Below are 114535 nucleotides of genomic sequence, written 5' to 3'. Positions count from 1 at the left end.
TCCAACGCGATGACCCGCGACGACTGCCGGATCTACGCTCCGTTCACCCAGACCGGAACCGCCGCCCTGGGCCAGGCCGAGGGCACCGGCTGCATCTATCCGGCCTCGGTTCCCACCGTCGCCGGCCAACTCACCTCCGCCGGCAAGACCTGGAAGGGTTATATGGAGGACCTGCGGGCCCCCTGCCAGCACCCCGAAACCGGTGCCAGGGACGATCACCAGAAGGCAACGGAGGGCGACCAGTACGCCACCCGGCACAACCCCTTCGTCTACTTTGCCGCGATCACCTCCTCGCCGGACTGCCAGCGCAACGTCGTGAACTTCACGGCTCTGGCCCGGGATTTGAAGTCCGTTGACACGACGCCCAACCTGTCCTACATCTCGCCCAATCTCTGCAATGACGGTCACGACAGCCCCTGCGTCGACGGCAGCCCGGGCGGCCTCGCCGCCAGCGACAGCTGGCTCCAAGAGCACGCGCCGGCCATCCTCGGGTCCCCGGCGTTCAGGAAGGACGGGATGCTGGTCATCACCTTCGACGAGGCCGACGGCCAGACGACCGGATCCGCCGGAATTCCCGGCGGCGCCGCCGGCGGCAGGGTCGGCGCCCTCGTGCTCTCGCCCTTTACCCGGGGCGGCACGGCGTCGGACACGCAGTACAACCACTTCAGCCTGCTGGCCAGCATCGAGGACACCTTCTCGCTGCCCCGGCTCGGCCTCGCCGGGGCCCCGGGGCAGCGGAGCTTCGGCAAGGATGTGTTCAACGCGGGGTGAAGATGCGCGGGGTCCTGCCCGGCCGGGGCTCAGCCGGCGGCGGGCCAACCGGTGTAGGCCTCCGCGAGGTAGGCGCGGCCGTGCCGGGACGAGACCACGGAGTTGAGCTCCCCCAGCTGGCGGGCGCGGGCGAAGTCGTCGGCGCCGGCCGAGGTGTGCAGCATGGATGTCATCCAGTAGGAGAAGTGCTGCGCCTTCCAGACCCGGTCCAGGGCGCGGTCGCTGTACAGGTCGAGGAGCTTTGCGGAGCGCGTTTTGTAGAAGCTGTCCAGGCCTTCGAAGAGGACCCGCACGTCGTGGATGGCAAGGTTCAGGCCCTTGGCTCCGGTAGGCGGGACGGTGTGCGCGGCGTCCCCGGCCAGGAACAGTTTGCCGTGCCGCATCGGGGCGTGCACGAAGCTGCGGAACTTCAGGACCGTCTTATCGATGACCGGGCCCTCCTTGAGCTCAAAGCCGTTGCCGTTTACGCGGCGGCGGAACGCCTCCCAGATCCGGTCGTCGCTCCAGTTCGCGACGTCCTCGCCGGGGTCGCACTGGAAGTACATCCGCTGCACGGTTGCGGTCCGCTGGCTGATCAGCGCGAAGCCGTTCTCCGAGTTGGCGTAGATCAGCTCATCTGAGCTGCGGGGCGCCTCGGCCAGGATGCCGAACCAGGCGAAGGGGTACTCGTGGAAGTACCACTTGCGGTCGGCCTCCGGAATCTGCAGGCGGGAGTGGCCGCGCGAGCCGTCCGCGCCGGCGATGAAGTCGGCCCGGAGTTCGAACTCGGCCCCGTCGGCGTCCGTGAACCACACCGTCGGCGAGTCTTCGATGCCGTGGATGCTGGTGTCCGTGACGCTGTACCGGATGTCGCCGCCGTCAGCTTCCCGGCGGGCGGCGAGGTCCATGAAGACGTCGGTCTGCGGATAGAGCCACACCGATTCGCCCACCAGGTCCTGGAAGTCGATGCGGTGGCTCTCGCCGTTGAACCGCAGCTCGATCCCGTCGTGGCGGTCGCCGTCGCGCAGCACGCGGTCGGAGACGTCGCTGTCCACGAGGAGGTCGACCGTGCCGTGTTCGAGGATGCCAGCCCGCACGGTTTCCGAGATTTCCTGCTGGCTGCGCAGCTCGATCACCGTGGATTCGATGCCCTCCTTGGCCAGCAGGTGGGAGAGCATGAGCCCGGCCGGGCCGCCGCCCACGATCGCCACCTGGGTGCTGATGACTTTTCGGGCTGCCATGGTGTCCTCGCTTCGTTGCGGGGCCCCGAACCGCGCACTGGTGCGCGTGTCAGGACCGGATGGGTCTTCCGGCTAACAGTGTGCGCGCGGAGCGGCCACCCGCGTTACACGTCTTCCATTGAACGGAACCCACTGGCCCCGCCTGTATCCCCGAGCCTGCGCCCGATGCCCCGTGCTGCGGTTTGCAGCGCCGGCACCAGTGCCTGCAGCCGCATTTCACGCAGCGGAACCACGACGCCGAGCGCTGCGACGGTCCGCTTTCGGGCGTCCCGGACCGGAACCGCGATACCCCAGGTATCCGGGTCCACGACCCCGGCCAGCTCGGCATAGCCCTGGCCGGCCGTCGCTGCCAGCAGCCCGCGGAGGTCCCCGGCGGACACCTGTCCGGCCGGATCGGCGAACTGGCGCAGGTACGCCGCCTGGACAGCGGCCGACTGGTGGGCCATCAAGGCGAGCCCGGCAGAGGACGAGTGCACGGGCATCCGGCCGGCGATTTTAGCCCGGTTCGCCACCGAGCCGCGGCGGGACAGCCGCTCCACGAACAATGCTTCCCAGCCGTCCAGCACGGCCAGGTTCACGTTCTGGTTAAGCACCTGTTGGATGTCCTCCATCAGCGGCATCGCGGCCTGCCGCAGGGCCAGCGTCGGAGAATTCCGGTTTACCAGTTCCCACAGCCGCATCCCCAGCCGGACCGAGCCGCCGCCGCCCAGCTCCACGAGTCCGTGCCCGGCCAGTTGCCGGACCAGCCTGTGGGCGGTGCTCAGCGGCAGGCCTGCACGGTCCGCTAGGTCGGAAAGCTGCAGGGCCGCGGAGCCCTCGGGGAAAGCCTCGATAAGGCGCACCACGCGGTCCACGACGGAGTCCCCCGACCCGGAGTTAGCCACACGTCCCGCTTGAGTGAACAGTTGTTTGCACGGAACAAGTCTTTCACCGACCCAAAGCAACTCGCACTTGGTGTGCCTTTGAGTCGTCAAAACGGCAACAAATGCGAGCTAGCGGGCCGCTGCGGCCGGACGGGCGTGCAGGCGGCGCCAGACGGTCGGGGCCAGCACGACGGCGACGCCGACGGCGGCGCCGATGACGGTTTCCAAAAACCGGTCCCGGAGCAGGGTTCCCGCCGGCACCGGAGCCGCCAGGAGCGTGGAGATCAGCGCCAGCGGGGTGACGAAGATCTGGGCCAGCACGTACTGGCGGGCGATGAACATTTCGGCGCCGAACTGGCAGGCGGCAATCACCAGCACGGTCTGCCAAGGGGCAGGCTGCAGCAACAGGATCGCCGCGAGCAGGCCTAGTCCCACCACGGTCCCGATGATGCGTTGCACTCCGCGGCTAATGCGGTGCCGGGTGCTGTGCCCCACGAGCGGCACAACGGCGGCCACCATGGCCCAGTAGTTGTGGCCGAAGCCGAGCCACTGTCCGGCCAGGGTGGCGAGGGTGCCGGCCAGACCCGCCGCCACGAGGTAGCCCACCGCTTCCAGCCGGGCGACCCGGCGTTCCACGGCGGTCAGCCGGACCCGCCGCGGCCAGGTCCATGGCTGGCGGCGGCTCCGGACCACCCGCGAGGACATGCCAATCACGAGCGAGAGCAGGACCGTCAGGACCGCTACCAGCATTCCCTGCCAAAGCGGCGGCTGGCTGGGGATGGAGGCGATGGCCGCGAAGGCGAAGATGTGAAACAGCGATCCCGCCGGGCGGAGCCGCCACCAGGCGACAATCAGCGAGCAGCCACCGGCCACCGCGGTGGTCGCGAGGACCAGCAGCCAGGTACGGTCCGACGGCGGGAGTGCGAGGGCCGTTCCGACACGGGCAGTCAGGGCGCTGAGCAGGATCACGGCTAGCATCAGCGTGCCGGCGCGCAGTTGCAGGACGAACCGCCGGCCGTGGGGTTCGTTCCGCCCGTATATACCGGCGAAGGCCCCGAACGACGCAAAGATGGCCAGATCCAGCCGGCCCAGCAGCACCAGCGCGATCAGCGGCACAAAGACGCCGCCGGCGCAGCGGACGGCGACCTGGTGGTCCTTGTTGGCTGGGGCGATGCTGAACATCTCAGCAAGCAAGTTCGCGGGCTTCACAGCTGGTATGGGACTTCCTTTGCAATCGGTTGGGAACGACGGCGGCGCTGGCATCCAGCTGAATCTTACGCCGGAACCGCGCCGTGACCGGAGAATATTCCGTTCAACGGACGTAGCGGGCCCGGCGGAACCAGTAGCCCCTAGCGCTGAACCTGTTTCGTCATCCTGATGGTCAGCGCCTGCTGCCCCACCGCCACGCTGAGGTGTTTGGCCTTGCCAAGGTGATCGCCGTCGAGCTGGAACTCCTGCTCGTGGTCGAGGCTGATTTCAGCGGACTTCCCGGCGAAGTATTCGACCGACTTGTTTGTCCCGTTCCTGCCCTTCTTCCGGCCGAACATGCCGGCGAGCACGCTGAACCAGCCAAGCTTGCCCACCGGGGCCAGGATGAGGACATCCAGAATGTTGTCATCGAGCTTGGCGTCCGGGAAGACTTCCACGCCTCCGGTGATCTGGCCGCAGTTGCCCACCATCACGCTACGGACCCGCCGCCGGACCGGGTCCTGCCCGTCGATGCTGATCTGCGCCTTCACCGGCTTGCCGGGCAGGTGCCGGATGCCGGCCTCCACGTAGGCTAGCCAGCCCACGCGGTCCTTGAGCTCGTCCACAGTATTCGCCATGATCGCCGCGTCGTAGCCGAGGCCGGCCATGACCAGGAAAAGGTGTTCCTCCTCGGCGTGGTCCAGGCTTGCCCTGACTACGTCCACCTTGATGTCCGCGCCGTTCAGGACGTCATAACTGGCGGCCACGGGGTCGGTGATGTCGATGCCGAGGTTACGTGCCAACAGGTTCCCGGTGCCCAACGGGACGAGGCCCATCGGCTTCCCGGTGCCCGCGAGGACCTCCGCCACGCAGCGGACGGTGCCGTCCCCGCCGGCGGCAATTACGACGTCGACGTCCGCCTCAAGCGCTTCGCCCGCCTGTCCCGGGCCGGGGTCCTCGGCGGTGGTCTCAAGCCAGAGCGGCTCAGCCCAGCCGCCTGTTTCGCAGAGCCGGAAAAACGCGGCCTTGAAATCCTGGCCGGAGGATTTCATCGGGTTGATGATCACGGCGGCGCGCTTGTGCTGGAGCGGATTGTCCTGCGCGGCATTGGTCTGTGGCATGGCGTCCTTCGTACACGTGGGTGGTTCCCGCTGGAAATCCTATCGGGGTGGGGGTGATAGTTCGCGCGGCGGGGCCCGATCATGGACGCGCCGTCCGGACGGTCACTACACTGGCCATGTTGAGGAACTGTTGCGTACCGGCCCGGCCGGAGGCCACTTCGGATCGACCGGGGCGGCCGCGTTCCAGGCGGGAAGGCAAAACCATATGACCGGACCAGAGGAAAACTACTCAGCCGACGCTGAAGCATCCAGCAGGGATCCGCACGACTGGGGCCGGGCCATGGCACTGGCCCTCACCCGGCTGGCGGAGCAACTCGCCCCGGAGGACAGCGAAAACAGGCACGCCAGCCTCGTGGACAGACCGCTCCAGCTGAGGATCATCGACGACGGCGGCGGGGTTACCATCACGATATCGACGCCGACGGACTCCGGTCACTGACGCCCGGACCTAGGTGAAGCTGCACTGAAATAGTGCCGCGGACATCCTCAATTTTCTGTCGTCCTATGCCAGACTGAGGGGGCTACCGGCACATAACTGGCCGGAACACTCATCTCATTTGGGGGAATGATGACAGAGCGCGCTGAATTCGACGCCACTAAAAATCCCGAGTCCTTCGGTATGGCCGAGCCGTATTACAGCCAGCGCTGGCCGGACGGGGTGCCCTGGCCGGATTCTTCAGAACACCGTCAGGCACTCCTGCCCGTACTGCCTCTGCCCAGGACCCGGATGGGCTCCCCCGAAAACACCATGCGGGGAACGCTTTTCGCCGTTGCCGTGATCCCGGTCGGCGTCGGGCTCTGGATGATCCTGTGGAAGTTGGGGTGGATGACTTCCATCGTGGCGTTCTTGACGGCCGCCGGTGCCGCGCGGCTGTATCTCGCCGGCAGCATGGCGAGCGGCAGCATGGCGAGCGGCAGCATGTCGCGGCGCGGGGCCCGCGTGGTGGTCGCGGTGACGGCGGCTACCGTGCTGCTGTCTTTTTTGGGCGGCATCTGGCTGCACCTGACCACTGACTTCACAGGAGCGCTCCTGATGGCGCTGCTGTTTGGCGCTCTGGGCTGCTTCGTCAGCCTGCGGCCGGCGGGCCGGGCCCGCCGCGGCTAGACCGCGCCCCTTAGAGCGCGGCCCGAGGGCGACGGCGTTCCCGGCCTGCCGTCGTCCATCGCTACACCGTCCGTTGGCCCCCGGCGGGCAGGAGGGCTGCGAAGAATGCGCCGAGTTCCGCCGTCGCCGTCAGGGGCAGCACGTTGGCCACGTACTGGTCCGGCCGGACCACCACGACGACGCCGCCGCGGTCCAGGCCACGCAGCTCGAAGACGTCCGCCTGCGGATCCGTGGCGTAGACCTTTTCGAGGTAGGTGAGCTGGAACGGCCCCACCTTCGGCTTGAAGGCCGCCGGCACCGCACCGATGTCGACGTTCGTGTGGTCCTGCTGGTAGATGACCTTGACGTCGAACCACGCGTCGCGGTCCGCGCCGTCGGGGGTGGCCGCGAGCGGGGAGTCCGGTGCGTTCTCCAGCCACGCGGCCAGATCAGTGGCCGGCGACGGGGCGCCTGGTGTTGCCCGGTCCGCGAAAACGTAGATCCGCCACCGTCCGTCTGCCTTGGCCTGATGACCGAGTTGCAGCGGGTTGGTGTCGCAGACCCGCACGACGGACGCGGACTTGAAGCGCTTGCCGATGGGGAATCCGGCGGCCAGCCCCTGGTGGACCGGCTCGCCGATGAGCATCGACGGGGCGTACTGGGTCATGAAGCCGGCAGGGAACTCGGCCGTGTTGACGTAGAAGTCCTCGAGTTCGGACGGGCTGGCGAACTCCTCGGGCTTCTTCGCCATGAGCGCCGACCATTCCTTGTCGAAGTCGATGAGGTTCTTCGCGACGACCTGGCGCTCGGCCGAGTAGGTGGACAGCAGGCTCTCGGGGCTGCGGCCCTCCAGCACGTGACCGAGCTTCCAGCCCAGGTTGAAGCCGTCCTGCATGGAGACGTTCATGCCCTGGCCCGCCTTCGCGCTGTGGGTGTGGCAGGCGTCGCCGGTGATGAACACCCGCGGCGTGCGGGTGCCCAGCTGGTCCGGGAGGACGTCGTCGAACCGGTCGGTGAGGCGGTGCCCGACCTCGTACACGCTGTGCCAGGCCACGTTGCGCACGTCGAGGGTGTAGGGGTGGATGATGTCGTTGGCCTTGGTGATGATCTGCTCGATGCTGGTGCTGCGCACCGCGCCGGCGTGGCCCTCCGGGACGACGCCGAGGTCGACGTACATGCGGAAGAGGTGGCCGCCTTCGCGCGGAATCAGCAGGATGCTGCCGCCCGTGCCCGAGGTGATCGCGCACTTGGTGCGGATGTCGGGGAAGTCCGTGTTGGCGAGCACGTCCATGACACCCCACGCGTGGTTGGCCTGGTCGCCGGCCAGAGTGCAACCGATCGACTCCCGGACCTTGCTCCGGGCGCCGTCGGCTCCCACCACGTACTTGGCCCGGACCAGGCGCTCCCGGCCCTCGTCGGGGCCGGACGTGTGCACGAGCGTCACGCTGACCGGGTACTCACCCTCGCCCACCTCCAGACCGCGGAACTCGTAGCCGTAGTCCGGCGACATGCGGGTGGGCGCGTTGGCCATGAACTCGCCGAAGTAGTCCAGTACGCGGGCCTGGTTGACGATCAGGTGCGGAAACTCGCTGATGCCCGTTGTGTCGTCCACGGCACGTGCGGCGCGGACAATGCGGGAGGGGTCGGCGGGGTCCGGCTTCCAGAACGCCATCTCGGTGATGCGGTACGCCTCAGCGGTGATCCGCTCGGCGAAACCGAAGGCCTGGAAGGTTTCCACGCTGCGGGCCTGGATACCGTCGGCCTGGCCGATGGCGAGCCGGCCGCCGCGGCGCTCTACGATCCGCGTCGTGACGCCGGGGAACTGGGACAGCTGCGCCGCTGTCAGGACTCCCGCGGGCCCGGTGCCCACAATGAGCACATCTACCTCGTCGGGAAGTTGGGTGGGCCGGTCAATGCCGACGCCGGCGGCCGGCTGGACTCGGGGGTCACCGGATACGTAACCGTGGTGGTGGAAATGCACGGGTTTTCCTCACTTCTTTGTGCGGCACAATGCCTGATGGGTGAATCCGGCAGTGGGACGTGACGTTCCGCTGCCGGGCACTTTTGCGGTGCTAGTTGACCTGGTCGGCCCAGGGATCGGCGATGCCGATGTACTGCGTGGTGGTGTATTCCGCGATGCCTTCGGAGCCGCCTTCGCGGCCGAGGCCGGAGTGCTTGACGCCGCCGAAGGGGGCGGCGGCGTTGGAGATGACACCGGCGTTGAAGCCGACCATGCCGAATTCGATTTGTTCGGCGACGCGCAGCAGCCGGTTGAAGTCGCGGCTGTAGACGTAGGAGGCCAGGCCGTATTCGCTGGCGTTGGCGAGCCGGATGGCGTCCGCTTCGGTGCCGAACGTCGTGACCGGCGCCACCGGGCCGAAGATCTCCTGGCGGAGGATCGTGGCGTCGTTGGGCACGTCGGCCAGCACGGTGGGCGGGTAGAAGTAGCCGGCGCCCTCGGCCGGCGCGCCGCCGGTGACGGCCGTAGCACCGGCGTCGACGGCGGCGATCACCAGCGCATGGACGTCGTCGCGGGCGCCGGCGTCGATGAGGGGCCCCACCTTCGCGGCCGGGTCGGTTCCCCGGCCCACGCTGAGGGCCGTCATGGCCGCGGCGAACTTGGCCGTGAACTCGGCGGCCACGGATTCCTGGACCAGGAAGCGGTTGGCGGCGGTGCAGGCCTCGCCCATGTTGCGCATTTTGGCGGCCATGGCACCTTCCACGGCCTTGTCCAGGTCCGCGTCCTCGAAGACGATGAACGGTGCATTGCCGCCCAGTTCCATCGAGGTGCGCAGGACGTTCTGGGCGGCGTCGGCCATGAGCCGCTTGCCCACGGCGGTGGAGCCGGTGAAGGAGACCTTCCGCAGCCGCGGATCGGCGAGCAGCGGGCCGGAGATGCCGGCCGCGCTGGAAGAGGCCACGACGTTGAGGACGCCCGCGGGAAGGCCGGCGTCGAGCATGGTCTGGGCGAAGAACTGGGCGGTCAGCGGCGTGAGCTTGGCCGGTTTGAGGACCATGGTGCAGCCCGCGGCGATGGCGGGGGCCACCTTGCGGGTGGCCATGGCGAGCGGGAAGTTCCAGGGCGTGATGAGCAGGCACGGGCCCACCGGCTTGTGCTGCACCAGGATCTTGTTCTTGCCCTCCGGAGTGCTGAGGTAGCGGCCGTAATCGCGCACCGTTTCTTCGGAGAACCAGCGCAGGAACTCGGCGCCGTAGGTGACTTCGCCGCGGGCTTCGGCCAGCGGCTTGCCCATCTCCAGCGTCATCAGCAGGGCGAAGTCTTCGGCGCGTTCGGTCACCAGGTCGAAGGCGCGGCGCAGGATTTCCGCGCGTTCGCGTGGTGCGGTCCGGGCCCAGGATGCCTGGGCCTTGTCCGCGGCGTCGAGGGCGGCCAGGGCATCGTCGCTGGTGGCGGAGGCGAGGGTGGCGAGCACCTCGCCGGTGGCCGGGTCGTGGACGTCGAACGTGCCGCCGTCGGACGCGTCACGCCACTGTCCGTTGATGAGCAGGCCGGCAGGGACCGACGCGATCAGTGCCGCCTCCCTGGCGGCGGAAATTTCAGGGGCCGTGGCGGCTGAAACAGTCATGGATAAGTCCTTAGAGGTTGCAGCGGAAGGGTCAGTAGCTGGCGGTGGCGCGGCCGTTGGCGACGGCGTTGTCTTGGGCGGCGTTGTTTTCGGCCACAGTGTTGTCGTTGCAGTACTCGGCGGCAAGCGCCTCGGAACTGCGGGCCAGGATGGCGACGTCGGCCCCCACCAGCACAAAGCCGGCGCCGGCCGCGAGATAGGCGCGGGCGGTGGATGGGTTAAAGGCGTTCACGCCGGCGGGCTTGCCGGCCGCCGTGGCGGCGGCCAGGCAATGTTCGACGGCGGCCCGCACCCGGGGGTGTTCCTGCTGGCCGAGCAGTCCCATCGAGGCGGCGAGGTCGGAGGGGCCCAGGAAGATGCTGTCCACGCCGTCCACCGCCAGAATGTCCTCCACGACCGCGACGGCGGCTTCGGATTCGATCTGGACGCTCACGCTAACCGTTTCCGAGGCCCTGGCCAGGTAGTCCGGGATGCGGTTCCACCGCGCCGCGCGGGCCAGGGCCGAGCCCACGCCGCGGACGCCCTGGGGCGGGTAGCGGGTGGCGGCCACGGCGGACTCGGCCTCGGCGGCCGAGTTCACCATGGGCACCAGCAGGTTCTGCACGCCCATGTCCAGGTACTGCTTGATCACGACCGTGTCGTTGACCGGCGGCCGGACCAGCACCTGGACCGGGTAGCCGTTGACCGCCTGAAGCTGGGCGAGGATAGATTCGAGTCCGTTGGGGCTGTGCTCGGCGTCCACCAGAAGCCAGTCCAGGCCCGAACCGGCGCACAGTTCGGCCACCAGAGCGCTGCCGGAACAGACCCACATCCCGGCCAGCGGACGGCTGGCGCCGGCCAGGGCCTCCCGGAAGGTGGAGTCGGGTTCTACTCGAAGCGGCATGTCACAACTCCTAGCGGTCCGTAATCGGCGTGGGCGGTGTCGCCCTTGGAGACCCACATGGGGCGGGTGAAGGAGCCGGCCAGGATGATGTCTCCGGCTTTCATGGCGTCTCCGTGGGCGGCGATTTTGTTGGCCAGCCAGTGGACGCCGGCGGCCGGGTGGTCCAGGACGCCGGCGGCCACGCCGGTTTCCTCCACGGTCTGGTTCTTGTAGAGGATGGCCGAGACCCAGCGCAGGTCGACGGCGTCAGGCTTCACCGGGCGTCCGCCCACCACCATGGCGCCCATCGCGGCGTTGTCCGCGATGGTGTCCACGATGGTCCGGCCCTCCATCTCGATCCGGGAGTCGAGGATCTCCAGGGCCGGAACCACGTAGTCGGTCGCGTTGAGCACGTCGAAGATGGTGCAGCCGGGCCCGGCAAGGTCCTTCTTCAGCACGAACGCCAGCTCCACCTCCACCCGCGGATGGGTGTACCGGTCCCATTGCACCGAGCAGCCCGTCTCCAGCACCATGTCATCAAAGATGGCGCCGTAGTCCGGTTCGGTGATGCCGGTGGCCGCCTGCATCGCCTTGGAGGTCAGGCCGATCTTGCGGCCCACCAGCTTCCGGCCTGCGGCCTCGTTGCGGCGGCGCCACAGCTGCTGGACCGCATAGGAGTCCTCCACCGTCATGCCCGGGTAGCGGGCGGTCAGGCGGGGCACCGGGGTCCGGCTGCGGCCGGCTTCCAGCAGTTCGTCCGCGATTTCCTCGATCGTTCTCGCGTCCAGCATGGCCTAGACCTGGGCGCCGAGCTTGAAGCCGCGTTCCTCGCCGGGCTCGCGGGTGTAGGCGAACCCGTCAGCTCCGATGGTGACGGCCATCTCGCTGTTGTCGGTGCGGAGAACCAGCGGCTGGGGATTCCCGTCGAGGTCCAGGACCAGGGAGGCCTCCGTGTACCAGGACGGGACCACCGGGTTGCCCCACCAGTCGCGGCGCTGGTTGTCATGCACGTCCCAGGTGATGGTGGGGTTGTCCGGGTCGCCGGTGTAGTAGTCCTGGGTGTAGATCTCGATCCGGTGGCCGTCCGGGTCCAGGATGTAGAGGTAGAAGGCGTTGGAGACGCCGTGGCGGCCTGGACCTCGTTCGATCCGGTCCGAGATCCGCAGCGCACCCATCTTGTCGCAGATCTGGATGATGTTGTGCTTTTCGTGCGTGGCGAAGGCAACATGGTGCATCCGGGGGCCGTCGCCGCCGGTCAGGGCGGTATCGTGCACGGTCTGCTTGCGGTGCATCCAGGCCGCGTAGGTAACGCCGTCGGAGTCCTTGATGTCCTCGGAGACCCGGAAGCCCAGGTCCTCGAGGTACTGGCGGCCGCGGGGAACGTCCGGGGTGACCTGGTTGAAGTGGTCGAGGCGGACGAGTTCGCCGGCGTTGTACAGGTCGTAGCGCTGGGTGAGGCGCTCCACGTGCTCGGTTTCGTAAAAGAATTCGTACGGGAAGCCCAGCGGGTCCTCGACCCGGACGGAGTCACCGATGCCCTTGGTAAAGCCTTCTTTGCGGCGTTCGGTGCGGCAACCCAGTTCCTTGTAGTACGCCTCGGCGGCGTCGACTTCGGCCGGGGACTTCACCCGGTAGGCGAAGGCGGCGACGGCGGCGACGGGGCCCTTGCGCAGGACCAGGTTGTGGTGGATGAACTCCTCGAGGGAGCGCAGGTAGATGTTGTTTTCGTCTTCCTCGGTGATGTGCAGGCCGAGGAGGTCAACGTAGAACTCGCGGGACTTGGCGAGGTCGGTGACGACAATCTCCATGTAGGCGCAGCGGACGATGTCGGGTGCGGGAACGGAGGGGGTGGGGACAAAGTTGGTCATGGTGCTCTCTCTTCTTTGAAAGGGGTCAGTGGAAAGTTCGACGGCGGCCGGCGGGCTGGGGACTCAGGCGCCGAATTTAGGGGTATGAACAGTGCCGAGGGTGATGTGCACGGCCTGCTGGTCGGTGTAGAAGTCGATGGAGCGGTAGCCGCCTTCGTGGCCCAGGCCGGAGGCTTTGACCCCGCCGAAGGGGGTGCGGAGATCACGGACGTTGTGGCTGTTGAGCCACACCATGCCGGCCTCGACGTTCTGCGAGAAGTTGTGCGCGCGGGTCAGGTTCTGCGTCCAGATGTAGGCGGCGAGCCCGTACCTGGTGTTGTTGGCCAGGGCGAGCGCCTCGTCGTCGTTGTCGAACGGGGTGATCGCGACGACGGGGCCGAAGATCTCCTCCTGGAAGATCCGTGCATCCGGGGCAACGTCGGCGAAGACCGTGGGGGCGATGTAGTTGCCCTCGGGAAGGTGGTCCGGGCGGCCGCCGCCCGCCAGCAGCCGGCCTTCGGACTTGCCGATCTCCACATAGGACGCCACTTTGTCGTAGTGCTCCGGGTGGACCAGAGCACCGACCTCGGTCTTGGGGTCGTGCGGGTCGCCGACGACGATGTTCTTGGCGCGGGCGGCGTACTTTTCGCAGAATTCCTCGTACACGGCGCGCTCCACCAGGATGCGGGAGCCGGCGGTGCAGCGTTCCCCGTTGAGCGAGAAGACGCCGAAGAGGGCGGAGTCGATCGCGGCGTCGAGGTCGGCATCGGCGAACACGACGCACGGTGACTTGCCACCGAGTTCCATGGACAGGCCCTTGAGGTTGGCCGCGGCGTTGCGGAAGATCGTCTGGCCGGTGGTGGTTTCGCCGGTGAAGGAAATCAGCGGAACGTCCGGGTGTTTGACGAGGGCGTCGCCGGCTTCCTCGCCGAGGCCGTTGACGAGGTTGAAGACGCCGTCAGGCAGCCCGGCGTCCTTGAAGATGGTGGCCCACAAGGAGGCGGAGAGGGGGGTGAATTCGGCCGGCTTAAGCACCACCGTGTTGCCGGTGGCCAGCGCGGGAGCGAGCTTCCAGGACTCAAGCATAAACGGCGTGTTCCACGGCGTGATGAGGCCGGCGACGCCGATCGGCTTGCGGTTCACGTAGTTGATCTGTGCGCCCGGGACCTTCATGGCGTCGTCGAACTGGGCCACGATCAGGTCCGCGAAGAAGCGGAAGTTTTCCGCGGCGCGGAGGGCCTGGCCCTTGGCCTGCGTGATCGGCAGGCCGGTGTCGAAGGTCTCGAGCTCGGCGAGACGCGCCTCCTGGGCTTCGACGGCGTCGGCGATCCGGTTCAGGACGCGGGCGCGCTCCCGGGGCTTCATCTTCGGCCAGGGACCGTTGACGAACGCTTCACGGGCGGCGGCGACGGCCAGCTCGATGTCTTCCTTCTGGCCCGCGGCGGCGGTGGCGTAGTTGGTGTTGGACACCGGGTCCAGGACGTCGAAGGTCTTCCCGCCCACGGAGTCAACGAATTCGCCGTTGATGTAGTGCTGGATGTGGGTGGGCAGGTCCTGCGGAACGTAGTGCGTCCGGGTGGATTCGGAGGTGAACGTCATTGTTATTTCCTTTGCTACTTATGCAACGCGGTAGGGGGAGCGGTCGGAGTCTGTGCCAGGTAGGCGTCCACCGTGGCGCTTCGGTGCAGCCGGGCGGCCTTTTCGATCGTGTCAGCTTCCGCCCCGGCCTCGATGAGCCGCAGCAGCGCCTCGTGCTCGTCGACCGATTCGCGGGCGCGTCCGGGGACGAAGCGGAACGTGGACGCGCGCAGGGACGCCAGCCGGTTCCAGCCCCCGTGGACGAGTTCGAGGATGTTCGGGTTGGGGCAGTGCTCGTACAGGACGCTGTGGAAGTCGTGGTTCAGCCGGGTGAAGCGGATCGGGTCGAAGTGCTCCAGGCATTCCCGCATCTGTTCGTTCACAGCCCTTGCCCGGGCCACATCCGCCGCCTCGATCAACGGTGCGGAGAGTGCCGTGGCGGCGCCTTCGACGATGCTGAGGGTCTGCATCGCGTAGAGGTATTGGAGCGGGTCGATACTGGCCACGGTGGCGCCCACGTTCCGCTCAAACTTCACCAGGCCCTCGGCTTCGAGCCGGCGGATGGCTTCGCGGACGGGGACGGCGCTGACGCCCAGTTCCTCGCCGATCTTGGAGAGTACCAGCCGGTACCCTGGGGAATAGTCGCCCTCGAGAATGTGGGCCTTGATGTCCGTGTAGGCCCGCTCGGACTTGCTGGCGGAGGCCACGGCGGTGTCACTCATCGGGCTGTCCGGTGTCCGCGGAGGCCGCCCAGTCCTGGTACTTGGCGCGCCACGCGGTGTTGAGCGGGTACAGGCCATCAACGCTGTGGCCCTGTTCCACCATTTTGGCGATGAACGATTCCTCGTGCTCCTGGGCGATGGAATCGTCGGCGAGCTCCTCGGCGAGGGCCGGCGGGATCACCAGGATGCCGTCGGCGTCGGCAACAATGATGTCCCCGGGCTGCACGGTGGTGCCGCCGCAGGCGATGGTGATGTCCGTGTCCCACGGGATGTGCCGGCGTCCCAGGACTGCGGGGTGCGGGTTGGAGTAGTAGGTGGGCATGTCCAGGGCTGCCACGGCCGAAAAGTCCCGGACGCCACCGTCGGTGACGATGGCCGCGGCGCCGCGGATCTGGGCGCGTAACGCCAGGATGTCGCCGATGGTGCCGGTGCCCTTTTCACCGCGGGCTTCCATCACGAGGATCTCGCCTTCGTTGACGGAGTCGATGGCCTGTTTCTGGGCGTTGAATCCGCCGCCGTGGGTCTTGAAGAGGTCCTCGCGGTTGGGCACGTAGCGCAGGGTCCGGGCCAGGCCCACGATGCGTTTGTCCGGCCGGGTGGAGGACAGGCCGTCGATGCTGACGTTGTTCAGGCCGCGCTTGCGCAGCTGCGAGGAGAGGGTGGCCGTGCACACGCTTTCCAGTTTGGCCTTCAGTTCCGGGGTCAGGGCCTGCCCGACGGCGGACTGCACCGCCGCGAGTCCGGCGGCTTCACGGGACCCGTAGGCTTCCTCCCGCTGCAGGTCATCGGTTTTGGGCTGCGCGCCGAAGTCCGCGAACGGCGTCGTGCCTTCCTGCACCCGGGTGACCAGCCGGCCCGTGGTGCGCTCCGCGTTGCCGCCGGCCGGCGTCGTGCTGACTTCAACCTCGACGACGTCGCCCGGCTTGGCGACGGAGGCGCCGGCCGGGGTGCCGGTCAGGATGATGTCGCCCGCTTCAAGGGTGAGCAGCTGGGACAGGTCCGCGACGAGGCGCGCGAAGGGAAAGAGCAGGTCCCCGGTGGTGTCGTCCTGGACGAGTTCGTTGTTGTGCCAGGTGCGGACGCGCAGCCCGGCGGGGTCGACGGCGTCGGCGTCGATGAGGCCCGGTCCAACCGGCGTGAAGCCATCGCCGCCCTTGGAGCGGAGGTTGGAGCCCTTGTCCGCGTAGCGGAGGTCGTAGACGCCGAGGTCGTTGCTGGCCGTCACCCACCGGACGTGGCTCCAGGCGTCTTCGACGGCCACACGGCGGGCGGGTTTGCCGATGATCAGGGCGATCTCACCCTCAAAACCGAGCAGTTCGCATCCGGCCGGGCGCTCCACCGCGGAAGGGGCGGCCGCCGAACCGACGACCAGGGACGACGACGGCTTCAGGAAGTAGGAGGGCTGTCCGGGGATCCGGCCGCGCTGGGCCGCCCGGCTGGGGTAGTTAATGTGCACCGCGATGACCTTGCGGGCCGCGGCCAGCGTGGCGTCATTGACCTGTTCCAAAGCTTCTCCTCAACCAGTACAAAATCGTATACGAAATTATGCATAGCTTCCGGGCATCCGTCAAGCCCCCTCCGCTCCCTCGGCGAGTGCCGCGCGGACGCGCCTTGACATGACTTGCATCACAGCTACACTGATAAATCATATACGGTTTCATGTATAACAACCACGGACCGCACTCCCAAATCCACCCTTCCCGGGCCACGCTGACGTGCCAGGGCAGAAGCGAAGGAAATGTATGAGCACTTTGTCGCATCCGCAGCGCAATACTGCGCAGGAGAACCGGCGGGTAGCGTTCGCTACCATCATCGGCACCACCATCGAGTGGTACGACTTCTTCATCTACGCCAACGCAGCGGGCCTGGTCTTCGCCAAGCTCTTCTTCGAACCGGCCGGGAACGACATCGGCATCCTGCTGTCCTTCGCCTCTATCGGCCTCAGCTTCCTGTTCCGGCCGCTGGGCGCCTTCCTCGCCGGACACTTCGGTGACCGGTTGGGACGCCGCGCCATGCTGGTGCTGACCCTGGTCCTCATGGGGTCCGCGACCACCCTGATCGGCGTGCTGCCCACCTACGAGACGGCCGGCGTGATCGCCCCCATCCTGTTGCTGACGCTCCGCATCCTGCAGGGCGTTTCCGCCGGCGGTGAATGGGGCGGTGCCGTGCTGATGGCGGTCGAGCACGCTCCCCGCGGCAGGCGCGGCCTCTTCGGCTCCTTCCCGCAGCTCGGTGTCCCCCTAGGCATGATCCTCGCCTCCGGGATCCTGGCCCTGATGTCCGGCGTGATCTCCCCCGGCGCGGCCTTTGCCGAATGGGGCTGGCGCGTCCCCTTCCTGCTCAGCTTCGTTCTGATCATCGTCGGATTCATCGTCCGCCGCAGCGTGGAAGAGAGCCCGGTCTTCGAAGAAATCGTGCAGAAGAAGCAGCAGACCCGCGTCCCGATCGTGGAACTTTTCAAAAAGCACTGGCTGCTGGTCATCATCGCCGCCCTGGTCTTCGCGGGCAACAACGCTGCCGGCTACATGACCACCGGCGGCTACGTCCTCAACTACTCCACGAATCCCAAGGGCCTGGCCATGGACCGCACGGAAGTGCTCCTGGCCGTGACAGTCTCCGCCTTCTCCTGGCTCATCTTTACCCTGGTTGCCGGGTTCCTCGCGGACAGCATCGGCCGTAAGAAGACCTACCTCATCGGCTACGCCAGCCTGATCGCGGCGGTCTTCCCGCTGTTCTGGCTGGTGAACACCGGCAACATCTGGGCCTTGCTCCTTGGCCTCGTCTTGCTGACCGTCGGGCTTGGCCTGACCTACGGACCGCAGGCCGCCCTCTACAGCGAACTGTTCCCGGCCTCCATCCGGTTCTCCGGCGTGGCCATCTCCTACGCTCTGGGTTCCATCCTCGGCGGAGCCTTCGCCCCGACCATCGCCACCGCCCTGGTCCAGGCCACCGGCACCACCACGTCCGTCTCCATCTACCTGTTGATCGTTGCGTTGGTTTCCACCGGCGCCGTGCTGGTGATCCGGGAACGCAAAGGGATTGACCTGGGCATCAACAACCAGGCAGAGCAGGAAGTTGGAGCCACCGTCTTCGACAAGCGCACTGCGGCCGTCCGCGGCCAGGACAGCGCCCGGGTCTGATACGCCGCATCCAACGACGCGCGGGAGGGTAGGGTAGCTCCCCTACCCTCCGCCGCGGCGCCGCCGCAGGTTAGAAAGACGCAAGTTAGCGGTCCAGGGACGCTGCCGCGCCGTGGGGATTGAAAATTTGTGGTCGGCCACAGCTCCCGCGTTCTTGTGCAGTGGTGGTGGCCGGTGAAGGATTGTGATGTTCGCTGCGGTCGACGCCGATGCCTCCTTGGTGCCGTGTTTTGAGCCTGTGAGTTAGCGTGGTGTGGAGGGCTTCCACGGGAACCGTGGATTGTTGCCTGAGAGCACGGGTGCTAGATTCCTGATTTTCTCCCTGCCCTTCCCGCAGCGAACGTTCATATCGGTTCAATGACGTTGGGAGGTCGGATCAAATGGATATCGTCCATGAGCGATCTGTGGGGATAGATATCTCGAAGCGCGACGCGAAGGTGTGTGTTCGGTCTCCCGGCAATGCGCGGGGCGAATACGTCTCCACGGTCACCACCTGGGGTGCGACCACAAACCAAATCCTGGACCTAAAGCTCTTTCTTGAAGAGCAGCACGTCAGCACCGTGGTGATGGAAGCCACGAGCGACTATTGGAAGCCGTTTTACTACGTGTTGGAAGCGACGTTGCCGGTGATGCTGGTCAACGCCAGGCATGCCAAGAACCTTCCTGGGCGTAAAACCGACGTTTCAGACGCAGCATGGCTGGCCCAGCTTGCAGCGCATGGCCTTTTGCGCCCTTCGTTCGTTCCGCCCGAACCCATTCGCGAACTGCGAGACTTGACCCGCTCCCGCGCGATCGCCGTCGGCGACCGGACTAGGGAAATCCAGCGACTCGAGAAGTTCCTTGAGAGCTCCGGCCTCAAGCTTTCGGCCATCGTCAGTGATCTCACGGGGGCCTCTTCCAGGGCGATGCTCGAAGCCCTCATTTTAGGAGAGCGCGATCCCCAAGTTTTGGCGCAATTCGCCCAGCGCCGGATGAGACCAAAGATCCCGCAGCTCGTTGAGGCCCTCACCGGACGGTTCAGCGACCATCACGCGTTCATTGTCCGCCTGCATCTGGACCAAATCGACCAACACACCAAGGCCATTGATGCGCTCACTGAGCGCATTGGCACGGTGATGGCACCCTTTCGTCCAGCCCGTGAAGCGTTGACCTCAATCCCGGGAGTCTCAGTTCTGGTCGCTGATGTGATCATTGCCGAAACCGGCGCGGACATGAGAGTCTTTCCCACGGCTGCACATCTGGCATCCTGGGCCGGCGTTTGCCCCGGTTCCAACGAGTCCGCCGGGCGGGTCAAATCCACCAAAACCATGCCCGGTAACAAGCACTTGAAGGCAGCCCTAGGTATCGCTGCCATGTCAGCGGCCCGCAGCAAAGATACTTACCTCAGCGTCAAATACAAACGAATCGCTGCCCGTCGTGGCCCGATCAAGGCTGTTGTCGCGATCGAGCACGTCATCCTGACTGCCACTTGGCACATGCTCGTCAACGGCGAGGTTTACCAAGACCCGGGCGCCGACTATTACCTCAAACGGGACCCGCAACAAGCCAAAGCCAAGGCCCTCCGACAGCTCAAATCCCTCGGATTTGACGTCACTCTCACTCCAGCAGCAGCCTGACCCACCATTTATTTTCGTACTAGAGGAACACGACATGAACGTTGCAGCCTTGCTGTTACAGGCGCTCCCGGGCAGCGTGGTCACCGACGTCGCCGAGCTCGGGCAATACCGGAGCGACCGCTCCGGCCACCAGTCCGCCGGAACGCCGATTGCCGCGGTCCATGCGCAAAGCATCGAAGACGTTCAGGCCGTCTGCCGGATCGCTTATGAAACCGGGACGCCCGTCGTGACGCGGGGGGCCGGGTCCGGCCTCGCGGGCGGCGGCATCGCCGGCAGCGGCGAAATTGTCCTATGCATGGGTTCCATGCGGGAAATCCTGGAAATCTCCCCGGCCAACAGGCTTGCGGTGGTGCAGCCGGGGATACTGAATGGTGCACTGAATGCTGAACTGGCCCGGCAAGGGCTGTGGTGGCCGCCGGACCCCGCCAGCAAGGACATTTCGACCGTGGGCGGCAACATCGCCATGAACGCCGGGGGCCTGCTGTGCGCAAAGTACGGCGTGACCCGCGAAGCCGTCCTTGCGCTCAAGGTGGTGCTGGCCGACGGGCGCCTGATCTCCGTCGGACACCGGACGGTGAAGGGCGTCACGGGATATGACATCTGCGCCCTGATGATCGGTTCCGAGGGCACCCTCGGCATTATCGTCGAGTGCACGCTGAAGCTGCAGCCGGCAGTAACCGGCCCGCAGGCAACCATCGGAGCCTTCTTCCCGGGGGTTGAGCAGGCCGCGGACGCCGCAGCAAGGATTACCGCAGCCGGGCTCGTGCCGGCCATCATGGAACTACTGGACCGCCGCACCCTCGAATGTGTCGGCACCTACACCGGTCAGGACCTGCTCGTGCAGGGAAACTCGTACTTCCTCGTCCAATGCGACGGACCGGCCGCCCTGGCGGACGCGGGCGCCGTCGTCGACATCATCACGGCGGCCGGCGGAACGGCCCGGACCACAACGGATCCGGAGGAGTCAGCCCGCCTGGTAGACATCCGGCGCCAGGCGTTTCCGGCGCTGGAATCCCTGGGGACGATGCTGGTGGAAGACGTGGCAGTGCCGCGTGACCGCGTCAGCGACGTCTTTCGCAAGGTTGTGGAACTGGAAGACCGGTACGGCATCATGATCCCCACCGCGTGCCACGCCGGCGACGGGAACCTGCACCCGACATTCGTGTATCAGGGCGGGACGGTGCCGGACGACATCTGGAAGGCTGCCGGCGAGCTCTTCGCCTACGCCCTTGAACTCGGCGGAACCCTCTCCGGGGAACACGGCATCGGCCTGCTGAAACGGCAATGGCTCGGTGACGAACTCGGTGCCGATCAGCTTGACCTCCAGCGGCAAATCAAAACCGTCTTTGATCCGAGGGACATCCTCAACCCCGGAAAAGTCTTCCCCGCGACCGGCTGAAGGCCGCCGCGGGGAAGCGCTAACGTCCGGCGGAGAGATCAGCGGAAATGAGCTCCGCGGCGGCGACGGCGGCTAGGCGCACCGTGGCCAGGTACGCCGCAGGATCCGGCTGCGCGGCGACGGCCTGGGCCTGCAGCGACACGTTGATAGCGGCCACCACCTTGTCCGGACCGTCGTGGATCGGTGCCGCCACGGACATCAACCCGAGCTCCAGTTCCTGGTCCAGCAGGCACCAGCCCTGGGCCCGGACGGCGTCCAACTCCGCCACCAGCTCCGCCCGGCTCCCGATGGCTCGGGGGGTGAGGGGCCGGACCTCGGCTGCGGCCAGGTATTGCTCCAGTTCCGCGGGCGCCAACGCAGCCAGCAGGACCCTGCCCATGGAGGTGGCGTACGCCGGGAACCGGGTGCCCACGGTGATCCCCACGGTCATGATCCGGCGCGTCGCCACCCGGGCAATGTACGCAATGTCCGTCCCGTCGAGCACGGCGGCCGACGTCGACTCCCCGAGCTTGAGCGACAGCTCCTCCAGGTGCGGCTGGGCGATTTGCGGCAACGACAGTCCGGACAGGTAGGCGTAACCGAGCTGCAGCACCTTGGCGGTCAGCGCGAAGGCCTTGCCGTCGGTGCGGACGTAGCCGAGCTCGACGAGGGTGTGCAGGAACCGGCGAGCGGTGGCGCGGGTGAGGTCGGTCCGGGACGCCACCTCGGTCAGTGTCATCAGCGGGTGTTCCGAGTCGAATGACCGGATCACCGCCAGTCCCCTGGCCAGCGACTGCACGTACTGGTCGCTGGCCGCGGGCGCCCCGTCGGCCCGGATGGTTCTTGCCGCCTCGCTCACGTCACGCGGCCTTGAGCGGCACCGGCACCAGGGCCTGCAGCTCGTCGAGGGTGCAGCCGAACGTTTCCCGGACCTGGACGCCGTCGGGGCCGGTCAGGAAGACGGCCTTGTCCGTGTAAACCCGCGTGACGCAGCCGATGCCGGTGAGGGGATAGCTGCAGGTTTCCACGAGCTTGGACACTCCATCGCGGCTCAGCAGGGTCATCATCACGAAGACGTCCTTGGCACCGGTCGCCAAGTCCATGGCCCCGCCGACGGCGGGAATCGCGTCCGGGACGCCGGTGTGCCAGTTGGCCAGGTCACCGGTCGCGGAGACCTGGAAGGCGCCCAGCACGCAGATGTCCAGGTGCCCGCCGCGCATGATCGCGAAGGAATCGGCGTGGTGGAAGTAGGACGCGCCGGGCAGTTCGGTCACCGGGATCTTGCCCGCGTTGATGAGGTCGCCGTCGATCTGGTCCCCGGTGGCCTCCGGGCCCATGCCCAGCATGCCGTTCTCGGTGTGCAGGGTGATGTTCTGCTCCGGCGCGAGGTAGTTGGAGACCAGGGTGGGCTGGCCGATCCCGAGGTTGACGAAGGCGCCGGGCTTGATGTCCCGGGCCACCAGGCGGGCCAGGTCGTCACGGCCCAGCGGCGTCTCGGAAGTCTGGATACTCGTCTCGCGGCTCATTTCAGGCCACCTTCACGATCTTGTTGACGTAGATCCCGGGGGTCACGATGGCCTCCGGGTCCAGGCCGCCCGTCGGGACGATCTCGGAGACCTGGACGATGGTGTGTTTCGCGGCGGCCGCCATGATGGGGCCGAAGTTGCGGGCCGTCTTGCGGTAGACGAGGTTGCCCTTGCCGTCGGCCATGCGCGCCTTAATAAGGGCGACGTCGGCGCGGATCGGGGTCTCGAAGACCTGCCATTTGCCATCCAGGAAACGGGTTTCCTTGCCCTCGGCCAGCGTGGTGCCGTAGCCGGTGGGGGTGAAGAAGCCGCCAATCCGGGCGCCGGCGGCCCGGATCCGCTCGGCCAGGTTGCCCTGCGGGACGAGCTCAAGCTCGAGATCGCCGGCGCGGAACTTCGCGTCGAAGTGCCAGGAATCGGACTGCCGGGGGAAGGAGCAGATCATCTTCTTAACGCGGCCCTCCTTGATCAGCAGCGCGAGTCCCTGGTCGCCCTGGCCGGCGTTGTTGTTGACCACTGTCAGGTCTGTGGCCCCGCAGTCCATCAGGGCATCGATGAGTTCAAACGGCTGACCGGCGTTGCCGAAGCCTCCGATCATCACAGTGGAGCCGTCCTGGATGCCGGCGACGGCCTCGCCGACGGTGTCAATAAAATTCAACATGTACTAGCCCTTTACTGGTTTCGCCGACGGGTTATTCCCACGGGCGGCGGTGACGTTTTCGAGGACGACGGCGAGGCCTTGCCCGACGCCGATGCAGATCGCGGCAACACCCCAGCGTTCACCGGAACCCTGCAGGCTGCGGGCCAGGGTCCCCAGGATCCGGGTGCCGGAGGCGCCCAGCGGGTGGCCCATCGCGATCGCGCCGCCGTGCCGGTTCACGATGGCCGGGTCGATGCCCCAGGCGTTGATGCAGGCCAGGGACTGCGCGGCGAAGGCTTCGTTGAGTTCGACGGCGCCCACCTGGTCCCAGCCGATGCCGGCCTTCCCGAGGGCCTTGTTCGCGGCCTCGACCGGGGCGTAGCCGAAGAACTGCGGGTCGTTGGCGTGCGCGCCGCGGCCGGCGATCCGGGCCAGCGGGTCCAGGCCGAGCAGCCCGGCGGCGGCCTCACTGCCGAGCCACGCCGCGGAGGCGCCGTCGGACAGCGGCGAGGCGTTCCCGGCCGTGACGGTGCCGTTCTCGTCGCGGAACACGGTTTTGAGCCCGGCGAGCTTTTCCGCCGAGGAACCGGCGCGGATCCCCTCGTCACGGACCAGGTCCGTGCCGGGGACTGCCGTGACGAGGTTGTCGTAGAAGCCCTCGTCCCAGGCAGCCGCGGCGAGGTTGTGGGAGTTGGCCGAGAACTCGTCCTGCGCCTCACGGCTCACCCCGTACTTCTCCCGGAGCCGCTCGGTGGCCTCACCGAGGGATACGGTCCAGTCCGGCCGCAGCGCCTTGTTCACCAGCCGCCAGCCCAGCGTCGTGGAAACCAGGGGCATGTCCCCGGCCGGGTACGGCTTCTCGGTCTTGGGCAGCACCCAGGGTGCGCGGGACATGGACTCGACCCCGCCGACCAGCATCAGGTCCGCGTCCCCGGTGTTGATCTGCCGGGACGCGATGATCGCGGCGTCCAGCGATGAGCCGCACAGCCGGTTCACAGTGGTGCCCGGGATCGAGACCGGCAGCCCGGCCAGCAGGGTGCCCATCCGGGCGACGTTGCGGTTTTCCTCGCCCGCGCCGTTGGCGTTGCCGAACACCACCTCATCGATCCGTCCGGCGTCGAGCCCCGGGGCGCGCTTCACTGCTTCACCGATCACATGCGCGGCAAGATCGTCCGGCCGGACTGCGGCCAGTCCGCCGCCGAATTTGCCAAACGGGGTCCGCACGGCGTCATACACAAAAGCCTGATTCATAACCATTCCTATCAGTCCGTCGGGGAGTCCCAACTAGCTCGCACTTGGGGCCGTTTTGAGCGCTCAAAACGGCCCCTGCTGCCAGCTAGTTGGGTGGGGCGGCCGCTGCGCCGGGTTCAGCGTTGTCCATTGAATTGTCCATGGAATGGAACACCTGCTGCGCGGTCTTGAAGGCAGTGTTGGCGGACGGGACGCCGCAGTAGATGGCGGTCTGCAGCAGGATTTCCTTGATCTCGTCCCTACTCAGGCCGTTGGTGACGGCGGCGCGGATGTGCATGGCCAGTTCGTCCCAGTGGCCGTGCGCCACCATCGCCGTGATGGTGACGGCGGAGCGCATCTGCCGGCTGAGCCCGGGCCGGGTCCAGATCCCGCCCCAGGCGATCCGGGTGATCATGTCCTGGAAGTCCTCGGTGAAGGAATCCTTGTTGGCGTTGGCACGGTCAACGTGAGCGGCGCCCAGGACCTCGCGGCGGACCGTCATCCCGCCGTCGTAGATCTCCTGGCTGGTGGCGTCCGGCTGGACAACCCCGTTGCGCCCTGCGTCATTTTTTCCGGCGCCATTTTTCCCGGGGCCGGTCACTTGCCGGCTCCGCCGCGCTCGGCCCAGGCGATCAGGCTGCGAAGCAGTTCTGCGACATGGCCCGGGGCTTCGAAGGGTGCCAGGTGGGCCACCCCGGCCAGGGTCGCCGCGTTGGCGGTGCCCCCGCCGGCGGTGATGCCGGCGGCGATCTCTTCGGCGAACGACGGCGGGGCGACGGTGTCCTCGGCGCCGGCCAGCGCCTGGGTGGGGACCCGGATGCTCCCGAGTTCGCTGCGTACGTCGAAGCTGGCGAGGGCCTCGCAGCAGAAGGCATAGCTGAAGCGGTCCGCATCGCGCAGGGTGTGCAGCAGGCGGCTGCTGCGCTCGGGCTCGCGTTCCATGAAGCCGGGCGCGAACCAGCGCTGGGCGGAGCCCTCAATCATCACCGGGGTGCCCTGGGTCCGGACGGTCTGGGCCCGTTCCAGCCAGCCTTCCGGGGTGCCGATCTTCGCGCCGGTGCACTGCACGGACAGGCTCTTGAGCCGTTCGCCGTGCTTGATGCCCAACTGCAGGCCGGTGGCCCCGCCGAGGGAGACGCCCGCGTAGTGGAACCGTGAGCCGGGGGCGATCGAATCGACAAGCCCGATAACGGCTTCGGCCAGTTCGCCGACGGTGAAGGTCTCCGTGGCAACCGGTGAGATGCCGTGGCCGGGCAGGTCCCAGGCGACGACGTCAAGGTCGCCACCGAGCAGTGCGCCGGCTTGGCTCCAGAGCAGGGTGGAGGTTCCCAGGGACGGGCCCACCACGAGGAGGGGCCGCTCGCCGAGCTCGCGCACGGGCGAGAGCAGGGCGGCCTTGACTGTTGGTCTAACCACGGTTGGCGCCTTTCTCTTCAGTCGGTTTGGTCGGTTTGGTCGGTTCGTTCGGTTCAACAAGAGGCTGCACGAAGCCGGGCCAGGCCGCGAGGATCCGGCGCGATATTTCGGCGGCCTGGCCGAGGTAGCTGGCCGGGTCCAGCAGCTCTTCGATCCGCTGATCCGAAAGATGTTCAGACGGGACGGCCGCCCGGAGCAGCTTGCGGTAGGTGCCCGGCTGTTCGGCCAAGGGCACCTGCAGGGTCTGGTCCACCACGTCCTGAAGCCGGCGCCGGCCCTCGGCACCCAGGCGGGGTCCAACGGCGACGGTCACGGCCTCGGACAGCAGCAGCGGGCCGGACAGGTCGAGGTTCCGCCGCATCGCTGGCGGGAAGACCTGCAGACCTTCGGTTATTTCACGCAGCTGTTCGGCGGCGCCGAGGGCCAGGCGGAGCAGGGAACGCAGTGCGGGCCACTCACTGTGCCAGGCGCCATCGGCACGTTCGTCGTTGAAATTGGCCGCCGCCAGGTGCAGCTGGGCCGCCAGTGCCGGTGCCTGCAGCGCGGCGCTGCGCACCAGCACGGACAGCACCGGGTTCTGCTTTTGCGGCATGGCAGAGGAGCCGCCGCGTCCCGCGGACCGCGGCTCGGCTAGCTCCGCCACCTCGGGCCGGCTAAGGAACAAGACGTCGGCGGCGATCTTGCCCGCGGCGTCCGTCACGGCGGCCAGGGCGTCGCCGAGCGCCGTGACCGCGAGGCGGTTGGTGTGCCACGGCGCCGGGACCGCTGCCAGTCCCAACCGGGCGGCGAGGCGGTCGGCGAGGTCCAGGGGCGTCAGCGCAGAGTCTTCGGTGAGTACCGTGCCAGCGGCCAGGGTGCCGGCGGCTCCCCCGGTCTGCACGGGAAGCTCCAGGGCTTCGAGGCGGCTTGCTGCGGCGGCGAGCCCGTGGAACCATTGCGCTGCCTTCAACCCGAAGCTGAACGGCAGTGAATGCTGGGTCAGGCTCCGGCCCACGCAGAGGGTCTGCTGGTGCCGTTCCGCGAGGGCGGCGAGGGCCGCCGTCGAGCGCTTTACGTCGGTGAGCAGTTCCCGGACGGCTTCGGCTGCCAGCAGCATCAGGGCGGAGTCGAGCACATCCTGGCTGGTCAGCGAGGTATGCACGGCCCGCACGGCGCCGACGCCGGCCGTATCGAGGGCCGTGACCTGCCCGAGGAGGTCTGCGAGCAGCGGGATCACCGGGTTACCGCCGCCCCGGGCGCGGACGGCGATGCCGGCGACGTCGTACCGGTCAACGACGGCGGCATCCGCCACGACGGCCGCGGACCCGGCCGGGGCGAGGGATGCCTCTTCGAGGACCGCCGTCCAGCCGGCTTCGACCCGGAGAATAGCGCCGAGCACCGCCCGGTCCCCGGTCAGCGCCGCCACCCGGGGCGACGCCGAGACCGGGCTCAGCAGACCCAAGTCGCCGTCCCGGCCGGCGCCGCCGTCAATGTGCGGGGTCGTCACTTCGAGGTGTCCCCTGCGCTGTCGGCCCCGTCTCCGGATCCGTCGAAGTCGAGGAACACCGTCTCACCTTCGCCCTGCAGCCGGATGTCCCAGCTGAGGCCGCCGTCCGGGTCGCGCCGGGCGATCAGGGTCTGGCGGCGTTCCGGCTCGATCGAGGACAGCAGCGGGTCCGCGGCGAGGGCTTCCTCGTTCTCCGGCAGGTAGACCCGGGTGAAGAGCCGGTTCATTAGGCCGCGGGCGAAGACGACTACGGAGATGAACGGCGCCGCGCCGGGTTCGGTGGGGCCCGGGTTGACCGTGGTGAAGGTGAAGACCCCGGTGTTCCCCACAGCGCTGCGGCCGAAGCCGGTGAAGGTGTAGCTGTCGCGGACCAGGGAACCGGTGCGCTGCGGGACCTGGCCCTCGGCGTCGGCCTGCCAGATCTCCAGGATCGCGTCCGGGACGGGGTGGCCGGCGCCGTCATACACCGTGCCCTGCAGGCGGATGGAACCGGCAGAACCGGGCGCCAGCAGCTCGCGGTCCTTGGCGTAGGGCAGGGCGTAGCCGTAGAACGGGCCCACCGTCTGGCCGGGGGTGGGGGTCAATTTACTCATGGCGCTCCTATTCATTCTCATCGCCTTCTGCGCCCAAAGCTTCGTTTTCGGTCCAGGTCCGCTTGGAACCGGTCAGCACAATGTCCCAGTTGTAGGCCAGAGCCCATTCCGGCCTGGTCTGGTCATGGTTGTAGGTGGCAACCAGGCGGTCCCGCGCGTCCTGGTCCACGATCGACTGGTAGATCGGGTCCAGGGCGAAGAGCGCGTCGCCGGGGAAATACATCTGCGTGACGATCCGCTGGGTGAACTCCCGGCCGAACAAGGAGAAGTGGATGTGGGCCGGGCGCCAGGCGTTCAGGTGGTTCTTCCACGGGTAGGCGCCGGGCTTGATCGTGGTGAAGCTGTAGGACCCGTCGGCGCCGGTGATGCAGCGGCCGACGCCGGTGAAGTTCGGGTCGAGCGGGGCCGGGTGCTGGTCTCGTTTGTGGATATAGCGGCCGGAGGAGTTGGCCTGCCAGATTTCCACGAGTTGGCCCGCCACGGGACGGCCGTCGCCATCGAGCACGCGGCCGGAGACGAGGATCCTCTCGCCCAGGGGCTCGCCGTTGTGCGCGATGGTGAGGTCGGCTTCCAGCGCGTGCACGTCCATGTGCCCGAACGCGGGCGAGTACAGCTCAATGGTCTCCGGGTCCGCGTGCTGCAGGCTCTTGGTCGGGTGGCGCAGGACGCTGCTGCGGTACGGCGCGTAGTCCAGCCGGGGCTGGATTTCCGCCGGTGCGCCATTCCGGCGGGCCTGGGCGTAGGCCTCCCCGAGGGCTTTCATCTCATCGCTGAGGATCTGCTGCGATTCCGCGGCGGCGTCCAGGGCCGGAACAGTCTTTGCGGCGGCCTTGATTGGGGCCTCGGGCGCCGCGTCGGACACGTCTTCGGTGATCGGGTCCGCGTTGAAACTTTCAAGGTTGATTTCTTCAGGCACAGCAGCCTCCTTTCGTTGGGTTGGGCGGACGGTCCTGACCGGGTCCGGTCAGGCGGTGAGTTTCTGCTGGTGCAGGTGGTCGTACTGGACCGCGTGCCGGACCGGGGCGTTGGGCGCGGCGACGCTGTCCTCTACGAGACCCCCAACGAAGGGCTCTGCCCGGTTACTCATCCGCGTGGCTCCTTTGACATTGCACCCAACAGCCACGTTGAGAGCGGCCCGGGTGATGGGCATCACACTACCGCAGGTGTTCACCTATTGCACTAGTGTTCTTATTGCGAACACGAGTTGCCGGGGAGCCTAACTGCTAGGAAAGTAGCACGGTTTATAATCGTCTGCCCGCGGGCGGGCCAGTGCGTCCGGCCGGGCGTTCCGGGGTTGAGCCGTGCGATGGCCGTCGACAGGATGGCGGCGAATCCGCACCACCCGGCATAGGGCGCCAGGGCGACGCCGGCGCGGCGGTTCAAATGGTAAGTCCGCCGCACCAGGTCCGCAATGCTCGCCGCCAGAACCGCCACTCGGCCGCGGCAAGCCACGGCCGGCGGGAGCGCCAGAAAAGCCAGCTCCACCCCGCATTGAGAACGAGATTTGCGGCGAGGGCTCCTTGATACGCACGGATCTGCCGCCGGCCGTCTTGTCGGACGGGAGCATCGCCTGCCTCCTGGCTGTCCAGCGCGACGGCGGAACTCACGGCGAGGTCCGCGTACAGGGCGGTCCACACGACCGGAAAGGCAAGCGCCGGTGGTTGCCAGTCCGGCTTGCGCAGCCGCCGGTACCAACTGCTGTCCGGATCCGTCGCCACGCCGCCGGCGGCTGCCGTGGCCGCCGTCGCGGCAGCAGTCCACACTACTGTCGACAGCTTCATCGTTGATCCTCTGGTCGTGTCGTATTCCGGCCGGCACCCAGGACAGCAGCCAGGTCGTAGCGCACCGGTTCCTCAAGTTGGGCGTAGGTGCAGGAGCCGGGCTCCCGGTCCGGGCGCCAGCGGACAAACTGGGTGGTGTGACGGAACCGTTCGCCCTCCATATGGTCATACTTCACTTCCACCACCCGCTCCGGGCGCAGCGGCGCAAAGCTCAGATCCTTGCCCCCGCTCCATCGGCTTCCCTCGGATCTGCGCGGCGTGCGGGCCCCCTCCTCCTGCTTGGCCCACGCCCATGGGTGCTCCGAGAAGTCGGTGACCAGCGGCTGGAGTTCCTCGAACAGTTCCTTGCGGCGCTGCATCGGAAAGGCGCCCACCACGCCCACGTTGGCGAGGACACCGGCGCCGTCGTACAGCCCCAACAGCAGCGAACCGATCCGATCCGGGCCGGAGGTGTGCACCCGGTAGCCGGCGAGGACGCAGTCAGCGGTACGCTCGTGCTTGATCTTGAACATCGTGCGCTTGTCCGGCTGATAGCTGGAGTCGAGTGCCTTGGCAACGATTCCGTCCAGGCCGGCTCCCTCGAACTGCCGGAACCACTGCGCCGCGATGTCCCGGTCGCTGGTCGCCGCCGTCAGATGTACCGGCGCAATGCTTCCCCCGAGGGCCCGCGCCAGGGCCGCGCGGCGCTCTTCGAACGGCCGGGCGGTTAAATCCTCCTCGTCGAGGGCCAGAAGGTCGAAGGCGACGAAGCTCGCGGGGGTTTGCTCGGCGAGCAGGCGGACGCGGCTCGCGGCGGGGTGGATCCGCTGCTGAAGCCCATCGAAGTCCAGCCGGTCCCCCGTGGCCCCGACCAGGATGATCTCGCCGTCCACCACGCAACGGGGCGGGAGGTTCCGCTTCAGGGACTCCACCAGTTCCGGGAAGTAACGGGTCAGCGGTTTGCCGTTGCGGCTGCCGATCTCCACCTCGTCGCCGTCGCGGAAGATGATGGAACGGAAACCGTCCCACTTGGGCTCAAAACTCATCGGCCCGTCCGGCAGGGCACTCACGGCCTTCGCCAGCATCGGCGCGATCGGGGGCATCAGCGGCAGTCGCATAAGCCCCATTCTGGCGCGGCCTGGCCCCCGCGTCGATCCCCCCGCCGATCCCCCCCGCCCGCCGGGTGGCCTGAACACCGGCCGGGGCGGAAAACTAACGCACCGCTTACCGGGCGGAAACGCGGCGGCAACATTCGCACCGGACACTGGAAGTGCCGGCGAGCGCAGGCACCAGCTCCAGCCCAGGAGACCCGTCATGTTGAAGGAAGCCCAAGCCCAAGTCACCCGGGTCCGTGCCCTCGACCAGCTGCACCGCGGCGACGAGATCGAAGCCCGGCTCCGCGTCGGACCGAACTACGACGATGTGGTGATCCGCCGCGGCAGCGTCCAGGAAACCGCGCCAGGAATCGGCGTCGTCTGGATCCTGGACCGGCAATCGGGCTCGCGCAAGGCCGTCAACACGGACGAGTGCAGCCTGTGGCGGATGGCCTAAGCAGCTAGCCGCCGGCGACGGACTGGATGATCAGGACCTCCTGGCCCGGCGTCACCTCGGTGCCGAGCCCCTGCAGGCGCCGGATCTCGTTTCCGCTGACGTAGATATTCACGTAGCGGCGGACGGCTCCGGTCTCGTCCCGCAGGCGTCTGGACAATGCAGGCAGGTCCCCGGTCACCGTATCCAGCAGCCACCGGACCGTGACGGGCCCGTCAGCGGGCGCAGTCAAGACGGACTGCCCGCCGGCCAGGGGTGTCAGGACACTGGGAAGGAGCACGCTGATCTCAGGCAAAAGGATGCCTTACGCCGACGCCGCGGCGGCTGAGCGCTCCGCAGCGGGCACTTCCGTGCCGGTGACTGCCGCGACCCGGACGCACAACACGTCCGGCAGGTGGGAGGCCACCTCGGAGAAGTGCTCGCCCTCGTCGGCGCTGGCGTAGACGCTGCCGCCGCGGGTGCCGAAATAGACCCCGGCGGGTTCGGCTGTATCGACGCAGGCCGCGTCACGGAGGACCACGTTGAACTCCGCCTGCGGCAGCCCGGCGTCCAGCCGTCTCCAGCTCGCGCCCGCGTCGTCGGTCCGGTGAACGGCAAGCTTTCCGTCCGGCGGGATCCGTTCGCCGTCGGCCTTCAGCGGGATGACCCACGCCGTGCCCGCACGGCGCGGATGCGTCAACATGACGAAACCGAAATCCGCGGGCAGCCCTTCAGCGATTGACTCCCAGTGCTCGGCGTCGTCGTCGCTGCGGTACACGCCGTGGTGGTTCTGCGCATACAAACGGCCGTCGACGACGGCGTCGGCCGCGATCTTATGGACGCACTGGCCGAATTCCGGGAAGGGGTCGGGGTTGAAACGGGCGGAGATCCCCTTGTTCCGCGGCTCCCAGGACGTGCCGCCGTCGAGTGAGCGGTAGACGCCGCCGGTACTCATCGCTACGTGCACCTTGTCGCCGTCGGGGTTAACGACGATCGAATGTGCCGCGGCCCCGCCGTAGCCCGCACCCCATTCGCTGCGGTGCGGGTGGTCCCACAGGCCGCGGTTGAGCTCGAAGTGCTCGCCGCCGTCTGTCGATTTCCACACCGAAATCGGCTCGCAGCCGGCCCAGACGACGCCGGGCCGGGATTCCGCATCGGGGTGGAGCTGCCAAACGCGCTCCAACGCGGCATCGGTCTCCTCAGGGAAACGGATCGCGCCGTTCTCCGGCTCGGTCCACGTCTCGCCGAGATCGTCGGAGTGGAAAACGGTTGGCCCCCAGTGCTCGGACCGGACCCCGACAAGGATCCGCGTCCGTCCCTCGCGCGTATCAATGCCGATGCTGGGGATCTCGCTCATCAGGAAATGCGGGCCGGACAGGGACCAGTCTTGGCGGTCCGGGCTGCTGGCCAGCCAAAGGCCCTTCTTGGTGCCGATCGCCAGGACATAACTTTCTGGGGTAGTCATGCCCTACATGCAACCACCGCGGCCACGAGGCCGCAATGGTTTTCCGGGACCCAGTGCGGTCGGGCACGCAGGCGGCTCTCGGCCGGCCGGGCGTGCGGGCGTCCGGCTGCCCGGGAGTCCGGCTGCCGGGGCGGCCCGGGCGGCCCGGCTTCGCCCGATTTCACGCCGCGTGCGCTCCGGGAAAATAAAGCGAAAGAAGTTATTCGAGGTGCTGGCGGATGGTCCTTGCCGCCACGTATTGTTGAAGTCGTAGGCGGGAAACCTCCTACCCCATAGCTGCTCCGGAGTGCGTATCCCCCAATAACGCACTCCGGAGCTCTTTAATTTCCGGTCCGGCCGTGGATACCCCCGGAGGGTACTTGCGTTATACCCCCCGTGGGTATATCTTGGAGGGTATGAACGAGTCCGAAGCCTCCCTCACGTCACCCCCGGACGACGCGCCGCGCCCGCAGCACGGCTATTCCGCCAACAAGGACGCCTACCTCAAGCGGCTCAAACGGATCGAAGGACAGGTCCGCGGTATTGCCCGGATGGTCGATGAGGACAAGTACTGCATCGACATCCTCACCCAGGTCGCGGCCGTCACCAAAGCCCTGCACGCCGTCAGCCTCGGGCTGGTCGAAGAGCACATCGGCCACTGCGTGGTGGGAGCGGCCGCGGAGCCGGACCCGGAGCGTCGGGCCGAAGCCATCGACTTCAAAGTCAAAGAGGCCACCGATGCCATCGGACGCCTGCTGCGGTAGCGGCAACACCACCCATCCCACCGGCGGGCTGATGAACCAACGCCGGTCCCCCATCAAGGAGCAAGCCATGAATACCATTTCCACCACCGTTGAGGTATCCGGCATGACCTGCGGGCACTGCGTATCCTCTGTGTCCGAGGAACTTGAAGCGCTGGCCGGCGTCGAAAGCGTCGACGTCGACCTCAACGCCGGCGGGGTCTCCACCGTGACCATCACCTCCGAGGCGACACTCTCGCCCGCCGAAATCGGTGAAGCTGTGGCCGAGGCCGGCTACCTCGTAGTCGCCAACGAGGCCTGAGCAGGACTTCGCAGGGCAGGACTTAACCATGCAGGACCGAGGGGAATCGACCATGAGCAACGCCCAACAACTGCTGGACCAGCCCGATGGCAGGGTGGTTGAACTCGACATCGAAGGCATGACCTGTGCCTCCTGCGTGGGCCGGGTCGAACGGAAACTCGGCAAGCTCGACGGGGTGCACGCCCTGGTCAACCTTCCGCTGGAATCCGCCCGGGTCACCGTCCCGGCCAACATCACGGACGAGCAAATCACTGCCACGGTGAAAGCCGCCGGCTATAAGGCAACGGTGAGGACCCCGGGGAACTCCGCCGGCACCGCCGGCCCGCCGGCCGGAAACCCGGCGGCGACGCTGAAGACCAGGCTGGTAGCCGCGGCCATCCTCACCGTCCCGGTCTTCCTGATCTCGATGTTTCCGGCTCTCCAGTTCCCGCACTGGGGCTGGGCGGCCGGCATCCTGGCGTTGCCGGTGGTCAGCTGGGCCGCCTGGCCGTTCCACCGCGCCGCCGCCGTGAACGCCCGGCACCTGGCGTCCACCATGGACACGCTGGTGTCGATCGGCGTCTCGGCAGCCTACGTCTTTTCCGCCTGGCAGCTCCTGGCTGATCCCCGCCTCACCGAACATCCGGGCATGGAGGGCATGGGGTCCGGCGGCCTGTACTTCGAGGTCGCCGCCGTCGTCACCACGTTCCTGCTGCTGGGCCGGTACCTGGAAGCCAACGCCAAGCAGAAGGCCGGCGACGCGCTCAAGACCCTGCTGGATCTCGGCGCCAAGGATGCGACCGTGCTCCAGGACGGGCTCGAGTTCAAGGTTCCCGCGGACCGGCTCAAGGCCGGCGACGTCGTCGTCGTCCGCCCCGGCGAGAAGATCGCCACCGACGGGGTGGTGCTTGAGGGCTCCTCCGCCGTCGACGCGTCACTGGTGACCGGGGAGTCCGTGCCCGTCGAGGTGGGTCCAGGCAGTACGGTCACGGGCGCCACAATCAACACCTCGGGGCGGCTTCTGGTCCGTGCGACCCGGGTCGGCGCCGACACCACCCTGGCGCAGATGGGCCGGTTGGTCTCCCAGGCACAGTCCGGCAAGGCACCGATCGCGCGGCTAGCGGACCGGATCAGCGCCGTCTTCGTTCCGGTGGTGCTGGTCCTCGCCGCGGTCACGTTCGGCGCGTGGCTGCTGGCAGCCGGTCCCGCCGTCAGCGCCGCCGAGGTACGGGCCGCCTTCACCGCCGCCGTGGCCGTCCTGGTCATTGCCTGCCCGTGCGCCCTGGGCCTGGCCACGCCGGTCGGGTTGCTCGCCGGCACCGGCCGCGGCGCCCAGCTGGGACTCCTGATCAGGGGTCCCCAGGTGCTGGAGGACACCCGCACCGTGGACACGATCCTGCTGGACAAGACAGGCACCGTCACCACGGGCCACCTTGCCGTCACCGGCACCCGCGCGTTCGCCCCGTTCGGCGAGGACAACGTCCTACGGCTCGCCGGAGCGGCGGAAGCCGCCTCAGAGCACCCCATCGCCCGGGCCATCGCGGCAGCCGCGCTGGCCGCGGAACACGGGGCCGACGACGGCGCGCCGTTGCCCGCCGTCGTCGGCTTCCACTCGGCCCCGGGCGGCGGCGTCCGCGGCAGCGTCGAAGGCCGCGACGTCGCGGTGGGCCGATCCGGCTGGCTGCAGGAGAACGGCGTGGCCGTCTCCGGCCCGCAGCAGTCCGCCCTTGCAGCCGCCGAGGACGCCGGAGCCACCGCGATCTGGGTGGCTGTGGACGGGGAGCCGGCCGGTATCATCAGCCTGCGCGACACCGTGAAGCCCGGCTCGGCCGCGGCCATCGCCCGGCTCCGGGAACTGGGGCTGCGGCCCATCCTGCTCACCGGCGACAACGCCGCCGTGGCCCGCCAGGTTGCCGCCGCAGTCGGCATCGCACCCGAAGACGTCTTCGCGGGCGTGTTGCCCGAAGGCAAGGTGGAAGCCGTCCGGGCACTGCAGGCCGGTGGCGCCACGGTGGCGATGGCAGGGGACGGCGTGAACGACGCCGCGGCACTGGCGCAGGCGGATCTGGGCATCGCGATGGGCTCCGGCACCGACGTCGCCATCGAAGCCGCGGACCTGACCGTGATGGGCGACGGGCTGGGGCAGGTGGCCCAGGCAATCGAGCTGTCCCGCCGCACCCTCGCCACGATCAAGACGAACCTTTTCTGGGCCTTCTTCTACAACGCGGTCGGGATTCCGGTGGCTGCACTGGGCCTGCTCAACCCGATGATCGCCGGTGCCGCGATGGCGGCGAGCTCCGTGCTGGTGGTGGCCAACTCGCTGCGGCTGCGCAGCTTCGGCAAGTAAGCCCCCCGCCTAGCCGGGTTGGGGGGCTTAGGGGACAGGCTCGACGTCGTTGGCGTGGTCGAGTGCGGCGTCCAGCGGGGCAGGCCGCCGCGATTCGTCCCACCGGACCAGGACGACCCCGCCGACGATCAGGATGCCGCCCAGGAGCTGGACGGGCCCGGGAAGCTCGCCCAGCAGCAGCCAGGCCCAGATGACGGCGAACAGCACCTCGGTGAGCGAGACGAAGGACGCCACCTTGGAGCCCAGCGCCCGCGCCGCCATGATGCCGGAGACGTAAGCAAGCACTGTGGCAAGGAGCACCAGGCCGCCCAGCGCCACCCACCAGGGCGTAACCCAGGGGCCCAGCCGGGTGTCGGCCGTGCTGGCGGCCATTGGCAGCAATCCGGTGGCCGCGGCCAGCCACATCACGACAGCGCCCACCATCAGTCCCCCCGAGGCCAGCACGATCGGCGGCAGGTTGTCGTTCTCCGTGGCCGTAATGAAGAAGTAGATGGCCAGGCAGACGGCGGCAGCGATCCCCCACAGCACGCCGACGACGTCGATCTTCACCGCCCCGGTGAGGTCCAGCACCAGGAACAGGCCCGCTAGCGAGAGCAGCGTACCGGCAATGGTAAGCGGGCCCGGACGCCGCCGGCTGGCTGCCCAGAGCCACAGGACGATCAGCACCGGGGCGAGGTATTCGAGCAACAGCGCCACACCGACGGACAGCCGGGCGACGGCGTTGAAATAGAACAACTGGCAGGCGGCTACGCCGATCAGGCCGAACAGGCCGATGGTCAGCCAGTTGTTCCGGAGCTGATGCCACCGGCCGCGGAGGGCGGCGACCGCCGGGACGGCCAGGACCAGCGCGGCCCCGGTGAGCCGGGCCGTCACCGCGGCGCCGGGGGTCCAGCCCGTCTCCAACAGCGCCTTGGCGAAGGAGCCGGAGAGTCCGAACACCGCCGAGGAGAACAGTGCCACCCCCAGGCCCGAGGCCAGGAAACCCGGGGGGCCCTGCTCGGGCTGCCGGGCGCGCCGGAGCGAGGGGCGGGTTGCGGTCGGGGCTCCGGCGGGGGGGCGTCCGGCAGACACAGGCGTTCTCCTGTCAGGAGTAAAATTGGGTTATGGTCATGACAGTACGCCCGGTTAACGTAAGGAGTCAAGATGGTTTTTGCCCCTGACACGGAAGTTGCGCTGCGCTCGGTGGTGTGCCTGATCAACACTGCCGCCAACGGGGAGGAGCAGCTGTCCACCGTCGCGGAGTTGGACCGCTTTCTCGCGGCCGAGGGCTTCAGCGGCTCCCGGACCGGGGACGCCGCGGAGTTGGACAGCGTGCACCGGCTGCGCGCCCGGCTCGCGGCGCTGTGGCTGGCCGATGAGGATAGCGCCGTCGACACCGTCAACCGCCTGCTGCGCGAAGCCAAGGCCTTGCCGCAGTTGATGAAGCACGACGGCTGGGACTGGCACCTGCACGCGACCACCCCCGAGGCGCCGCTGGCCGTCCGGATGAGCACCGAGGCCGCGATGGGGCTGGTGGACGTGATCCGCAGCAAGGAAATGGACCGGATGCTGGTCTGCGCCGCAGACGACTGCGACGCCGTCGTGCTGGATCTGAGCCGGAACCGCTCCAAACGCTACTGCGACACCGGAAACTGCGCCAACCGCGCGCACGTCGCCGCCTACCGCGCCCGGAAAGCGGCATCGTAGCGCCCTTTAGCGGAGGTCGCCGCCGGCGTCGGGAGTTCCGGCATCGCGGGTCCCTGCCTCGGGACCGGGCTGCGGGCCGCGACCGCCGCGGGGCATCGCCGGGGGCCTGGAGCTCAGGTTGACGCCGGAACCCTTGCCGAGGTGCTCGGCGTTGTCCTTGTAGCTCATCGAAAGCATGGCCGCGAGCACCAGTGTGACGATGAACGCGATGCCGGCGCCGGTGAAGGCCAAGTCGAAACGGGGCTGTTTTGCGCTTCCACCGGTGGCGAAGATCAGGACGGCGAAGAAAGCCAGCACTGCCCAGAACACGGAGAACATGAGCGGTCCCTTGACCGAGGTCCGCGGGCTGCGGCGTTCTCCTGATTTCTGCTCTGCCAAGGTGCTTTCCTCCTGACGCCAGCGCCGGTGGGGCGTGGAAGTCGTGATACCGCGGTTGTTCTACGCCGGGTAGAACCTGTCCCTACTAGTTTACGGCCTCCGCGGAAACGCCCCGCCCATCATGCCGCAGGGTCAACCCGGCCAGGGTCCACAGCACGCCGCTGATGATCGCGCCGCCGCCGGCAACGCCGAGCAGCGCGTGCGGGCCGAGGTCAATGAAAAACGGCAGCGCAACCGCGGTGCCCAGGCCGATCGCCCCGGAGGTGACCCAGTCCCGCGCCAGGACCGAGCGGCGGCGGGCGGCGACACCCAGATACAGTTCCGCGGCTCCGCCGAGTCCCAGGCCCAGCGCGCCGAGGGTTCCAAACACCAGGCTTCCGGTGAGCAGGGCCACCGCTACGCCGGTGCCGGCCAGGACCGCGCCCGCTGCCGCGAGGATTTTAGCGCTGCGTTCCCCGTGCGGCAGCCCGGTCTTCTTCACACTCCAGACCAGCACCACCCCCGTGACCAGCAGGTAAAGGCCGCCCGCCCAGCCCATGCCCGCAGCCGGGGGCGCGGCCCAGAACACGGTGACGGCACCGAACACCAGCGCGACGCCGGCCCGGACCAGCACCGGCCTCCACAGGTCCGTGGCGGTGTGCAGGGTCGAAGCGCGGGGGGTTACGGGGAGAGTCACCCGACCAGTTTAGTGGCTACCGGATCCGCGCCGCACCTGTCCGCACCGGCCCGCGCCGGCCTCACCGGGCACCGGTCAGCATCCACCGGTCCGTGCGTGCCCGCAGCCCCAGCGTGAGTGCGCGGGCCATCATGTAACCCAGCGAGAAGGCCGCCCAGAGCCAGAAAAGCGCTGCGCCGCCGTCGGCACCGGAGAGCCGGACCCACAGCAGCAGCGGCAGGTACGCGGCAAGATTCACGACGCCGGCAATGGCCAGGTACCGCGCGTCGCCGGCGCCGATCAGCACGCCGTCGAGGACAAAGACGTAGCCCGCGACCGGTTGTCCGGCAGCCAGGACCCACAAAGCGAGCGTGAGGGCGGACCGGACGCCGCCGTCGCCGGTGAACAGCAGCCCCGTCCACGGCGCGGCGCCGGCCAGCAGGATCCCGGTCAGCACACCAAAGCCGAGACCCCAGCGGACCATGGTTCCGGTGAGCTCGCGCACCGCTGCCGGCCGGGAGGCGCCGAGTTCCTTACCGATCAGCGCCTGGGCGGCAATGGCGAGGGCGTCGAGGGCGAAGGCAAGGAAGGTGAACACGGTCATCGCCAGCTGGTGGGCGGCCAGATTGACCGGGCCCTGGGCGGTGGCCACCACCACGGTGGCAAGGATCGCGATCCGCAGGCTCAGCGTCCGCAGCATCAGCCACGAGCCCACCCTGGCCAGGGCCCTGATGCCGCGCCAGTCGGGAACCAGGGACACCCCGTGGTTGCGGGCATTGCGCTTCACCATCACGAGGTAGACCAGCGCCATGGCCCACTGGACGATGCTGGTGCCGAGGGCCGATCCGGTGACCGAGAGCTGCAGCCCGTAGACCAGGACGAGGTTCAGCACGATGTTGGCCGCGAAGCCGGCGGCGGCCACCGCCAGCGGGGTGCGGGTGTCCTGCAGGCCCCGCAGCACTCCTGTGCCGGCGAAGATGAGCAGTGTGGCCACGAGGCCGGGCATGGACCAGCGCAGGTAGTCCACGGCAAACGTCCGCACCTCTCCGCGCGCGCCCATCAGGTCCAGCAGAGGTTCGGCGGCGAGGACTCCGGCCACTGCCAGTACGGCGCCCAGCAGCAGGGCGAGCCATACACCGTCCCGTCCGGCGGCCAACGCCTTCGGCAGCTGGCCGTTGCCGATCGCGCGCGCCACGGCCGGAGTTGTTGAGTAGGCCAGAAACACCATCAGCCCCACCGCGGTATGCAGCACTGCCGAGGCCAGCCCGACGCCGGCGAGCTGCGCCACGCCCAGGTGCCCGACGATCGCTGAGTCGGCAAGCAGGAAAAGCGGCTCGGCGATCAGCGCCCCGAAGGCCGGGACGGCCAGGCGGAGAATTTCCCGCCGCCGGGCGCGCGGGGAGGCGAATACGGGAGTCAAGGCGGGGGCTGGCACGCGACCACCCTAGCGGGCCAGCGGGCATCACACGACTTCCTTTTAGTTGGCCCACACTGACCATCAGAGCCCGCACGATCTTGCGCAGCGTCACCGGCTTCGTGTTCGCCGCCCACGGCTGGCAGAAAAGCCCTCCGTTGACACGGCGCTCTTGGGCCGTACCGGCTCCAGGCTCAGCGTCCTGGCCTAGGCGCAGCGTCCGCAACACCGCGCGACGGCGTGCGGTCACCTTCTTTGGTAGCCGCACGCCGTGGCGCGTGTGTGGCCGCCCGCGCGGGAAATGTGTCGGCCACCTGCGCCGGTTCGCCGTGCCATCAGTACACTCGCTTCCATGACTGAAACTCCCGCCCACGCCGTCACGCTGCGCTTCCTTGCCGCCCCCACCGACGTCGGCCACAGCGGCTCGGTGGATGCCGGGACGGTGCTGGAATGGGTGGACAAGGCGGCCTATGCCGCCGCCGTCGGCTGGGCCAAGTCCTACTGCGTGACCGCCTACGTGGGGAACATTCACTTCGCGGATCCGGTCAACAGCGGCGACATGGTGGAAGTCACGGCCACCATCGTTTATACCGGCCGGTCCTCCATGCACATCCGCACCGTGGTCTCCTCCGGCGACCCGAAGGGCGGGCCGGCCACGATGCGCAGCCAGTGCCTGGTGATCTTCGTGGCGGTGGGCGAAGACGGCCGGCCGAATCCGGTGCCGCACTTTGACCCGACCACCCCGGAGGAAATCGAGCAGCGCGATCACGCGCTGGCTCGGATCAAGGTCCGCGAAGACATCGTCCAGGCCATGAGCGCCCAGGAATACACCGACGCCGGAACCGCCGAACGCGTCACGCTGCGGTTCATGGCCGCGCCCGCGGACGTGAACTGGGGCGGCAAGGTCCACGGCGGGATCGTCATGAAGTGGATCGATGAGGCCGCCTACGTCTGCGCCTCACGTTACTGCGGCAAGGACACGGTGGCGGTCTTCTCCGGCGGCGTACGCTTCTACCGGCCGCTGCTGATCGGCCACCTGGTGGAGGTGGAGGCCCGGCTGGTGTACACCGGAACGAAGGGCATGCACATAGCCGTCCACGTCCGCTCGGGCGACCCCAAGGGCCACGAACTGAACCTCACCACGTACTGCCTGACCGTCATGGTCGCCCGGGACGGGAGCGGCACCTCAGTGCCGATCCCGCAGTGGGTTCCGGTCTCCGACGAAGACCGGCGGCTGCATGCCCACGCCAGGGAGTTGCTGGAAATCCGGGGCCGGGCGCCGGGCAACCGGCTGCCCGCCCACCTGCCCTAGAAGCCGCCGCCGCCCGCATCGCCCGCCATGTTGGCGAAGCGGGAATAGTGGCCCTGGAAGGCGACCACAATGTCCTTCGTGGGGCCATTGCGGTGCTTGGCGATGAGGATGTCCGCTTCACCCGCCCGCGGTGACTCCTTGTCATAGACGTCTTCGCGGTGCAGCAGGATGACCATGTCCGCGTCCTGCTCGATCGAGCCGGACTCGCGGAGGTCAGAGACCATGGGCCGCTTGTCCTGGCGCTGCTCGGAGCCACGGTTCAGCTGCGAGAGCGCAATCACCGGAACCTGGAGTTCCTTGGCCAGCAGCTTCAGGGCGCGGGAGAATTCCGAGACTTCCTGCTGCCGCGATTCGACCTTCTTGCCCGAGCTCATGAGCTGCAGGTAGTCGAGGATGACCAGCTTGAGGTCGTGCTGCTGTTTCAGGCGGCGGCACTTTGCGCGGATCTCCATCAGCGACATGTTGGGGCTGTCGTCGATGAACAACGGGGCATCGTTCATCCGGCCCATGGTGGTGGCGATCTTGGACCACTGCTCGTCCTTGATGGTGCCCTTGCGAAGGTCCTGCAGGCCGATCGTGGCCTCGGCGGACAGCAGGCGCATGGCGATCTCGTTCCGGCCCATTTCCAAGGAGAACATCACGGTGGCGAGGTTGTTTTTGATGGCCGCGGAGCGGGCGAAGTCCAGCGCGAAGGTGGACTTGCCGACGGCGGGGCGGGCGGCGATGACAATCATCTGGCCGGGGTGCAGGCCGTGGGTCAGCTCGTCCAGTTCGTAGAAGCCGGTGGGGACGCCCACCATTCCTTCACCGCGGTGGCCGGAAGCCTCGATCTCATCCACGGTGGCTTCCATCACGTCCTTGAGGACGACGTAGTCCTCCGCGGTGCGGCGCTCGGCCACGGCGTAGACCTCGGCTTGTGCCTGGTTCACCAGGTCTTCCACCTCACCGTCCTGCCCGTAACCGAGCTGGACGATCTTGGTGCCGGCATTGACCAGCCGGCGCAGGACAGCCCGTTCGGCCACGATCTCGGCGTAGTAGCCGGCGTTTGCCGCGGTGGGGACGGTCTGGATCAGCTCGTGGAGGTAGGCCGGTCCGCCGATCCGGTTGATCTCGCCGCGCTTGGTCAGCTCATCCGAGACGGTGACCGCGTCGGCGGGCTCACCGCGGCCGTACAGGTCAATGATGGCCTCGTAAACGGTTTCGTGCGCCGGCCGGTAGAAATCCTGGCCGCGAAGGATTTCCACGACATCCGCAATGGCGTCCTTGGAGAGCATCATGCCGCCCAGCACAGACTGCTCCGCGGGAATGTCCTGTGGCGGCTTGCGGCTGCCTTCGGAGCTCCGAGTGCCCTCGACCGAGTCCAGATGGGTAACTGACAAAACTGCCGTCCTTCATTGTGCGCCGGCTGAATCAAATTCGCCGGCGGCGCTAAGCCAAGTGTTGTGGTGCAGCTGCCGCAGAATCCGGCAGTCATCCACCGGGTTCTTCCTATCAGCGGGCTCCGACAATTTGCCCGGCAACCGGGTGCGGCGTCAGCCCTGCGGGACCCTTGAGCCGGTGTCGCGGAGTCCCGGATTTCGGGATCGCCAGCTGGACACCCGCAACGTTATCCTCCGATCGGGCAGGCACCAACCCCGACGCCCTGCCGGTCTGTGGATAAGTTGTGGACTAGTGCCACCTGCTTGTGCACAGCCTGTGGGCATGTCTGTGGATAGAGAAATTCTTCAACCGATAATCCGCCGCTGACCTGCGGGAACAGTCAGCTGCGCCTGTGGACTAAAAATAGTTTTCCCCAAGCTTCATCCACAGCTTGCAACCGGCGGCTGGGGATACTGCCCGGCACTACGAGGCACAGGTTGCACCGAATATGCTAAAAGTGTGATGCCTGACACCCGGCCCGGGAGGGAATCGATGTCCACGCTTACGCCCGGTATGCCACGCCCGGAATGTGCTGTGGATAACTGGTATCTGGCATAAGCTTTGGCCATGGGCGATGTCTTGATCATCATATTGCCCGCCCTCATTCTGGCGGCAGTGCTGTGGGCGGTTTCGGCGGCGCTGAAGCCGCGCAATTTCGGCATCTCCGACGCCGAACGCTACCAACTGGAACTGGCCATGCGGTCACGGGCCCACTACGAGGCGCAGGTCAAGGCCGCCCTGGCCGCCCGCGCACGGGTGGAAGCCGCGACCCGGCCAAGCCAGAATGAACAGCAACAATCGCAACAGGCAGAGCACGCCCGGTCCGGCGCGGGGACGGCCGCGGGCTCCTTCAGCGACGCGGGGCGTGCCGGCTATCCAGGTGCGGTGCTGCCCGGAGGCCAGCTCAGTCCTCAGTTTACTTTCCAGCTCCAGGCATTGGCCCGGTCCGGCCATAAGGTCCAGGCCATCAAGCTGCTCCGCCAGGCCACCCGTTCAGACCTCCTGACCGCCAAGAATTACGTAGATCGGCTGTAGTCCATGGAAGCCCTGCTAGTACCTCTCCTGATCCTCGTGCTCGTGGGCGTCGTCGTCGTACTGGCTGCTCGTGCGATCGCGCGCCACCGGCCGCGGCGCCCGCAGGACGAGGATCCGCGGCCCACCCGGAATTCGGCGGAGCTGGCGCGTTCTGCCGCCGCCAGGCTGGATCAGGAGCAGCACCGCCGCCTGTACGCCCTCATCGCCCAAGGCCAGGCAATGGGCGCCATCAAGCTGTACCTGGAAGCCACCGGCGAGGGCCTCCGCGCCTCCCGGGACGCAGTGGGGGCCCTGGCAGCCCACCCGCAGGCGTATCTTCCCCGGCCGGCCCCCGAGCAACCGGCCCACGACGAGGAGGACGAGCACGCCCCGCAGCGCTTTCCCTACCGATACCGGGCGATTGCCAGCAAGGGCGACGTCACCCGCGAGGTCAGCAGCAACATGCTCAACGATGAGATTTACGGCCGGATCCGCACACTGGCCAGGAGCGGCGACGCCGAGGGCGCCGCTGCGGCTTTGACCCGGCACTCGGACATTTCCCTCAAGCAGGCCCGCGAATTCATCGCCCTGCTCGAAGACTGACCGACGCCGCAACGGGGCAGCCGCCTAGTTGCCGCCGGAAATTCCGGCGAGCAGCTGTTCGAATGGCAGCGACTCCAGCGGGGCGTACCGGGACCCGGGCTGCGCGCCGTCTAGCAGACGGGTGAACTCGCCCGCGGCCCGCTTAATCCGAGCGGAGAGCGGCGTCCCGCCGGCGCCGGCAGTTCCCCAGTCCAGCGGACCGGCGAAGACGGCGGTGGCGGCGGGACGGGTGCGCAGGTAGCTGAAGAGCGGCCGCATCGCGAAGTCCAGCACCATCTGGTGCCGGTCTGTGCCGGCAGTGGCGCCCAGCAGGACAGCCTTGCCTTCCAGTGACTTGGGGTCGAGCACGTCAATGAATGACTTGAACAGCCCGCTGTACGAGGCGCTGAAGACCGGGCTGACGGCGATGATGCCATCCGAGGCCTCGACCCCGGCGATCACTTCGGCCAGCCGCGGCGCGGCGTACCCGGTCACGAAGTTGTTGGCAATATCAACAGCCAGATCCCGCAGTTCGACGACGTCGACGGTCACGGCGTAGCCGGCGGCGGAAAGCTGGTGTTCGGCCGAGGCCGCCAGCTGGTCCGCCAGCAGGCGGCTCGACGACGGGACGCCAAGTCCGGCGGAGAGAACGGTAATGCGGCGGGTTTCCACGGTGTGCTCCTGTAGGTCATTCGCAGGGTCGGTAACTGCATGCGTTTGCATCTATCCGTAGAAGCGGTGGCACGCCCGCTTTATTCCCCGGTCCCTCCAGGCCGGCGGCTGGCGACCGGCCCGTCATGGGGGTCCTGCACCACGGGTGAGCCGGCCTTAAATCAGAAGGCCCCCGCGTCCGGTTCCCAGCGGGAATCCGGAGGCGGGGGCCTCCCGGCAGTTCAGTCAGCAGATACGACTACTTGCCTGAAACTACGTCGAGTTCGATCACAGCGGAAACGTCGTCGTGCAGACGGACGTTGGCCTGGTAGGAACCGGTCGACTTGATGTGAGCCGGCAGTTCAACCTTGCGCTTGTCGATGCGGCCGAGGCCGGCAGCCTCAACAGCGTCGGCAACGTCGGCCTGCTTGACGGTGCCGAACAGGCGTCCGGTCTCGCCGGCCTTGACGACCAGCTTGACCGGCTTGGCCTGCAATGCAGCAGCCTGCTTCTGAGCGTCTTCCAGGGAAGCGTGCTCGCGGGCGACGCGGGCAGCCTTGATGGACTCAACCTGCTTCTCGCCACCCTTGGACCAGGTCAGGGCGAAGTTGCGGGGCAGCAGGTAGTTACGTGCGTAACCGTCCTTGACCTCGACAACGTCGCCAGCAGCACCGAGACCGGTGACTTCGTGGGTCAGAATGAGCTTTGCCATGTTAGTTGATCCCTTCCCTAGCCGCGGCCAGCGCCGGAGTAAGGCAGCAGAGCAACTTCGCGGGCGTTCTTGATTGCCTGGGCGATTTTGCGCTGTTCCTGCACCGTGACGCCAGTGACGCGCCGGGCACGGATCTTTCCGCGGTCGGAGATGAACTTGCGCAGCAATGCTACGTCCTTGTAGTCGATGACGGTGATGTCAGCGGCCTTCAAGGGGTTGGACTTTGGTTTGGGCTTACGGAGTTCAGCCTTAGCCATCGTGGAGCTCCTATTCGATGGAGCCCGTGGATATTGATCCACGGGATGGTGGTGATCCGTGGCGGTCGCCGCGCGGCTGCCATGAGGCTGCCTCGCGGGTCCCGACGTCGGACCTTAGATGATGTTTAGAAGGGAGGTTCGGAATCCGGGCCGTTGCCCCAGCCGCCTGCATTGCTGACCCCGGGCGTCGCCCAGGGATCGTCCTGCGTTGCGGGCTGGTTGCCGCCCCAGCTTCCGCCGGAGTTGCCGCCCTGGTTTCCACCAGAGTTGCCACCGAAACCGCCGCTGTTGCCGCCGCCGAAGCCACCCTGGCCGCCGTTTCCGGCTCCCCCGGCGCCGGAGCGCTGGGTTCGGTTGACCTTGGCGTTGGCGTAGCGCAGGCTGGGGCCGATCTCGTCGACCTCAAGCTCGATGACGGTGCGCTTCTCGCCTTCCTTCGTTTCGTAGGAACGGCTCTTCAGACGGCCGGAAACGATCACGCGCATGCCCTTGGTGAGGGATTCGGCGACGTTCTCGGCCGCTTCGCGCCATACCGATGCGCGGAGGAACAGGGTTTCCCCGTCCTTCCACTCATTGGACTGGCGGTCGAAAGTGCGGGGCGTAGAAGCGATGGTGAAGTTCGCTACTGCCGAACCTGACGGTGTGAACCTCAGTTCGGGATCATTGGTGAGATTACCGATGACCGTAATAGTGGTTTCGCCTGCCATCTACTGCCTCCTTGTTCGTTCCTGCGGTGTTAAAGATTGAAGGGTGGAGCTGACTACTCAGCAACAACCTTCTGCTCTTCGGGGCGGGTGATCTTGGTGCGCATGATGGTCTCGTTGAGACTCAGCTGGCGGTCAAGTTCCTTGGCGGTAGCCGGCGCGGCGGTGAAGTTCACCACGGCGTAGATACCTTCGGACTTCTTCTGGATCTCGTAAGCCAGTCGACGACGGCCCCAGATGTCAACCTTTTCGATGGTTCCACCATCGTTGGTGATGACAGTCAGGAACTTCTGAAGCGACGGCTCAACGGTACGCTCTTCGACCTCGGGGTCGATGATTACCATCAATTCGTAAGGACGCATATGTGAACCCACCTCCTTTGGGCTAAGCGGTTACGGCATTTCCGTAACAGGAGGTTCATTTGCGGTGCTGGTGCGGCGCATCGCCCCCGGAACGGAGGCAGGGCGCAGCACAGACTTCAACAGCTTAGTGCATCCGGGCCGGTTCCAACGACTTCCTGACCATCATCATGGACTCTTCGCCCCTGCCGGCGGAGGCGTGCCGGCGGGTATGTGGATAACGTCGGAGACGGCCGCACCACACGTGCGGCGCGGGCCCGGGGCTAGGAAGCGGTGCGGAAGAACAGTTCGGTAACCCTCGCCAGCCGGTGCGGGTCCTCGACACCGCACAGTTCGCGGGCCGAGTGCATCGAGAGCAGGGGGACGCCGACGTCGACCGTCCTGATCCCGAGCCGGGTGGCGGTCAACGGACCGATCGTGGAACCGCAGGGCATCACGTTGTTGGAGACGAATTCCTGGTAGGGGATCCCGGCGTCGGTGCAGAGCCGCGCCCACAGCGCCGCACCGGCGGCGTCCGTGGCATAGCGCTGGTTGGCATTGATCTTCAGCAGCGGGCCGCCGTTCAGGACCGGGCGGTTGGCCGGGTCGTGGCGCTCGGGGTAGTTGGGGTGGACGGCGTGGCCGGCGTCGGCAGAAACGCAGAACGACGCCGCGAACGCCTGCCGCCGCTGGCTCGCCGTGGCGCCGAGCCCGTCGGAGATGCGGACCAGGATGTCCTCCAGGACCGGTCCACAGGCCCCGGAGCGGGAGGCGGAGCCGATTTCCTCGTGGTCGAAGGCGGCCAGCACGGCGATCGGGCCGCCGGCCGGAACCGCCCCGGCGGCGTGCGCGATGAGCGCGGCGACTCCGGCATGGGTGGCGGAGAGATTGTCCAGCCGGCCGGAGGCGAAGAACTCGTCCCTGGCGCCGAACACGGCCGGTGCCTGGGTGTCCGCGATGACGACGTCGTAGCCGCCGATCTGCGCCGGATCGACGGTTTCTCCGGGCACCCGCGCCGCGAGCAGGCCCAGGAGGTCCGTGCCGGCGGGGTCGCCGAGACCGAAGACCGGATTCATGTGCTGTTGCTTGTCCAGGGCCAGGCCCTCGTTTACCGCGCGGTCCAGGTGGATCGCCAGTTGCGGGAAGCGCAGCAGCGGACCCGTGGCGGTCAGGTGCTGCGTGCCGTCGAGCATCACCAGCCGTCCGGCGAGCTGCAGTTCCCGGTCCAGCCAGGAATTGAGCAGCGGACCGCCGTAGACCTCGACGCCGGCCTGCAGCCAGCCGAATTTGCCGGTGGTGGGCTTGGGCTTCAGCTTGAACGACGGCGAATCGGTGTGCGCACCGAGGATGTTGAAGCCGGTGGTTGGCCCGGCGTTCTGCGGCGTCACCCAGGCGATGAGGGCGCCGTCGCGGATCACATAGAACTTGCCGGAGGATGCGGCGGGGATTCCCACGCCATCGGGGGTGCCGCCGCCTCCAGCGGTCCACGGCCGCAACTCGTCGAGGCCGGTAAACCCTGCTTTGTCCAGCCGACGGGCCGCCTCGTGGACTGCGTGGAAGCTCGACGGCGACGCGCTGACGTACGCGCCGAGGTCCCGGATGTGGTCTGCGGCAGTGGCGGAGGAAGGCATGGCTCCGAGTCTAGCGCCGCCGCTATGTCGTAACGCTGAGCCCGGCCGCACCGCCCGCGGCCGACCACCCCGGACATGCCCACCCTCCTGACGCAGGACTGGACATGTCCCGCCGCGGCCCACGGACCTGCCCACCTTCCGGACCCAGGACCGGTCATGTCTTCCGCCGCACCCGGACATGTCCATTGGTCGCGGCGGCCGATGGGCATAGTGGCATTATGTCCATCGCTCGGTGCCGGCATTGGGCATGTCCGGTGGTGCCGGGTGTCGGCATTGGGCATGTCCGGTGGTGCCGGGTGCCGGCATTGGGCATGTCCGGTGGTGCCGGGTGCCGGCATTGCGCAGATCCCGGACGATACCCGCTAGACGTCCCGCTTCTTGAGCAGGATGCCGGCCAGCAGCACAGGAATGAGAACCCACGCGCCTAGGACGAGCGCGGCCTGCCAGGCCTCCAGCGTGTCGGGGAGATGCTCGGCAGCCGTCATCGGCGCCAGCGTGCTGCCCGGAACAAATTTGCGGAGTTCCTTGACGAAGTCGCCCTGGATGATCTGCAGCGCGATAGGTAGGACAAAAAAGACGCCCACGAGGCTCATGATGCCGCCGGCGGAGTTCCGGATCAGGGCACCGATGGCCATTCCGATCGCAGCGACGGCGGCAACGTACACGCTGTTGATCAGGAGGGTCCGGTAGTAGTGCCCGCTCGAGACGTCCAGGGTGTGGCCGTACTGATCGAAAATCGGCACGGCAACGAGGCCGGCGAGGTAGAGCGAAAGTGCGGTGATCAGGAAGGCGGAAACCACGACGACGAGGAGCTTGGCCACGAAGGCCGGGGTCCGCTTCGGGACTGCCGTGAACGTGGACCGCGCCATTCCCGTGGTGAACTCGGAACTGATGATCAGCACGGCCAGCGAACCGAGGATCAGTTGGGCAAAGGAGATGCCGGCACTGGGCGCCGACGCGGCAATGTCTCCCTGGGCCGCCAGGGCGGCGGAACGCTGCGGATTCGCATTGGAGGCCTGGAGCGCCTGGCCGATCCCCCAGGCCGCGAGGGCGCCGACCCCCACAATGACCACGATCGTGGAGCCGAGCAGGATCAGGGTGGACAGCAGGGTACGGAATTTGATGAATTCGGCGTTGAGCACCCGCGGGAAGCTCGGTCCCGGGCCGTTGCTGAGGCCGTCGCCGGCCCGGTCGCCGGCCGTGCCGGCGTGCGCACCGCGGCGGGAGGGAGTGGGTTCGAGAGTGGTTGAGCTCATGGCTTAGTTGCCTCCGGACTGGACAGGTGCCGGGGCGCCCGTGGTGATCAGCGAGTGGTATTCGACCTCATCCTTGGTCAGCTCCATGTAGGCCTCCTCGAGGCTGGCCTGGAGCGGGGTGAGTTCGTAGATCATGACGAGGTTGTCGAGGGCGGTGCGGGCGATCTGCCGCGGCTCCAGCCCGGTGACTTCGAGGAGTTCGCTCTCCCGGGCCTCGACGGAGACACCCGCGCCGGCCAGCAGGCGCATCAGGTGGTCCGGCTGGTCGGTGCGGACCCGGGTGCGGCCCTGGCCGTTGCCGGTAATAATCTCCTGGATCGGGGCGTCGGCGATGATCCTGCCCCGGCCGATCACGATCAGGTGGTCTGCGGTGACGGCCATTTCGCTCATCAGGTGGCTGGACAGGAACACCGTACGGCCTTCGGAAGCCAGGTACTTGACCAGGTTGCGGACCCAGACCACGCCTTCCGGGTCCAGTCCATTGACCGGCTCGTCCAGGATGACGGTCTGCGGGTCGCCGAGGAGCGCCGCTGCGATGCCCAGTCGCTGGCCCATGCCGAGCGAGAAACCGCCCACCTTTTTCCGGGCCACCTCGACCAGCCCGGTCATCTCGATGACCTCGTGCACGCGCTTCTTTGGAATGCTGTGCGTGGCGGCCATGGCCAGCAGGTGGTTATAGGCCGACCGGCTTGTGTGGACCGCCTTTGCATCCAGCAGGGCCCCCACATCGCGCAGCGGCGCGCGGTGCCGGTCGAACGGGACGCCGTTGACCGTGACGGAGCCCGACGTCGGCCGGTCCAGCCCCATGATCATGCGCATGGTGGTGGACTTGCCGGCCCCGTTGGGACCCAGGAAGCCGGTGACCCGGCCGGCTTCTACGGTGAAATTGACTCCTGCGACGGCGGTTTTTTCGCCGTACACCTTGGTCAGGCCTCGTGCTTCGATCATGGAAGCGTTCCTTTGCGTTGCGTGTGGTTGTGTACGCACCACGCTACCGGCGGGTTCCGGCGAATTCGCCCCTCCCAGGGATGATTCAGGGGCGAATCAGGGTAATCCTCGGGGATGACTGCACTCAGCCCATCGGCAGCGGTGTGTAGTACACCAGCCCGGCGGGCCTGACCGAGAACTCCACAGCACGGACCCCGGGCATGACCTCGCCGTCCACCGCCAGCACCATCGATGAGTCCCCTTGTTCCACCCGGATCCTGCTGGCTTCGCTCAGGTGCGTGATCCGGGAGGTTGCCACTGTTCCGGTCAGCACTGCCCACAGCAGGCGGAGGCGGGCAAACGACTCGTCGGCGGTGATCATTCGGAGATCCAGCACGCCGTCGTCCAGTACCGGCCGGACCAAGGGCGCGTGGTCACGGGGGTAGTAGCGGCCCCGGCCGAGGTAGAGGATCCAGAGCTTGTGCCGCACGCCGTCCACCACCAGAGTGCTCGGGGTGCCCGCGGCAAAGGTCCGGAACATGGCAATGACACCGGCCAGCGGCTTCCCCAGCGCCGGCTGGAGGTGCTCCCGCCGGCGCACCAGGTTGGGGTACAGGCCGATGCTGGCGGTATTCAGCATGGTCAACTCCAGCTGCTCCGGGCTGTCCGGCAGCCCGCGTTCGACCAGGACGCACCCGATGTCCGCACACGCCGCCTCCCCGTGGGTGGCGGCGTCGACTGCGGCCTGCAGGGTGGCGGTCCCGGCGTCCCGGGCGAAGTGGTTCAGCGTTCCGCCTGGCAGCACCAGGAGCGGGACGGAATGCTCGACGGCGGCCGCCGCGGCGGTCCCGACGGTGCCGTCCCCGCCCCAGACGCCGAGCGCGACGATGCCGGGCCGGATCGCCACCGCCTCGATTTCCGACGCTACGTCATCGTCCGGGCCGACCTCCTTTATATACGCCTTGGGGAATACCCCCTGCAGGGCGTCGGCAGTTTCGGCGGAGTAGGACCCGCCCAGCGTGTTGACGGCGATACCTAGTCCCTCACCGGCCGGGAGCGCCGCGGCCTCGACCGGGGTGCGCCGGACCGCAGGTGCCGGCGGACGGACCGGCCACCACTTTCGCGTCACGAGGGCAGCGCCGGCCCCGATTGCCGAGCCGAAGAAGACGTCCGAGGGCCAGTGCGCCCCGGTGTGTACCCGGGAGTAGGCGACCCCCGCCGCGAGAGGCGCCAGCGCGGTGCCCAGCGCCGGCCGGACCAGCCCCACGCCGAGGGCGAAGGCGGCCGCCGAGGCGGAGTGTCCCGATGGCATGGAGGAGCTGGCGGGCTGCGGGTTGACGAAGCGGAAAACAGGCAGGTGCTCGGGCAGCGGACGGGCCCGGGGCAGCAGGGACTTGAAGACCAGGTTGGTCACGGCAGAGGCCGCGCCCTGTGCCAGCACGCCATGCAGGGCCGCACGCCTGGTATCGCCGGGAAACAGGGCCATCACCGCGGCTATGCAGATCCAGAGCTTGCCCTGGTTGGCGGCCGAGGAGAGCCGCCGGAAGAAGTCGTCGTGGCTTCCGCCGGGCAGCTGCGCGACTGAGTGGACCAGTTTCCGGTCGAGCTCCTCCAGCCGGCCGGGGACTTTTCTCAGCACGCTTCGCATTGACCAACCCTACTGCGGACCGCCGGCGCGCACGGGCCGCGCGGCGCCAGCGAGCAGCAAGGCAACCAGGATCGGCGCCCCGATAGCGAGCAGTGCCGGCCGGAGGCCGGTCAGGTCGCCGAGGTAGCCCAGTAGGGGCGGCCCGGCCAAAAAAGCGATGTAGCCGAGGGTGGACACGACCGAGACCCGGGCCGCGGCGTGCTTGGGATCGTCGGCCGCGGCGGACATGCCCATCGGGAAGGCGAGGGCCGCTCCCACGCCCCAGAGGACCGCGCCGGCGGTGGCAAGCCAGAGGTTGCCGGCAAAGACGAAAAGCGCCAGTCCGGCAGCCGCCGCAGCCATGCTGGCCCGCAGCACCGCCACCCGGCCGTACACATCGATCGCCCGGCCGCCGAAGAAGCGCATGGCGGTCATCGCCAGCACAAAGACGGCGAACAACAGGGCCCCGGTGGACTGTTCTGCACCCAGTCCGTCCACGGCGGCCTTGGCGATCCAGTCGTTGCCCGCGCCTTCGGTGAGGGTGGCGCCCAGCACGACGACGCCGATCAGTAGGGTACGACCGTCCCGCCAGGCGGAGGCGGCCCGTGGCTTCCTGACCGCGTCGGCTTCACCTGCGGCCGCGGCCGGTTCGGTCGTATGCGGCAGGAAAAACCGCGGCGCTATCAGGGTGGCCACAGCCACGACGGCGGTGATGGCGAGCAGGTGTTCCGGCAGCCCGACGCCGAGCGTGGACAGTCCGGCGCCGATCAGCGCCCCCACGAACGCGCCTCCGCTGAACGCCGCGTGGAACTGCGGCATGATGGTCCGGCCGAGCCGGTGTTCGACGTCGGCTCCTTCGATGTTCTGGGACACATCCCAAAGGCCGATGCCGATGCCGAGGAAGAACAGCGAGACCGCGGTGCCGGGGACAGCAGCGGCCCCGAGCGACAGGGCCACGCCGGCTCCCGCCACGGCCGCCAGCAGGCCGCCGGCGCGCACGGTATTGGCAGTTCCGAGCCGGCCCACCACGTGTCCGGCGGTGGGCAGCGCGATCAGCGAGCCGACGGCGACGCACAGCAGCAGGCTTCCCATTTGTCCTGCGGTGATGTGCAGGATGTCGGTGACCGCGGGGATGCGGGCCGCCCAGCTAGCGAACACGAGGCCGTTGATCCCGAAGACCAGAAAGGTGGCTGCGGCTGCCGCGTTGAGGTTCGGGCGGCGGGCCTCGACGGGCGGCTGCGGGCGGGAGGTCATCCCCACCACTCTAGCGACGGGCCGTCGGTCAGCGGGCCCGCTCGACGCGTTTCTCGTCCCACACGGGCTCGGCCGATTCGTAGACCTTGCCATCGGAGCCGAAGACCAGGAAGCGGTCGAAGGTGCGGGCGAACCAGCGGTCGTGGGTGACGGCCAGGACCGTGCCCTCGAAGTGGTCGATGGCCCGTTCCAGCGCCTCGGCCGAGTGCAGGTCCAGGTTGTCGGTAGGCTCGTCGAGCAGCAGCAGGGTGGCGCCGGAGAGCTGCAGCAGCAGGATTTGGAACCGGGCCTGCTGGCCACCGGAGAGGGACTCGTACTTTTGCTCCGCCTGCGAGGCAAGGCCGTAGCCGTCCAGGGCACCGGCGGCAGCTTCGCGGCCCAGCCCGGAGCGGTGCTCGTCGCCGCGGTGCAGGATTTCCAGCAGCGTTTTGCCGAGCAGGTCGGGCCGGACGTGCGTCTGGGCGAAGAAACCGGGCCGGATCCGGGCACCGAGTTTCACCGTGCCGTCGTGCGGGACTTCGGCGATCTCGACGTCGGATACGGGCAGGTGCTCCCGCTCCGGATCGGTCCCGCCGGTGGCGAGCAGGCGCAGGAAGTGGCTCTTGCCGGAGCCGTTGGAGCCAAGTACACCGACCCGGTCGCCGAACCAGACTTCAGTGGAGAAGGGCTTCATCAGCCCGGTGAGCTCCAGCTTTTCCGCCACGACGGCGCGCTTTGCCGTGCGTCCGCCCTTGAGCCGCATCTGCACGTTCTGCTCTATCGGCAGCGCCTCGGGCGGCCCGGCCTCGAGGAACTTCGCCAGCCGGGTCTGCGCGGCGTGGTACCGGTTGGCCATGTCGGAGCGGAACGCGGCCTTGTTCTTGTACATGTTGACGAGTTCTTTGAGCTTCACATGCTCCTCGTCCCAGCGTTTGCGGAGCTCCTCGAAGCGGGCGTTCCGGTCCGCGCGGGCGTCGACGTAGGAGCCGAAACCGCCGCCGTGGATCCACGCGCCGGCACCGTTGATGCCCGGTTCCAGGGTTACGATGCGGCCGGCGGCGTTGTTCAGGAGTTCGCGATCATGGCTGATGAACAAGACGGTTTTCCTGGACTCATTGAGCTTCGCTTCGAGCCAGCGCTTGCCCGGCACGTCCAGGTAGTTGTCCGGCTCGTCGAGCAGCAGCAGTTCGTCGGGTCCGGCGAAAAGCGCCTCCAACACAAGCCGTTTCTGCTCACCACCGGAGAGGCTCGACGCGGGCCGGTGCTGCGCGCGGTCGAAGGGCAACCCGAGGGCCGCCATGCAGACCTCGTCCCAGACGGTCTCGACGTCGTAGCCGCCGGCGTCGCCCCAGTCCACGATGGCCTGCGCGTACTTCATCTGGGTGGGCTCGTCGTCGTGCTCCACCATGGCGAGTTCCGACTCGTCGACGGCGCGGGCGGCAGCCGCCAACGCCGGCGGGGCGGCGGAGACCAGCAGGTCGCGGACGGTCGATTCGTCCCGGACCTGGCCCACGAACTGCCGCATGATGCCCATGTTGCCGGACCGGCCCACCACTCCTTCGTCCGGAACGAGGTCGCCGGAGATGATCCGGAACAGCGTGGTCTTGCCGGTCCCGTTCGGCCCGATCAGCGCCGTTTTGGTGCCGTCGGGGACCTTGAACGTCACCCCGTTGAGCAGCTGGGTACCGTCGGAGAGGAAGTAGTCGATGCCGGAAACGTCTATATGGGCCACCCGGCAATCTTCCCATGACCGCGCGGGCCGGAGTCTCAGCCGGCGGCGGTGAGGAACTCCTTGAGCAGCGGCCCGGACGTGGTGGCGCCGAGGCCGCCGTCCTCGACGAACACGGCGACCGCTAGGTCGCCGTGCACGGCCACGATCCACGCATGGGTCTTGGGCGGGTCCTCCTTGCCGAATTCGGCTGTCCCGGTTTTGGCGCCTACCGGTGCGCCGGGCACGGAGGCGAGGAAGCCGGCGTGGCCGGAGGTCACCACGGCCCGCATCATGTCTGCCAGCGAGGCGGCTTCAGCCGCGGTAAGCGGCGTGCCGGAGGTTTTCGCCGGCGCCGGGGTTGGCGACGACGGTGCGGCAGCGGACGCCGTGGGGCCGGCGGCAGGGGTGGCAGCGTCGCCGGCGTGGGGGTTCAGCACGAGCTGCGGGGTTACGGGGGCGCCCTTGGCGACGGACCCGGCCATGATGGCGGCTGCCAGCGGGGACACCAGCACCTTGCCCTGGCCGATCATCGAGGCGGCATGCTCGGTGCCTTCGGCGGCGCCCGGAACGGAGCCCAGAAAGGCGTCCGCCCCGAGGCCGGGGGCTTCCACGGCCACGCCCAGGGAGGTGGCCGCGGATTCCAGCTGGGCCTGGCTGACCTTGTCCCGGGCGTTGATGAAGGCGGTATTGCAGGAGTGCGCGAAGGCGTCGCGCAGGGACACTGACCCCAGCGACGCGGCAGGGTAGCCCTCGGCGTTCTTGAAGGTCCGGCCGTCGACGGTGAGGGTCGCCGGGCAGTCAACCTTGGAATCGGGGGTCATGCCGGTGCGGAACATCGCCAACGAGTCGACCATCTTGAAGATGGATCCGGGGGCGTACTGGCCCAGCATGGCGGTGTCATAGCCGTTGCTTCCGGGGCCTGAGGCGGCTGCGAGCACCGCACCGGTGGAGGGCCGGAGCGCCACGATGGCCGACGCCGGACCCACCTTGGCCAGGACGTCCTCGGCCAGTTGCTGCAGCGTCGGGTCCACGGTGGTCTTCAGCGGGGTTCCGGGTCTCATCGGTTCCTGGAAGACCACGCGGCGGCCGCCGTTCAGCTGGGCCTGGCGTTGTTCCGCGGTAAGGCCCGCCGTCTGGGCGAAAACCTGGACGCCGTCGGTGCCGCGCAGCTGGGCGTCGTACTGCTGCTGCAGGCCGCCGGTGCCGGTAACGTCACCGGCCTGGAGCGAACCCCCGGATTTCTCGATCTGCTCGGCGCTGGCCTCAGCCACGGTACCCAGCAAGGCGCGGGCGAAGGTGCGGGACGGCGCGAGCGGCAGGGTATCGGCGATGGCCCGGGCACCGGGAACTGCTGCGATCTGCTCGTCCGTGACGGTCCGGCCGTCCTGGCGCAGGGTAATGGCGGCGACGAACGCGTCCGGGCCGGCGGCCCGCACCTGCTGGGTGTAGGCCGCCGGGTCGGCGCCCACCAGCTGGGCGAGTTTGGCGGCGGAGGCGGCGGGGTCGGCCGAACCCATCCGCGGCTTGTCGAGGCCGATGTGGACCACCGGCCGGTACCTGACGAGCTTCGCGTCGCCGGAGCCGAGGATATCGGCCCGCTGCGGTGCCTCGGTCGAGGTGCCGAGGACTTCGTTCTCGGCTAGGTCCGGTACCAGGGTCCCCGGGTTCCATGCCGTCAGCCACTTGTCGCCGGACTTCTTTAAGTGGGCGACAGTGGTGTAATTCCACTCGGTGGCGCCGATCTTCCAGCTGTAGTTCAGCGGGACGGTCGCGGTGCCGGCCTCCAGCGTCATTTCGCCGGTTTCCACGGCGGGTTTGATCGGGTCCAGCCCCTTAAACACCGCCTTGAGCTGCTCGTTCGCCGCCCCTGAGTCCTTCGCCTCGAAGGGAACGGCGCCGACGTCGAGTGCGGCAACCGCGGCGGCGAGCTGCTTCGCGGCGTCCTGCGCGCCGGATCGGCCGTCGCCGCAGGCCACCAGTGAGGCGCCGAGGATCAGGCCAACCAGGCCAAGTGAGAGCTTTTGAATATTCCCCATTCGCGTCATTATGCCTTGTGCCGCAGACTTCGCCGTGTCACGGCCGACATCCTGGGGCCTGATCGCACCGCCGGCCCGCGACGACGGTGCCGCGGTCATCGGCTCCGGGCTGGCCAAGGACCTCGACCTCGCCGTCGGCAGCCGGGTGTCGGTAGGCGGCACCGAACCGGCAGTAGCAGCCGTCGTGCCTGAGCAGTGGTAGGCGCCGTAGCGGCGGTGCGGGACGGCCGTCTCTCGGCGGCAGGAACCCTCACCGCAGCCCCTAGAGACCCAGCGACGGGGCCGGCAACCCGAATATGTCCTTCAATGCATATTTGGCTGCATGGAAGCCGGGCATCCCTGTCACGCCCGGTCCCGGCGGCGTCGACGAGGAGCAGAGGTACAGACCGTGAAGGGGCGTCCGCCAGGGCACAGGACTCAGCACGGGGCGCCGGAGCAGCCCGCGCAGATCCATCGCGCCGGCGCTGAAATCGCCGCCGACGTAATTCTCGTTATAGTCCGCGAGTTGCGCGGCAGTCGTGACACGGAAGCCGACCACCAACTCCCGGAAGCCCGGCGCGAAGCGCTCCAGCTGCGCCATCACTGCGCCGCCCATATCCACCGTGGACCCGGCGGGAACGTGGCAGTAGGTCCAGAGGATGTGCCGGCCCGCCGGGGCGCGGCCGGGATCGAAGCGGGACGGCTGAGAGACCAGGACGTAGGGCCGTTCCGGATGCCGGCCTGCGGCCACGAGGTGTTCCGCCTCGGCGGTTTCTGCGCGGGTGCCGCCCACATGGACGGTACCGGCGTCGGCGAGTTCCCGCGCAGCCCAGGGCACCGGCCCGGACAGGATGAAATCGACCTTGCAAGCGGCGTTGCCGAAGCGAAACGACTCCAGCGCGCGGCGGTACCGGGGCGGGAGCCGGCTGCCGGCAATCCGGAGCAGTGCCGGCGGAGCAACGTCCAGCAGCGTGGCCCGGGCCGGCGGCAGTTCCGTTAGCGCACCAATCCGCGCCCCGGTCTGAACCACACCGCCGTGGGCCTCGAAATCCGCCACCATGGCCGCAGCGATCGCCGCCGAGCCGCCTAGCGGGATCGGCCAGCCGCCGGCGTGGCCCAGCGCCCCCAACAGCAGGCCCGCGGCGGCCGCGGGCAGGGTCGGCAGGGGAGCGACGGCGTGCGCGGCGACGCCGCTGAGCAGCGCGGGAGCCAGCTCTTCGCGGAACCTTACGCCCCACGCACGAGTGCCCTGCTCGAGGGCCCGCAGCCCGAATACTGCGGCTGCCACAGGCTGCCGGGGCACCCGGAGTAACTGGTTCAGGGCCACCTCGGCGACGCCGTCCAGCCGGTCGAGCAGGGGCGCCATGAGGCGCCGGTATGCGCCGCCGTCGCGCCCCAGCGCGTCAACTGTCCGCTCCAGCGAGCGGTACCCCAGCGCAGCCCGCCCGCCGTCCAGGGGTGCGCCGTGGGAGAGTTCGGGTACCTCCAGCCGGACCCGCCGGGACAACTCGAAGTCCCGGAAGAACGGCGAAGCCAGCGCCATCGGGTGCACCGCCGAGCACACATCGTGAAAGTGTCCGGGCTCGATGAGCTGAGCGGTCCGGAGTCCGCCGCCCACCGAGTCGGCGGCCTCGAAGAGATGCACCGCCAGTCCTGCCCGCGCCATCGTCACCGCCGCCGCCAGCCCGTTGGGGCCGGCGCCGACGACGGCGACATCAGGCACCGGCATCAGGCGTCCACGTTGTCACGCCGCCACGGCATCACGGACGCGGAAGGCCGCCTGAGGTCCAGCCGCAGCCAGTCGGCGGCGCCATCGAACGGACCACCGTGGGGATCGTCCATGCCATGCCGGCGAACGACGTCGTAGCCCGGGTCGCAGATGTCCCAGACCACCCTCGCCATGAGATAGACGAGGGCGGTCATGTGCGCCAGGACGGCGAGCACGTAGTAGGGCATATCGATGTTGTGCTGGCTGGCACCCGCGCTGGTCACCTGGCCAAGATACATCCAGATGGCGGCCCAGTGCAGCCCCTCGATGGCCTGCCAGACCAGGAAGCCCCGCCACCGTGGCCGGGCCAGGGCCAGCAGCGGGATCAGCCAGATCACGAACTGCGGCGAATAGACCTTGTTGGTGAGGATGAACGCGGCCACGATCAGAAACACCAGCTGGGCCAGCCTCGGCCGGCGCGCCGCCGAGAGAGCCAGGACCGCGATTAGCACGCAGGCAGCCAGGAAGACGTTAAGGGCCAGGGCATTGATGGCCTCCGCGTCCAGCGGTTTCCAGCCGAGGCGTCCGGACACCAGGTTGTAGGCGAACCAGGGGGAGCTGTAGCCCGCCGGCCGCGACTCCGTGAACTGGTAGAAGTACTTCCAGCCGGCCGGGTCGCCGGCGGCGGCCGGGAGGTTCACGACCAGCCAGCTCACCGAGGCCGCACCGGCGGTGAGCAGGAACGCACGGATCTTGCCGGTGCGGAGGGCCAGCAGCACGACGGCGCCGAGGATCAGCACCGGGTAGAGCTTTGTTGCGGCGCCAAGCCCGATGAAGAGACCGGCGAGCAGCAACTTGTTCCGGGCGAAGAAGTACATGCCCAGCGCCAGCAGCCCGACCGCCCACAGGTCCCAGTTGATGAAGCCGGCAAGGACAATGCCCGGGGCGAGGGCCACCATCGCGGCGTCCCAGGCCCGGCGTCGCGCGGTGCGCGCGGTGGCCAGCACCGTGACGATCCAGACGGCGACAACCAGGGTGGCGTTGACATCGAAGTAGGCGAGGACCCGGGCATTGCTGACGCCATCCCCGGGCACCAGGAGGGCCGTGGCGCCGGCGATGAAACCCATCAGCACCGGGTATTCGAAGAAGCTTCCCGCGGTGACGAAGGGAAACGCTCCGTCGCCCAGGCCGCGATTCTTGTACAGTTCGGCAAAGTCCGAGTAGCAGGTGGCATAGAACTGCCCGGGCGACTCCCAGCCGTTGCTCCGGCAGTAGCCCTTCAGCAGGATCCCCAGCAGAGCCGCCAGGACGGTGAGCAGGACAAGCACGCGCTCCACGGTGAAGAGCCCCGGGGAGACGACGCCGGGGGCCGCGCGGCGGCCCAGCGGTCCGCCGATGACTTCTGTGAAATTCCGCAGCAGCAGATCACCGCGGCTGGGGACTACCAGTCGGATCCGCTTGCGGTGCTCCGGCCGCGTTGTCTGCTGCATGCCTCGAGCTTACCGGGGCGGCCGGGCTGTCCTGCGGCAGGACCCGGGGGCTGAAGCCCCGTTGCGCAAACGGTCGGTGAGACGACAGCTCAGGCGGTCGCTGTCGGTAGGCGTTTGTTAATCCGGGGAGCCCACGCGTCGCCGCGTGGGCTCCTTGGGGACTTGCTCGGAAGGGTGTCATCAAGCCACGCTCCGTCTCAGGCACGGGGCCCTGCCTGGCGGAGGCCGGGCCCGCACGTCATCAGCGGATCAGTCCGTTGCGATCGGACTCATTGCAGTGTTCACGATTGCCTTTCTTGGGTCGGAATGGAAAGTAATTTGGCATGACAAATAGTGCCCCTGGAATTTGTGAAATTAGTCCACACCAGGTGCGGATAGAACCGGTCCTAATGAGGGGATTCGCTAAAGCGAAAGAATGTCCCGCTTGCAATGGCGCCGCAGCCCCAACAAGAAGCTAAGTTCCGAGCTATGGGGATACTTCGCACGTCGGGATACGGCTCAACCGCGTGGTTCCGCTTGCTCCGACGTTCCGCGCAGGCTGCCCGGAGGGGCGGCCTGGCCAAGCTCCTGCTGCGGCGTCAGGCCGGCAGCGGAAGAATTAGCAGGCGGGCAGTCCGGCTTTCGGGCGCAGGGCAGCGGCAGAGGTCGGGGTGGCGGTGAGGGTGTACATCCATCCGCCAGTCAAAGTATTCATTTTCCCAACCTCCTTTTCTGTTCTGCCGCGGCTCCGGCTGACTGGCCGGGCGCCTCGCGCCTTGCCCCCGGCAAGTCGCTCTGGGGACAGGAATAAAAATACATCACAATTGCTGCGTTTGACTTCTAAATCATATAAAATTCTTGGAAAAACTTTTCGCGGGGGTTTATAGACCCCAGCGGACGACGGCGGGGGTCTTTTTGTCCCAGCCCAACGTGCATACTTTCGCGGTGCCGAGCACGAAATGCCGGCCCTCACGGGCGTCGAGGCCGAGCCAGCGCGCGGTGAGGATCCGGGAGAAATGACCGTGCGCAACAATGAGCACATTGTCCAGGCCGGATTCCAGCACCCTGGCCACGATCTTGTCCGCGCGGGCCGCGACGTCGTCGAGGGCCTCCCCGTTGGGCACACCGTAGGTCCAGATCAAGTAGTCGGGGTTGTCCTTGCGGATCAGGTCCGAACTGATGCCCTCATAGTCGCCGTAGTCCCATTCCACCGCCAGGGGTTCCAGTTGGGCGTCCGGAAAGCCTGCCAGCTCCGCCGTCCGGCGTGCGCGGCGCAGCGGAGAGGTCAGCACCAGGTCGAAGTCGACGGCGTCGAGCACCTTCCGCGACTCGACGGCCTGCTGCTCGCCTTCCACTGTGAGCGGGAGGTCGGTGAGGCCGGTGTACTGTCCGCTCTTGGACCATTCCGTTTCACCGTGGCGTAGGATCCAGAGCTGCGGGCGGGGCGGGTTGGACGGTGCGATCATTTAGGACTCCTCTGTTGGGGACACATCGACGGCGGCAGCTTCCGGCTGTGCCGTCCACCATTCGCGCAGCTTGGTTTCGGCCACGGCGGGCTCCAGCGGTCCGTGCTCCATCCGCTCTTCCAGCAGGAATTTGTAGGCCCGACCCACCACCGGGCCCGGTTTGAGTCCCAGCAGCGCCATGATCCGGCCGCCGTCGAGGTCGGGGCGAACGGCGTCGAGGGATTCCTGCTCGCGGAGGGCCGAGATGCGCGCCTCAAGGTCGTCATAGGCGAAGGCGAGCCGATCTGCCTTTCGCTGGTTGCGGGTGGTCACATCCGAACGGGTCAGCCGGTGCAGGCGCTCCAGGAGCGGTCCGGCGTCGGTGACATAGCGCCGGACCGCCGAATCGCTCCAGCCTGCCTCTCCGTAGCCGTAGAAGCGCATGTGCAGTTCCACCAGGCGGGCCACCGCCTTGATGGTGTCGTTGTCGAAACGGAGCGCCTTCATCCGCTTGGAAGTGAGCTTGGACCCCACCATGTCATGGTGGCGGAAACTCACCGCGCCGCCGGCCTCGAAACGGCGCGTGGCGGGCTTGCCGACGTCATGCATGAGCGCGGCGAACCGCAGCACAAAATCCGGGCCGGGCACGGGCCCGTCGGCACCGGATTCGAGTGCCGCGGCCTGCTCCAGGACCTGTAGCGAGTGTTGGTAGACGTCCTTGTGGCGGTGGTGTTCGTCGGCTTCGAGCCTCAGGGCGGAGACCTCGGGCAGCACGAACTCCGCCAAGCCCGTCTCCACCAGCAGGTCAACGCCGGTTCGGGGCTGCGCGGCGCAGATGAGCTTGACCAGCTCGTCGCGCACCCGCTCCGCGGAGATGATCTTGATCCGCTCGGCCATCTTGGTCATTGCCTGCCGCACGTCCGCGTGTACTGTCACTCCCAGCTGGGCCGCGAAACGGGCGGCCCGCATCATCCGCAGCGGGTCATCGGAGAAGGAGTCTTCCGGCAAACCGGGCGTGGCCAGCATGGACGAGTGCAGGTCCCGGACTCCGCCGAACGGGTCCACCAGTTCCATCGCCGGGAGCCGCAGGGCCATGGCATTGATGGTGAAGTCCCGCCGCAGCAGGTCATCGGTGAGCGACGATCCGAACGCCACCACCGGTTTGCGCGACTCCGGGTCATAGGCCTCGGCACGGTAGGTGGTGACCTCAATCTGGAAGCCGGCCTTCCGCATGCCGATCGTTCCGAAGGCGCGCCCGATCTCCCAATAGTTGTCGGCCCACTTCTTGATCAGCGCCACCGTCTGGTCGGGCGTCGCGTCAGTAGTGAAGTCCAGGTCCAGCGATACCCGGCCCAGGAACAGGTCGCGCACTGGCCCGCCCACCAGGGAAAGTTCGTGACCGGCGTCGACAAAGCGCTGCCCAAGCTCGAGGACCACCGGGTCCACCTGGAAGTCGACGGTGTGGGGGTCAGTCTGCTGATGTGGGTGCGCCATAGTCTCTTAAGCTTGTCAGAAATCCCGGCCAGCACCACACCGGGAGCCGTCCGGGTTCCCAGTTGGTGCGCGGCGCTCGGCGGCAGAGGCGCCGCCAGGTTATTCCGCCGGCCACTTTCCTGTCATGTTTAGGTCATCAAGTCAGGGCAAGTGTAGTTAGAGTGGACTTTATGGCCCATCCCGTACCGAGCGCTCCCGGCAGGAGGACGAACGCACCGTTGCCATCGGCAATCGGTGCCAATGTCGCGCCGGCGCAGCACCCGGGACAGGCTTCGCTGCCGACCGTGGAGGAAATCTCCGCCGGCGGCGTCGTGGTGGACACGTCCGACGGCGAGCTGCGGGTTGCCATCATCGCCCGACTCAACCGCGGCGGCCGCCTCGAGTGGTGCCTCCCGAAGGGCCACCCGGAAGGCACGGAAAGCAACGAGGAAGCCGCGGTCCGTGAAATCGCGGAGGAAACCGGGATCGAAGGCAAGATCCTGGCGCCGCTGGGCAGCATCGACTACTGGTTCACCGTCAGCGGACACCGCGTCCACAAAACCGTCCACCACTATCTCCTGCAGTCCACCGGCGGTGACCTGACCATCGAGAACGACCCGGACCAGGAAGCCGTTGACGTCGCCTGGGTCCCCATCCACGAACTGGCCCGCAAGCTCTCCTTCCCGAATGAGCGCCGCATCGCGGACCTCGCCCGGGAAGTTCTGCCCGAACACCGCTGAGCCGGTCGCCCGTGGCGCCGGGACGCCGGTGCGGCCGGGCCACAAGCCGTCCCGGTACCGTGGGTTGCGCACAAAGACGCGCCCGGGTGAGACGATGAAGTCAATGTCTGCAGCCAAGCCCTCCCCAGAAATGCCCCCTCCCGCCGGGGGCGCCGCCACCCCGGCGGCGCAGTCCAGTGAGGCCCGTTCCAGCGCCGTGATGGCCGCCGGAACCCTGGTTTCGCGCTTCCTGGGCTTCGGTAAGACCTGGATGCTGGCGGCGGCCCTGGGTCTCGGCTCCACCGTGACCGACACGTTCATCAACGCCAACAACCTGCCAAACCTGATCTTCCTGCTGGTGGCCGGCGGCGTGTTCAACGCTGTCCTGGTGCCCCAGATCATCAAAGCCAGCAAGGGCCCGGACCGCGGCGCGGATTACATCAGCCGCCTGCTGACGCTGGCCGTTGTCGTGTTGCTCTCGCTGACGCTGTTGGTGACGCTCCTGGCCCCGTGGGTGATTGAACTGACCACGCAGGGTTATTCGCCGCAGCAAAAGTCGCTGGCCGTGTCCTTTGCGTTCTGGTGCCTCCCGCAGATCTTCTTCTACGGCCTGTACGCCTTGCTCACCCAGGTCCTGAACGCCAACGGTGCCTTCGGGCCCGCCATGTGGGCGCCGATCCTGAACAACGTCGTCGCGATCGCCGGCCTGGGCATGTTCATCTGGATTCTGGGCGCAAACGCAAGCAACCCTCACACGCTGGACAACTGGGGTTCCTTCCAGACCTTCCTGGTGGCCGGGTTCTCGACTATTGGTGTGGTCGCGCAGACCGCCATCCTGCTGATCCCGGTCCTGCGGCTGCGACTGGGTCTGCGGCCACGCTTTGGCTGGCGCGGCGTGGGTCTGGGTCAGGCCGCAAAGCTGAGCGTGTGGACGCTGGCCACCGCCGCCGTCGGGCAGCTGGCATTCCTCTACGTCATGCGCATCGCCACCATCCCCGGGGCCGAGCGCCTCCGGCTTGAGCGCGCGGGGGACCAGGCCGCGGCGGCGACGCTGCCGGGCAATGCGGTGCTGGAGGTGGCCAGCCAGCTCTACCTGCTCCCGCACTCCATCATTGCGCTCTCGCTCGCCACGGTCTTGTTCAACCGGATGACCCGCGCCTCCCAGGACGGCAACCGGGCCGAGCTGCGGCGGGCGCTGTCGCACGGCCTGCGGACCATGGCCGTCGCCACGGTTTTCGGGGCCCTGGCGCTCTTCGCCCTCGCGGGCCCGCTGGGCATGTTCTTCTCGGGCGAAAACCGGCAGGACGGCGTCATGCTGGCCCAGACGCTCACCATTCTGGCCCTCAGTACGCCTTTCATGAGCGCCAACTTCATGATGTCCAGGGTGTTCTACGCCAACGAGGATGCGAGGACCCCGTTCTTCATCCAGCTGGTGCTCGCCATCGTTAACGTTGTGGCGGCCTTCTTCATCCAATTCCTGCCCTTTGACCAGATGATCTTCGCCATCGCCTTCCTCTACACCGGCGGAAACATCCTCTCCGTCGTGGTCAGCGCCACCTTCCTGCGCCGACTCCTCGGGCATCTGGACGGCCCGCGCGTGGCCAGCTCCTACATCCGCATGGGCTACGCGGCGCTCGGCTCGGCGCTGGCCGGCGCCGGTGGCCTGTGGCTGCTGGGCAGCTATAAGGCCGAAGGCTTCGCCTGGAGCAGCCGGCCGGCAGCCCTGGTGACGATCGTCGTCGTCGGACCGGTGATGCTCGCCGTGTACCTCTGCCTCTTGAAGGTCCTCCGGGTCACGGAACTGCGGGACCTGCTCCAACCCTTCCTGGGCCGGCTGCGGCGCACCCCTGCCGCGGCCACGGAACGCGCCACCACCTCGGTGGACACGGGCCTGATCCCCAGGATCTCGGGCGAATTTGACGCCGCTTCCTTCCGCGCCGGCCCTGAGCTGCGCGGTGAGGACGTCTCGGGCTGGGAAGCCGGCGGCGGCTACCTCCCCGAAGAGGAGGTGCCCGGCACCGCCCAGGCCAGCCAGGGTCGGCCCGAGATTCCCCTGCCGGGGCGCCGGACCTACCAGGGTCAGGCCGGCCACAACCCGCACTTCCCTTTCGGCCGGCGGAAGAAATAATGGCGTGCCGCCGCTTCCGGTTGCCGGGATCACGCGGCACGGACAGCGCATCGGCTAGGATCGGAGACTAACAAGGGGAGTTGCAGACCTGAGGTCAACCGGCCTTACCGGGGGGCCTGAAGTGACTGTCGAAGTCAGTGATGCCAGCATTTCCCGGACAGTCTAGGAGGAACCCGTGTCCCACCCGATCGATGTCGGATCAGTACTTGGCGGCCGTTACAAGGTCACTGCCACGGTTCTGACCTCGCATGACCAGGATCTGGTGCTGGACGGGGTGGACCAGGTACTGAACCGCCCTGTGAGTATCCTCGTCGCCGGGCCGGGCAACGCCGACCAGGTGGCCCATAGTGCCCGCGAGGTCGCGACAGGGGAACGTCCGGGCCACGTCCAGATCCTCGACCTCGGGGTCAGCGATGCGGCCACCTACCTCGTCACGAACCACACCTCGGCCGCTGACCTGCTTGACCTGGTGGTCAGTTCCAATCCGCCGTACGTGGAACCATTCTTCACCGACACGCTGGGCAGCGAAATCTTCGGCCAGCCGCGTTCCACCGAGCCCGAGACCTATGACGGCGTCTACGCCGACGAAGAAGTCGACGCCGGGTACATCAATTACGGGGAGCAGCAACGCCAGGCCCCGCAGCGGGCCCAGGCGCCGTCGACCTCACCGCAACGCGTTCCGGCACCTCCGGCCGAGAATCCCGCCACAGCGGCCCGGGCGGCCGGCGTGCGTGGTGCTGCTGCCGGGGCGGCCGGAGTGGCTGCCGGAGCCGCCGCTGCGAACGCTTCCAAATCCCCGAAGACCGCCCCGCAGGACGAGGCACCGCGGCCCAAGGCCGCACAAAAAGTCGCGCCGCAGCCCGTCGCCCCGCAGCCGGTACAGGCTGCCGGAACGCCCAAGGTATCGCTCTGGGAAGATGACTATTACGACGACGCCGTGCCTGATCAGCGGACTGCGGCCCGGGCGGCCGCAAGCGGTGCAGACCGCGCTGCCGGGAGTTTCCCGGCCTCCGCGAAACAGGATGCGTCAGCTGACCGCTACAACGACTATGACGTCGACGACGTCGACGAGGACGACGAGCCGCAACGCGAGCCCCGTTCCACGCGGTGGATCGTCGGCGCCTTGTTGGCAGCCGTTCTGGTGATCGGCCTGATCTTTGCCGTCACCAACCTTGGCGGCCTCTTCAAGGGCAGTACGCCGGAAGCCGCCAAGACCACCGGGGCATCCAGCACCCAGGTCCAGGTACCGTCCGGTACGCCGTCCGCGACCCCGAGCGCGCCGCCCGCCGTCGCACCGGCCATCGAATCCGTCACCCGTCAGGGCAACTTCGATTTCGCCGCGACCTATGACGGTGACCTCGTCAAAACCTTCGACGGGAATGCTGCCAGTTACTGGTCAGACATGGAATTCGCCAGCGACGGCTGGGGAGGATTTGCCCCCGACGGCGTTCCGCTGTTGGTCAAGCTCAAGGAACCGGCCAAAATCTCCTCGGTAACCCTGAGCCAACTCGGTGCCGCCGGCGGCAACATCAGCGTCTTCACCAATGACCGGCCCTCGTTGGACGGGGCCAAGCAGGTGGGCAACAACAGCTTCACCTCCCCGGAACTCACCATGCAGCTGCAGGAACCCGTCACGGCACAGTTTGTGATCATCTCCATCAAGGCCCTCCCCAAACTGGCAGCCCCCAAGACGCGGTACGGATACGGCCTCCGCCTGGCGGAGATCCGGGTCCAGTAAGGCCCTCCATAACACGCTCCGGCCCCCGGTAGCCACCGGGGGCAAAGCTGTAACCTGAGTGGTGGCACGCCACGCTGGTGCCCAAACCCAGCGGAATATTCAAATCAAATAATCAGTTGTGCCATGTGGCCGGCCATTCTGGCGGCCGCGTCGACAAAGGAAGAGGTTCACCGTTCAGTGAGCAACGCAGAAAACACCGCGTCCGAAGTGCGTGATGTCATCATCGTCGGCTCCGGCCCGGCGGGCTATACCGCAGCGGTGTACACCGCGCGAGCCAATCTTAAGCCTTTGCTCCTGGCTGGTTCCGTGACCGCCGGCGGAGAACTGATGAACACCACCGACGTCGAGAACTACCCGGGTTTCCCGGAGGGCATCATGGGCCCGGACCTGATGGAAAACTTTGAAAAGCAGGCTGCGCGGTTTGGCACCGAAATTCAGTTTGAGGACGTCACCGAGCTGGATCTCGACGGCGACATCAAGACCGTGACGATCGGCACGGGGGAGACCTTCCAGTCCCGGTCCATTATTCTGTCAACCGGATCGGCCTACCGCGAGCTCGGGCTGCCGAATGAGAAGCGCCTCTCAGGCCACGGTGTTAGCTGGTGTGCAACCTGTGACGGTTTCTTTTTCAAGAATCAGGACATCGCTGTAATCGGCGGCGGCGACTCGGCCATGGAAGAGGCCCTGTTCCTCACCAAGTTCGCGAAGTCCGTCACTGTCGTTCATCGCCGCGACACCCTGCGTGCCTCCAAGATCATGGCGGACCGTGCCCTGGCCCACGAGAAGATTGAGTTCGTTTGGAACAGCGGCGTGGAGGAGGTGCACGGCGGAGACAAAGTCACGGGGCTGCGGTTGAAAAACCTTGTTGACGGCACCGAGACTGAACTTGCCGTAACAGGGGTCTTCGTGGCAATCGGAAACGATCCCCGCACCGACCTCGTCAAGGGCAAGCTGGAGCTTACGCCGGAGGGCACCATCGCCGTAGAGGGCCGGACTTCGAAGACCAGCGCCAAGGGCGTGTTCGCCGCCGGAGACGTCATAGACCCGACGTACCGGCAGGCCATCACCGCCTCGGGGTCGGGCTGCGTCGCAGCCCTCGACGTCGAGCACTACCTCGCAGGCCTGCAGGCCTAGCCGCGCACGGTACGCAACCCAAGAGAGAGAATAGGTTATGAGCAACGCAAAAGACGTAACAGATGCCAGCTTCGGCGCCGACGTGCTGGGGGCAGACAAGCCTGTCATCGTGGATTTCTGGGCCGAATGGTGCGGCCCGTGCCGCAAACTCGGACCCATTCTCGACGAGATCTCCGTCGAGTACAGCGAGAAGGTCACCGTCGTCAAGGTAAACGTAGATGACAACCCGGCCATCGCTGCAGAGTACGGCATCACGTCCATCCCCGCGGTCTACCTGTTCCAGGGCGGGGAAGTGAAGAACACCGTCATCGGAGCCAGGCCCAAGCAGTTCTTCGAAAAGGAATTCGCAGACGTGCTGTCCTAGCCTGTAGCGCATTCACGGCCAAGCCTGGTGCTGGCCGAAACAAATGGTGGTTTCCTCGCAGAGGGAGACCACCATTTTTTTGCCCCATCACTGGGGCCCCCGGCAGCCGGTTCCGAGCCTGGCGGCAGTTTCGGATACGTTTGGTGCCGATGCAACTGGATACTATTGATTCGCAGTTCATATTTTCCGAGGCAAGCCTGGTTCTGTCTCGAAGCCACCCCTTAGCCGGGCTTGGGGCGAATGGCCGTGGCCGGAACCCTTAAGGGTGAATGTAGGCCGCCGCGAGTTACAGCCGAGGATTCAGGACTATCTCTTGCGGGACGCACGCGTAGGGGCGACGCTACAGACCAAGTCGAGATTCTCCGTCATGCCGGCTGATATCCATTTCCAGGGTTACACGCAAGGTATGAGTCGATTGGCGGTGCTCGGCGAACCCCGGATGGTTGCACTCCCGTCGGTCCTGTGGTGCTGGCGCCGTTTCACGTGAAACATTGCCGCCCGTCACTGACCTTGGTCTGTCTTACCAGGCTCGCTGGTCTTGTTGGGTAGATGCAGACTCCGCCGTGATACTTCGCCGCCCTGGCCTGTCTAATATCAAAGTAGTGCGGGCGCCGCGATGCGCTATCATCTGAAACATCCTGAATCACTGCATCGCTGCATCGCTGCCACAGGATGCGTTCCGGCCACGGCGCCTCGCGGTTCCGTTGACTTTAGCAAGGGTGGCTACCTTTGAGAATTGTCTTGTGCAATTTTTCCGCCGGCGCGCAACTGGCTCTCTTCTTCAGCCACTGTTTCACGTGAAACACAGTGCTTCTTCGATCTGGTGATAAGCCAATTGGGCAGAGCCTCCACAGCGGTCAGTGGTTTCTGGCATGCAATGGGGCTGTCCGGCCACGGTGGAACTCTCGTGGGCAATCCCGCTGGACACTCATTCAGTGTTTCACGTGAAACAGATGAGCGCTATCCATCCTGTCTTCAGCGGTAGAGGAAAGCGCGGAGATAATCGGACTGAAACTGAGGCGTTTCAATAGTCAACTATCAAATAAGTGGGCCGTGCACTTTCCGGAAACAACTGGCGGCCGAATGGACTGGAAATCAGGGGCCTATTTTCCCGGCCAGTAGATGCGGAGCGACTTTTCGATCGCAGTGACCAATTGCGGCCGGTCTCGATTTTGGAGTGCACCAGGCTAGGTCACCATCCAAGCACCCGGCTGCCCCCGAGACTACGATTTCCACATGCGCGCGTACCCGCTGCATAGGGTTTCACGTGAAACATAGTCTTGCTCCAACGGACGGGTAGCCCAAATTGCTGACGCCCGATCAATCGGTCCCGTATATCGACAGGCCTATAGATACCCATTTCACGGCCGAGTGGGACCGTTGTACACGGTCAGCCATGCCCTTGAATCGCCATCTGACAGGACCGCGACCATGACCATGCATACTCCAGATTTTCAGGGACTCTGTACGAGTCCACGGCTGAGTTACGTCGGCGACAGTCAAGGATAGTGACTGAAGCCTGGAAAGTTGATGGGGTCACGAGACTATGCCGTGGTCCGCCTTCGAACATGCGCTAGCACACAAGGACACCCCGTTGCCCATGCCAGCCCCGCGTCCGACCGGCGGCTAGATCATTTGCGGGCCCCGGGGCCGCGTGAGCCAATGATCCCGCACCGCTGACGCGGTCCGTCCCTACGTCATCATGCTGGGAAGGAGGCACTAGGCGAATCTACGGGGACGCGCCGGCGGGACCGCAGCTGGACCCACGGCACCATGGGGCGCCGGGGAACCCGCTGACAGCACCAAGGAGCGGCAGGTTTAGCCGAACAAGGGGAAGCGCCGCACGAGTGCATTAACCCCGCATCCGAAGTGAAACAAGTTGCTCTCCAGGAGGCGGCCACTAGCCCACGCTGCGTTCGGCGTGCCGACCAGGAGGCTGTTGAGAGGCACCTTCGTACCCCGACCCAGCCAGTCCCTATCCTTGGGATCATCATCAACCAACTAAACGACTGGGGCCGCAGATGACGTGACGGACATTTCGCCCGTTCCGCGGCAAGCCCAATGCTTGGAGATCAACGGGCAAATTGGACAACATGCAGTGACGCTCCCGCGCGTCGGCATCGACGCTGAAGGTATCTCTCGTGTAGCGCACACCCGGGAGATCTTGCTTGGCCCGGGAGAGAACTGCACATCCGCCAAACCTGGATCAGGTCACTAGCCGCGTCCTAAGGCACGTTCGTTCCCCTCTACCCGACACCTGGAAACCTGGGCGTGCAGTGGTCCGCCGATGCGGACTCGAGTGTTGCCGCGAACTTTATACACATAGTTATCCACAGAGCCCTAAGAGATTACGCACAGGTCTATCCACAGGGTCAGTTCGCGCAGCCTAAGCAGCCGCCGCTTCAGTCGACAATCCCAAAAGCCATCCACCCAGCGAGCATCCCTGTGCCTCCATCCATCCGGGGCACCAACTAAGGCATGCCGACACTCCTGGCAGTCGGAAATTAACCCCTAAATGGGGATTTCAAAGCGGTCAGAGAGCAAATTTCGGTGAAAACCGCCGCAGCGACAGACGTTTCACGTGAAACACAATGATTGTCCTCGTCGGCGGCAAGACGGATGAATCCGGCAGCCGAATAGCGGCCGGCCAGGCAGACATCGAGTCCACAACGTGCTCACCGATATCCACAAAGTTATCCACAAGGATATCCACCGACCATTGTCGTTATGTGTGAAGACCAAAACACGTAGGATGCCTTGAATGAGAGCCGACAAGCCAAAATTGATCCACACTAAAGTGCGCTCGTGAGAAGTAGAGTCAGACCGGTGTGCGGCGCCGTGCAGAGATCAACGACGCCTGGACTCTTTGGTGAAACGAGTCCTCAGCAGCAAAGTCTGTCTCGAGTTCCACCGTTCCTCCAGACTCCCAAGGCAAGCGCGAACAGGATGCTTGATCCTGTCTTAGGAGCTTCTTCTTCGGCCGGACCGTAGGATCGACCGTAGAACTGTGAGCCATGCCGTGGGACCGGCGGGAAGTACCACGTACTTGGTTTGGGAACAGGCAGGCGACGGCCCGATCGTGCATCCTGGGAGTAACTGTCCCTACCCTTTTCGCTCCGGCATACGATCTTATCAACCACGTAAGAACTGCTGGTTTCCTTCGCTGATCACGACCCTGGCAAGGTGGGACCGGAGTTTGGGCGCCAGGAACATTCACCGGGGGAGCTGTACGACCTGACTCCTGCGGCTGCGTCCACACAGGCTGGACGGTTCTCCGCTTGGACTCGCCGTAGGTCCCAACCCGAGGGAACCACACCGAATCAGGAACGGACGAGAGGCGCCGATTCTGCTGGTGCCGGGGCGGCTCAGGGTTCCGGCTCGTCCCACGATACGACCGGCTCCTTCAGCTCTTGTCAGCACTTCGGCCCAAGGCACCGGCTATCGGATGCCAACGGCCCAGGGACAGGGACAGGGATAGCGGCACCTGCAGCGGCCTTGAGCTGGTCACCTCGTCAACCGGCGTCTATCTGCTCCGACGCTTTCGGTGCATGCCCCGGACTCGGATCCCTGCCGTGATTTCGACTTGCTGGCCCACCTGGGGGATTGGTATTCTCAGCCGTCGTGCCGGGGCAAGGTGGTTATGGGATAGCGGAGGACAGTGGCAGCATCCGTGACGTAGCCGCACAAGCATGTTTTGTTCCGACTACAGAGGACTGCTGAGGGAATCCTGAACCGGTCGGAATTACTTCAGTTGGATCGAGAGCACTTGGCGCCCGTCAGAAGGAAGCGGCATCGTGCGACATTGGATTCGATATCGCCGCGATGGATGCCGCGGCGTTTCATGTGAAACATGAAACACCGAAGGACGGCGCAGGGGGACAACACCTTAAGACGTCGACCACGAGGGGGACCGCCCTGAAACCGCGGCGCGTCAGACCGGCGTCCATCCGACGCAGCCCAGCCCCCAAAACCCGGGGGACTGAGCACCCCACAGCCTCGGGAAGTTCTACGCACTGCGATGTTTCACGTGAAACGGTCTCCTGCAGAGGATGCAGGCACCGGGTTCAACGAAACTTCCCTCCGGAGGGCGGTTGTGGGACGCTATGCTCCTATCGGCCAGGAAGCGCGCCGCAACGGGCGATAGGCATCGACAGGCCCCGACATCCGATCCTCCCGGCCCACAGCTTTGCCTACAGTGCGCTCCACAGCGCGGTGTTCCCTCCCGGCCGTGACGGCCGGGTGAGGTCTCCTAGCCGCCGCAGATGACTGCTCACCCGGATATGGCACCGATCCGCCCCAAGCTGCCATCGAAACCCACGTCCGGGAGGGCTTCCGGGAGTGAAAGGCAGAAAACAGGACCCGTTTCACGTGAAACGGGTCCTGTACGAGGGACGGGTTTGCGAGGGATCTAGTTGGGACTCCCCGGAGTGAGGACGTCCATGATCCGATTCAGATCTTCGACGCTGCCGAACTCGATGCTGACGCGCCCCTTGCGCGCACCCAGGGAAATCTTTACATTGGTGTCCAAACGATCAGACAAAGACGAGGCCAGATAGTCGAGGCGCTCGTGGCGGGCGCCCGGACGGGGGATGTTGTTTTTTGTGGCAGCTGAAGGGCTCTGATAAAGCGTTACAGCTTCCTCGGTAGCGCGTACGGACATGCCCTCGGCCACGATCTTCTGAGCGAGGCGTTCCATCGCCGCAGCATCAGGAAGGGCGAGGAGCGCGCGGGCATGTCCGGCTGAAATAACGCCGGCTCCCACGCGGCGCTGTACCAGCGGCGGCAATTTCAGCAGACGCAGCGTGTTGGACACCTGGGGCCGGGACCGCCCAATCCGGTCGGCGAGCTGCTCATGGGTGGTTCCGAAGTCCTCCAACAACTGCTGGTATGCCGCCGCCTCTTCAAGCGGATTCAGTTGGCTTCGGTGAAGGTTCTCCAGCAGGGCGTCACGGAGCAGGTCATCATCGGTGGTGTCGCGAACGATGGCCGGGATGGTGGCAAGCCCGGCCGCCTGTACCGCACGCCAGCGGCGCTCACCCATGACGAGTTCATAGGGTTCACCACCTTCTTCGGTTGAAGTCCGCACCACAATTGGCTGCAGGACGCCGATTTCGCGAACCGAGTGAACGAGCTCCGCCATATCGTCCTCGTCGAAGACCGAGCGGGGCTGCTTACGGTTGGGGTGAATGTCGGAGACTGCGATTTCAGCAAAGCGGACACCGGGCACCTCGACCAAGTCCACGCCATTATCCCGAGAACCATTATTGACGGTCATCTCAGACGAGGTGCCCTTCTTTCCTGCCTCCTGGGATCCGTTCCGGGCCGCGGCAGCTTTTCTGGCCGTTGTCCTCTTGACAGCAGGTCGGGCTGATTCAGCCGGTGCGTCATCCGGACCAGTGCCGGTCGTCGCCGTAACGGATATTTCGGTCTTCTCGGCCGTCCGCGCGGGAGCATCCGGTGCGGAAGACGTCGTCGTCTTCTCTACCTGGAGTTCGTCCGGTGCAGTCGTCTCTTTCGTCAGCACCGCATCCGGGGACTGCTTCCTGGCCTCAGGAAAGAACAGATCCACGGGGCGGGACGTAGCTACACCGTTGCCTGAGGCGTTCGCCGAGGCGGAACTTGGAATCAGCGCGCCAAGTCCACGGCCAAGGCCGCGTCGCTTATCGCTCATGGATAAATCCCTCCATTGGAAGAGCCCGGCATGCTCCGGCTCTGGCTAGTGCAATTGTTGAGAAGATTTTAACGTTCGGCAATTTCCGCTGCGGCTTCCAGATAGGATAGTGCGCCGCTGGAGGAAGGATCATAGGTCATTACGGTTTGTTGGTAGCTCGGCGCTTCGGAAATTCTCACCGAACGCGGGACCACGGCTCCGAGCACCTGTTCCGGGAAGTGCTCACGAACCTCGGCGGCAACTTGGGCAGCCAGGTTGGTGCGACCGTCGTACATCGTCAGCAGGATGGTCGAGACCACAAGATCTGCGTTGAGGTGTTTCTGGATCATCTCGATGTTCTTGAGCAACTGGCTCAGACCCTCCAGCGCGTAGTACTCACACTGGATGGGGATCAGGACCTCGCCGGCAGCACAGAACGCATTGACGGTCAGGAGCCCCAGGCTCGGCGGGCAATCGATGAAGATGTAGTCGAGCCGTTCCTCGCCGTTCTTGGCGCGTACCTTGGCGTAGACGTCAATGGCGCGCCGCAGCCGCTGCTCGCGGGCGACCAGACTAACCAGTTCGATCTCCGCGCCGGCCAGGTGGATCGTCGCCGGCGCGCATATGAGATTGGCAATGTCGGGGCACGGTGCCACCACATCCTGTAGAGGCACGTCGTTGATGAGCACATCGTAGATGCTGTCGACCTCTGCGTGGTGTTCAATTCCAAGCGCTGTGGAGGCGTTGCCCTGCGGATCGATGTCGATCACCAGCACGTTGAGGCCGGCGGCGGCCAGGGCGGCAGCAATGTTGACCGTGGTGGTGGTTTTGCCCACGCCGCCCTTCTGATTCGAAACCGTGAAGATCCGGGTCTTCTCCGGCTTTGGCAGTTCGCGCCCCAGCAGCCGTTCCCGACGTTTGTTCTCATGTGCCAGCTCGCGCGCAATCGGACTGGAATCGTCAATGGAATCCAGTACGTTGCTGATCGAGGGGGCGTGGGTTTCACGTGAAACGCTTGCAGAAACACCGGCAGAGGCAACCGATACTGTTTGCTTAGAGGAAATGCCATGAGCGATAGCGGGCGCTAAAAAGGCCCGCGCTGACCCCAGGGACACAAACGGCGGAATCCGTTGTGTGGAGGTTTCGCTACTGCTCACTGGACACTCTCACTCTCATTCGGCTGTTGCTGCCGGTTACTAGCCTAACCTCTTCCCCAAGAAGACCGAGGGCACCGGGCTGGTGCTACGCAATCTTTCGAGGCTTATTCACGATGATTCGGACTACGGTGGTGGGTTCTTCGAGAAGGTCCTCGCCGACCACCACCACGGATGTCTCCACACCACCAAGTTTGCGGATCACCTTGGCCGCTTTTTCCATTTCCTCGCCGGCGCTCCGCCCCTTGATGGCGACCACCTCGCCCTTGCCGGCGAGCAGTGGAATGGTCAGTCCGGCCAGGTTCGAGAGTGCTGAAACCGCACGGGCAGTGACGACGTCGGCCGTGACCAGTCCCACGGCCAGCTCGGCCCGGGTCCGCATCACTGTCACATTTTCCAACCCGAGGTCATCGACCACTTCCTGCAGCCAGATCACCCGCCGCTCAAGTGGTTCGATCAGGGTAAGCTCCAGGTCCGGCCGCGCGATGGCGAGGCAGAGTCCCGGCAGCCCGGCACCGCTTCCAACGTCGGCAACGTGACTTCCGCGGGCAATCTCACGTTCGATCACAGCACAGTTGAGGACGTGCCGACTCCACAGCCGGGGCACTTCGCGGGGTCCTATCAGGCCCCGCTCAGTGCCGGACGTGGCCAAGTGCTGGACGTAGCGCTTGGCCAGTTCCAGCCGGTCACCAAAGATAGATTCGGCGGCCTTCAGTTCGGCCGCGGTAATTTCCACCATCAAGCTACTCCGAGGATTCAGTCTGCGGAGACAACGATGTGCCGGTCGGCACCTTCGCCCTCGGACTCGCTGACAAAACCAAGGTCGGCGACGGTGTCATGCACAATCTTGCGTTCGTAGGCACTCATCGGCGCGAGGGCGACGGGCTGGCCCGTTTCCTTGACCGCCGCAATGGCATCTTCGGCGATCTGGTGCAGGTCACCGGCACGGTCCGCACGGTAGCCGTTAATATCCAGCACCAGGCGCGAGCGGTTCTCCGTGGCGGAGAGCACCGCAAGACGGGTCAGTTCCTGGAGCGCTTCAAGCACTTCTCCGTCGTTGCCAACCAGACTTTCCAGGCCGGTGCCCTCCTCCTCGGCGACGATGGAGATGTAAGTACGGCCGTTGCGGACCTCAATGTCAATGTCGCCATCGATGTCGGCGATGTCCAGGAGCTCCTCGAGGTAGTCTGCGGCGACGTCGCCCTCTTCCTCCAGGCGGCTCGCCGAGGCACCCTTCCCGGAACTCAGGCTTTCGTCTTCGGAGTCGTTCCGGCCCGCGGCGGATCCGTCTTCCGGAACCTCATTCTGCAGTCGATCCTGGATTTCGTCCTGCACAAGTGCATCGGCGGAAATAGCGTGTTCGGTGCTCTCGGCAGACATTATTTCCTCTTCCTGTTCTTGCGCTGGGGCTGGACGCGCTGGATCTTCATGGCGACGGCGGCGGCGGCAGCTTCTTCAGCCTCGGCGTCGTCGGCCTTCTTGGCACCAATCAGCGGCAGGGCCGGCAGCCCCCTGGCAGCTCGGCGCTCGGCAAGGGCCTTGGCGGCGGGGGACCCGGGCGTCGGCATGCGGCGAATCACGAAGAACTGCTGGCCCATGGTCCAGAGGTTGGTGGTGGTCCAGTAGATGAGCACACCGATGGGGAAGTTGATACCGCCGACACCAAAGACCAGCGGCAGGATATACAGCATCATCTTCTGCTGGCGCATGAAGGGGCTCGCCAGGGCCTCTTCGGACATGTTCTTAGCCATGATCTGCTTCTGCGTGATGAACTGTGAGGCGGTCATCGCGAGAATCATGACGATCGAGAGGATCCACACCGCCGTCTGGTTGCCGCCGCCGCCATGGAGCAGCGACGCCGACAGAGGGGCACCAAAAATGGTGGACTCGTCGAACTGCACTACCTGGTCGTGGCTCATGGCGCCGATGCCCTGGCCGCTGGTGGCTGCAGCGGTAATACCCGAGAGCACTTGGAAGAGCGCAAAGAAGAACGGCATCTGGATCAGCATGGGCAGGCAGGCCGAAAACGGATTGGTGCCGTGCTTCTTGTACAGCGCCATCTGTTCCTGCGCCATGGCTTGGCGGGACAGCTGGTCAGTCTTGCCCTTGTATTTGTTCTGCATCTTCTTCAGGTCAGGCTGCAGCAGCTGCATGCCGCGCTGGGCCTTGATCTGCTTGACGAAGACGGGAATCAGGGCGGCGCGGATGACCAGTACGAGCCCAATGATGGAAAAGGTCCAGGTCCAGCCGCTGGCCGTCGGCATGCCGATGGTGCTGAGTCCGTCATGGAAGCCCACCATGATGGCTGAGACCAGCCATTTGAACGGGGCCAAGATTGTTCCAAAGATGTCCATACGATATCCCTATTCGTTAGGCCGCACTGCGGCCTTCTCCATCAGTCTGACCAGCCAGGTACTTGTCCGGATTGTTCAGCACAACAATTGTGGGGGTATGGTCGGCCGGCCATACCCGATGCCCGGCGGGGACGTGGTCCACACCGCCGGCATTCCAGGGATGGCAGCGCAACAGACGCCGTACCGCCAGCCAGCATCCCTTCACCGCGCCGTGCACCGTGATCGCCTCAAGGGCGTAGGCCGAGCAGCTGGGAAAGAAGCGGCAAACCTGTCCATACAATGGCGAGATCACCTTGCGGTACGTGAGTAGGAGCAGAATGAGGATATTGCGTGGCAGGTTCCAGAGTGCCCGGCCCAGCCAGACTGCGGCGGCTCTAAGACGAGATCCACGAACAGGGACGACGGCGGCAGTTGAGTTACGCACGCGGGGTCCCTTCCTGTGTTGTCTCGTAAGAAACTGTAGAAGCGGCCTGTGGAAGGCGGCTGCCCAAGCGTTTCAGATTCGATTCCAAAGCGGCGTCGTAGTCGCTCAGCAGATCATCCCAACCGGCGGCTGCCGAGGCGGGCAGTGCCCGCACCACGATAGCGAACCCGCTGGGATAGTTCTGCAGCGACAAGGCGCCAGCTTCTCTTAGTCTCCTCTTAACGAGGTTCCTGACAACAGCGTTCCCAACACTCTTGGAAACGATGAAACCGATCCGGCTTGGTTCACCGACAGCGAGAGCTGCCGTATATAACACTAAGTTCCGGCGTCCATTGCGGACGCCGGAACGTACAGTTGTTGAAAAATCGGTTGGGGTCCTTAGGCGGTTCCGGGTGGCTAGCACCGTTCAACTCGCATAGGGATGGTGACCGACGAGTCCGTTATTTAGGCCGACAGCTCGGTGCGGCCCTTGCCACGACGGGCTGCCAGGATGGCACGGCCGGCACGGGTACGCATACGAAGGCGGAAGCCGTGCTTCTTGGCTCGACGGCGGTTATTCGGCTGAAAAGTCCGCTTGCTCACGTTAGTTACTCCAGTGGATCAAAGGTGCGCCCACCCGATCAAAAAAAGGGGAAGAACTGGCCGACGCTAAATGTTTGTATGTGCCGCCTCCCTCGACTCGCAAGACGCAGGCGTCGGGAGAGATTCAATGAGGCAAAAAGCGTACACAAAGGACTACACAACGTTAGGGGAAAAACGCCCCCGGAGTCAAACCGGGAGCTGCTTCGGCGTCTATCCCCAGCTGTGGTTAACCCGCTCACCTGCCTGTGGATGAAGTGCGTCACTCACCTCAGTTTCGAACTACACCAGTGTGATTATCCACAGGGCTGATCCCAGCTATCTTCTGGGCTTTTCATCCCCTAGAGTGTCCCAGTAGCCGATTATCCACGGACTGTGTACAACCCTGTGGATTAAACCGAGGCCAGCACCCTGGTTCAGGCTGGTGGGCTGCAGGAAATGCAGGCAAGCAAGGTTTGAGGAACTGATTGATGACGGTAGACGAAGCCAACCACGCGAACACCCTCGGAAGTTCCTGGCGGCGTGTTGTCAGCCTTCTGGAGAATGATCACCGGGTTACACCCCGGCAGCGCGGCTTCGTAATCCTCGCCCAGGCCCAGGGCCTGATCGGTTCGACCTTGCTGGTGGCCGTACCCAATGAGCTCACCCGGGAGGTCCTCCAAACCCAGGTCAAAGAAGCCCTGGACGACGCCCTGCGGGATGTCTTTTCCGACGAAATCCGCTGCGCCATCGACGTCGACACCGAGTTGGTTCCGCTGCACGTCGAGCCGGAACCGGCCGCGGAACTGTCTCTGGCCGCCGATCCCATGGTGGAACTGCGGCCGCAGCCGATGCTGCCGAGTACTTCCCATGAGTTCGGCCGCCTCAACCCGAAGTACGTGTTCGACACCTTCGTGATTGGTTCCTCCAACCGCTTTGCGCACGCGGCCGCCGTCGCCGTCGCCGAGGCGCCGGCGAAGGCGTACAACCCACTGTTTATCTATGGTGACTCCGGGCTGGGCAAGACCCACCTGTTGCACGCGATCGGCCACTACGCCCGCCGGCTCTACAGCGGCATCCGGGTCCGCTACGTCAATTCCGAGGAATTCACCAACGACTTCATCAACTCGATCCGCGACGACGAGGGCACCAGCTTCAAGACCACCTACCGCAACGTTGACGTCCTGCTGATCGATGACATCCAGTTCCTGGCCGGCAAGGACCGGACGCTGGAGGAGTTCTTCCATACCTTCAATGCCCTTCACAACAACAACAAGCAGGTCGTCATCACCTCCGACCAGCCGCCCAAGCTGCTCGCCGGCTTCGAGGACCGCATGAAGTCGCGGTTCGAGTGGGGCCTGCTGACCGATATCCAGCCGCCGGAACTGGAAACCCGGATTGCAATCCTTCGCAAGAAGGCCCTCAGCGAAGGACTGTCCGCTCCCGACGACGCCCTCGAATATATCGCTTCCAAAATCTCGAGCAATATCCGCGAACTTGAAGGCGCCCTGATCCGAGTCACCGCGTTCGCAAGCCTGAACCGGCAGCCCGTGGATGTAGCCCTGGCCGAAATGGTACTCAAGGACCTGATCACGGACGACGGCGCCCAGGAAATTACCTCCGCGCAGATCCTCACTCAGACAGCGGACTACTTCAAGCTCAGCATGGAAGAGCTCTGTAGCAAGTCCCGCACCCGAACCCTGGTCACCGCCCGGCAGATCGCGATGTACCTGTGCCGCGAGCTGACCGACATGTCCCTCCCCAAAATTGGGCAGGAACTCGGCGGCCGCGACCATACCACCGTGATCCACGCCGACCGGAAGATTCGAGAACTGATGGCCGAGCGCCGCGTGATCTACAACCAGGTGACGGAACTGACCAACCGGATCAAGCAGCAGCAGCGCAATTCCTGACTGGCCGCGCCGCGCACTCTTACCTTATTAACAGGGGGCTGTGGACAACCCTGTGGATAGTTAAGGGGACAACCGCGGTTAATGGGCTTAAAACCCTTAAGGCGCCTGTGGATCGGCGGATCGGCCAAAAATGTTGTCCCCATCCACAGCCTGTTTAAAACCGCTTCACCCACAGTCCATGAACAGGGCTTAACCCCGGAACCACACGGCCAGACGGAGTTATCCACAGTTTCCACAGGAGTTATTAACACTACTAATCCCAAGAAAATGAAATTCCTCAAACAACAGTTTCTGTTCCTCCCGCCGCCGGCCAACTTTGGCCGTGCCGAACCACCGCCGGGAGGCCTGGCCGAGAACCACACTGGTGTAACCCGGGGATGGGAGAACGCCGTTCTTGGGGCTAAGCTGTCTGCAGTGCGTCCGTTCCGGAGACTCCCTTGGGATTTGCACCCCGCATCGGGAGGCAGTGGGAAGGCTCCCGGGATTCCTGCACTCACCTTTGGGCGAATCCGGCACGACCCCCGGACCCGCCGTGGTCCAGTGATTTTTTAGCGATCTCAGCAGCAATGAAAGGCGGCACCCCTCCGTGAAGTTCAGAGTCGAACGGGACGTCCTGGCCGAAGCCGTGACCTGGACCGCCCGGTCGTTGTCTCCGCGGCCGCCCGTTCCAGTCCTGTCCGGCCTGCTCCTCAAGGCCGAGGCCGGTACAGTCAGCTTGTCGAGCTTCGACTACGAGACCTCGGCCCGCCTTGAGATTCCGGCCGACATCGCCACCGAAGGCACCATCCTGGTTTCCGGACGCCTGCTGGCCGACATTTGCCGCAGCCTGCCCTCCGCGCCGGTCGACATCGAAACCGATGGCAACAAAGTCACGCTCAGCTGCCGTCGAAGCAGCTTCCACCTGGCCACCATGCCGGAGGCCGAGTATCCGCCGCTGCCTGCTTTGCCCCCGATCAGCGGCACGGTGCCGGGTGACTCATTTGCCCAGGCCGTTTCCCAGGTGATCATCGCAGCCAGCAAGGACGACACGCTGCCAATCCTCACCGGTGTGCGCATGGAAATCGAAGACGACCTCATCACCCTGCTGGCCACCGACCGCTACCGGCTGGCCATGCGCGAAGTACCTTGGAAGCCGGCAACACCGGGTATTTCAACGAGCGCCCTGGTAAAGGCCAAGACCCTTAATGAAGTTGCCAAGACCCTCGGCGGCAGCGGCGACATCAACCTGGCCCTCGCCGACGACGACAGCCGGCTGATCGGGTTTGAGAGCGGCGGCCGCACCACGACGTCACTCCTGGTTGACGGTGACTACCCCAAGATCCGCTCGCTTTTCCCGGATTCCACCCCTATCCACGCCGCCGTTCAGACCCAGGAACTGGTCGAAGCAGTCCGCCGCGTCTCGCTCGTGGCCGAACGCAACACCCCAGTGCGGCTTGCGTTCACCCAGGGACAGCTGCACCTCGACGCTGGAACCGGAGAGGATGCACAGGCATCCGAAGAACTCGAGGCCCAGCTGACCGGTGAGGACATAACAGTTGCCTTCAACCCGCACTACCTCATCGAGGGCCTGAGCGTCATCGAGACGAAGTTCGTCAGGTTTTCCTTCACCACCGCCCCGAAGCCGGCGATGATCACCGCGCAGCAGGACGCCGACGGTGACGACCAGGACGATTACCGCTACCTGGTCATGCCGGTCCGCCTGCCCAACTAATTCGCAGACGTTGTCGTTCTGAGTCCTCAAAGCGACAACTAATGCGGGTCAGTTGACTCGCGCCGCACCAACCCGAACCACCAGCGCAGAAAAGAGTTCATACCGTGCACATCGGACTGATCGGCCTTGGCAAAATGGGATTCAACATGCGCGAACGGCTGCGCAAAGCTGGAATCCAGGTCACGGGATTTGATCGCAACCCGGATGTCACCGACGTCACCAGCGTTGAGGAGCTGATCGCCGCCGTGCCGGCGCCGCGGCTGATCTGGGTCATGGTCCCGGCTGGCGCTATCACCGGCGCCGTGATTACCGAACTCGGCAATAAGCTCGACGCCGGCGACCTAGTGATCGACGGCGGTAACTCCCGATTCACCGATGACCAGAAGCATGCTGCGGCACTGGCCGAAAAAGGTATCCGCTTCGCCGACTGCGGCGTTTCCGGCGGCGTCTGGGGCCTGCAGAACGGCTACGGCCTGATGGCAGGCGGCGAGCCGGGCGACATCGAGCGGGCGCTCCCGGTCTTTGATGCACTCCGGCCCGAAGGTGACCGCGCCGACAGCTTTGTCCACGTGGGCGGCGCGGGCGCGGGACACTACGCCAAAATGGTGCACAACGGCATAGAATACGGCCTGATGCAGGCTTACGCGGAGGGCTACGAACTCCTCGCCGCAAAGGACATCGTGAACGACCTGCCGGGCACCTTCCGGGCCTGGCAGAAGGGAACGGTAGTCCGCTCCTGGCTGCTGGACCTCATGGTCAAGGCCCTGGATGAGGATCCGGGGCTGGAATCGATCGACGACTACGTCGAGGATTCCGGCGAAGGGCGCTGGACAGTTGAGGAAGCCATCGCCAACGCGGTGCCGGCCCCGGCCATCACCGCCGCGTTGTTCGCGCGCTTCTCTTCCCGTGAAGACAGTTCACCGGCCATGAAGATGGTCTCAGCGCTGCGTCACCAGTTCGGCGGCCACGCCACCCGGCCGGCCAAGTAGTCGCTGGAATCCTGAAACCGGCGTGTACCTAGAACAACTTTCACTGACAGATTTCCGCAGTTACGCCCAGGTGGATCTCGGCCTGGAACCGGGCGTCACCGTGCTGCTGGGATCCAACGGCATCGGCAAGACCAACCTGATGGAAGCGATCGGCTACCTCGCCACGCTCAGTTCGCACCGGGTCAGTTCGGATGCGCCGCTGCTGCGCTTCGGCACCGAGCAGGCAATGATCCGGGCCAAGCTGGTTCGCGGAGTCCAGTCCACCGTGCTGGAGGTGGAAATCAACGGCAGCCGCCCGAACCGTGCCCGTATCAACCGCAGCAACCCGGTCCGGGCGAGGGATATCCTGGGCATCTGCCAGATGGTGCTCTTCGCCCCCGAAGACCTCGCCCTGGTCAAAGGCGATCCGTCCAACCGGCGCCGCTTCCTGGATGAACTGCTCGTCAGCCTGGTACCCCGTCATGCCGCCACCCGCAGCGACTACGACCGGGTCCTCAAACAACGCAATGCGCTGTTGAAATCCGGTCGCGCCGGCAAGTTCACCGCCGGTCATGAGGCGACCCTCGACGTGTGGGACCAGCACATGGCCGGGGCAGGTGCGGCGCTCCTGCACGCCAGGCTTGAACTGGTGGAACGGCTGCTGCCGCATCTGCAGATGGCTTACAGCCAGCTGACGGATGGGTCCAAAGACGCCGGCGCGGTGTACCGCTCCAGCCTGCAGGGCGTGCTCGACGACGACGGGCAAACAGCCGGCGGCGGAGCCGCTGGTGGTGGGTCGGCGGGCACACAGGCAGAGGAGCTCGAAAACCTGCGCATGCTGAGTGTGCCTGAGCTGACCGACCGCTACGTCAGGGCCTTCGCGGCGTCGCGGCGCAAGGAGCTGGAACGGGGCGTCTCCCTGGTGGGTCCGCACCGAGACGAATTGGACCTGGTGCTCGGACCGGCCCCGGCCAAGGGCTATGCCTCGCACGGCGAAACCTGGTCCATGTGCCTGGCCCTGCGCCTGGCCTCTTACTACGTGATGCTGGACGATGCGCGGACCGGTGGATCCGCGCCGATCCTGATCCTGGACGATGTGTTTGCCGAGCTGGACGTCCAGCGGCGGCGTAAACTGGCGGCAATAGTTTCCGGCGCGGAGCAGGTACTGGTGACCGCCGCCGTCGAGGACGACATCCCGGTTGAACTGACCGGACGGCGGGTGAAAGTCATTCCGGGAGGAATCGATGAGCCGGACACGCGATGAATAGGGATACCGACGGCGGCCTGCAACCGGGCCGTGACCCCGACGACATCGACGCCGCGCAGGCGGCACTGAACCGGATGCGTGACGCCGCGGCCGCACGCGGCGAAATTCGCCGTAAAGCGCCGCCTCGTCCCGGCAGCGCCAGCCAAAAGCCTGGCCGCGGTGTCCGTACCCGCGGTTTCAGCCACTTCCACGGCAACGGCCGGGACCCGCTGGGGCTTGGCAAAGTGGTGGGACGGCTGGTGGCCGAGCGCGGCTGGAGTTCCCCGGTGGCGGTCGGCTCCGTTATGGCCCAGTGGCCCGCCCTCGTCGGGCCGGAAATTTCGGCGCACTGCACTCCTGAGAGCTTTACCGACACCACCTTGCATGTTCGCTGCGATTCGACGGCGTGGGCCACCCAGTTGCGCCTGCTGAGCCTGAGCCTGCTGGACAAATTTCGGGTTGAACTAGGCGATGGCGTAGTGACGAGCATCCAGGTGCTTGGTCCTGCGGCACCAAGCTGGCGCAAGGGCCTGCGGACGGTGAACGGCCGCGGCCCCCGGGACACCTACGGGTAGTACCGGAGCCTAGGCAGCCACGCGATGTGAAGCACTTCTTCCAAAACCATTGAAAAAACCGCAAGCGCCGTGTAGGGCGCTCTGAGCCCCCGGATCCGTATAGGAACCCAGCCGGAGCACCCCTGGAGCCTTGGAGGCGGAGCCAATGGCCTCCCAGCGGCACTTTGCCTGCCGTTTGGGGCTCCAAAATGCGGGTTTCCGTTGTATAACACGGTAGAATCGGGATAGATAACTGGGCGCCGGTGAAACGTCGACTGAGTCTGTTTCCGACGCGATTTTTCTGTGCGGAGATCGGCTCTCTCGAGTGATGCTGCCGGTGCCATCAGTGACGTGCCTGTTGGCGGTAACCGTTCTCCTTCGGATACGGCGACGGCCGGCCTTCAACGAACGCAGAGGAGTCGAAAGCGCCTGTGGCTAACGACAATACAGATTTCCCGGCAGTAGAACCACCAGCAGTAGACCTAACGGCAGTAGACCCAACAGCGGCGGATGACGCGGCGGACACCCCCGCGGACCAGACGGTGACCCACGAATATGGTGCCAGCGACATCACGGTGCTCGAGGGCTTGGAAGCTGTCCGGAAACGCCCGGGTATGTACATCGGCTCCACCGGCCCCCGCGGCCTGCACCACCTGGTCTACGAAGTTGTTGACAACTCGGTAGATGAGGCGCTGGCGGGCTACTGCACGCATATCGAGATCGTTCTCCAGGCTGACGGCGGAGTTAAGGTCGTCGACGACGGTCGCGGCATCCCGGTGGACATGCATCCCACCGAGCACAAGCCGACGGTGGAAGTGGTCATGACCATCCTGCACGCCGGCGGGAAGTTCGGCGGCGGTGGCTACGCAGTCTCCGGCGGCCTGCACGGCGTCGGCATTTCCGTGGTGAATGCACTTTCCAGCCGCGTCGACACCGAGGTGCGCCGTCAGGGCCACGTCTGGCGGATGTCGTTTGCCGACGGCGGCAAGCCGCAGGGCGGCCTGGTCATGGGCGAAGAAGCCGACGCGACCGGCACCACCCAGACGTTCTATCCGGATGCGACCATTTTTGATTCCACGGAATTTGATTTCGAGACCCTGCGGGCCCGCTTCCAGCAGATGGCATTCCTGAACAAGGGCCTGCGGATCACGCTGACCGACGAGCGCCGCGCCGCGGTCGAACCTTCCGAGGACGCGGACCTGGACCTCGACGCCGTCGTGACCGAGGGAGAAGTGCCTGCGGACTTCCATACGGTGGTGTACCAGTACGATGACGGCCTGCTGGACTACGTGAAGCACCTGAACTCGGGCAAGAAGGTGGAGGTGGTCCACGAGGACGTCATCGCCTTCGAAACCGAAGACAAGGAACGGCACATCGCCCTGGAAATGGCGATGCAGTGGACCAACGCGTACTCGGAGAGCGTCCACACCTACGCCAACACCATCAACACCCACGAAGGCGGAACCCACGAAGAAGGGTTCCGCGCAGCAATGACCTCGCTCATCAACCGCTACGCGCGGGAGAAGAGCATCATCAAGGAAAAAGACGACAACCTCACCGGCGACGACATCCGGGAAGGCCTGACCGCCGTCATTTCGGTCAAGCTCGCGGAACCGCAGTTCGAAGGCCAGACCAAGACCAAACTCGGTAACTCCGAGGTCAAGGGTTTTGTCCAGCGGGTGGTTACCGACGGTCTCGGCGACTGGCTGGAGCGTAACCCGGGGCCGGCCCGGGACGTCATCCGCAAGGCCATCTCCGCCGCACAGGCGCGCATGGCGGCCCGAAAGGCCCGCGATAACGCGCGGCGCAAGAGCCCGCTCGAATCCTTCGGCATGCCCGGCAAACTTTCGGACTGCTCCTCCAAAGATCCGCAGAAGTGCGAGGTCTACATCGTGGAGGGCGACTCGGCCGGTGGTTCGGCCAAGCGCGGGCGCAATCCCGAGACCCAGGCGATCCTGCCGCTGCGCGGCAAGATCCTGAACGTGGAACGCGCCCGGCTGGACAAGGCGCTGGGCAATGCGGAGGTTCAGTCAATGATCACGGCGTTCGGCACCGGCATTGGCGAGGACTTCGACATGTCTAAGCTCCGGTACCACAAGATCGTCCTGATGGCAGATGCGGACGTCGACGGCCAGCACATCACCACGCTGCTGATGACGCTGCTGTTCCGCTACATGCGGCCGCTGATTGAGAACGGCTACGTCTACCTCGCGCAGCCGCCGCTCTACCGGATCAAATGGTCCAACGCCCCCCACGACTACGTCTACAGCGACCGGGAACGCGACGCGAAGCTCGTGTCGGGCCAGGCGGCCGGGCGCCGTATCCCCAAAGACAACGGCATTCAGCGCTATAAGGGTCTGGGCGAAATGGACTACACCGAACTGTGGGACACCACCATGGACCCGGACCACCGCACCTTGCTGCAGGTCACCATGGACGACGCCCTGGCCGCGGACCAGGTCTTCTCAACCCTGATGGGTGAAGACGTTGAATCCCGCCGAAACTTCATTCAGCAAAACGCCAAGGACGTCCGGTTCCTCGATATCTAAGGCTTTGCGCCTAATATTCTCGAACCGGTATATACCTGAAACGGAAAATAGACTATGAGTGACGAAACACCCGAAGTTCCCGCCGAATCCGGTGCGGAACCCGTGCTCGAAGGCAACGTTCTTGACACCGATGTGCTGACCGACCGCGTCGAGCAGGTCGACCTGCAGACCGAGATGCAGCGGTCTTATCTCGATTATGCGATGGCCGTGATTGTGGGCAGGGCCCTCCCGGATGTCCGCGACGGGCTGAAGCCGGTCCACCGCCGCGTGATCTACGCGATGTTCGACGGAGGCTACCGCCCGGAACGGTCCTTCAACAAGTGTGCGCGCGTGGTCGGCGAGGTCATGGGCCAGTACCACCCGCACGGCGATACTGCCATTTACGATGCCCTGGTCCGGCTCATCCAGGACTGGACCATGCGCTACCCACTGGCGCTGGGGCAGGGCAACTTCGGCTCACCCGGTAACGACGGGGCAGCCGCACCGCGGTACACCGAAACCAAGATGGCGCAACTGGCTATGGAAATGGTCCGGGATATCGACGAGGAAACCGTCGACTTCCAGGACAATTACGACGGCAAGAACCAGGAACCCACCATCCTGCCGGCGCGGTTCCCAAACCTGCTGGTGAACGGCTCCTCGGGTATCGCCGTCGGCATGGCCACCAACATCCCGCCGCATAACCTCCGCGAGGTGGCCGACGGGGTCCAGTGGTATCTGGCAAACCCCACCGCCAGCCGCGAGGAATTGCTCGAAGAGTTGATCGTACGCATCAAGGGGCCCGACTTCCCGACCGGCGCCACGATCCTGGGCCGCAAGGGGATCGAGGACGCTTACCGCACTGGCCGCGGCTCCATCACCATGCGCGCCGTGGTCAACGTCGAGGAACTCCAGGGCCGGACCTGCCTGGTAGTCACTGAACTGCCGTATCAGGCTAACCCGGACAACCTGGCCATCAAGATTGCCGAGCTCGTCAAGGACGGGCGCATCTCGGGGATCGCCGATCTCCGCGACGAGACCTCAGGCCGCACCGGCCAGCGGCTGGTGATCGTGCTCAAGCGCGATGCCGTCGCGAAGGTGGTGCTGAATAACCTTTACAAGCACACCCAGCTGCAGGACAACTTCCCTGCCAACATGCTGGCCATCGTCGACGGCGTGCCCCGCACGCTGAGCCTTGATGCCTTCATCCGGCACTGGGTCACGCACCAGATGGATGTCATCGCACGTCGCACCCGCTACCGTCTGCGCAGAGCGGAGGAGGAAGCCCACATCCTGCGTGCCCTCCTCAAAGCGCTGGATGCACTTGACGAGGTCATCGCATTGATCCGCGCCTCCAACACCACCGAGGCGGCGCGCGAGGGCCTGATGGGGCTGCTCGAGATCGACGAACAGCAGGCCAAGGCGATCCTGGACATGCAGTTGCGCCGGCTGGCTGCCCTGGAACGCCAAAAGATCCAGGACCGCCGCGACGAACTCGAAGCCCTGATCGCCGAGTACAGCTCGATCCTGGCGTCCGAACAGCGTCAGCGCGACATCATCAGCACCGAACTTGCTGAAATCGTGGCCAAACACGGCGACGACCGCAGGACCAAGGTTCTGATGGGCTACGACGGGGACATGTCGATCGAAGACCTGATCCCCGAAGAGGAAATGGTCGTCACCATCACCCGCGGAGGCTACGTCAAACGCACCCGCAGCGACAACTACCGTTCCCAGCAACGCGGCGGCAAGGGCATCAAGGGCGCCCAGTTGCGGGGCGACGACGTCGTGGAGCATTTCTTCGTAACCACCACACATCACTGGCTGCTGTTCTTCACTAACCTGGGCCGCGTCTACCGCGCCAAGGCGTACGAGCTGGTCGAAGCTGCACGCGACGCCAAGGGTCAGCACGTCGCGAATCTGTTGGCGTTCCAGCCGGATGAGCACATCGCCCAGGTACTGGATCTGCGGGATTACCAGCACGCCCCCTACCTGGTGCTTGCCACCAAGCGCGGTCTGGTCAAGAAGACCCGTCTCGAAGACTACGACACCAATCGGTCCGCCGGGGTAATCGCCATCAACCTGCGTGACGGCGATGAGCTCGTCTCGGCGCAGCTGGTGTCCGAGACGGATGACCTCATGTTGGTTTCCCGGAGGGGCCAGTCAATCCGCTTCACCGCCACGGACGAGGCCCTGCGCCCGATGGGCCGGGCAACCTCAGGCGTGACCGGGATGAAGTTCCGCGAGGACGACGAGCTGTTGGCGGCCGACGTGGTCACGGATGGGTCCTTTGTATTCATCGTGACCGAGGGCGGCTACGCGAAGCGCACCGCCGTCGAGGAGTACCGCCTGCAGGGCCGCGGCGGCCTCGGTATCAAAGTCGGCAAATACCAGGAGGAACGCGGCCACCTGGCCGGGGCGCTGGTCGTCCAGGAAGAAGACGAAGTCCTGGTAGTCATGGAGGGGGGCAAAGTGGTCCGCTCCGCTGTGAGCGGGGTTCCCGCCAAGGGCCGCGACACCATGGGTGTGATCTTCGCCAAGCCGGACAAGAACGACCGCATCATCGCCGTGGCCCGGAACAGTGAACGTGGCCTCGAGGGCGAAGAGTCAGCGGAGGAAAACGACGCTGAAACTCCGGCTCCGGAGCAGGATGACGTAACGTTGGCTGGAGCTAGCGGATCGCACGAGGGGTCTGCACAGACAGAATCAGTACCGGTCCCGGAGTCAGATGAGTCATCAGGCAATGCCGAACTGGACGAAGACAACACCGGAGGTAATGCGTGAGTAATTCCGACTCCTATCCCAAGTCGACCAGCGGCCCCGGCGGCACGCGGCAGCCGGCAGCGGCTCCCCGGGTGAACGCCCCGTCGCGGCCGCAGCAGCGGCCGGGCGTCGTCGGCTCCGGCCAGCGCCCGGCGGCCGCCGGCCAGCGTCCGGCCGGGACAGGCCAGCGGCCCCCTGCCCCCGGCCAGCGTCCTGCGCAGCCCGGCCTGGTCAAGCCTGCCCCGAAGGCCAAGGTCCGCCGCGCGCGCCTGCTGGTCAGCAAGGTGGAACCCTGGTCCGTGCTCAAGATGGCCTTCCTGCTCTCGGTGGCGCTCGGCATTGTCACCGTCGTCGCCGCGATCGTGCTCTGGACCGTCCTGGACCTGACCGGCATTTTTGACCAGGTCGACGGCCTGCTCGGTACCCTGGCGGGCACCGAAAGCGGCGGGTTCGAACTGAAAAAGGTTGCCTCCCTGGGCCAGGTCGCGTCCTTTGCGGTCATCATCGCGGTCATCAACGTGGTCCTGTTGACCGCCCTCTCGATGCTGTCGGCTGTGCTTTACAACATCGCAGCCACCCTCGTGGGCGGCATCGGCGTCACCCTCACGGACGACTAGGACCCGAACTTTTCCGCCGTAATCGCCGGGGAAATGCCTCGATTTGAGATCGGGCCGGGATGTGCTGTAAAGTCGTATCTCGGCCCGATGAGGCATCGGGGCGTATAGCTCAGGCGGTTAGAGCGCTTCGCTGATAACGAAGAGGTCCCAGGTTCAAGTCCTGGTACGCCCACGGAACCTGTACTGGTTCTTGTAAGGGTCCACGTGAAACGGGACCGGAACGGGGTGCGTGTGAAGAAGTTGCTGGTAGTCGCAGCCACGATCGCAGGCGTCTTGCTCTACAAGAAGGTGCAGGAATCCGAGGCCCGGAAGGCAGTCTGGAGCAAGTCGACCGACACGGTTGATTAGCCTAGGTCCCCGCCAAGGAAGCTGGAGACGGCTCACCGACGACGGGGTATGATTGACGGGTTGCTTCTTATGGGGGCATGGCGCAATTGGTAGCGCACCTGCTTTGCAAGCAGGGGGTTCGGGGTTCGAGTCCCCGTGCCTCCACCATAAGGAAAAGGTCCCGGCCAGCGTAAATGCTGGCCGGGACCTTTTGCGTAGTGCCCCTCCGGTTTCTCCGCAGTAGCGCCCGCTCCAGGGGCCCGGATGCCCCCGCCAGCACACTACTGTTGACTCGTGAACTTCTTCCTCGCCGCGCTCGGCGTGCTCGGCGTCGCCTCGTCCGGCCCCCTAATCGCAGCCACCCTGGGCGCGACCTCCGTCAGCGCCCTCGCGATCGCCTTCTGGCGCAACGCCATCGCTTCGGTCGTTATGGCCGGTCCCGTACTGGTCCGGGAACCGCGCCAGTTCGCCCGGGTCACGGCCGGCGAGTTCCGCTGGTCCCTCGCGGCTGCGGTCGCGCTGGCGCTGCACTTCGCCTGCTTTATCACCTCCCTGCAGCTGACCTCGGTGGCGGCCGCGACCGCCCTGGTCTGCCTGCAATCGGGCTGGATCGCCGTCTTCCAGCTCTTCCGCGGCGTCCGGCACGCCTGGCAGGTACTCGCCGGCCTTGGCCTCGCCTTCGGCGGTGTAGTGACCATTACCGGCTTTGACGTGGGCAGCTCACCGGAAGCCCTCATCGGCGATCTCCTGGCCGTCGCCGGGGGTGTGCTGGCTGGAATCTACACGCTGGCCGGCGGCAAGGCGCGGCAGACCATGGGAACCGGGGTCTACACCACTCTTTGCTATGGCATGTGCGCGGCTGTGGTGGCCGTGTTGGCCCTGGCTGCCGGGGCGCCGCTGGCCGGTTTTGATGTAACTGGCTGGCTGGGCATCCTGGCCATCACGGTATGCGCGCAACTGGTGGGCCACACTGCATTCAACCACCTGTTGGCTACTATGAGCCCGCTGATGGTCTCGATGATCATCCTGCTGGAAATTCCGGGAGCGGCACTGCTGGCGGCCGCGTTCCTGGGTGAGAAGTTGCCGGCCGGAACGTATGCCGGGCTGGGAATGATCCTGGTGGGACTCGCCGTCGTCGTGATGGGCCAGCGCCGCGCCCATGTGGCGCGGCGCGATGCCGCACTGCTCGCGGAGCTGGGGACAGACTGACGACGGCGGCCCGGCCGCCCGGGCTACTGGCCGCCGCGGCGGGCCGGCTGGGCGGTGTTCACGGTGTGGATGGCCCGCAGCAGCTTGGCGGGGAAGTAGACCGAGAAGAACACGACCATCGGTGCCTTCAAGGCCATCTTCTTGACGTTGTGTGCCTTGTAGGTCCGGTCAAACCGCGTGACGTAGTAACGGTAGTCGCGCGGCGAATCCTCAAGCCGGCGTGCTGACATGCCGGAGACCATCTGCGGCCAGTACTGGATCCGGAGCTCATGGTCGGCAAGATGCAAGGAGAGATCAATGTCCTCATGCATCTCGTCTTTCTCATCCCGGCAGGTGTCCAGCCGGATGGTCTCCCAGGCGGAGCGGCGCAGCGCCATGTTGGAGCCGAATAGGAAATGGTACTGGTGCTTGGCCAGTTTGAGCATGAACTGGCGCATCTTGTCGTCGGCCTTGAGACCGAAGCGGCGCATGGGCATGTCGTAGTACACGACCGGGCCGGTGGCGGCGTGCACGGACGGATCCGCGAAGGCCATCTGGACCTGCTCAACCCAGTCCGGTTCCAGCACCGAGTCGGCATCAATCCTGCCCAGGACCCCGCCTGTGGCGTGGTCGAGGCCGAAATTCCTAGTGGGGATAAGGCCCTGGTCCTGGTTCTGGCTGAGCAGGACAATGGGGCTTTCCGGATATTCCAGCTGCATCTGCCGGACGATGTCCGCGGTACGGTCCGTGGACATGTTGTCCACCACGATGATCTCGTGGGGCGGGACGGACTGGTAGACGGCGGCTATCAGGCACTGCCGAATGACGCTTTCCTCGTTGAACGCCGGGATCACGATTGAGACAGCCGGAGGCAGCACAGCATCGTCTAAGGCATCCACAGAGGATTTTTCGGGTGACATCACCCCAAATTTAGCACCTGCACGGTTTTTGGGGTCCGTTGACGGGCACTGCGGCAAAGCAATTTGTCAACCAAAAGGAGGGACTCCGCCGGCGGTGGAATCCCTCCTCGGGCTGCTGCCCTAATCGGCCGGTTCTGCGGCCGGCTCTCGGGCTGCTTGGCCTTTATTTGACCTTGTCGTCGCCGTTCAGGGTCTCGGCGATGTCCGGGTCGGTGGTTGCTGCAGCGTCTGCGGACGCCTCGGCTGCCTTGTCGGCGGCCGTGACCGCGCCGCTTGCGGCGTCGTCGGCGGATTCCTTAACGCTTTCCTTCACGTCGGTGACCGTCGTAGCCGGAACCGGGGCGGGCGTCGCCGGGGTCACGGGGGTCACGGGGGCGGGGGTCTTCCAGGGGTCCTCGATTGGTTTGGAGGCCTTCCAGGCGGCAACGCCAGCGGCTGCCGCCGCGGCGATGACGCCGAAGATCAGGAACCCGCGGTGCTTGGGCTTCTGCGGCTTGGCGATCTCACCGGTGACGGCACGGCCGGCTTCGGCGGCCGCGGCACTGATCTGCTGGCTGGCAGACTGCACCTGCTCCTGGAAGTTGCGGATAACACCGGAGTCAACCAGTCGCTGCGCCACCGCATCCACGTGCGCCGGCGCGCCTTCGAGGGTGCGGTGTACGGCGTCGGAGGCCAGACCGATCTGGTCGGAGAGCTTGGGCAGGTAGTCGACGACGACGCGGTCGCGCGCGCTGGCGATCACCGGTGCGGCCTTGTCCAGGGCTTCGTGCAGCCGTGGGGCGGCACTGTCCACGGCGTCGTGGATCTTCGGCGCCAACTGGGCCAGCCCGTCCTGAAGGCGGGGGGTTACAGTGGCGACACCGCCAGCGAGGTTGTGGGCCGCAGATTTGAGGCCCTCTTGAATCTTGGGGGAAGCGGTGTCCAGGCCCTGCTGCAGACGCGGAACGGCCCAGTCAACTGCTGCTTCGACCCGCGGTGCTGCCCAGTCCTTGGCGTTTTCTACTGCGCTGCTGACCGACTGCTCCAGGTCGCGGGCCATACGATCCGTTTTCTTCACAACTACCTCCCGATTAATGTGACGATTCTGCAGTTAGCCTACGTGTCCGGGACTCGACCGGCTATTCATCTGCCCGAATTCGACCGGATTTCACCCAGCGCGGAACTCACTGCGCGGCCCTGTGTACCGGCCCCTGCCGTGGAAGAATGGGCCCCATGACTGCCATCGCAACCGCAAAAGCAACCATCCACACGAGCCTCGGCGACATCGTCGTCAACCTCTTCGGCAACCACGCGCCCAAGACTGTCAAGAACTTCGCCGGCCTGGCCACCGGCGATCAGGCCTGGACGCACCCGGAAAGTGGTGAGGACAAGACCGGTACGCCGCTCTACGACGGCACGATCTTCCACCGCATCATCAAGGACTTCATGATCCAGGCCGGCGACCCGCTGGGCCGGGGTGTCGGCGGACCGGGCTACAAGTTCGACGACGAAATCCACCCCGAATTGACATTTAACGAACCCTACAAGCTGGCCATGGCCAACGCGGGCCTCCAGATGGGCCGCGGCACCAACGGATCCCAGTTCTTCATCACCACCATCCCGACCGGCTGGCTGCAGGGCAAGCACAGTATCTTCGGTGAGGTGGCAGACGAGGAGTCCAAGAAGGTCGTCGACGCCATCGAAGGCGTCCGCACCGGTATGGGAGACCGCCCGGTCGAGGACGTCGTCATCAACAGCATTGACGTAGAACAGCTCTAGCCCAGACCATGAGCTACGGAATTCCGGCGGCACAGCCGTCCGCGCAGATCCCGGTTTGCCCCCGGCACCCGGACCGGCCCGCTTACGTGCGGTGCCAGCGTTGCGGGCGCCCGGCGTGCCCCGATTGCCAGCGGGCGGCCGCCGTCGGATTCCAGTGCGTTGACTGTGTCAACGAAACCAAACGTACGACGCCGTCGGTGCGCTCCGCCTACGGCGGTGCCGTTGCCGCGGGGAAGCCCCTGGCCACCTTCGGAATCATCGCAGTGTGTGGGCTGCTGTACGTCTTGCAGTGGATTATTCCGAATGACTGGGTCTACCAGAATTTCGCTTTCGCCACCGTCTACGCCACCCCCGAATATGGAGCCTTCGAGCCTTGGCGCATGCTGACCTCGGCGTTCCTCCATTCGCAGGGTTTCATCCTCCACATTTTGCTGAACATGTACATGCTGTGGATCTTTGGCCAGGCGCTCGAACCCCTTCTGGGACGACTCCGCTTCCTGGCCGTGTATCTGCTGTCCGCCATTGGCGGTTCCGTCGGCTACCTCCTGCTGACGCCTAGTTACATTCCCGGACAGCCGCTCAGCGGCGTTGTGGGAGCCTCCGGTGCCATCTTCGGCCTCTTCGGAGCCTTGCTGGTGGTCCAGCGGCACCGCGGCGGCGACACCAAACAATTGTGGGTGCTGATCGCCATCAACGGCGTCATCGGCTTCGTAGTCCCGCAGATCGCCTGGCAGGCCCACCTGGGCGGCCTCATCACCGGCGCGTTGTGCGCAGCCGTAATCGCCTACGTTCCCCGCGGCCGGCGCCAGGTACCGTTGCAAATCGCCGGGCTGGCCGTGGTGATGTGCCTGTTGGTTGCGGCGACCGCGCTGCGCGTCGCCGTCACAGCCCTGCCCGCCTAACGCCGTAGGCTTACCGGCCGGCCTTTCCCGCCTCGCGTCCCGCGGCCCGTGGCCCGTGGCATGCGCGCATCGTCCTGTGGTAGGCGCCCCGCCCCGCCGGTCGGAATCTCCCCGCGAGCCACCGGTGTACTTATCCACAGGGGTTATCCACATTGTTGGTAACTTACATGGTTGTGGTTCATGCTCGGGCGACGAATCTGACGGCCCCAGCTGGGAAATCCTGGTAATTCGCCTGCGCCCTCTCCACACTTGTGGATAAGTCGCCTGGGACTTCCTGTGGTTATGTGGACAACCCCGGTCCGGCAGGGCTCCACAGCGGAACAACACACGCCTCTCCGCGGCCGCAGGCACGGGTGTTATCTGATTTCTAGCGGATATTCACAACGTTGTGCACAGGGTTAATAACTTGATGCTCTGAGTTTTACGGCGGGCATCGCGTCGTTCCGGCCCATACCGGCACCTGGGACGAGGGCCGACAGAAAGTTTTCCCCAGCTGTGGATAAGTTGTGGGTAGCTGCCTGTTGTTAAGTGGAAAAGTCCTGACCGCTTGCCGCAAGGCCGGTCCGGCGAAGGAGAACAGGGCTGAGTCCCGCCGTAATGCAACGAAGTCTTCTGATTTCGCGACGCGCTAGGGCCGCCAAGGGTTATCCACAGCTAGTCCACACTGTTAATAACGTACAGCGGTGTAACTCCCGCGAGACTGCCGTGCTCCTAAGCGGGCCAGACGCCCGAGGTCCCCCGCCGGTGGCTGTCCAGCAGGTGGGTGTCGACCATCCCGATGGCCTCCATGAGGGCATACATGGTGGTGGGCCCTACGAATGCGAAGCCGCGCTTCCGCAGCGCTTTAGACAGCGCGATGGACTCCGGGGTGCTGGTGGGAATCTGGTCCGGTGCGGTGGGCTCCGGGGTGGAGTCGGGCTGGAAGCCCCAGACGAAGTCCACGAGTCCGCCGTCGACCCTGAGGTCAAGCGTGGCCCGAGCATTGGTGATTGCTGCCCGGATCTTGAGTCGGTTGCGTACAATGCCGGAATCCTGGAGCAGCCGCTCGACGTCGTCCGCGCTGAAAGCGGCCACAGTTTCGGGATGGAAGTCGGCGAACGCGGCTCGAAAGGCGGGCCGCTTGCGCAGGATGGTGACCCACGACAGGCCCGCTTGGAAGGCCTCAAGGCTGATCCGTTCGTAGAGCCCCTGTTCGTCCCGTACAGGCAGGCCCCACTCATGGTCGTAGTAGTCGCGCAGCAGCGGGTCCGCAGCCGCCCAGGCGGGACGCGCCAGACCGTCGTCGCCGATGGTGCAGCCGCCTACGTCCGGGGTCATTCGGAATCCTTTGCTGGAGGGTGGTCTTCAAGCATTATCGCCCGTTTCACCGCCACGCCGGCGCGGTTAACGCAGCAGGCCGGCACACGGGTGTGCCGGCCTGCTGCAAATTCGGTGGGAGTGGATCAGGAACGCCACCGGGTGGTCATCAGGAAGCCCACAATGGCGATGCCGAACCCGGCGACGATGTTCCACGACGCCCAGTCCTTGACCGGGAGGGTGCCTTCGCTGATGTAGAAGGTGATGATCCACAGCAGTCCGAGAATCATCAGGCCGAACATCACCGGCTTGAACCACACAGGATTGGGCTTGTAGGCCTGCGTCGCAGAGGTCTGCTGGGTCACGGGGACATTCCTCTTTCGCGGCTTCGACTCGGGCACGGGTCCTCCTTGGCGGCTGGATGCAGGGCGGCTGACGTGGCTTGATATCCTGCAAGAAGGAGCAACCGTCGGTCAGCGCGCTCTGGGTCACGTTTAAAATCCTGATCGCAGCCAATTCTAGCTGTAGTTCAGGCCACCCCTACGACCGCCGCCAACCCCCTAAGGAGTCCCCACGGTGCTGCAGGAGAAAGCGGTACCCCGGGCCGCGCCTGCCCGTGACACCGGCGGAGCCCCGTCGTCCTCCGTGTCCCGCACCCTCCAGATCGGCGGAGAGCTCTTCCTCACCGCCGGGGTGGTCCTGTTGCTCTTTGTGGCGTGGCAGCTCTGGTGGACCAATCTCGACGCCGACGCCCGGCAGCGTGAGGTCGTCAGGAACTTCGCGCGAGGACTCAGCGGCCCGGCCCACGCCGTCGCCTCCCAGCCGGAACCCGGGCCCGGTCAAGGCAACGCGCGGCCGCCCGCTCCCGCCGTGGCCAGCGAACCGGAACCCGGTGCAATGATCGGCGTCGTCTATGTGCCCCGCTTCGGCACGGAATACGCCCGGCCCATCGTGCAGGGCACCACGCCTGCGGTGCTGGACTCGCTGGGGCTGGGACACTATGAAGGGACCGCGATGCCGGGGGCGGCCGGCAACTTCGCCTTGGCCGGACACCGGCAGACCCACGGCGCCGTCCTGGATAACATCGACACCTTGGTTCCGGGCGATGGGATCTACGTGCAGACCCGCGACGGCTATTACATCTACCGCTTCCGCAACAGCGAGATCGTCCTGCCCTCTGCCACCGACGTGTTGTTGCCAGTTCCGCGGCAGCCGTCGGCCACGACCCGGGATGGTTACCTCACCATGACCAGCTGCAACCCGCGTTTCGGATCGCAGGAGCGCATCATTGCCTATTCCCTGCTGGAGAGCTGGCAGCCGGCGGCCGCCGGACCCCCGGCCGAGATTGCGGCCCAGGTGGCGCGCACCGTGGGAGGTGGGTAGACCGTGTACGGATGGATCTTCCGCCGCCTCCCCGGCCCGCTGTGGTTGCGCCTTGCCACGGCACTGGTCTTGCTGGCGGCCGCACTGGTATTGATGGTTCAGTTCATCTTCCCCTGGATGGCGCAATTCAGCCCGTTCACTGACTCGACGATTGGCACGGCAACGCACCCATGAGCACAACCAAGATCCTGGTCGTAGACAACTACGACAGTTTTGTCTACACCCTGGTCGGCTACCTCCAGGAACTCGGCGCGGAAACCACTGTGGTCCGCAACGATGACGTGACCCTGGCCGAGGCAATTGAGATGGCCGAAGCGCGCGACGGTGTCCTGATCTCGCCCGGGCCCGGCGCCCCCGCCGAAGCGGGCGTCTGCATCGAGCTGATTCAGTGGTGCGGTGGCCACAGCAAACCAATGCTGGGCGTCTGCCTTGGGCACCAGGCGCTGGCGGAAGCCTACGGCGGACTTGTTACCCACGCTCCCGAACTGATGCACGGCAAGACCTCGCTCGTCGAACACCACGGGACCAGCGTCTTCGCGGGCCTCCCCTCGCCTTTCACCGCAACGCGCTACCACTCGCTCGCTGCCGTCCGCGAAAGCATCCCGGAAATCCTGGAGATCACCGCGGAGACCGGAACCGGCGTAGTGATGGGACTGCAGCACCGCACGGCACCGCTCTGCGGGGTTCAGTTCCACCCCGAATCCGTGCTGACCGAGGGCGGCTATCTGATGCTCGGCAACTGGCTAGAGTCCCTGGGCATGGCGGGAGCCGCAGCGCGGGCCGCCGCCCTGAGCCCGCTCATCCAGCATTGAGCCTGCTCATCCGGCACTGAGCCGTTCATTCAGGACTGAGCCGTTCATTCAGCACGGCAACGCCGTGCGCGGCGGGGGCCGCAAAGCTGACCGGCCACGAGCCGGCACTCTGCTACTTGTGGGTATTGGTCTGGGACGGTGACGGGGACGGTGACGGCGAGGGGGAAGGCGACGGTGAGGGGGCCGGCGGCGGGGGCGGGGGCGGCGGCGCCTTCGCCACGGTGACAGCGACCGTCTTGCCTTGCTCGACCGTGGTATCGGCGGGATCGCCCTGCCCGGTGACCTTACCGGGTTCCACCTGGGAGTTTTCGACTTCCGTGATGCTGGGGGTCAGCCCGACGTTCTTCAGCGCCGCCTCGGCTTCCGCCTGCTGCAGGCCGACCAGTTGCGGCACGGCCACCTTGCCCGTGGAGACAATAATTTCCACCAGGCTGCCCACGGCCAGGGTCTGGCCCGGCGCGGGGGTGGTGGTGATGACGATGCCGGCCGGCACCTTGGGGCTGTTGTTCAGGGTAGTCTTTGGGGCGCCGGTCAGGCCCGTCCGGCGGAGCACCTCCCTGGCATCAGCCTCGGTCCGGCCTGGCAGGTCGGCCGGGATAGTGATGACGCTCGGACCGTCGGAGACGTTCAGGGTAATGTCCGAATTGCGTTCCAGCGCGCTTCCGGCCGCGGGCACCGTGCCGACGGCGCTTCCCTTGGCCACCGTCTCATGCTGGATGCGCCTCAACTGGGGTTTCAGTCCTGCGTTATAGAGCTTTTGCAGAGCCTCGGATTCGGTCATTGACGCCACGACGGGTACGTCCACCTTGGCCACCGGCGGGGGCTGCTGGTTGACCATGTTGTAGAGCCACAGACCACCTCCGGCCAAGACCAGCAGCGTGAAGACTGCGAGGGTGGCAATCCAGGTCCGGCGGCGGGATTTCTGCCGGCCGGTGAATTCGTGGTCGGCCGGAAGGCTCAGCGGCAGGCCGCCGGTTTCTGCCGGCCCGTGGCCGACGGACGTCGCGGGGAGCGCCCCGGTCTCGGTGGTGTGCTCCGTTGGGACCTGCCCGGCCGGGAGGTCGTCGAGGAATTTGGCGCCGGTCAGGGAGAAGGCGGCCGTGGGCGGCATCTGCTCCAGGGCGGCAACGGTGTTGTTCGGGTCGGTGGGGGCTTCGCTTGGCGGCAGAACAGCGACGGCGATGCCGCTGCGCGCCGCGCGGAGCGCGCGCCGGAAGGCCGCGGCGTCCTGGAAACGGTCGGCGCGGTTCTTCTGCAGTGCCTTGGCCAGCACGCTGTCCAGGGCCTCGGAAACGTCCGGATTGAGGCTGCTGGCGGGCTCGGGAATCTCACGGACGTGCTGGTAGGCCACCGACACCGGGCTGTCGCCGATAAAAGGTGGGCGGCCGGTCAGCATCTCGTACAACAGGCAGCCGGCCGAATACAAGTCGCTCCGCGCGTCGACCGTTTCGCCGCGGGCCTGCTCGGGGGAAAGGTACTGGGCTGTTCCCACCACTGCCTGCGTCTGGGTCATGGTCGCTGAAGAATCCGCCATGGCGCGGGCAATCCCGAAGTCCATTACCTTTACGCTGTTGGCGTCCGGGCAGTACATCACGTTGGCCGGTTTGATGTCGCGGTGCACGATGCCGGCCCTGTGGCTGTAATCGAGGGCGGACAGCACTCCGAGGGTGAAGTCGATGGCCAGGTCGATCGTGACTTCGTTGGCTCTGATCAGATCCCGGATGGTCTTTCCCGCCACGAACTCCATCACGATGTACGGCACACGAGCGCTGTCGTCGTGGCCGCCGGGCACGGCATGGTCCCCGGTGTCGAAGACGGCGACGATCGAGGGATGGTTCAGGGCCGCGACGGCCTGGGCTTCACGCTTGAACCGGGCCTGGAACTGCGGGTCCCGGGCCAGGTCCGGGCGGAGCAGTTTGATGGCGACCGTCCGGCCCAGCCTGGTGTCCAGCCCGCGGAAAACATCCGCCATGCCGCCGCGGCCGATCAGTTCACCCAACTCATAGCGCCCGCTGAGGACACGCTGGTTGCTTACCGGGCTGTTGTCCTCCCGGTGCGAAGGAGTGCGGGGTGAAGAGGACATGGTTGCCTACCCGGTAGCGCTGGGGCTGGAGGTACTCGATGGGGTCGACGCAGGGGGAGCGGCGAGGTGGTAAATGACCACGGAACCGGCAGCTACCTGCTGGCCGGAGGCGGGCTCGGAACTCACGAAGGTGCCCTCCTGCTGGTTCTTCCTGCCGGCCATGGGGTCGCCCTTTTGCCAGCGCAGCCCGGCGCCCTGGATGGCCTGCTGGACGGCGGATTCGCTTGCGCCCTGTTCGAGGGACGGGATGGTTCGCATGTCCGGTCCCTTGGAGTAGCTCACAGTAATCGTTTCGCCGCGCTGCACGGGGCCGGACGGGTTAATGTCGAGGACCGTGTTTGGCACCGAAGGGTCGGCAACCGGGGCACCCTTGACCTGCAGTCCCATGCCGATCAGTTCCGCACGGACGTCATTGAAAGGGCGGCCCTTGTAGGCGTCCGGGAAGAGGTTGATGGCGGCCGGCGTCGACTGCGTGGGGGTGGCCGAACTGCTCGTGGCGCTGGGGCTGGCACTCGTGGACGTCGGCGCAGCGCTTGAGGGGCTGACCTTGGCAGGAGAACTGGTGGCCGCCGGGGACGAGGGGAACAGGATTCCGGCCTGCGAGAGGACGACCCCCACGAGGGCAAAGAGCACCAGCAGAATCAGGGCGATCAGCGGCCAGGTCCACGGGCTGCGGCCCTTGCGCTGCGGCTCCTCTTCGGGTTCATAGTCGTCCTCTTCCTCCGGGACCCAGCTGCGCTCGGCAGCCAGCGCATCCGCGCGGGACAGGGCGTTCCGGGCGCCGTAGCCGCTCGCCGCGGCGCCCGCCGCTATCCCGGCCGCCGCACCCGCGCCCGCCGCGCCGACCACCGGCAACGCCGACGTCGATTTGTCATCCGCGGCGCTGGCGCCGATGACGCTGGTCGACGCGGTGGGCACGTCAACGGGCGCGGTGACCGGGCCGCCGGTCGCCTCGAAGAGCAGCATGCCGGGTACGGCCGCGTGGGCGGCCGTAATGTCGCCGTTGCGGATGGCGTCGGCCGCTTCGGCCAGTTTGATCGCGTCGGCCGGACGGTTCTTTGGGTCCTTGGCGAGCATCGACATCAGCAGGGCGCGAACCGGCCGGGGGAGGGTGTCCGGCAGCGGCGGTGGGGCGTCGTTGACCTGGGCCAGCGCGATCGCGATCTGCGATTCACCCGAGAACGGGCGGTGCCCGCTGAGGCATTCGTAGCCGATGACGCCGAGTGAGTAGATGTCGGAGGCGCCGGTCGCCGTCTGACCGGTGGCCTGCTCCGGGGCGAGGTACTGGGCGGTGCCCATCACCTGGCCCGTTTGGGTCAGCGGAACCTGGTCCGCCAGCCGGGCGATGCCGAAGTCGGTGACCTTGACCCGGCCCTCGGGGGTGATGAGCAGGTTCCCCGGCTTGATGTCGCGGTGCACCAGACCCTGGGCGTGGGCTACGGACAAGGCGCGCGCCGTCTGCGAAATGATCGACAGGGTCCGGTCCGGCGAGAGTACCTGCTCGTGCTCGATGATGCTGCTGAGCGGCTGGCCGGGCACCAGTTCCATGACGAGGTAGCCGGATCCATCCTCCTCGCCGTAATCAAAGACGTTGGCGATGCCCACGTGGTTCAGCAGGGCGGTGTGCCGCGCTTCGGCCCGGAAGCGCTGCAGGAAACCCGGATCGCCGGTGTATTCCTCTTTGAGGACCTTAATGGCGACGATCCGGCCAAGGATCTGGTCCTTGGCCTTCCATACCTCACCCATGCCCCCGATCGCAATGCGTGTGGTCAGCTGGAATCTGCCGCCGAGGGTGATTCCCGATGTAGGCCTCACTTATTCAACACCGCCTCAAAAATCTTCTTCGCGTTCGGACTGGTTAGCTTTGCGCCGGTGGCGATGTCCACGCCTTGCATGACGATCGTGACAGCCACTTGCGGGTCATTGGCCGGGGCGAACCCGGTAAACCATGAATTGTTCAGGCCAGTGCCAAGCTCGGCCGTGCCGGTCTTGCCGGCGACTGGGACGCCGGGCACGGCGGCTGCGCGGGCGATGCCGTCGCTGACCACACTGGTCATCCATTCGGTGATCTGGCGGGAGATTTCCGGGGTGGTGGAGGTCCGGAGCGTCTCGAGCTTCGGTTCGTTGATGATCCGCAGATCAGGGGATCGCAGGGTCTTGATCAGGTTGGGTTTCATCTGGATGCCGCCGTTGGCAATGGCTGCGGTCATCTGGTTGATCTGCAACGGTGTGGCACGGACGTCGCGCTGGCCGATGGCGGACTGGGCCAGGCCGGCGGCGTCCAGTGGATCGCTCGGGAAGAAGCTCTTGGCCGACTCAAGCTTGAGCTGGTCGCCGAAGTTCTGCCCGAAGCCGAACTTAGCGGCCTGGTCCCCGATCGCCTTCTGTCCCAGGTCGAGGGCGATGCTGGCGAAGGGCGTGTTGCAGGACTGCTGCAGGGCGAAGGCGAACGTGGCCGTGTCCCGGGCGTAGCAATTACCGCCGGCGTAGTTCGGCAGCTTGTACTGGATGCCCGGGAACGGCATCTCGGCCGGGTTGGGCAGCACGCTGTCCTTGTTGTATTTGCCGGACCCCAGGGCCGCCGCCGTATCGATGATCTTGAAGACAGAACCCGGTGCCAGCAGCGCGCCGGTGGGACCACTGACGGACTGGTTGAGGTTGATGCCGGGGATCTTGTTGAGCGCGGTGATATTGGCCGCTTCCGCGTCGGTATCCTGGGTGGCAATCAGGTTGGGGTCATACGAGGGCTTGGACACCATCGCCAGGATCGCGCCGGTCTTCGGGTTGCTCACCACGATGGAACCGCGCTGGCCCTCCGGGATCAGGTCGTAGGCGAGCTTCTGGATTTTCGGATCCAGCGTGAGCTCCACGGAGGCGCCCTTGGGCTGGTTGCCCAGGAACAACTGGCCCACGCGGTCCAGGAACAACTGGTCGGAGCTGCCGGCGAGCTGCTCGTTCATTGCCATTTCAATTCCGGTCAGGCCATAGTTCTTGGAGAAATATCCGGTGATTCCCGCGTACAGCTCCGGCTGGCTGTAGGTGCGCTGGAACTGACAGCTTTCGGTACCTGGCACGGATTGCGCCACGGGAGTTCCGCCGACAATGATGGCGCCGCGGTCATTGCAGTAGTTCTGGATGAGCGTGCGGGTGTTCCAGGTGTTCGCCTTGAGTTCGTCCGCGCCCACCACCTGCACGTAGCTGAGCGCGCCGAAGATCAGCGCGAACATGGCGATCGCGGCGATCCAGGAATTACGTATTGCCTGGTTCACAGGTGTGTCACCGCCTCGGTGGGAGCGTTAATATCGGCACCGCTGCGGGCCGGCGTCGTAGCCGGTTTAGGCGGCAGGACCGGGGTCGTTTCCCGTTCGTCAGGGTCATGGCCCGGCGGCAGCGGGGTGGTGTCCACCGGCCCGCGGGCGGTGTGCGAGATCATCAGCAACAGGCCCACGATGATCCAGTTCGCGAGCAGGGAGGACCCGCCGGCGGCGAGGAACGGCGTCGTGAGTCCGGTCAGCGGAATCAGGCGCGTGACGCCGCCGATCACCACGAAGCACTGCAGCGCGATCGCGAAAGCGAGCCCGGTGGCGAGCAGCTTTCCGAATCCGTCGCGGGTGCCGAGAGCTGCCCGGAAGCCGCGGGTGAACAGCAACAGATACATCAGCACGATCGCGAAGGTGCCGATCAAGCCAAGCTCTTCGCCGAAGGAGGCGACGATCATGTCACTGTTGGCGAACGGCACGAGGTTAGGGCGGCCTTGGCCCAGGCCAGTGCCGACCAGGCCGCCGTTTGCCATGCCAAAGAGCCCCTCGACGATCTGCCGGCTGCCGCCGAATGCGCGCCCGTAGACCTCCTCGGTGAAGGCATTGATCCAGCCGTCGATCCGGAGTGCAACGTGCGAGAAGACTTTGGCGGCTACGAAGCCGCCGGCCGCCATCAGGACGACGCCGATGATCACCCAGCTGATCCGGCTGGTGGCGACATAGATCATCACGAGGAACAAGCCGAAGAACAGGATGGAAGTTCCGAGGTCGCGCTGGAAGATCAGCACGCCGATGCTCACTAGCCAGGCCGCGATCATAGGACCGAGATCCTTGAACCGGGGGAACTGCACAGGCCCGATCTTGCGGCCGGCGAGCAGGATCAGGTCCCGGTTGGAGGAAAGATAGCCGGCGAAGAAGATGGCCAGGGTGACCTTCGCGAGCTCGCCGGGCTGGAAGGTCATGGACCCGAGTTTGATCCAGACACTGGCGCCCAGGACCTCACCCGCCGAAATGCCCGGAACCAGCGGCAGGATCAGGAGCACGGCGCTGGCCGCGAGCGAAATGTAGGTAAAGCGGCGCAGGATCCGGTGGTCCTTCAGGAACCAGATCACTGCGATGGACACGGCCATGGCGACGAGCGTCCACCGCAACTGATTGTTCCCGGTATCTTCCCCGACACGGTCCAGGCGGTGGATCATGGCCAGGCCGAGGCCGTTCAGGGCCACCACCAACGGAAGTATTACTGGGTCGGCATATTTAGCGCGGATCCGCAGCACCACATGAAACGCCAGCGCTGCGGCCGCCAGGAGGCCGGACTGGAACCAGAAGTCGGTGTCGAAAGCCTTATTCCGGTCGACGCCGACAAGCGCCTGGGCTCCGATGCCCACCGCGAGGGCCAGGATCAGGAGGACCAGCTCGGCGTTGCGGCGCGGCTTGGGGACGTTCTCGATCGCCGTCATTTGCCCCCCTCGCAGTTAGTCGGCGACGGCGAAGCGGAGGGCAGCGCGGACTGCGCGGAAGGTCCGGAGGGTGCGGCAGTGGTCGGGGCGGGCGCGCTGGCACTTCCGCTGGCAGTCGGGGAGGGTGACGGTGCCAGGCACTCGTCGGCGGGCGCCGTCGTGCCGGTACGCTCCAGGTTCTTGACGATCCGCTGGGCGTCGTAGAGGTCCCGGGCGGGAACCGTCTGGCGCACCCGCTGCTGCGAGAACTCTGGCAGGTCAGACATGCGGATATCGGTCACCGTTTCGAGGGTGGAAAGCGGAATGGGCCCCAGACGCTGGGAAACCCCGTTGAAAATGGCGACCTTCTGGTCGTGTTCACCGATGTAGTACCGGGTTTGGGTCCAGGCGTAGCCCAGCCAAAGACCGATGCCGAGCACGGCGACGATGGCGACGGCGATGGAGACCGTCAGCCAGCGCCGGCGTTTGGCCGGCGGCTTGTACTCCTCGGGTTCTTCCCGTGCGGGGTCCGCCTTATGTGTCAGCACGGTGGCGGCGCGGCGGGCGACCGTCCGTCCGGCGATGGAGGGAATCGAACCGGACGCCGCGGCGGTGGCTGCGGCGCCCACTAGCTCGTGGGGGCGAGTGGATAGTTCCTCACGCAGGACTTCGGCGGAAAGGTGCTCGCCGAGATGCGGATCGGTGGATAGTTGGGGCTCCTGCGGCTGGGTTTCCTGCCCCGGGGGCACCTTGTCCCGGGCCGTGATGTCTTGAGGGGACTTGCCCGGCGGATCAGTGAGGGCGACCGCGTCGCTCCCGCCGGCCTTGCCGGCGTACGTACTGCCGGCGTCGTCCTTGTTGCCGGGCGGCCCGCTGGCCGGGGCTGCCACGGCTGCCGGAGCCGGGACCGTCGCGGTGACGATTGAAGGTGCCGGGACGACTTCGACGGCGGCCGTGCTCACGTCGTCGGGCGCCTGTTCGCCAATGTCGACCATTACAACGGTCACGTTGTCCGGGGCGCCGGCTTCGAGGGTGAGGTCGACGAGTGTCTCGGCGCACTCGCGCAGGTCCTTCGTCTCCCGGATGGTGCGTTCCACGACGTGCCCGGCGACGTAGTTCAGGCCATCGGAGCAGAGCAGCCATCGTTCCCCGGGTTCGACGTCGAGGACGTCGAGGTCGAGTTCGGGGCTGGCGTCGACGTCGCCGAGGACACGCATCAGGACGTTCTTATGCGGATGGGTCTCGGCCTCTTCGGGACGCAGCCGACCCTCGTCGATGAGCCGCTGGACGAATGTGTGGTCGACGCTGACTTGTTCGAACTCGCCGTTGCGCAGCCGGTAGGCGCGCGAATCACCGATATGCGCGAAGTGGAGTTTGCCCCCGGCCAGTAGCAGAGCGGTGACGGTGGTTCCCATCCCGGCCAGTTTCGGGTTGATGTGGACCAGCTCGGACAGCAGTGAATTGGCGGTCTGGATCTCGTCCGCCAGGACAGTGTCCGCTTCGCCGGCGTCGTAGTCATCGCGGTCGAGGTGCAGCATGTCCAGCACGGTGGCGGCCGATGCCACGTCGCCGCCGGCGTGCCCGCCCATGCCGTCCGCGACGACGGCGAGGTGGCGGCCCACGTAAGCAGAGTCGTCGTTCTTGGACCGCACTCGGCCGACGTCGGAACGCGCAGCGTAACGCATGATGAGCGGCCGCTTCGGGGCAGTTGCCTCGTCTGCGGGGGTTTCGGGGGCAGCCATGGCTACGGCCTCAATTCGATGACCGTCTTGCCGATTCTCACGGGGACTCCCAGCTCCACCGGAAGTGCCCGGGTCAGTTGCTGATCTGCCAGATACGTGCCGTTGGTGGAACCGAGGTCTTCGATGAACCAGCGGCTACCCTGCGGGAACAGGCGTGCATGCCGGCCGGAGGCGTAGTCGTCCTCCAAAACCAGGGTCGCTTCCTGTGCGCGGCCCAGCAGTATGGGGCTCGCGGCCAGCGGAAGCGTGGTGCCCTTCAGCGGGCCTTCGGTGACGACGAGTTGGCGGGCGTGTTGCTTCACCGGTGCCGGTGCCGGCTCGGCAAGTGCAGGGTTCCGGCGCACCTGGCGCGCGGTGGGGGCACCTGCGGCGGCCTTTCGGCCGATCATGAGGTCGCGCCGCATCGTCGAGACAATGCTGAAGATGAGCACCCAGAGCAGGATCAGGAAACCAAAGCGCAGGGCGGTGATGGTCAGTTCACTCACGGGCGGCCGCCAGGGTTGGCAGGCAGAAGGCGGAAGATGATTTTGGTCCGTCCCATCGTGATCGTGGCGCCATCGGAGAGTTCCGTGCTGCCCACGACCTTGTGGCCGTTGACGTAGCTGCCGTTCGTTGAGCCGAGGTCGATGGCCTGCGCAGTACCCTGGCCGGTGTGGATTTCCAGGTGACGGCGGGAGACCCCAGTGTCATCGACCAGGATGTCCGCCTCGGAAGAGCGGCCCAGGACAACCGAGGGGGCATTGAGCGAATAGCGTTGGCCGTCAATGTCCAGTACGGGCTGGAGCCGTCCGGGCTGGCGGGTCGGGGCCGCCGGCATCGAACCGCGGGTGCCGGGCTGAGCCGGGGCGCCACCGGCTTTTTCGGTCCGGGACGTAATTTCAAAACCACCGGCGCGGCGGTCTTCGTCGCGGCGGAAGCTGATGCGCACCGGACCCTGGAGGGTGTATCCCTGACTTCGGACGTGGTTAATAACGACGTCGCACAGCTCTTCCGCCAGTGGTGTGCCCCATTCCTGGGCGCGTTGGAAGTCGTCGTCGCTGAGGAGGACGTCGAAGACATTGGGAGCCAACGTGCGGCCCGCGGCGATCGTGAGGGCCTTGTTGTCCACTTCGCGGCGGAGGTGGCTGGCAATCTCGACCGGTTCAACCTGGGCGCGGGAACCGGTGGAGAAGACTCCGCGGACGGCTTTTTCGATGCCGCGCTCAACTTTGTCCAGCAAGCCCATGGTCCTTCTCCTTTCCTGACGGCTGCGGGGCAGCGCTTGTACGGGAACTCGGTTTCCAGCAATCGCGGGAGCCCGGCGTAATCGGGCACTCCTAGGACCGATACTACTGGGCAAGGCTGGGAATGGCCTTAATGAGACCCGCCGCTCCCGCCGGGAAAAGGGTCCCCGAGGTGCTTTGACCTGCGCAGATGTCGTGTGGACGCCGCTGCCGGTGCGGGCCTGGCCGGTGGGCGCAACGGAGGCCGCAAAGACGATCCGGCGCGCGTTGGGGGTACCTGGATTCCGGCCGTCCGGCGCCTCCGATTCGCCGATTGGTGTTTTCCCGCACTTGTCCGTTATGCTGGATCTCGCTGCTTTTACGAGGTTGGCGGACCGGAAATCGGACCCCAGCGTGGTGGAAGAAGTTGCGCGCGAGTGGCGGAACGGCAGACGCGCTGGCTTCAGGTGCCAGTGTCCGAAAGGGCGTGGGGGTTCAAATCCCCCCTCGCGCACGCATCAGAACCCCGGGAAATCGTTGATTTCCCGGGGTTCTTTTTTGTGTCCGGAGGGTCGCCCGGTGTCGCCCGCCGGCGCTCTGTACTCTAAGGTCCGGCGGCGTGCCCACGCTTGAGCCACTGCGGGCGAGCCTGCCCCCGTACCTGGAGGAACCTTGAAGCCAGACCGCCCTATGGAGACAGCACCGGCCAGCCGGCGCCAGAGCACTAAACTCGCAGCGCTGGCCGCCACTGCGCTGGCCGGCGTCCTGGCGGTTTCCGCCTTCGCCGGACCGTCCGCGGCCGCGGCGTTCTACGCCGAGACCGTCGTAGGCTCGACACCGGCGGCGACCGGCTGGTTGCATACCGACGGCGCCACGATCCGCGACTCGAACAACCACCCCTACACGATCAAGGCCACCTCCTGGTTCGGACTGGAGACCCCGGACTGCGTCCCGCACGGCCTGTGGGGGACGCTGACCATCGACGAGGCCCTGGCCAACATCAAGTCCATGGGCTTCAACACCGTCCGCCTGCCGTACTCCAACGAGTGCCTCGCCGCGACCTCAATCAAGGGCAGCGTCAACTACTGGGCGAACCGGGCCTACAACCTAGAGGGCAAGCGCCCCCTGGATGTCATGGACACCGTGATCGCCCGCGCCAAGGCCAACGGCCTCCAGATCATCCTGGACCGGCACCGCCCGTCCTCGGCTGATCAGTCCCCGCTCTGGTACACCTCGGCCGTTCCCGAGACGAAGTGGATCTCCGACTGGAAGATGCTCGCTGACCGGTACAAGGCGGACCCCACCGTCATCGGCGCCGACCTGCACAACGAACCGGCTGGAGCCGCGACCTGGGGCGGGAACGTCTCCACCGACTGGCAGGCGGCGTCCACCCGCGGCGGCAACGCCGTCCTGGCGTCCAACCCGAACCTGCTGATCATCATCGAAGGCATCGAAAACCAGGCCACCGCCGGAGGCACGTGGTGGGGCGGAGGGCTCGCCGACGTCGGTGCGAAGCCGGTCATCCTGGCCACCCCCAACCGGGTGGTCTACTCCCCGCACGATTACCCGGCGTCGCTCTTCGCGCAGAAGTGGTTTAGCGATCCTGCGTACCCCGCGAACCTGCCGGCCGTCTGGGACCGGAACTGGGGCTACCTCCAGAAACAGGGGATCGCCCCGGTCCTACTCGGTGAATTCGGTTCCGCCCTGGCCACCGACTCGGACAAAGCGTGGATGAAGGCGATCGTTGAGTACCTGAGGGCGAACGGCATGTCCTACGCCTATTGGTCCTTCAACCCGAATTCGGGCATCACCGGCGGTCTGGTCCAGACGGACTGGCGGACACCGGAGCGGGCCAAGCTGGACGCCCTCGCCCCGATCCTGACCGCGGCCCCGGTCGTCAACGTCCCCGTCCCAAGTGCGACCGCCTCGGCCACCCCGTCGCCGTCGCCGACACCGACCGTCACCCCGTCGCCGACACCCACGGCAACTCCCGCACCCACACCCGCCGGCGACCCGGCCATCACTGCACTCTGGCGGCTCACCAGCTCCTGGAACGGCGGCTACGTCGCCAGCATCGATGTCACCGCACTGCGGGCAGTGCCGTCCTGGTCCGTCACGTGGAGCGACCCGAACGTCACCTCAATCGCCAACTCGTGGGGAGTCAAGTGCACGGCTGTTCCGAAGATGTCCGTCACCTGCACCGGATCAGACTGGACAACCAAGCTCGCAGCCGGGCAGAAGGCCACGGTCGGCCTGCAGGTCAATTCGCTGAAGGCACCGATGAGCCCGGTGCTGGCCACTAAATAGCACCCGGGTGACCCACTAAACGGACAGCGGGCCCGGTTAGCAGTGCCCGCTGTCAAAGAACAGTCGGGGCGCTCCAGCTGTGGTCCCCCTGCAGCGCGGGGTACGCGAAGCCGCACTCCGCGGCGAAGAAGCCGTTGAGGGGGCGACGGGACGCAGCAAGCGATTGATCGCCAGCGTCACCACCGAGCTTGCCCTGGTGTCCGACGTGGCGGGGGACGGGGCGCCGCGGAGCATAGCTTGGCCCACCTCGACGCTGGTGGGCCAGCGTTGACGATGATCAGGGCCGCCTTCTGCTCGAGTACCGGAACCAGAAGTGCGGCCGCCGGGTAGTCCTCCTTCTGCGTGCAGCCTGTGGTTGGAGACGAAGTCGCCGATGCCGGTGCCAAAGATGGCGGGAGCCGCCCGGCCGACGGCGGCGACGTACTGCTGGGCCAGCGTATCGACGTCGCCCTTCAGGGCGCCGGGGAAAATGAAGACGGGATTAAGCGAAGACATCTCAGCTCAGACAGGAATAGGCGGAGGCCGCGCGGCGGCGGTACGCATCAGGGCGATACCGGCGGACCGAGTGAACTCGGCACGGGAAGGCGCCCTGGTGGACAAGTCGGTCGCGGCGGACCGTCCGGTTCTGGCCGTCAAGGCGGATGGGGCGCACGTCTAGAAGTTCACCAGTTCTGGCCCGGACAGAGGGGCGGAAGTCGGCCTGACCGGCCGCCTCCCGCCCCTCTGTCTGTCCCCGGCCCTACGCCCGCAGCTGTTAGATCTTGTTGTCCCTCTTCTTCTTTTCCGGCCACGGGCCGAGCTTGTCTTTGGTGACGGTGGCGTCGCCGTGGCTGCCGGCGTCGGCCAGGTCACCGACCCGGTGGACCTTCAGCATGTTCGTGGAGCCGGCCGTTCCGGGAGGGGAACCGGCGGCGATGACCACTATGTCGCCGTCGTCCACGAGATCCAGTTCCAGCAGGCTGCGGTCCACCTGCGCGGTCATCTCGTCGGTGTGACCCACCATCGGGACCAGCACCGGCCGGATCCCCCAGGTCAGCGCCAGCTGGTTCCAGACGTGCTCCAGCGGCGTGAACGCGAAGACCGGACGGATCGGCCGCAAACGCGACAGCCGCCGCGCGGAGTCACCGGACTGGGTGAACGTACAAATGTACTTCGCTTCCAGCTGGTCGGCGATCTCGACGGCGGCACGGGTGATGGCGCCGCCGCGGGTCTTGGGCCTGGTGCCCAGCGGCGGGACCCGCTCCAGGCCGTGGACCTCAGTGGATTCGATGATCCGGGCCATGACCTTCACGGTCTCGATCGGGTACTTCCCCACGCTGGTCTCACCCGAGAGCATCACCGCGTCGGCGCCGTCAAGCACCGCGTTGGCGCAGTCGGAGGCCTCCGCCCGGGTCGGGCGCGGGTTATCGATCATGGATTCGAGCACCTGGGTCGCCACGATGACGGGCTTGGCCCAGCGGCGGGCCAGCTCGATCGCACGCTTCTGCACAATCGGGACCTCCTCCAGCGGAAGTTCCACCCCGAGGTCACCGCGGGCCACCATGATCGCATCGAAAGCGTCGATAATTTCCGGGAGCTGCTCCACGGCCTGCGGTTTCTCGATCTTGGCGATCACCGGCACCCGCCGGCCCTCTTCGTCCATGATCTCGTGCACGCGCTTAATGTCCGAGGCATCCCGGACGAAGGACAGCGCGACCATGTCCACGCCGCGGCGGATGGCCCAGCGCAGATCGTCCTCGTCCTTTTCGCTCAGCGCGGGCACGTTCACCGCGACGCCGGGCAGGTTAAT

100 protein-coding genes, 3 tRNA genes and 3 pseudogenes (1 of these 106 cut by a window edge) are annotated in these 114535 nt (G+C 66.1%); 38 read left to right on the top strand and 68 right to left on the bottom strand.

Annotation, left to right across the window (positions count from 1 at the left end):
• Positions 1-771 carry the 3' portion of an alkaline phosphatase family protein gene (locus tag ABIB14_RS08170; protein ID WP_354235377.1) on the top strand. 444 nt of this gene lie to the left of the window's left edge, so only the last 771 of its 1215 coding nucleotides appear in the window; the start codon falls outside the window, past its left edge; the stop codon is at positions 769-771.
• 29 nt (positions 772-800) lie between these two features.
• Here ABIB14_RS08170 and ABIB14_RS08165 read toward each other — a convergent pair whose 3' ends face one another.
• The 4 genes from ABIB14_RS08165 to ABIB14_RS08150 all read right to left on the bottom strand — a co-directional run bounded on the left by ABIB14_RS08165 (position 801) and on the right by ABIB14_RS08150 (position 5163).
• Positions 801-1991 (bottom strand): 4-hydroxybenzoate 3-monooxygenase, encoded by a 1191-nt coding sequence (locus ABIB14_RS08165; protein ID WP_354235376.1) that lies wholly within the window; start codon positions 1989-1991, stop codon positions 801-803.
• Between the two features lie 104 nt (positions 1992-2095).
• The gene (locus ABIB14_RS08160; protein ID WP_354235375.1) at positions 2096-2875 is read right to left on the bottom strand and encodes an IclR family transcriptional regulator; all 780 of its coding nucleotides are present in this window, start codon (positions 2873-2875) and stop codon (positions 2096-2098) included.
• 108 nt (positions 2876-2983) lie between these two features.
• Positions 2984-4036, bottom strand: a complete 1053-nt coding sequence (locus ABIB14_RS08155; protein WP_354235405.1) for an FUSC family protein — start codon at positions 4034-4036, stop codon at positions 2984-2986.
• Between the two features lie 167 nt (positions 4037-4203).
• Positions 4204-5163, bottom strand: a complete 960-nt coding sequence (locus tag ABIB14_RS08150; RefSeq protein ID WP_354235374.1) for a diacylglycerol/lipid kinase family protein — start codon at positions 5161-5163, stop codon at positions 4204-4206.
• A 205-nt stretch (positions 5164-5368) separates the two neighbouring features.
• Here ABIB14_RS08150 and ABIB14_RS08145 point away from each other — a divergent pair, with 205 nt between their 5' ends.
• Both ABIB14_RS08145 and ABIB14_RS08140 read left to right on the top strand, forming a co-directional pair.
• Entirely contained in the window at positions 5369-5602 is a 234-nt protein-coding gene (locus ABIB14_RS08145) for a hypothetical protein (protein ID WP_354235373.1), read from the top strand.
• A 126-nt stretch (positions 5603-5728) separates the two neighbouring features.
• Positions 5729-6268: a hypothetical protein gene (locus tag ABIB14_RS08140; protein WP_354235372.1), complete on the top strand. Its 540-nt coding sequence runs from the start codon at positions 5729-5731 to the stop codon at positions 6266-6268.
• A gap of 61 nt (positions 6269-6329) precedes the next feature.
• Here ABIB14_RS08140 and ABIB14_RS08135 read toward each other — a convergent pair whose 3' ends face one another.
• The 8 genes from ABIB14_RS08135 to ABIB14_RS08100 form a co-directional block, all read right to left on the bottom strand.
• Positions 6330-8228 carry an FAD-binding monooxygenase gene (locus ABIB14_RS08135; RefSeq protein ID WP_354235371.1) on the bottom strand — a complete coding sequence of 633 codons (1899 nt, stop codon included), beginning with the start codon at positions 8226-8228 and terminating at the stop codon, positions 6330-6332.
• A 91-nt stretch (positions 8229-8319) separates the two neighbouring features.
• Positions 8320-9834, bottom strand: coding sequence for an NAD-dependent succinate-semialdehyde dehydrogenase (locus tag ABIB14_RS08130; protein WP_354235370.1), 1515 nt, complete (start codon positions 9832-9834; stop codon positions 8320-8322).
• Between the two features lie 31 nt (positions 9835-9865).
• Positions 9866-10717, bottom strand: a complete 852-nt coding sequence (locus ABIB14_RS08125; RefSeq protein WP_354235369.1) for an HpcH/HpaI aldolase family protein — start codon at positions 10715-10717, stop codon at positions 9866-9868.
• Positions 10702-11487 (bottom strand): 2-oxo-hept-4-ene-1,7-dioate hydratase, encoded by a 786-nt coding sequence (gene hpaH, locus ABIB14_RS08120; protein ID WP_354235368.1) that lies wholly within the window; start codon positions 11485-11487, stop codon positions 10702-10704. Before hpaH ends, ABIB14_RS08125 begins: the two co-directional genes overlap by 16 nt.
• Before the next feature lie 3 nt (positions 11488-11490).
• Complete coding sequence (gene hpaD, locus ABIB14_RS08115) at positions 11491-12564, bottom strand: 3,4-dihydroxyphenylacetate 2,3-dioxygenase (protein ID WP_354235367.1); 1074 nt, start codon at positions 12562-12564, stop codon at positions 11491-11493.
• A gap of 63 nt (positions 12565-12627) precedes the next feature.
• Entirely contained in the window at positions 12628-14142 is a 1515-nt protein-coding gene (gene hpaE / locus ABIB14_RS08110) for a 5-carboxymethyl-2-hydroxymuconate semialdehyde dehydrogenase (protein ID WP_354235366.1), read from the bottom strand.
• 14 nt (positions 14143-14156) lie between these two features.
• Positions 14157-14843 carry a GntR family transcriptional regulator gene (locus tag ABIB14_RS08105; protein ID WP_354235365.1) on the bottom strand — a complete coding sequence of 229 codons (687 nt, stop codon included), beginning with the start codon at positions 14841-14843 and terminating at the stop codon, positions 14157-14159.
• The gene (locus ABIB14_RS08100; RefSeq protein ID WP_354235364.1) at positions 14836-16350 is read right to left on the bottom strand and encodes a fumarylacetoacetate hydrolase family protein; all 1515 of its coding nucleotides are present in this window, start codon (positions 16348-16350) and stop codon (positions 14836-14838) included. Before ABIB14_RS08100 ends, ABIB14_RS08105 begins: the two co-directional genes overlap by 8 nt.
• 235 nt (positions 16351-16585) lie before the next feature.
• On the opposite strand from ABIB14_RS08100, the gene ABIB14_RS08095 reads away from it, so the two are divergent.
• From ABIB14_RS08095 to ABIB14_RS08085, 3 genes are all read left to right on the top strand, one after another.
• Positions 16586-17983, top strand: coding sequence for an MFS transporter (locus ABIB14_RS08095; protein ID WP_354235363.1), 1398 nt, complete (start codon positions 16586-16588; stop codon positions 17981-17983).
• 380 nt (positions 17984-18363) lie between these two features.
• Positions 18364-19599 (top strand): IS110 family RNA-guided transposase, encoded by a 1236-nt coding sequence (locus tag ABIB14_RS08090; protein WP_354235362.1) that lies wholly within the window; start codon positions 18364-18366, stop codon positions 19597-19599.
• Positions 19600-19633: 34 nt separating this feature from the next.
• The gene (locus ABIB14_RS08085) at positions 19634-20998 is read left to right on the top strand and encodes an FAD-binding oxidoreductase (protein ID WP_354235361.1); all 1365 of its coding nucleotides are present in this window, start codon (positions 19634-19636) and stop codon (positions 20996-20998) included.
• 19 nt (positions 20999-21017) lie between these two features.
• Here the strand turns inward: ABIB14_RS08085 and ABIB14_RS08080 are convergent, their stop codons facing one another.
• The 12 genes and pseudogenes from ABIB14_RS08080 to ABIB14_RS08025 all read right to left on the bottom strand — a co-directional run bounded on the left by ABIB14_RS08080 (position 21018) and on the right by ABIB14_RS08025 (position 30746).
• Entirely contained in the window at positions 21018-21836 is an 819-nt protein-coding gene (locus ABIB14_RS08080) for an IclR family transcriptional regulator domain-containing protein (RefSeq protein ID WP_354235360.1), read from the bottom strand.
• Position 21837: 1 nt separating this feature from the next.
• Positions 21838-22503: a 3-oxoacid CoA-transferase subunit B gene (locus tag ABIB14_RS08075; RefSeq protein ID WP_354235359.1), complete on the bottom strand. Its 666-nt coding sequence runs from the start codon at positions 22501-22503 to the stop codon at positions 21838-21840.
• 1 nt (position 22504) lies between these two features.
• Positions 22505-23164, bottom strand: a complete 660-nt coding sequence (locus ABIB14_RS08070) for a 3-oxoacid CoA-transferase subunit A (RefSeq protein ID WP_354235358.1) — start codon at positions 23162-23164, stop codon at positions 22505-22507.
• 3 nt (positions 23165-23167) lie between these two features.
• Complete coding sequence (locus tag ABIB14_RS08065; RefSeq protein ID WP_354235357.1) at positions 23168-24394, bottom strand: thiolase family protein; 1227 nt, start codon at positions 24392-24394, stop codon at positions 23168-23170.
• An 85-nt stretch (positions 24395-24479) separates the two neighbouring features.
• Complete coding sequence (pcaC, locus tag ABIB14_RS08060) at positions 24480-24974, bottom strand: 4-carboxymuconolactone decarboxylase (RefSeq protein ID WP_354235356.1); 495 nt, start codon at positions 24972-24974, stop codon at positions 24480-24482.
• On the bottom strand, positions 24971-25789 hold the full coding sequence (locus ABIB14_RS08055; RefSeq protein ID WP_354235355.1) for an alpha/beta fold hydrolase: 819 nt from the start codon (positions 25787-25789) through the stop codon (positions 24971-24973). Before ABIB14_RS08055 ends, pcaC begins: the two co-directional genes overlap by 4 nt.
• Positions 25782-27275 carry a lyase family protein gene (locus tag ABIB14_RS08050; RefSeq protein WP_354235354.1) on the bottom strand — a complete coding sequence of 498 codons (1494 nt, stop codon included), beginning with the start codon at positions 27273-27275 and terminating at the stop codon, positions 25782-25784. The genes ABIB14_RS08055 and ABIB14_RS08050 overlap by 8 nt, the downstream gene beginning before the upstream one ends.
• A complete protein-coding gene (pcaG, locus tag ABIB14_RS08045) occupies positions 27272-27868 on the bottom strand; it encodes a protocatechuate 3,4-dioxygenase subunit alpha (RefSeq protein ID WP_354235353.1) in 597 nt (198 codons plus the stop codon). The genes ABIB14_RS08050 and pcaG overlap by 4 nt, the downstream gene beginning before the upstream one ends.
• Positions 27869-27875: 7 nt before the next feature.
• The gene (gene pcaH / locus ABIB14_RS08040) at positions 27876-28784 is read right to left on the bottom strand and encodes a protocatechuate 3,4-dioxygenase subunit beta (RefSeq protein ID WP_354235352.1); all 909 of its coding nucleotides are present in this window, start codon (positions 28782-28784) and stop codon (positions 27876-27878) included.
• 48 nt (positions 28785-28832) lie between these two features.
• Positions 28833-28955 (bottom strand): hypothetical protein, encoded by a 123-nt coding sequence (locus tag ABIB14_RS08035; protein WP_354235351.1) that lies wholly within the window; start codon positions 28953-28955, stop codon positions 28833-28835.
• A 101-nt stretch (positions 28956-29056) separates the two neighbouring features.
• Positions 29057-29649: pseudogene (locus ABIB14_RS08030) on the bottom strand (TspO/MBR family protein).
• Entirely contained in the window at positions 29646-30746 is a 1101-nt protein-coding gene (locus ABIB14_RS08025) for an ATP-dependent DNA ligase (protein WP_354235350.1), read from the bottom strand. The pseudogene ABIB14_RS08030 and the gene ABIB14_RS08025 overlap by 4 nt, the downstream one beginning before the upstream one ends.
• Before the next feature lie 196 nt (positions 30747-30942).
• Between ABIB14_RS08025 and ABIB14_RS08020 the strand changes: the two genes are divergently transcribed.
• Complete coding sequence (locus ABIB14_RS08020; protein ID WP_354235349.1) at positions 30943-31179, top strand: hypothetical protein; 237 nt, start codon at positions 30943-30945, stop codon at positions 31177-31179.
• Between the two features lie 4 nt (positions 31180-31183).
• On the opposite strand, the gene ABIB14_RS08015 is transcribed toward ABIB14_RS08020, so the two are convergent.
• Both ABIB14_RS08015 and ABIB14_RS08010 read right to left on the bottom strand, forming a co-directional pair.
• Complete coding sequence (locus tag ABIB14_RS08015) at positions 31184-31471, bottom strand: MoaD/ThiS family protein (RefSeq protein WP_354235348.1); 288 nt, start codon at positions 31469-31471, stop codon at positions 31184-31186.
• Between the two features lie 9 nt (positions 31472-31480).
• Positions 31481-32620, bottom strand: coding sequence for a WD40/YVTN/BNR-like repeat-containing protein (locus ABIB14_RS08010; protein ID WP_354235347.1), 1140 nt, complete (start codon positions 32618-32620; stop codon positions 31481-31483).
• A 395-nt stretch (positions 32621-33015) separates the two neighbouring features.
• Between ABIB14_RS08010 and ABIB14_RS08005 the strand changes: the two genes are divergently transcribed.
• From ABIB14_RS08005 to ABIB14_RS07995, 3 genes are all read left to right on the top strand, one after another.
• On the top strand, positions 33016-33363 hold the full coding sequence (locus tag ABIB14_RS08005; RefSeq protein ID WP_354235346.1) for a metal-sensitive transcriptional regulator: 348 nt from the start codon (positions 33016-33018) through the stop codon (positions 33361-33363).
• A gap of 67 nt (positions 33364-33430) precedes the next feature.
• A complete protein-coding gene (locus ABIB14_RS08000) occupies positions 33431-33661 on the top strand; it encodes a heavy-metal-associated domain-containing protein (RefSeq protein ID WP_354235345.1) in 231 nt (76 codons plus the stop codon).
• A 52-nt stretch (positions 33662-33713) separates the two neighbouring features.
• Positions 33714-35987, top strand: a complete 2274-nt coding sequence (locus tag ABIB14_RS07995; protein ID WP_354235344.1) for a heavy metal translocating P-type ATPase — start codon at positions 33714-33716, stop codon at positions 35985-35987.
• 27 nt (positions 35988-36014) lie between these two features.
• Here ABIB14_RS07995 and ABIB14_RS07990 read toward each other — a convergent pair whose 3' ends face one another.
• Positions 36015-36965 (bottom strand): EamA family transporter, encoded by a 951-nt coding sequence (locus tag ABIB14_RS07990; protein WP_354235404.1) that lies wholly within the window; start codon positions 36963-36965, stop codon positions 36015-36017.
• Between the two features lie 165 nt (positions 36966-37130).
• Between ABIB14_RS07990 and ABIB14_RS07985 the strand changes: the two genes are divergently transcribed.
• Positions 37131-37673, top strand: a complete 543-nt coding sequence (locus ABIB14_RS07985; protein ID WP_354235343.1) for a CGNR zinc finger domain-containing protein — start codon at positions 37131-37133, stop codon at positions 37671-37673.
• Between the two features lie 6 nt (positions 37674-37679).
• Here the strand turns inward: ABIB14_RS07985 and ABIB14_RS07980 are convergent, their stop codons facing one another.
• The 3 genes from ABIB14_RS07980 to ABIB14_RS07970 all read right to left on the bottom strand — a co-directional run bounded on the left by ABIB14_RS07980 (position 37680) and on the right by ABIB14_RS07970 (position 40141).
• A complete protein-coding gene (locus ABIB14_RS07980) occupies positions 37680-38051 on the bottom strand; it encodes a hypothetical protein (RefSeq protein WP_354235342.1) in 372 nt (123 codons plus the stop codon).
• 85 nt (positions 38052-38136) lie between these two features.
• Entirely contained in the window at positions 38137-38727 is a 591-nt protein-coding gene (locus ABIB14_RS07975) for a hypothetical protein (protein ID WP_354235341.1), read from the bottom strand.
• Positions 38728-38788: 61 nt separating this feature from the next.
• Complete coding sequence (locus tag ABIB14_RS07970) at positions 38789-40141, bottom strand: MATE family efflux transporter (RefSeq protein WP_354235340.1); 1353 nt, start codon at positions 40139-40141, stop codon at positions 38789-38791.
• A 331-nt stretch (positions 40142-40472) separates the two neighbouring features.
• Between ABIB14_RS07970 and ABIB14_RS07965 the strand changes: the two genes are divergently transcribed.
• A complete protein-coding gene (locus ABIB14_RS07965; protein ID WP_354235339.1) occupies positions 40473-41432 on the top strand; it encodes an acyl-CoA thioesterase in 960 nt (319 codons plus the stop codon).
• Here ABIB14_RS07965 and dnaB read toward each other — a convergent pair.
• The gene (gene dnaB, locus ABIB14_RS07960; RefSeq protein ID WP_354235338.1) at positions 41429-42811 is read right to left on the bottom strand and encodes a replicative DNA helicase; all 1383 of its coding nucleotides are present in this window, start codon (positions 42809-42811) and stop codon (positions 41429-41431) included. The genes ABIB14_RS07965 and dnaB overlap by 4 nt on opposite strands.
• 607 nt (positions 42812-43418) lie before the next feature.
• Here dnaB and ABIB14_RS07955 point away from each other — a divergent pair.
• The gene (locus ABIB14_RS07955) at positions 43419-43886 is read left to right on the top strand and encodes a hypothetical protein (RefSeq protein WP_354235337.1); all 468 of its coding nucleotides are present in this window, start codon (positions 43419-43421) and stop codon (positions 43884-43886) included.
• A 3-nt stretch (positions 43887-43889) separates the two neighbouring features.
• On the top strand, positions 43890-44468 hold the full coding sequence (locus tag ABIB14_RS07950) for a hypothetical protein (protein ID WP_354235336.1): 579 nt from the start codon (positions 43890-43892) through the stop codon (positions 44466-44468).
• A 24-nt stretch (positions 44469-44492) separates the two neighbouring features.
• Here ABIB14_RS07950 and ABIB14_RS07945 read toward each other — a convergent pair whose 3' ends face one another.
• From ABIB14_RS07945 to ABIB14_RS07890, 12 genes are all read right to left on the bottom strand, one after another.
• Positions 44493-45119 carry an FMN reductase gene (locus ABIB14_RS07945; protein ID WP_354235335.1) on the bottom strand — a complete coding sequence of 209 codons (627 nt, stop codon included), beginning with the start codon at positions 45117-45119 and terminating at the stop codon, positions 44493-44495.
• A 238-nt stretch (positions 45120-45357) separates the two neighbouring features.
• Positions 45358-45810, bottom strand: coding sequence for a 50S ribosomal protein L9 (rplI, locus tag ABIB14_RS07940; protein WP_354235334.1), 453 nt, complete (start codon positions 45808-45810; stop codon positions 45358-45360).
• Positions 45811-45827: 17 nt separating this feature from the next.
• Complete coding sequence (gene rpsR / locus ABIB14_RS07935; RefSeq protein WP_003800144.1) at positions 45828-46067, bottom strand: 30S ribosomal protein S18; 240 nt, start codon at positions 46065-46067, stop codon at positions 45828-45830.
• A 125-nt stretch (positions 46068-46192) separates the two neighbouring features.
• On the bottom strand, positions 46193-46774 hold the full coding sequence (locus ABIB14_RS07930) for a single-stranded DNA-binding protein (RefSeq protein ID WP_354235333.1): 582 nt from the start codon (positions 46772-46774) through the stop codon (positions 46193-46195).
• A 53-nt stretch (positions 46775-46827) separates the two neighbouring features.
• Positions 46828-47133 (bottom strand): 30S ribosomal protein S6, encoded by a 306-nt coding sequence (rpsF, locus tag ABIB14_RS07925; protein ID WP_354235332.1) that lies wholly within the window; start codon positions 47131-47133, stop codon positions 46828-46830.
• 260 nt (positions 47134-47393) lie between these two features.
• Entirely contained in the window at positions 47394-48740 is a 1347-nt protein-coding gene (locus ABIB14_RS07920; RefSeq protein ID WP_354235331.1) for a M18 family aminopeptidase, read from the bottom strand.
• A gap of 362 nt (positions 48741-49102) precedes the next feature.
• Complete coding sequence (locus ABIB14_RS07915) at positions 49103-49996, bottom strand: ABC transporter permease subunit (RefSeq protein WP_354235330.1); 894 nt, start codon at positions 49994-49996, stop codon at positions 49103-49105.
• Positions 49997-49999: 3 nt separating this feature from the next.
• On the bottom strand, positions 50000-50944 hold the full coding sequence (locus tag ABIB14_RS07910; protein WP_354235329.1) for an ABC transporter ATP-binding protein: 945 nt from the start codon (positions 50942-50944) through the stop codon (positions 50000-50002).
• 124 nt (positions 50945-51068) lie between these two features.
• Positions 51069-52571: a bifunctional phosphatase PAP2/diacylglycerol kinase family protein gene (locus ABIB14_RS07905; protein ID WP_354235328.1), complete on the bottom strand. Its 1503-nt coding sequence runs from the start codon at positions 52569-52571 to the stop codon at positions 51069-51071.
• A 9-nt stretch (positions 52572-52580) separates the two neighbouring features.
• A complete protein-coding gene (locus tag ABIB14_RS07900) occupies positions 52581-53804 on the bottom strand; it encodes an MFS transporter (RefSeq protein WP_354235327.1) in 1224 nt (407 codons plus the stop codon).
• A 28-nt stretch (positions 53805-53832) separates the two neighbouring features.
• Positions 53833-55515: an ABC-F family ATP-binding cassette domain-containing protein gene (locus tag ABIB14_RS07895; RefSeq protein WP_354235326.1), complete on the bottom strand. Its 1683-nt coding sequence runs from the start codon at positions 55513-55515 to the stop codon at positions 53833-53835.
• Between the two features lie 35 nt (positions 55516-55550).
• Positions 55551-57530, bottom strand: coding sequence for a penicillin-binding transpeptidase domain-containing protein (locus ABIB14_RS07890; RefSeq protein WP_354235325.1), 1980 nt, complete (start codon positions 57528-57530; stop codon positions 55551-55553).
• A gap of 34 nt (positions 57531-57564) precedes the next feature.
• On the opposite strand from ABIB14_RS07890, the gene ABIB14_RS07885 reads away from it, so the two are divergent.
• Positions 57565-57732 carry a hypothetical protein gene (locus ABIB14_RS07885; RefSeq protein WP_354235324.1) on the top strand — a complete coding sequence of 56 codons (168 nt, stop codon included), beginning with the start codon at positions 57565-57567 and terminating at the stop codon, positions 57730-57732.
• Positions 57733-57792: 60 nt separating this feature from the next.
• Here the strand turns inward: ABIB14_RS07885 and ABIB14_RS07880 are convergent, their stop codons facing one another.
• From ABIB14_RS07880 to ABIB14_RS07865, 4 genes are all read right to left on the bottom strand, one after another.
• Positions 57793-59232, bottom strand: coding sequence for a phytoene desaturase family protein (locus ABIB14_RS07880; RefSeq protein ID WP_354235403.1), 1440 nt, complete (start codon positions 59230-59232; stop codon positions 57793-57795).
• Between the two features lie 5 nt (positions 59233-59237).
• Positions 59238-60707 carry a glycosyltransferase family 87 protein gene (locus tag ABIB14_RS07875; protein ID WP_354235323.1) on the bottom strand — a complete coding sequence of 490 codons (1470 nt, stop codon included), beginning with the start codon at positions 60705-60707 and terminating at the stop codon, positions 59238-59240.
• Positions 60708-61567: 860 nt separating this feature from the next.
• The gene (locus ABIB14_RS07870; protein ID WP_354235322.1) at positions 61568-62152 is read right to left on the bottom strand and encodes a histidine phosphatase family protein; all 585 of its coding nucleotides are present in this window, start codon (positions 62150-62152) and stop codon (positions 61568-61570) included.
• Complete coding sequence (locus tag ABIB14_RS07865) at positions 62153-63625, bottom strand: CCA tRNA nucleotidyltransferase (RefSeq protein ID WP_354235321.1); 1473 nt, start codon at positions 63623-63625, stop codon at positions 62153-62155. It abuts the gene before it with no gap.
• Between the two features lie 170 nt (positions 63626-63795).
• On the opposite strand from ABIB14_RS07865, the gene ABIB14_RS07860 reads away from it, so the two are divergent.
• The 5 genes from ABIB14_RS07860 (at position 63796) to trxA (ending at position 69687) form a co-directional block, all read left to right on the top strand.
• Positions 63796-64344 carry an NUDIX hydrolase gene (locus tag ABIB14_RS07860; RefSeq protein WP_502909632.1) on the top strand — a complete coding sequence of 183 codons (549 nt, stop codon included), beginning with the start codon at positions 63796-63798 and terminating at the stop codon, positions 64342-64344.
• Positions 64345-64447: 103 nt separating this feature from the next.
• Positions 64448-66451, top strand: coding sequence for a murein biosynthesis integral membrane protein MurJ (gene murJ / locus ABIB14_RS07855; protein ID WP_502909631.1), 2004 nt, complete (start codon positions 64448-64450; stop codon positions 66449-66451).
• A gap of 175 nt (positions 66452-66626) precedes the next feature.
• Complete coding sequence (locus tag ABIB14_RS07850) at positions 66627-68189, top strand: protein kinase family protein (RefSeq protein WP_354235320.1); 1563 nt, start codon at positions 66627-66629, stop codon at positions 68187-68189.
• Positions 68190-68366: 177 nt separating this feature from the next.
• On the top strand, positions 68367-69323 hold the full coding sequence (trxB, locus tag ABIB14_RS07845) for a thioredoxin-disulfide reductase (RefSeq protein ID WP_354235319.1): 957 nt from the start codon (positions 68367-68369) through the stop codon (positions 69321-69323).
• Between the two features lie 37 nt (positions 69324-69360).
• Positions 69361-69687 (top strand): thioredoxin, encoded by a 327-nt coding sequence (gene trxA / locus ABIB14_RS07840; protein ID WP_354235318.1) that lies wholly within the window; start codon positions 69361-69363, stop codon positions 69685-69687.
• Between the two features lie 4408 nt (positions 69688-74095).
• Here trxA and ABIB14_RS07835 read toward each other — a convergent pair.
• The 8 genes from ABIB14_RS07835 to rpmH all read right to left on the bottom strand — a co-directional run bounded on the left by ABIB14_RS07835 (position 74096) and on the right by rpmH (position 79851).
• On the bottom strand, positions 74096-75358 hold the full coding sequence (locus ABIB14_RS07835; protein WP_354235317.1) for a ParB/RepB/Spo0J family partition protein: 1263 nt from the start codon (positions 75356-75358) through the stop codon (positions 74096-74098).
• A gap of 68 nt (positions 75359-75426) precedes the next feature.
• Entirely contained in the window at positions 75427-76494 is a 1068-nt protein-coding gene (locus tag ABIB14_RS07830) for a ParA family protein (RefSeq protein WP_354235316.1), read from the bottom strand.
• 85 nt (positions 76495-76579) lie between these two features.
• Positions 76580-77230: a 16S rRNA (guanine(527)-N(7))-methyltransferase RsmG gene (gene rsmG, locus ABIB14_RS07825; RefSeq protein ID WP_354235315.1), complete on the bottom strand. Its 651-nt coding sequence runs from the start codon at positions 77228-77230 to the stop codon at positions 76580-76582.
• Positions 77231-77247: 17 nt separating this feature from the next.
• Complete coding sequence (locus ABIB14_RS07820) at positions 77248-77871, bottom strand: Jag family protein (RefSeq protein ID WP_354235314.1); 624 nt, start codon at positions 77869-77871, stop codon at positions 77248-77250.
• Complete coding sequence (gene yidC / locus ABIB14_RS07815; protein WP_354235313.1) at positions 77871-78845, bottom strand: membrane protein insertase YidC; 975 nt, start codon at positions 78843-78845, stop codon at positions 77871-77873. Before yidC ends, ABIB14_RS07820 begins: the two co-directional genes overlap by 1 nt.
• Before the next feature lie 16 nt (positions 78846-78861).
• Positions 78862-79269 carry a membrane protein insertion efficiency factor YidD gene (gene yidD, locus ABIB14_RS07810; RefSeq protein ID WP_354235312.1) on the bottom strand — a complete coding sequence of 136 codons (408 nt, stop codon included), beginning with the start codon at positions 79267-79269 and terminating at the stop codon, positions 78862-78864.
• Complete coding sequence (gene rnpA / locus ABIB14_RS07805) at positions 79262-79672, bottom strand: ribonuclease P protein component (protein WP_354235311.1); 411 nt, start codon at positions 79670-79672, stop codon at positions 79262-79264. The genes yidD and rnpA overlap by 8 nt, the downstream gene beginning before the upstream one ends.
• Positions 79673-79713: 41 nt before the next feature.
• Positions 79714-79851: a 50S ribosomal protein L34 gene (rpmH, locus tag ABIB14_RS07800; protein ID WP_003800212.1), complete on the bottom strand. Its 138-nt coding sequence runs from the start codon at positions 79849-79851 to the stop codon at positions 79714-79716.
• 467 nt (positions 79852-80318) lie between these two features.
• On the opposite strand from rpmH, the gene dnaA reads away from it, so the two are divergent.
• The 12 genes and pseudogenes from dnaA to ABIB14_RS07740 all read left to right on the top strand — a co-directional run bounded on the left by dnaA (position 80319) and on the right by ABIB14_RS07740 (position 93663).
• On the top strand, positions 80319-81740 hold the full coding sequence (gene dnaA / locus ABIB14_RS07795) for a chromosomal replication initiator protein DnaA (protein WP_354235310.1): 1422 nt from the start codon (positions 80319-80321) through the stop codon (positions 81738-81740).
• 586 nt (positions 81741-82326) lie between these two features.
• The gene (dnaN, locus tag ABIB14_RS07790) at positions 82327-83451 is read left to right on the top strand and encodes a DNA polymerase III subunit beta (protein ID WP_354235309.1); all 1125 of its coding nucleotides are present in this window, start codon (positions 82327-82329) and stop codon (positions 83449-83451) included.
• Positions 83452-83528: 77 nt separating this feature from the next.
• Positions 83529-84440: pseudogene (gene gnd / locus ABIB14_RS07785) on the top strand (phosphogluconate dehydrogenase (NAD(+)-dependent, decarboxylating)); the annotation flags it as partial.
• Between the two features lie 22 nt (positions 84441-84462).
• Positions 84463-85683: a DNA replication/repair protein RecF gene (gene recF / locus ABIB14_RS07780; RefSeq protein WP_354235308.1), complete on the top strand. Its 1221-nt coding sequence runs from the start codon at positions 84463-84465 to the stop codon at positions 85681-85683.
• Positions 85680-86240, top strand: a complete 561-nt coding sequence (locus ABIB14_RS07775; RefSeq protein WP_354235307.1) for a DciA family protein — start codon at positions 85680-85682, stop codon at positions 86238-86240. Before recF ends, ABIB14_RS07775 begins: the two co-directional genes overlap by 4 nt.
• A 410-nt stretch (positions 86241-86650) precedes the next feature.
• Positions 86651-88768, top strand: a complete 2118-nt coding sequence (gene gyrB, locus ABIB14_RS07770; RefSeq protein ID WP_502909630.1) for a DNA topoisomerase (ATP-hydrolyzing) subunit B — start codon at positions 86651-86653, stop codon at positions 88766-88768.
• Between the two features lie 54 nt (positions 88769-88822).
• Positions 88823-91531 carry a DNA gyrase subunit A gene (gene gyrA, locus ABIB14_RS07765; RefSeq protein ID WP_354235306.1) on the top strand — a complete coding sequence of 903 codons (2709 nt, stop codon included), beginning with the start codon at positions 88823-88825 and terminating at the stop codon, positions 91529-91531.
• Positions 91528-92127, top strand: a complete 600-nt coding sequence (locus ABIB14_RS07760) for a DUF3566 domain-containing protein (RefSeq protein ID WP_354235305.1) — start codon at positions 91528-91530, stop codon at positions 92125-92127. Before gyrA ends, ABIB14_RS07760 begins: the two co-directional genes overlap by 4 nt.
• A gap of 98 nt (positions 92128-92225) precedes the next feature.
• Positions 92226-92299, top strand: a tRNA-Ile gene (locus tag ABIB14_RS07755).
• 32 nt (positions 92300-92331) lie between these two features.
• Positions 92332-92475 (top strand): DLW-39 family protein, encoded by a 144-nt coding sequence (locus ABIB14_RS07750; protein ID WP_354235304.1) that lies wholly within the window; start codon positions 92332-92334, stop codon positions 92473-92475.
• Positions 92476-92546: 71 nt separating this feature from the next.
• A tRNA-Ala gene (locus ABIB14_RS07745) sits at positions 92547-92622 on the top strand.
• 126 nt (positions 92623-92748) lie between these two features.
• A complete protein-coding gene (locus tag ABIB14_RS07740) occupies positions 92749-93663 on the top strand; it encodes a DMT family transporter (RefSeq protein ID WP_354235303.1) in 915 nt (304 codons plus the stop codon).
• Between the two features lie 23 nt (positions 93664-93686).
• Here the strand turns inward: ABIB14_RS07740 and ABIB14_RS07735 are convergent, their stop codons facing one another.
• Complete coding sequence (locus ABIB14_RS07735; protein ID WP_354235302.1) at positions 93687-94562, bottom strand: glycosyltransferase family 2 protein; 876 nt, start codon at positions 94560-94562, stop codon at positions 93687-93689.
• 163 nt (positions 94563-94725) lie between these two features.
• A complete protein-coding gene (locus tag ABIB14_RS07730; protein WP_354235301.1) occupies positions 94726-95619 on the bottom strand; it encodes a hypothetical protein in 894 nt (297 codons plus the stop codon).
• A gap of 155 nt (positions 95620-95774) precedes the next feature.
• Between ABIB14_RS07730 and ABIB14_RS07725 the strand changes: the two genes are divergently transcribed.
• Positions 95775-96320: a peptidylprolyl isomerase gene (locus tag ABIB14_RS07725; RefSeq protein ID WP_354235300.1), complete on the top strand. Its 546-nt coding sequence runs from the start codon at positions 95775-95777 to the stop codon at positions 96318-96320.
• 8 nt (positions 96321-96328) lie between these two features.
• Complete coding sequence (locus tag ABIB14_RS07720) at positions 96329-97222, top strand: rhomboid family intramembrane serine protease (protein ID WP_354235299.1); 894 nt, start codon at positions 96329-96331, stop codon at positions 97220-97222.
• Between the two features lie 711 nt (positions 97223-97933).
• Here ABIB14_RS07720 and ABIB14_RS07715 read toward each other — a convergent pair.
• Together ABIB14_RS07715 and ABIB14_RS07710 are read right to left on the bottom strand one after the other, a co-directional pair.
• A complete protein-coding gene (locus ABIB14_RS07715) occupies positions 97934-98539 on the bottom strand; it encodes a DNA-3-methyladenine glycosylase I (RefSeq protein WP_354235298.1) in 606 nt (201 codons plus the stop codon).
• 125 nt (positions 98540-98664) lie between these two features.
• Positions 98665-98919 carry a cell division protein CrgA gene (locus ABIB14_RS07710; RefSeq protein WP_354235297.1) on the bottom strand — a complete coding sequence of 85 codons (255 nt, stop codon included), beginning with the start codon at positions 98917-98919 and terminating at the stop codon, positions 98665-98667.
• Between the two features lie 178 nt (positions 98920-99097).
• Between ABIB14_RS07710 and ABIB14_RS07705 the strand changes: the two genes are divergently transcribed.
• Together ABIB14_RS07705 and ABIB14_RS07700 are read left to right on the top strand one after the other, a co-directional pair.
• A complete protein-coding gene (locus tag ABIB14_RS07705) occupies positions 99098-99901 on the top strand; it encodes a class E sortase (protein ID WP_502909633.1) in 804 nt (267 codons plus the stop codon).
• Between the two features lie 170 nt (positions 99902-100071).
• Positions 100072-100713, top strand: a complete 642-nt coding sequence (locus tag ABIB14_RS07700) for an anthranilate synthase component II (protein ID WP_354235296.1) — start codon at positions 100072-100074, stop codon at positions 100711-100713.
• Between the two features lie 112 nt (positions 100714-100825).
• On the opposite strand, the gene pknB is transcribed toward ABIB14_RS07700, so the two are convergent.
• From pknB to ABIB14_RS07665, 7 genes are read right to left on the bottom strand one after another with little or no spacing between them, the layout of a single operon-like run.
• Positions 100826-102796, bottom strand: a complete 1971-nt coding sequence (gene pknB, locus ABIB14_RS07695; protein ID WP_354235295.1) for a Stk1 family PASTA domain-containing Ser/Thr kinase — start codon at positions 102794-102796, stop codon at positions 100826-100828.
• 6 nt (positions 102797-102802) lie between these two features.
• Positions 102803-104611 carry a protein kinase domain-containing protein gene (locus ABIB14_RS07690; protein WP_354235294.1) on the bottom strand — a complete coding sequence of 603 codons (1809 nt, stop codon included), beginning with the start codon at positions 104609-104611 and terminating at the stop codon, positions 102803-102805.
• Positions 104608-106065: a peptidoglycan D,D-transpeptidase FtsI family protein gene (locus ABIB14_RS07685; protein WP_354235293.1), complete on the bottom strand. Its 1458-nt coding sequence runs from the start codon at positions 106063-106065 to the stop codon at positions 104608-104610. The genes ABIB14_RS07690 and ABIB14_RS07685 overlap by 4 nt, the downstream gene beginning before the upstream one ends.
• Positions 106062-107516: an FtsW/RodA/SpoVE family cell cycle protein gene (locus tag ABIB14_RS07680; RefSeq protein ID WP_354235292.1), complete on the bottom strand. Its 1455-nt coding sequence runs from the start codon at positions 107514-107516 to the stop codon at positions 106062-106064. The genes ABIB14_RS07685 and ABIB14_RS07680 overlap by 4 nt, the downstream gene beginning before the upstream one ends.
• Entirely contained in the window at positions 107513-109237 is a 1725-nt protein-coding gene (locus ABIB14_RS07675) for a PP2C family protein-serine/threonine phosphatase (RefSeq protein ID WP_354235291.1), read from the bottom strand. Before ABIB14_RS07675 ends, ABIB14_RS07680 begins: the two co-directional genes overlap by 4 nt.
• 2 nt (positions 109238-109239) lie before the next feature.
• A complete protein-coding gene (locus ABIB14_RS07670) occupies positions 109240-109722 on the bottom strand; it encodes an FHA domain-containing protein FhaB/FipA (RefSeq protein WP_354235290.1) in 483 nt (160 codons plus the stop codon).
• Positions 109719-110462 carry an FHA domain-containing protein gene (locus ABIB14_RS07665; protein WP_354235289.1) on the bottom strand — a complete coding sequence of 248 codons (744 nt, stop codon included), beginning with the start codon at positions 110460-110462 and terminating at the stop codon, positions 109719-109721. The genes ABIB14_RS07670 and ABIB14_RS07665 overlap by 4 nt, the downstream gene beginning before the upstream one ends.
• A 408-nt stretch (positions 110463-110870) precedes the next feature.
• On the opposite strand from ABIB14_RS07665, the gene ABIB14_RS07660 reads away from it, so the two are divergent.
• A tRNA-Leu gene (locus tag ABIB14_RS07660) sits at positions 110871-110953 on the top strand.
• 176 nt (positions 110954-111129) lie between these two features.
• On the top strand, positions 111130-112746 hold the full coding sequence (locus tag ABIB14_RS07655; protein ID WP_354235288.1) for a cellulase family glycosylhydrolase: 1617 nt from the start codon (positions 111130-111132) through the stop codon (positions 112744-112746).
• Positions 112747-112887: 141 nt separating this feature from the next.
• Here the strand turns inward: ABIB14_RS07655 and ABIB14_RS07650 are convergent.
• Together ABIB14_RS07650 and pyk are read right to left on the bottom strand one after the other, a co-directional pair.
• A pseudogene (locus tag ABIB14_RS07650) lies at positions 112888-113313 on the bottom strand (hypothetical protein); the annotation flags it as partial.
• A 187-nt stretch (positions 113314-113500) separates the two neighbouring features.
• Positions 113501-114535 (bottom strand): pyruvate kinase (gene pyk, locus ABIB14_RS07645; protein ID WP_354235287.1); only part of this gene is annotated, 1035 nt, incomplete at its 5' end.

The sequence above is a fragment of the Arthrobacter sp. UYEF3 genome, from assembly GCF_040546245.1.
Lineage (GTDB): Bacteria > Actinomycetota > Actinomycetes > Actinomycetales > Micrococcaceae > Arthrobacter.
This window is presented reverse-complemented; position numbering and strand designations above follow the sequence as displayed.

Excerpts from the sequence above, each read along its gene's own strand:
- ABIB14_RS07955 (WP_354235337.1), top strand. The coding sequence starts at position 43,419 with ATGGGCGATGTCTTGATCATCATATTGCCCGCCCTCATTCTGGCGGCA.
- ABIB14_RS07985 (WP_354235343.1), top strand. The coding sequence starts at position 37,131 with ATGGTTTTTGCCCCTGACACGGAAGTTGCGCTGCGCTCGGTGGTGTGC.
- ABIB14_RS07905 (WP_354235328.1), bottom strand. The coding sequence starts at position 52,571 with ATGCGAAGCGTGCTGAGAAAAGTCCCCGGCCGGCTGGAGGAGCTCGAC.
- ABIB14_RS08005 (WP_354235346.1), top strand. The coding sequence starts at position 33,016 with ATGAACGAGTCCGAAGCCTCCCTCACGTCACCCCCGGACGACGCGCCG.
- rplI (WP_354235334.1), bottom strand. The coding sequence starts at position 45,810 with ATGGCAAAGCTCATTCTGACCCACGAAGTCACCGGTCTCGGTGCTGCT.
- ABIB14_RS08000 (WP_354235345.1), top strand. The coding sequence starts at position 33,431 with ATGAATACCATTTCCACCACCGTTGAGGTATCCGGCATGACCTGCGGG.
- ABIB14_RS07995 (WP_354235344.1), top strand. The coding sequence starts at position 33,714 with ATGAGCAACGCCCAACAACTGCTGGACCAGCCCGATGGCAGGGTGGTT.
- ABIB14_RS07870 (WP_354235322.1), bottom strand. The coding sequence starts at position 62,152 with ATGATCGCACCGTCCAACCCGCCCCGCCCGCAGCTCTGGATCCTACGC.
- murJ (WP_502909631.1), top strand. The coding sequence starts at position 64,448 with ATGTCTGCAGCCAAGCCCTCCCCAGAAATGCCCCCTCCCGCCGGGGGC.
- ABIB14_RS08155 (WP_354235405.1), bottom strand. The coding sequence starts at position 4,036 with ATGTTCAGCATCGCCCCAGCCAACAAGGACCACCAGGTCGCCGTCCGC.
- ABIB14_RS07865 (WP_354235321.1), bottom strand. The coding sequence starts at position 63,625 with ATGGCGCACCCACATCAGCAGACTGACCCCCACACCGTCGACTTCCAG.
- ABIB14_RS08095 (WP_354235363.1), top strand. The coding sequence starts at position 16,586 with ATGAGCACTTTGTCGCATCCGCAGCGCAATACTGCGCAGGAGAACCGG.
- ABIB14_RS08125 (WP_354235369.1), bottom strand. The coding sequence starts at position 10,717 with ATGCCGCTTCGAGTAGAACCCGACTCCACCTTCCGGGAGGCCCTGGCC.
- ABIB14_RS08025 (WP_354235350.1), bottom strand. The coding sequence starts at position 30,746 with ATGCGACTGCCGCTGATGCCCCCGATCGCGCCGATGCTGGCGAAGGCC.
- ABIB14_RS07655 (WP_354235288.1), top strand. The coding sequence starts at position 111,130 with ATGGAGACAGCACCGGCCAGCCGGCGCCAGAGCACTAAACTCGCAGCG.
- ABIB14_RS07675 (WP_354235291.1), bottom strand. The coding sequence starts at position 109,237 with ATGGCTGCCCCCGAAACCCCCGCAGACGAGGCAACTGCCCCGAAGCGG.
- yidC (WP_354235313.1), bottom strand. The coding sequence starts at position 78,845 with ATGGACATCTTTGGAACAATCTTGGCCCCGTTCAAATGGCTGGTCTCA.
- ABIB14_RS08085 (WP_354235361.1), top strand. The coding sequence starts at position 19,634 with ATGAACGTTGCAGCCTTGCTGTTACAGGCGCTCCCGGGCAGCGTGGTC.
- pknB (WP_354235295.1), bottom strand. The coding sequence starts at position 102,796 with ATGTCCTCTTCACCCCGCACTCCTTCGCACCGGGAGGACAACAGCCCG.
- ABIB14_RS08075 (WP_354235359.1), bottom strand. The coding sequence starts at position 22,503 with ATGAGCCGCGAGACGAGTATCCAGACTTCCGAGACGCCGCTGGGCCGT.
- pcaG (WP_354235353.1), bottom strand. The coding sequence starts at position 27,868 with ATGAGTAAATTGACCCCCACCCCCGGCCAGACGGTGGGCCCGTTCTAC.
- ABIB14_RS07900 (WP_354235327.1), bottom strand. The coding sequence starts at position 53,804 with ATGACCTCCCGCCCGCAGCCGCCCGTCGAGGCCCGCCGCCCGAACCTC.
- ABIB14_RS07735 (WP_354235302.1), bottom strand. The coding sequence starts at position 94,562 with ATGTCACCCGAAAAATCCTCTGTGGATGCCTTAGACGATGCTGTGCTG.
- ABIB14_RS07680 (WP_354235292.1), bottom strand. The coding sequence starts at position 107,516 with ATGACGGCGATCGAGAACGTCCCCAAGCCGCGCCGCAACGCCGAGCTG.
- ABIB14_RS07890 (WP_354235325.1), bottom strand. The coding sequence starts at position 57,530 with ATGGGGAATATTCAAAAGCTCTCACTTGGCCTGGTTGGCCTGATCCTC.
- ABIB14_RS07700 (WP_354235296.1), top strand. The coding sequence starts at position 100,072 with ATGAGCACAACCAAGATCCTGGTCGTAGACAACTACGACAGTTTTGTC.
- ABIB14_RS07915 (WP_354235330.1), bottom strand. The coding sequence starts at position 49,996 with ATGAGCTCAACCACTCTCGAACCCACTCCCTCCCGCCGCGGTGCGCAC.
- ABIB14_RS08165 (WP_354235376.1), bottom strand. The coding sequence starts at position 1,991 with ATGGCAGCCCGAAAAGTCATCAGCACCCAGGTGGCGATCGTGGGCGGC.
- ABIB14_RS08035 (WP_354235351.1), bottom strand. The coding sequence starts at position 28,955 with ATGAGTAACCGGGCAGAGCCCTTCGTTGGGGGTCTCGTAGAGGACAGC.
- hpaD (WP_354235367.1), bottom strand. The coding sequence starts at position 12,564 with ATGACCAACTTTGTCCCCACCCCCTCCGTTCCCGCACCCGACATCGTC.
- rsmG (WP_354235315.1), bottom strand. The coding sequence starts at position 77,230 with ATGGTGGAAATTACCGCGGCCGAACTGAAGGCCGCCGAATCTATCTTT.
- ABIB14_RS07720 (WP_354235299.1), top strand. The coding sequence starts at position 96,329 with ATGAGCTACGGAATTCCGGCGGCACAGCCGTCCGCGCAGATCCCGGTT.
- ABIB14_RS07920 (WP_354235331.1), bottom strand. The coding sequence starts at position 48,740 with ATGCCTTCCTCCGCCACTGCCGCAGACCACATCCGGGACCTCGGCGCG.
- hpaE (WP_354235366.1), bottom strand. The coding sequence starts at position 14,142 with ATGACGTTCACCTCCGAATCCACCCGGACGCACTACGTTCCGCAGGAC.
- ABIB14_RS08020 (WP_354235349.1), top strand. The coding sequence starts at position 30,943 with ATGTTGAAGGAAGCCCAAGCCCAAGTCACCCGGGTCCGTGCCCTCGAC.
- ABIB14_RS08010 (WP_354235347.1), bottom strand. The coding sequence starts at position 32,620 with ATGACTACCCCAGAAAGTTATGTCCTGGCGATCGGCACCAAGAAGGGC.
- ABIB14_RS07775 (WP_354235307.1), top strand. The coding sequence starts at position 85,680 with ATGAATAGGGATACCGACGGCGGCCTGCAACCGGGCCGTGACCCCGAC.
- dnaA (WP_354235310.1), top strand. The coding sequence starts at position 80,319 with ATGACGGTAGACGAAGCCAACCACGCGAACACCCTCGGAAGTTCCTGG.
- trxA (WP_354235318.1), top strand. The coding sequence starts at position 69,361 with ATGAGCAACGCAAAAGACGTAACAGATGCCAGCTTCGGCGCCGACGTG.
- gyrA (WP_354235306.1), top strand. The coding sequence starts at position 88,823 with ATGAGTGACGAAACACCCGAAGTTCCCGCCGAATCCGGTGCGGAACCC.
- ABIB14_RS08140 (WP_354235372.1), top strand. The coding sequence starts at position 5,729 with ATGATGACAGAGCGCGCTGAATTCGACGCCACTAAAAATCCCGAGTCC.
- ABIB14_RS07875 (WP_354235323.1), bottom strand. The coding sequence starts at position 60,707 with ATGCAGCAGACAACGCGGCCGGAGCACCGCAAGCGGATCCGACTGGTA.
- rpsR (WP_003800144.1), bottom strand. The coding sequence starts at position 46,067 with ATGGCTAAGGCTGAACTCCGTAAGCCCAAACCAAAGTCCAACCCCTTG.
- ABIB14_RS07930 (WP_354235333.1), bottom strand. The coding sequence starts at position 46,774 with ATGGCAGGCGAAACCACTATTACGGTCATCGGTAATCTCACCAATGAT.
- ABIB14_RS07835 (WP_354235317.1), bottom strand. The coding sequence starts at position 75,358 with ATGAGCGATAAGCGACGCGGCCTTGGCCGTGGACTTGGCGCGCTGATT.
- rpsF (WP_354235332.1), bottom strand. The coding sequence starts at position 47,133 with ATGCGTCCTTACGAATTGATGGTAATCATCGACCCCGAGGTCGAAGAG.
- ABIB14_RS07860 (WP_502909632.1), top strand. The coding sequence starts at position 63,796 with ATGGCCCATCCCGTACCGAGCGCTCCCGGCAGGAGGACGAACGCACCG.
- ABIB14_RS08130 (WP_354235370.1), bottom strand. The coding sequence starts at position 9,834 with ATGACTGTTTCAGCCGCCACGGCCCCTGAAATTTCCGCCGCCAGGGAG.
- hpaH (WP_354235368.1), bottom strand. The coding sequence starts at position 11,487 with ATGCTGGACGCGAGAACGATCGAGGAAATCGCGGACGAACTGCTGGAA.
- ABIB14_RS07910 (WP_354235329.1), bottom strand. The coding sequence starts at position 50,944 with ATGATCGAAGCACGAGGCCTGACCAAGGTGTACGGCGAAAAAACCGCC.
- ABIB14_RS07665 (WP_354235289.1), bottom strand. The coding sequence starts at position 110,462 with ATGGGCTTGCTGGACAAAGTTGAGCGCGGCATCGAAAAAGCCGTCCGC.
- ABIB14_RS07715 (WP_354235298.1), bottom strand. The coding sequence starts at position 98,539 with ATGACCCCGGACGTAGGCGGCTGCACCATCGGCGACGACGGTCTGGCG.
- ABIB14_RS07820 (WP_354235314.1), bottom strand. The coding sequence starts at position 77,871 with ATGTCTGCCGAGAGCACCGAACACGCTATTTCCGCCGATGCACTTGTG.
- ABIB14_RS08145 (WP_354235373.1), top strand. The coding sequence starts at position 5,369 with ATGACCGGACCAGAGGAAAACTACTCAGCCGACGCTGAAGCATCCAGC.
- ABIB14_RS08105 (WP_354235365.1), bottom strand. The coding sequence starts at position 14,843 with ATGAGTGACACCGCCGTGGCCTCCGCCAGCAAGTCCGAGCGGGCCTAC.
- ABIB14_RS07965 (WP_354235339.1), top strand. The coding sequence starts at position 40,473 with ATGACTGAAACTCCCGCCCACGCCGTCACGCTGCGCTTCCTTGCCGCC.
- ABIB14_RS07725 (WP_354235300.1), top strand. The coding sequence starts at position 95,775 with ATGACTGCCATCGCAACCGCAAAAGCAACCATCCACACGAGCCTCGGC.
- ABIB14_RS08070 (WP_354235358.1), bottom strand. The coding sequence starts at position 23,164 with ATGTTGAATTTTATTGACACCGTCGGCGAGGCCGTCGCCGGCATCCAG.
- ABIB14_RS07950 (WP_354235336.1), top strand. The coding sequence starts at position 43,890 with ATGGAAGCCCTGCTAGTACCTCTCCTGATCCTCGTGCTCGTGGGCGTC.
- ABIB14_RS08065 (WP_354235357.1), bottom strand. The coding sequence starts at position 24,394 with ATGAATCAGGCTTTTGTGTATGACGCCGTGCGGACCCCGTTTGGCAAA.
- ABIB14_RS08090 (WP_354235362.1), top strand. The coding sequence starts at position 18,364 with ATGGATATCGTCCATGAGCGATCTGTGGGGATAGATATCTCGAAGCGC.
- ABIB14_RS08150 (WP_354235374.1), bottom strand. The coding sequence starts at position 5,163 with ATGCCACAGACCAATGCCGCGCAGGACAATCCGCTCCAGCACAAGCGC.